At 39.8% G+C, this 115343-nt stretch carries 110 protein-coding genes and 2 pseudogenes (1 of these 112 running past the window's edge); 61 read left to right on the top strand and 51 right to left on the bottom strand.

Annotated features, from left to right (window positions below; all coding sequences use genetic code 11):
- Positions 1-275: the final stretch of a type 1 glutamine amidotransferase domain-containing protein gene (locus tag ACJJVZ_RS12450; protein ID WP_405600864.1), read on the top strand. The gene continues 304 nt to the left of window position 1, outside the view; only the last 275 of its 579 coding nucleotides appear in the window; the start codon falls outside the window, past its left edge; it ends in the stop codon at positions 273-275.
- 64 nt (positions 276-339) lie between these two features.
- On the opposite strand, the gene trpA is transcribed toward ACJJVZ_RS12450, so the two are convergent.
- Genes trpA through ACJJVZ_RS12420 form a run of 6 tightly spaced genes read right to left on the bottom strand, consistent with a single transcriptional unit; the run spans position 340 to position 6928 of the window.
- A complete protein-coding gene (gene trpA / locus ACJJVZ_RS12445) occupies positions 340-1161 on the bottom strand; it encodes a tryptophan synthase subunit alpha (protein WP_405600861.1) in 822 nt (273 codons plus the stop codon).
- A complete protein-coding gene (gene trpB, locus ACJJVZ_RS12440; RefSeq protein WP_170071055.1) occupies positions 1158-2342 on the bottom strand; it encodes a tryptophan synthase subunit beta in 1185 nt (394 codons plus the stop codon). The genes trpA and trpB overlap by 4 nt, the downstream gene beginning before the upstream one ends.
- Positions 2343-2349: 7 nt before the next feature.
- Positions 2350-3714, bottom strand: a complete 1365-nt coding sequence (gene trpCF / locus ACJJVZ_RS12435) for a bifunctional indole-3-glycerol-phosphate synthase TrpC/phosphoribosylanthranilate isomerase TrpF (protein ID WP_405600857.1) — start codon at positions 3712-3714, stop codon at positions 2350-2352.
- The gene (trpD, locus tag ACJJVZ_RS12430; RefSeq protein WP_405600855.1) at positions 3707-4744 is read right to left on the bottom strand and encodes an anthranilate phosphoribosyltransferase; all 1038 of its coding nucleotides are present in this window, start codon (positions 4742-4744) and stop codon (positions 3707-3709) included. Before trpD ends, trpCF begins: the two co-directional genes overlap by 8 nt.
- An 11-nt stretch (positions 4745-4755) precedes the next feature.
- Positions 4756-5358, bottom strand: a complete 603-nt coding sequence (locus ACJJVZ_RS12425; protein WP_405600853.1) for an aminodeoxychorismate/anthranilate synthase component II — start codon at positions 5356-5358, stop codon at positions 4756-4758.
- A 1-nt stretch (position 5359) separates the two neighbouring features.
- Complete coding sequence (locus tag ACJJVZ_RS12420; protein WP_405600850.1) at positions 5360-6928, bottom strand: anthranilate synthase component 1; 1569 nt, start codon at positions 6926-6928, stop codon at positions 5360-5362.
- A 464-nt stretch (positions 6929-7392) separates the two neighbouring features.
- On the opposite strand from ACJJVZ_RS12420, the gene ACJJVZ_RS12415 reads away from it, so the two are divergent.
- From ACJJVZ_RS12415 to ACJJVZ_RS12395, 5 genes are all read left to right on the top strand, one after another.
- On the top strand, positions 7393-8247 hold the full coding sequence (locus ACJJVZ_RS12415; RefSeq protein ID WP_405600847.1) for a PHP domain-containing protein: 855 nt from the start codon (positions 7393-7395) through the stop codon (positions 8245-8247).
- Positions 8244-8867, top strand: a complete 624-nt coding sequence (locus ACJJVZ_RS12410) for an L-threonylcarbamoyladenylate synthase (protein WP_077538098.1) — start codon at positions 8244-8246, stop codon at positions 8865-8867. The genes ACJJVZ_RS12415 and ACJJVZ_RS12410 overlap by 4 nt, the downstream gene beginning before the upstream one ends.
- A gap of 3 nt (positions 8868-8870) precedes the next feature.
- Positions 8871-9707 carry a segregation and condensation protein A gene (locus tag ACJJVZ_RS12405; RefSeq protein WP_405600845.1) on the top strand — a complete coding sequence of 279 codons (837 nt, stop codon included), beginning with the start codon at positions 8871-8873 and terminating at the stop codon, positions 9705-9707.
- A gap of 307 nt (positions 9708-10014) precedes the next feature.
- Positions 10015-10554: a cytochrome b gene (locus tag ACJJVZ_RS12400; protein ID WP_405600843.1), complete on the top strand. Its 540-nt coding sequence runs from the start codon at positions 10015-10017 to the stop codon at positions 10552-10554.
- Positions 10555-10566: 12 nt separating this feature from the next.
- Positions 10567-11142 carry a YceI family protein gene (locus ACJJVZ_RS12395; protein WP_282131702.1) on the top strand — a complete coding sequence of 192 codons (576 nt, stop codon included), beginning with the start codon at positions 10567-10569 and terminating at the stop codon, positions 11140-11142.
- A gap of 80 nt (positions 11143-11222) precedes the next feature.
- Here ACJJVZ_RS12395 and ACJJVZ_RS12390 read toward each other — a convergent pair whose 3' ends face one another.
- Complete coding sequence (locus ACJJVZ_RS12390) at positions 11223-12065, bottom strand: transporter substrate-binding domain-containing protein (protein ID WP_193155514.1); 843 nt, start codon at positions 12063-12065, stop codon at positions 11223-11225.
- A gap of 130 nt (positions 12066-12195) precedes the next feature.
- A complete protein-coding gene (locus ACJJVZ_RS12385) occupies positions 12196-12363 on the bottom strand; it encodes a hypothetical protein (RefSeq protein ID WP_007375427.1) in 168 nt (55 codons plus the stop codon).
- Positions 12364-12732: 369 nt separating this feature from the next.
- On the opposite strand from ACJJVZ_RS12385, the gene ACJJVZ_RS12380 reads away from it, so the two are divergent.
- Positions 12733-13290: a hypothetical protein gene (locus tag ACJJVZ_RS12380; protein ID WP_405600840.1), complete on the top strand. Its 558-nt coding sequence runs from the start codon at positions 12733-12735 to the stop codon at positions 13288-13290.
- Here the strand turns inward: ACJJVZ_RS12380 and ACJJVZ_RS12375 are convergent.
- Positions 13277-14080 (bottom strand): hypothetical protein, encoded by an 804-nt coding sequence (locus ACJJVZ_RS12375; protein ID WP_405600838.1) that lies wholly within the window; start codon positions 14078-14080, stop codon positions 13277-13279. The two genes, ACJJVZ_RS12380 and ACJJVZ_RS12375, sit on opposite strands and share 14 nt — an antisense overlap.
- Before the next feature lie 186 nt (positions 14081-14266).
- On the opposite strand from ACJJVZ_RS12375, the gene icd reads away from it, so the two are divergent.
- The gene (gene icd, locus ACJJVZ_RS12370) at positions 14267-15535 is read left to right on the top strand and encodes an NADP-dependent isocitrate dehydrogenase (RefSeq protein WP_405600836.1); all 1269 of its coding nucleotides are present in this window, start codon (positions 14267-14269) and stop codon (positions 15533-15535) included.
- Between the two features lie 12 nt (positions 15536-15547).
- Here the strand turns inward: icd and ACJJVZ_RS12365 are convergent, their stop codons facing one another.
- From ACJJVZ_RS12365 to ACJJVZ_RS12345, 5 genes are all read right to left on the bottom strand, one after another.
- Positions 15548-15994 carry a hypothetical protein gene (locus ACJJVZ_RS12365; protein WP_273048994.1) on the bottom strand — a complete coding sequence of 149 codons (447 nt, stop codon included), beginning with the start codon at positions 15992-15994 and terminating at the stop codon, positions 15548-15550.
- Positions 15995-16133: 139 nt separating this feature from the next.
- Positions 16134-16514: a GNAT family N-acetyltransferase gene (locus tag ACJJVZ_RS12360; RefSeq protein ID WP_405600833.1), complete on the bottom strand. Its 381-nt coding sequence runs from the start codon at positions 16512-16514 to the stop codon at positions 16134-16136.
- 59 nt (positions 16515-16573) lie between these two features.
- On the bottom strand, positions 16574-16978 hold the full coding sequence (locus ACJJVZ_RS12355) for a DUF1801 domain-containing protein (protein ID WP_405600830.1): 405 nt from the start codon (positions 16976-16978) through the stop codon (positions 16574-16576).
- A 224-nt stretch (positions 16979-17202) separates the two neighbouring features.
- Positions 17203-17577 (bottom strand): hypothetical protein, encoded by a 375-nt coding sequence (locus ACJJVZ_RS12350; protein WP_405600828.1) that lies wholly within the window; start codon positions 17575-17577, stop codon positions 17203-17205.
- A 425-nt stretch (positions 17578-18002) separates the two neighbouring features.
- Positions 18003-18950, bottom strand: a complete 948-nt coding sequence (locus tag ACJJVZ_RS12345) for a LysR family transcriptional regulator (RefSeq protein ID WP_405600825.1) — start codon at positions 18948-18950, stop codon at positions 18003-18005.
- A 117-nt stretch (positions 18951-19067) separates the two neighbouring features.
- Here ACJJVZ_RS12345 and aceK point away from each other — a divergent pair, with 117 nt between their 5' ends.
- The 5 genes from aceK to ACJJVZ_RS12320 all read left to right on the top strand — a co-directional run bounded on the left by aceK (position 19068) and on the right by ACJJVZ_RS12320 (position 23867).
- Positions 19068-20840, top strand: a complete 1773-nt coding sequence (gene aceK / locus ACJJVZ_RS12340) for a bifunctional isocitrate dehydrogenase kinase/phosphatase (RefSeq protein WP_405600822.1) — start codon at positions 19068-19070, stop codon at positions 20838-20840.
- A 64-nt stretch (positions 20841-20904) separates the two neighbouring features.
- Positions 20905-21759: a zinc-binding dehydrogenase gene (locus ACJJVZ_RS12335; protein WP_405600819.1), complete on the top strand. Its 855-nt coding sequence runs from the start codon at positions 20905-20907 to the stop codon at positions 21757-21759.
- Positions 21760-21821: 62 nt separating this feature from the next.
- Positions 21822-22073, top strand: a complete 252-nt coding sequence (locus tag ACJJVZ_RS12330) for a DUF2999 family protein (protein ID WP_007582532.1) — start codon at positions 21822-21824, stop codon at positions 22071-22073.
- A 159-nt stretch (positions 22074-22232) separates the two neighbouring features.
- The gene (gene lepB, locus ACJJVZ_RS12325) at positions 22233-22883 is read left to right on the top strand and encodes a signal peptidase I (protein WP_138585079.1); all 651 of its coding nucleotides are present in this window, start codon (positions 22233-22235) and stop codon (positions 22881-22883) included.
- Positions 22884-23078: 195 nt separating this feature from the next.
- Positions 23079-23867, top strand: coding sequence for a hypothetical protein (locus ACJJVZ_RS12320; RefSeq protein WP_405600815.1), 789 nt, complete (start codon positions 23079-23081; stop codon positions 23865-23867).
- 151 nt (positions 23868-24018) lie between these two features.
- On the opposite strand, the gene ACJJVZ_RS12315 is transcribed toward ACJJVZ_RS12320, so the two are convergent.
- Complete coding sequence (locus ACJJVZ_RS12315; RefSeq protein WP_405600813.1) at positions 24019-24729, bottom strand: flagellar brake domain-containing protein; 711 nt, start codon at positions 24727-24729, stop codon at positions 24019-24021.
- 252 nt (positions 24730-24981) lie between these two features.
- A complete protein-coding gene (gene metG / locus ACJJVZ_RS12310) occupies positions 24982-27003 on the bottom strand; it encodes a methionine--tRNA ligase (protein ID WP_405600811.1) in 2022 nt (673 codons plus the stop codon).
- 187 nt (positions 27004-27190) lie between these two features.
- On the opposite strand from metG, the gene apbC reads away from it, so the two are divergent.
- Complete coding sequence (gene apbC, locus ACJJVZ_RS12305) at positions 27191-28267, top strand: iron-sulfur cluster carrier protein ApbC (protein ID WP_273049023.1); 1077 nt, start codon at positions 27191-27193, stop codon at positions 28265-28267.
- A gap of 6 nt (positions 28268-28273) precedes the next feature.
- Positions 28274-28858 carry a dCTP deaminase gene (gene dcd, locus ACJJVZ_RS12300; protein ID WP_193155500.1) on the top strand — a complete coding sequence of 195 codons (585 nt, stop codon included), beginning with the start codon at positions 28274-28276 and terminating at the stop codon, positions 28856-28858.
- Positions 28859-28875: 17 nt separating this feature from the next.
- Here the strand turns inward: dcd and ACJJVZ_RS12295 are convergent, their stop codons facing one another.
- Together ACJJVZ_RS12295 and ACJJVZ_RS12290 are read right to left on the bottom strand one after the other, a co-directional pair.
- On the bottom strand, positions 28876-29661 hold the full coding sequence (locus tag ACJJVZ_RS12295; RefSeq protein ID WP_405600807.1) for a CLCA_X family protein: 786 nt from the start codon (positions 29659-29661) through the stop codon (positions 28876-28878).
- Between the two features lie 20 nt (positions 29662-29681).
- On the bottom strand, positions 29682-30278 hold the full coding sequence (locus ACJJVZ_RS12290) for a tRNA-uridine aminocarboxypropyltransferase (protein ID WP_405600805.1): 597 nt from the start codon (positions 30276-30278) through the stop codon (positions 29682-29684).
- Between the two features lie 138 nt (positions 30279-30416).
- On the opposite strand from ACJJVZ_RS12290, the gene ACJJVZ_RS12285 reads away from it, so the two are divergent.
- The 3 genes from ACJJVZ_RS12285 (at position 30417) to hflX (ending at position 33930) form a co-directional block, all read left to right on the top strand.
- Positions 30417-30761 (top strand): Hpt domain-containing protein, encoded by a 345-nt coding sequence (locus tag ACJJVZ_RS12285; protein WP_405600803.1) that lies wholly within the window; start codon positions 30417-30419, stop codon positions 30759-30761.
- Positions 30762-31126: 365 nt separating this feature from the next.
- Entirely contained in the window at positions 31127-32344 is a 1218-nt protein-coding gene (locus tag ACJJVZ_RS12280) for a pyridoxal phosphate-dependent aminotransferase (RefSeq protein ID WP_405600801.1), read from the top strand.
- Between the two features lie 233 nt (positions 32345-32577).
- Positions 32578-33930: a GTPase HflX gene (hflX, locus tag ACJJVZ_RS12275; RefSeq protein WP_405600799.1), complete on the top strand. Its 1353-nt coding sequence runs from the start codon at positions 32578-32580 to the stop codon at positions 33928-33930.
- Positions 33931-34032: 102 nt separating this feature from the next.
- Here the strand turns inward: hflX and ACJJVZ_RS12270 are convergent, their stop codons facing one another.
- Positions 34033-35763: an AMP-binding protein gene (locus ACJJVZ_RS12270; protein WP_405600797.1), complete on the bottom strand. Its 1731-nt coding sequence runs from the start codon at positions 35761-35763 to the stop codon at positions 34033-34035.
- Between the two features lie 184 nt (positions 35764-35947).
- Positions 35948-36394: a DUF3010 family protein gene (locus ACJJVZ_RS12265; protein ID WP_007582681.1), complete on the bottom strand. Its 447-nt coding sequence runs from the start codon at positions 36392-36394 to the stop codon at positions 35948-35950.
- A gap of 361 nt (positions 36395-36755) precedes the next feature.
- Between ACJJVZ_RS12265 and thrS the strand changes: the two genes are divergently transcribed.
- The 8 genes and pseudogenes from thrS to ACJJVZ_RS12225 all read left to right on the top strand — a co-directional run bounded on the left by thrS (position 36756) and on the right by ACJJVZ_RS12225 (position 42977).
- A complete protein-coding gene (gene thrS / locus ACJJVZ_RS12260; protein ID WP_182701963.1) occupies positions 36756-38666 on the top strand; it encodes a threonine--tRNA ligase in 1911 nt (636 codons plus the stop codon).
- Positions 38667-38724: 58 nt separating this feature from the next.
- Positions 38725-39285: a translation initiation factor IF-3 gene (gene infC, locus ACJJVZ_RS12255; protein WP_077538071.1), complete on the top strand. Its 561-nt coding sequence runs from the start codon at positions 38725-38727 to the stop codon at positions 39283-39285.
- A gap of 212 nt (positions 39286-39497) precedes the next feature.
- The gene (gene rpmI / locus ACJJVZ_RS12250; RefSeq protein ID WP_002960713.1) at positions 39498-39698 is read left to right on the top strand and encodes a 50S ribosomal protein L35; all 201 of its coding nucleotides are present in this window, start codon (positions 39498-39500) and stop codon (positions 39696-39698) included.
- Positions 39699-39713: 15 nt separating this feature from the next.
- Positions 39714-40073, top strand: coding sequence for a 50S ribosomal protein L20 (gene rplT / locus ACJJVZ_RS12245; protein ID WP_002960711.1), 360 nt, complete (start codon positions 39714-39716; stop codon positions 40071-40073).
- A gap of 378 nt (positions 40074-40451) precedes the next feature.
- Positions 40452-40604, top strand: coding sequence for a hypothetical protein (locus ACJJVZ_RS12240; RefSeq protein ID WP_405621651.1), 153 nt, complete (start codon positions 40452-40454; stop codon positions 40602-40604).
- A gap of 44 nt (positions 40605-40648) precedes the next feature.
- Positions 40649-41559: pseudogene (locus ACJJVZ_RS12235) on the top strand (IS3 family transposase); the annotation flags it as partial.
- Positions 41507-42097 (top strand): hypothetical protein, encoded by a 591-nt coding sequence (locus ACJJVZ_RS12230; RefSeq protein ID WP_405600791.1) that lies wholly within the window; start codon positions 41507-41509, stop codon positions 42095-42097. The pseudogene ACJJVZ_RS12235 and the gene ACJJVZ_RS12230, both read left to right, overlap by 53 nt.
- 124 nt (positions 42098-42221) lie before the next feature.
- Entirely contained in the window at positions 42222-42977 is a 756-nt protein-coding gene (locus ACJJVZ_RS12225; protein WP_273049979.1) for a trans-aconitate 2-methyltransferase, read from the top strand.
- 334 nt (positions 42978-43311) lie between these two features.
- On the opposite strand, the gene ACJJVZ_RS12220 is transcribed toward ACJJVZ_RS12225, so the two are convergent.
- Positions 43312-43428, bottom strand: a complete 117-nt coding sequence (locus tag ACJJVZ_RS12220; protein WP_237070437.1) for a hypothetical protein — start codon at positions 43426-43428, stop codon at positions 43312-43314.
- Positions 43429-43578: 150 nt separating this feature from the next.
- Here ACJJVZ_RS12220 and ACJJVZ_RS12215 point away from each other — a divergent pair.
- Positions 43579-43815, top strand: a pseudogene (locus ACJJVZ_RS12215) (hypothetical protein); the annotation flags it as partial.
- Between the two features lie 166 nt (positions 43816-43981).
- Here ACJJVZ_RS12215 and ACJJVZ_RS12210 read toward each other — a convergent pair.
- Entirely contained in the window at positions 43982-44125 is a 144-nt protein-coding gene (locus ACJJVZ_RS12210) for a hypothetical protein (protein WP_405621648.1), read from the bottom strand.
- Between the two features lie 168 nt (positions 44126-44293).
- Positions 44294-44437 (bottom strand): hypothetical protein, encoded by a 144-nt coding sequence (locus ACJJVZ_RS12205; RefSeq protein WP_405621648.1) that lies wholly within the window; start codon positions 44435-44437, stop codon positions 44294-44296.
- A gap of 323 nt (positions 44438-44760) precedes the next feature.
- Here ACJJVZ_RS12205 and ACJJVZ_RS12200 point away from each other — a divergent pair, with 323 nt between their 5' ends.
- The 4 genes from ACJJVZ_RS12200 (at position 44761) to ACJJVZ_RS12185 (ending at position 49671) form a co-directional block, all read left to right on the top strand.
- Positions 44761-46206, top strand: a complete 1446-nt coding sequence (locus ACJJVZ_RS12200; RefSeq protein WP_405600788.1) for a tyrosinase family protein — start codon at positions 44761-44763, stop codon at positions 46204-46206.
- 9 nt (positions 46207-46215) lie between these two features.
- On the top strand, positions 46216-46962 hold the full coding sequence (locus ACJJVZ_RS12195; RefSeq protein WP_273049487.1) for a DUF2182 domain-containing protein: 747 nt from the start codon (positions 46216-46218) through the stop codon (positions 46960-46962).
- 663 nt (positions 46963-47625) lie between these two features.
- On the top strand, positions 47626-48516 hold the full coding sequence (locus ACJJVZ_RS12190) for an AraC family transcriptional regulator (protein ID WP_405600785.1): 891 nt from the start codon (positions 47626-47628) through the stop codon (positions 48514-48516).
- Positions 48517-48672: 156 nt separating this feature from the next.
- Entirely contained in the window at positions 48673-49671 is a 999-nt protein-coding gene (locus ACJJVZ_RS12185; protein ID WP_405600783.1) for an alpha/beta hydrolase family protein, read from the top strand.
- Between the two features lie 142 nt (positions 49672-49813).
- Here the strand turns inward: ACJJVZ_RS12185 and ACJJVZ_RS12180 are convergent, their stop codons facing one another.
- A complete protein-coding gene (locus ACJJVZ_RS12180) occupies positions 49814-50152 on the bottom strand; it encodes a zinc ribbon domain-containing protein YjdM (protein ID WP_077537975.1) in 339 nt (112 codons plus the stop codon).
- Between the two features lie 303 nt (positions 50153-50455).
- Between ACJJVZ_RS12180 and ACJJVZ_RS12175 the strand changes: the two genes are divergently transcribed.
- The 3 genes from ACJJVZ_RS12175 to ACJJVZ_RS12165 are packed head-to-tail and all read left to right on the top strand — an operon-like array spanning position 50456 to position 53488.
- Positions 50456-51850: a RimK family protein gene (locus tag ACJJVZ_RS12175; RefSeq protein WP_405600780.1), complete on the top strand. Its 1395-nt coding sequence runs from the start codon at positions 50456-50458 to the stop codon at positions 51848-51850.
- Positions 51851-51854: 4 nt separating this feature from the next.
- Positions 51855-52967, top strand: coding sequence for a peptidase C39 family protein (locus ACJJVZ_RS12170; RefSeq protein WP_405600777.1), 1113 nt, complete (start codon positions 51855-51857; stop codon positions 52965-52967).
- A gap of 8 nt (positions 52968-52975) precedes the next feature.
- Positions 52976-53488 carry an MgtC/SapB family protein gene (locus ACJJVZ_RS12165; RefSeq protein ID WP_182702456.1) on the top strand — a complete coding sequence of 171 codons (513 nt, stop codon included), beginning with the start codon at positions 52976-52978 and terminating at the stop codon, positions 53486-53488.
- A 142-nt stretch (positions 53489-53630) separates the two neighbouring features.
- Here ACJJVZ_RS12165 and ACJJVZ_RS12160 read toward each other — a convergent pair whose 3' ends face one another.
- Together ACJJVZ_RS12160 and ACJJVZ_RS12155 are read right to left on the bottom strand one after the other, a co-directional pair.
- Positions 53631-54161 (bottom strand): hypothetical protein, encoded by a 531-nt coding sequence (locus ACJJVZ_RS12160; RefSeq protein ID WP_405600774.1) that lies wholly within the window; start codon positions 54159-54161, stop codon positions 53631-53633.
- A 140-nt stretch (positions 54162-54301) separates the two neighbouring features.
- On the bottom strand, positions 54302-55312 hold the full coding sequence (locus ACJJVZ_RS12155; RefSeq protein ID WP_405600771.1) for a GlxA family transcriptional regulator: 1011 nt from the start codon (positions 55310-55312) through the stop codon (positions 54302-54304).
- A gap of 126 nt (positions 55313-55438) precedes the next feature.
- Between ACJJVZ_RS12155 and ACJJVZ_RS12150 the strand changes: the two genes are divergently transcribed.
- A complete protein-coding gene (locus ACJJVZ_RS12150) occupies positions 55439-57346 on the top strand; it encodes a beta-ketoacyl synthase (RefSeq protein WP_405600767.1) in 1908 nt (635 codons plus the stop codon).
- Between the two features lie 635 nt (positions 57347-57981).
- Here the strand turns inward: ACJJVZ_RS12150 and yfaE are convergent.
- The 5 genes from yfaE to ubiG all read right to left on the bottom strand — a co-directional run bounded on the left by yfaE (position 57982) and on the right by ubiG (position 63528).
- The gene (gene yfaE / locus ACJJVZ_RS12145) at positions 57982-58254 is read right to left on the bottom strand and encodes a class I ribonucleotide reductase maintenance protein YfaE (RefSeq protein WP_077537971.1); all 273 of its coding nucleotides are present in this window, start codon (positions 58252-58254) and stop codon (positions 57982-57984) included.
- Positions 58254-59384 carry a class Ia ribonucleoside-diphosphate reductase subunit beta gene (gene nrdB, locus ACJJVZ_RS12140; protein WP_405600763.1) on the bottom strand — a complete coding sequence of 377 codons (1131 nt, stop codon included), beginning with the start codon at positions 59382-59384 and terminating at the stop codon, positions 58254-58256. The genes yfaE and nrdB overlap by 1 nt, the downstream gene beginning before the upstream one ends.
- A gap of 65 nt (positions 59385-59449) precedes the next feature.
- A complete protein-coding gene (gene nrdA, locus ACJJVZ_RS12135; protein WP_193155420.1) occupies positions 59450-61732 on the bottom strand; it encodes a class 1a ribonucleoside-diphosphate reductase subunit alpha in 2283 nt (760 codons plus the stop codon).
- 411 nt (positions 61733-62143) lie between these two features.
- Positions 62144-62818 (bottom strand): HAD-IA family hydrolase, encoded by a 675-nt coding sequence (locus tag ACJJVZ_RS12130; RefSeq protein WP_405600760.1) that lies wholly within the window; start codon positions 62816-62818, stop codon positions 62144-62146.
- Positions 62818-63528, bottom strand: coding sequence for a bifunctional 2-polyprenyl-6-hydroxyphenol methylase/3-demethylubiquinol 3-O-methyltransferase UbiG (ubiG, locus tag ACJJVZ_RS12125; protein WP_182702452.1), 711 nt, complete (start codon positions 63526-63528; stop codon positions 62818-62820). Before ubiG ends, ACJJVZ_RS12130 begins: the two co-directional genes overlap by 1 nt.
- 176 nt (positions 63529-63704) lie before the next feature.
- On the opposite strand from ubiG, the gene gyrA reads away from it, so the two are divergent.
- The 10 genes from gyrA to ACJJVZ_RS12075 all read left to right on the top strand — a co-directional run bounded on the left by gyrA (position 63705) and on the right by ACJJVZ_RS12075 (position 74660).
- Positions 63705-66404: a DNA gyrase subunit A gene (gene gyrA, locus ACJJVZ_RS12120; protein ID WP_405600757.1), complete on the top strand. Its 2700-nt coding sequence runs from the start codon at positions 63705-63707 to the stop codon at positions 66402-66404.
- A gap of 158 nt (positions 66405-66562) precedes the next feature.
- A complete protein-coding gene (serC, locus tag ACJJVZ_RS12115) occupies positions 66563-67645 on the top strand; it encodes a 3-phosphoserine/phosphohydroxythreonine transaminase (RefSeq protein WP_405600755.1) in 1083 nt (360 codons plus the stop codon).
- A complete protein-coding gene (gene aroA, locus ACJJVZ_RS12110) occupies positions 67645-68922 on the top strand; it encodes a 3-phosphoshikimate 1-carboxyvinyltransferase (protein WP_405600752.1) in 1278 nt (425 codons plus the stop codon). Before serC ends, aroA begins: the two co-directional genes overlap by 1 nt.
- Positions 68923-69028: 106 nt before the next feature.
- Positions 69029-69739, top strand: a complete 711-nt coding sequence (gene cmk, locus ACJJVZ_RS12105) for a (d)CMP kinase (RefSeq protein ID WP_138584908.1) — start codon at positions 69029-69031, stop codon at positions 69737-69739.
- 96 nt (positions 69740-69835) lie between these two features.
- Positions 69836-71503, top strand: a complete 1668-nt coding sequence (gene rpsA, locus ACJJVZ_RS12100; RefSeq protein ID WP_077539018.1) for a 30S ribosomal protein S1 — start codon at positions 69836-69838, stop codon at positions 71501-71503.
- A 67-nt stretch (positions 71504-71570) separates the two neighbouring features.
- Positions 71571-71858, top strand: a complete 288-nt coding sequence (ihfB, locus tag ACJJVZ_RS12095; RefSeq protein ID WP_007376597.1) for an integration host factor subunit beta — start codon at positions 71571-71573, stop codon at positions 71856-71858.
- Positions 71859-71883: 25 nt separating this feature from the next.
- Positions 71884-72165: a lipopolysaccharide assembly protein LapA domain-containing protein gene (locus tag ACJJVZ_RS12090; protein WP_024612800.1), complete on the top strand. Its 282-nt coding sequence runs from the start codon at positions 71884-71886 to the stop codon at positions 72163-72165.
- A 2-nt stretch (positions 72166-72167) separates the two neighbouring features.
- On the top strand, positions 72168-73304 hold the full coding sequence (lapB, locus tag ACJJVZ_RS12085) for a lipopolysaccharide assembly protein LapB (protein WP_405600747.1): 1137 nt from the start codon (positions 72168-72170) through the stop codon (positions 73302-73304).
- 186 nt (positions 73305-73490) lie between these two features.
- The gene (gene pyrF, locus ACJJVZ_RS12080) at positions 73491-74195 is read left to right on the top strand and encodes an orotidine-5'-phosphate decarboxylase (RefSeq protein WP_077537961.1); all 705 of its coding nucleotides are present in this window, start codon (positions 73491-73493) and stop codon (positions 74193-74195) included.
- 90 nt (positions 74196-74285) lie between these two features.
- Positions 74286-74660, top strand: a complete 375-nt coding sequence (locus ACJJVZ_RS12075; RefSeq protein WP_405600743.1) for a hypothetical protein — start codon at positions 74286-74288, stop codon at positions 74658-74660.
- Between the two features lie 88 nt (positions 74661-74748).
- Here ACJJVZ_RS12075 and ACJJVZ_RS12070 read toward each other — a convergent pair whose 3' ends face one another.
- Together ACJJVZ_RS12070 and ACJJVZ_RS12065 are read right to left on the bottom strand one after the other, a co-directional pair.
- Positions 74749-75579: a S1 RNA-binding domain-containing protein gene (locus tag ACJJVZ_RS12070; RefSeq protein WP_077537959.1), complete on the bottom strand. Its 831-nt coding sequence runs from the start codon at positions 75577-75579 to the stop codon at positions 74749-74751.
- Between the two features lie 2 nt (positions 75580-75581).
- The gene (locus ACJJVZ_RS12065; RefSeq protein WP_077537958.1) at positions 75582-76904 is read right to left on the bottom strand and encodes a DEAD/DEAH box helicase; all 1323 of its coding nucleotides are present in this window, start codon (positions 76902-76904) and stop codon (positions 75582-75584) included.
- A 207-nt stretch (positions 76905-77111) separates the two neighbouring features.
- Here ACJJVZ_RS12065 and ACJJVZ_RS12060 point away from each other — a divergent pair, with 207 nt between their 5' ends.
- The 3 genes from ACJJVZ_RS12060 (at position 77112) to ACJJVZ_RS12050 (ending at position 80877) form a co-directional block, all read left to right on the top strand.
- On the top strand, positions 77112-78119 hold the full coding sequence (locus ACJJVZ_RS12060; protein ID WP_273047504.1) for a rhodanese-related sulfurtransferase: 1008 nt from the start codon (positions 77112-77114) through the stop codon (positions 78117-78119).
- Between the two features lie 148 nt (positions 78120-78267).
- A complete protein-coding gene (locus ACJJVZ_RS12055; RefSeq protein ID WP_273047502.1) occupies positions 78268-80163 on the top strand; it encodes a DUF294 nucleotidyltransferase-like domain-containing protein in 1896 nt (631 codons plus the stop codon).
- A gap of 3 nt (positions 80164-80166) precedes the next feature.
- Entirely contained in the window at positions 80167-80877 is a 711-nt protein-coding gene (locus ACJJVZ_RS12050; protein ID WP_405600739.1) for a 3'-5' exonuclease, read from the top strand.
- A gap of 241 nt (positions 80878-81118) precedes the next feature.
- Here the strand turns inward: ACJJVZ_RS12050 and ACJJVZ_RS12045 are convergent, their stop codons facing one another.
- Complete coding sequence (locus ACJJVZ_RS12045; RefSeq protein ID WP_405600736.1) at positions 81119-82699, bottom strand: BCCT family transporter; 1581 nt, start codon at positions 82697-82699, stop codon at positions 81119-81121.
- Between the two features lie 415 nt (positions 82700-83114).
- On the opposite strand from ACJJVZ_RS12045, the gene egtB reads away from it, so the two are divergent.
- Positions 83115-84386, top strand: coding sequence for an ergothioneine biosynthesis protein EgtB (gene egtB / locus ACJJVZ_RS12040; protein WP_405600734.1), 1272 nt, complete (start codon positions 83115-83117; stop codon positions 84384-84386).
- Entirely contained in the window at positions 84383-85357 is a 975-nt protein-coding gene (gene egtD / locus ACJJVZ_RS12035) for an L-histidine N(alpha)-methyltransferase (RefSeq protein ID WP_405600731.1), read from the top strand. Before egtB ends, egtD begins: the two co-directional genes overlap by 4 nt.
- Before the next feature lie 279 nt (positions 85358-85636).
- Here the strand turns inward: egtD and ACJJVZ_RS12030 are convergent, their stop codons facing one another.
- From ACJJVZ_RS12030 to pxpB, 7 genes are all read right to left on the bottom strand, one after another.
- Positions 85637-86512, bottom strand: coding sequence for a PhzF family phenazine biosynthesis protein (locus tag ACJJVZ_RS12030; RefSeq protein WP_405600729.1), 876 nt, complete (start codon positions 86510-86512; stop codon positions 85637-85639).
- Entirely contained in the window at positions 86496-88169 is a 1674-nt protein-coding gene (asnB, locus tag ACJJVZ_RS12025; RefSeq protein ID WP_405600726.1) for an asparagine synthase B, read from the bottom strand. The genes ACJJVZ_RS12030 and asnB overlap by 17 nt, the downstream gene beginning before the upstream one ends.
- Before the next feature lie 153 nt (positions 88170-88322).
- Positions 88323-88991: a pyroglutamyl-peptidase I gene (pcp, locus tag ACJJVZ_RS12020; protein ID WP_405600724.1), complete on the bottom strand. Its 669-nt coding sequence runs from the start codon at positions 88989-88991 to the stop codon at positions 88323-88325.
- A complete protein-coding gene (locus ACJJVZ_RS12015) occupies positions 88984-90009 on the bottom strand; it encodes a DUF979 domain-containing protein (protein WP_405600722.1) in 1026 nt (341 codons plus the stop codon). Before ACJJVZ_RS12015 ends, pcp begins: the two co-directional genes overlap by 8 nt.
- The gene (locus ACJJVZ_RS12010) at positions 90006-90716 is read right to left on the bottom strand and encodes a DUF969 domain-containing protein (RefSeq protein WP_138584182.1); all 711 of its coding nucleotides are present in this window, start codon (positions 90714-90716) and stop codon (positions 90006-90008) included. The genes ACJJVZ_RS12015 and ACJJVZ_RS12010 overlap by 4 nt, the downstream gene beginning before the upstream one ends.
- Before the next feature lie 28 nt (positions 90717-90744).
- Complete coding sequence (locus tag ACJJVZ_RS12005) at positions 90745-91671, bottom strand: biotin-dependent carboxyltransferase family protein (protein WP_405600719.1); 927 nt, start codon at positions 91669-91671, stop codon at positions 90745-90747.
- Complete coding sequence (pxpB, locus tag ACJJVZ_RS12000) at positions 91664-92329, bottom strand: 5-oxoprolinase subunit PxpB (protein ID WP_405600717.1); 666 nt, start codon at positions 92327-92329, stop codon at positions 91664-91666. The genes ACJJVZ_RS12005 and pxpB overlap by 8 nt, the downstream gene beginning before the upstream one ends.
- Positions 92330-92576: 247 nt before the next feature.
- On the opposite strand from pxpB, the gene msrA reads away from it, so the two are divergent.
- A complete protein-coding gene (gene msrA / locus ACJJVZ_RS11995; protein ID WP_405600713.1) occupies positions 92577-93866 on the top strand; it encodes a peptide-methionine (S)-S-oxide reductase MsrA in 1290 nt (429 codons plus the stop codon).
- A 178-nt stretch (positions 93867-94044) separates the two neighbouring features.
- Here msrA and ACJJVZ_RS11990 read toward each other — a convergent pair whose 3' ends face one another.
- The 9 genes from ACJJVZ_RS11990 to ACJJVZ_RS11950 form a co-directional block, all read right to left on the bottom strand.
- Complete coding sequence (locus ACJJVZ_RS11990; protein ID WP_138584178.1) at positions 94045-94926, bottom strand: LysR family transcriptional regulator; 882 nt, start codon at positions 94924-94926, stop codon at positions 94045-94047.
- A 540-nt stretch (positions 94927-95466) separates the two neighbouring features.
- On the bottom strand, positions 95467-96123 hold the full coding sequence (locus ACJJVZ_RS11985; RefSeq protein ID WP_007376577.1) for a CoA transferase subunit B: 657 nt from the start codon (positions 96121-96123) through the stop codon (positions 95467-95469).
- 14 nt (positions 96124-96137) lie between these two features.
- Positions 96138-96836, bottom strand: coding sequence for a CoA transferase subunit A (locus tag ACJJVZ_RS11980; protein ID WP_138585137.1), 699 nt, complete (start codon positions 96834-96836; stop codon positions 96138-96140).
- Between the two features lie 261 nt (positions 96837-97097).
- Positions 97098-97994, bottom strand: coding sequence for a hydroxymethylglutaryl-CoA lyase (locus ACJJVZ_RS11975; RefSeq protein ID WP_405600710.1), 897 nt, complete (start codon positions 97992-97994; stop codon positions 97098-97100).
- Entirely contained in the window at positions 97994-99997 is a 2004-nt protein-coding gene (locus ACJJVZ_RS11970; protein WP_405600708.1) for an acetyl/propionyl/methylcrotonyl-CoA carboxylase subunit alpha, read from the bottom strand. Before ACJJVZ_RS11970 ends, ACJJVZ_RS11975 begins: the two co-directional genes overlap by 1 nt.
- Before the next feature lie 8 nt (positions 99998-100005).
- Positions 100006-100776 (bottom strand): enoyl-CoA hydratase/isomerase family protein, encoded by a 771-nt coding sequence (locus ACJJVZ_RS11965; RefSeq protein WP_193155399.1) that lies wholly within the window; start codon positions 100774-100776, stop codon positions 100006-100008.
- 12 nt (positions 100777-100788) lie between these two features.
- Entirely contained in the window at positions 100789-102408 is a 1620-nt protein-coding gene (locus tag ACJJVZ_RS11960) for a carboxyl transferase domain-containing protein (RefSeq protein WP_405600706.1), read from the bottom strand.
- A gap of 10 nt (positions 102409-102418) precedes the next feature.
- A complete protein-coding gene (locus tag ACJJVZ_RS11955) occupies positions 102419-103594 on the bottom strand; it encodes an isovaleryl-CoA dehydrogenase (protein ID WP_077537936.1) in 1176 nt (391 codons plus the stop codon).
- A gap of 46 nt (positions 103595-103640) precedes the next feature.
- Positions 103641-104075 (bottom strand): MerR family DNA-binding transcriptional regulator, encoded by a 435-nt coding sequence (locus tag ACJJVZ_RS11950; protein WP_077537935.1) that lies wholly within the window; start codon positions 104073-104075, stop codon positions 103641-103643.
- Between the two features lie 319 nt (positions 104076-104394).
- On the opposite strand from ACJJVZ_RS11950, the gene ACJJVZ_RS11945 reads away from it, so the two are divergent.
- From ACJJVZ_RS11945 to ACJJVZ_RS11915, 7 genes are all read left to right on the top strand, one after another.
- The gene (locus tag ACJJVZ_RS11945) at positions 104395-105576 is read left to right on the top strand and encodes a thiolase family protein (RefSeq protein WP_405600703.1); all 1182 of its coding nucleotides are present in this window, start codon (positions 104395-104397) and stop codon (positions 105574-105576) included.
- A 97-nt stretch (positions 105577-105673) separates the two neighbouring features.
- Entirely contained in the window at positions 105674-107164 is a 1491-nt protein-coding gene (locus ACJJVZ_RS11940) for a CoA-acylating methylmalonate-semialdehyde dehydrogenase (RefSeq protein WP_193155396.1), read from the top strand.
- Positions 107165-107324: 160 nt separating this feature from the next.
- Entirely contained in the window at positions 107325-108482 is a 1158-nt protein-coding gene (locus ACJJVZ_RS11935; protein WP_405600700.1) for an acyl-CoA dehydrogenase family protein, read from the top strand.
- Positions 108483-108492: 10 nt separating this feature from the next.
- Positions 108493-109284 carry an enoyl-CoA hydratase gene (locus ACJJVZ_RS11930; protein WP_405600698.1) on the top strand — a complete coding sequence of 264 codons (792 nt, stop codon included), beginning with the start codon at positions 108493-108495 and terminating at the stop codon, positions 109282-109284.
- Entirely contained in the window at positions 109284-110435 is a 1152-nt protein-coding gene (locus ACJJVZ_RS11925) for an enoyl-CoA hydratase/isomerase family protein (protein WP_405600696.1), read from the top strand. Before ACJJVZ_RS11930 ends, ACJJVZ_RS11925 begins: the two co-directional genes overlap by 1 nt.
- Positions 110436-110445: 10 nt before the next feature.
- The gene (mmsB, locus tag ACJJVZ_RS11920; RefSeq protein ID WP_405600694.1) at positions 110446-111345 is read left to right on the top strand and encodes a 3-hydroxyisobutyrate dehydrogenase; all 900 of its coding nucleotides are present in this window, start codon (positions 110446-110448) and stop codon (positions 111343-111345) included.
- A 9-nt stretch (positions 111346-111354) separates the two neighbouring features.
- Positions 111355-112125 (top strand): SDR family oxidoreductase, encoded by a 771-nt coding sequence (locus ACJJVZ_RS11915; protein WP_405600691.1) that lies wholly within the window; start codon positions 111355-111357, stop codon positions 112123-112125.
- A gap of 244 nt (positions 112126-112369) precedes the next feature.
- On the opposite strand, the gene ACJJVZ_RS11910 is transcribed toward ACJJVZ_RS11915, so the two are convergent.
- Positions 112370-113338 carry an integron integrase gene (locus ACJJVZ_RS11910; RefSeq protein WP_405621645.1) on the bottom strand — a complete coding sequence of 323 codons (969 nt, stop codon included), beginning with the start codon at positions 113336-113338 and terminating at the stop codon, positions 112370-112372.
- Positions 113339-113528: 190 nt separating this feature from the next.
- Here ACJJVZ_RS11910 and ACJJVZ_RS11905 point away from each other — a divergent pair, with 190 nt between their 5' ends.
- The 3 genes from ACJJVZ_RS11905 to ACJJVZ_RS11895 all read left to right on the top strand — a co-directional run bounded on the left by ACJJVZ_RS11905 (position 113529) and on the right by ACJJVZ_RS11895 (position 115136).
- Positions 113529-114017 (top strand): RidA family protein, encoded by a 489-nt coding sequence (locus ACJJVZ_RS11905; protein ID WP_405596933.1) that lies wholly within the window; start codon positions 113529-113531, stop codon positions 114015-114017.
- A 111-nt stretch (positions 114018-114128) separates the two neighbouring features.
- Complete coding sequence (locus tag ACJJVZ_RS11900; protein ID WP_405596936.1) at positions 114129-114416, top strand: hypothetical protein; 288 nt, start codon at positions 114129-114131, stop codon at positions 114414-114416.
- Between the two features lie 84 nt (positions 114417-114500).
- Positions 114501-115136, top strand: a complete 636-nt coding sequence (locus ACJJVZ_RS11895) for an ion channel (RefSeq protein WP_405596939.1) — start codon at positions 114501-114503, stop codon at positions 115134-115136.
- Positions 115137-115343 lie beyond the last annotated feature (207 nt).

Below are 115343 nucleotides of genomic sequence, written 5' to 3'. Positions count from 1 at the left end.
TTATTGATGGCTTTTTTGGCGCAGAAAAAAACAAACCCGTTGCTGCTATTTGCCATGCGCCGTGGTTGTTAGCTGAAATTAATAAATTGCGCGACCGCACCATTACCTCTTTTCCAAGTATTAAAAGCGATTTAATTAATGCAGGCGCTAATTGGGTTGACCAAGAAGTATGTGTAGATAAAGGTTTAGTAACAAGCCGTAGCCCAGCCGATTTAGTAGCATTTAATGCTAAATTTATTGAAGAGATTTTAGAGGGTAAACACCAAGCTCACTAATTTGCTTTTAAAAAACAAAAAAGGGCATTTAATTGCCCTTTTTTAATGCGTAAATTTACACTTTTTATAATGCGGTTGCGGCTTTCATTTCACTAACAAATGCTTTTAGCTGCGTTGTCATTGCGTCTAAATCGTTAAGGTTAGCTTCAATAATTTTAACTACAGCAGAGCCTGAAATAGCACCGGCTGCGCCTGCATTAAGAGCCGCTTTTACATCATCTGGCGTTGAAATACCAAACCCTAAAAGAGCAGGGGCGGCGTGGTATTCTTTTAGTTGAGTCACAATATTGCCCGCTGGCATTTGTGCTTTAGCGTCGGTACCGGTAACACCTGCGCGCGATAGTAAATACGTGTAACCACGACCGTAAGAGGCGCATTGGCGAAGTGTGTCGTCATCGGCATTTGGTGTTGCAATAAAAATTGGGTCTACACCGTTATCCATTGCTGACTTTCTGAACACTTTAGATTCATGTAGCGGTACATCAGCCACTAAAATTGAGTCTACGCCTACCGCTTTTGCATCTTTGTAAAATGCTTCTATACCGCGCTTAAACACAAGGTTTGAATACAGTAATAAACCAATTGGGATATCGGCATTATACTCTCGTATTTCTTTAATAATATCAAAGCAATCTTGTGTATTAATGTGCACATCGAGGGCCCGAATATTTGCTTTTTGTATTACTGGTCCATCTGCAATTGGGTCAGAAAAGGGAATACCAAGCTCAAGCGCATCAGCGCCGCCGTCAATTAGGCTTTTAATAATCGCAATACTTTGCGCTTTGCCTGGATCGCCAATTGTTACAAATGGTACAAATGCACCTTGTTTTTGCTCGTTAAGCGCTGCAAACATTTTGCCGTAACGATCCGTTTTTACTTGGCTCATAGCTGACCTCTTTCAGATAGTACATTGTGAACGTGTGCTAAATCTTTATCGCCACGACCACTTAAATTAATCACGATAACACTCTCCTCGGTTTGCTCTTCTGCATACTTAAGGGCATAAGCTAGCGCATGGCTTGATTCAAGTGCCGGAATAATCCCTTCGTTTTTAGCAAGCGATTGGAACGCATCTAGCGCTTCTGTATCTGTAATGCCAACGTATTGCGCACGACCAGTTTCGTGTAAAAATGCGTGCTGAGGACCAACCGCAGGGTAATCAAGACCTGCTGATACCGAGTAAGACTCTTCAATTTGACCGTCATCATTTTGCATAATGTACGTGTAAGTACCGTGTAATATGCCTTTAGTACCTTTACAAATTGTTGCACCGTGCTCATTTGTATCAAGACCTTTACCAGCAGGCTCAACACCAATTAATTTAACGCCTGGCTCGTCAATAAAGTCGGTAAACATACCAATTGCGTTTGAACCACCACCCACACAGGCAATAACAGCATCAGGTAAACGACCTTCGGCTTTAAGGACTTGTTGCTTGGCCTCTTCACCAATAATTTTTTGATACTCACGTACAATTGTTGGGAATGGGTGAGGACCCGCAGCAGTACCTAGTAGGTAATGCGCGTCTTGATAGTTTGCTGACCAGTCACGCAGCGCTTCATTTACGGCATCTTTTAATGTGCCAGAACCCGCTGTTACCGGAATAACCTCTGCGCCCATCAACTTCATTCTAAATACGTTAGGTTGCTGACGTTCAACGTCTTTTGCGCCCATATAAATACGACATTTTAAACCCAGTAGTGCACATGCAAGCGCGGTTGCAACGCCGTGTTGACCGGCACCGGTTTCAGCAATGACTTGTTTTTTACCCATACGCTTAGTAAGTAACGCTTGGCCAAGTACTTGATTCGTTTTATGTGCGCCGCCGTGTAGTAAGTCTTCACGCTTTAGATACAGTTTTACTTTTGGGTTTTTAACTAAATTGCGCGTTAAAGTAAGTGGCGTAGGACGACCCGCATACTCATTTAATAGTTTACTTAGCTCTGCCTGAAACTCAGGATCTTTTTGTGCTTTGTTAAATTCGTTTTCTAACTGCTTAAGTGCAGGGACAAGTAACTCGGGTACAAACATACCGCCAAACTCGCCAAAATAAGCTGGATTTTGCATTTTAACCTCAATAATTTCTGATGCTTGTAAAAGCATTATGTAATTTGTTAGGGCACTTTTTACCCGCAGATTCTTCAACGCCTGAGTTTAAATCAAGGCCTAAGGCACCTTTTAAAAGCGCATCTTTAATATTGTCTGGATTTAGGCCTCCAGCGAGCATAAATGGTGTGGTTGCATCGCTTAGCACTGACCAATCGAATGCTTTACCTGTACCGCCGGCTTGAGTATCGCTGTGCGTATCGTAAAGATGTCGCTCAACCCCATTTACAGGCGTTGGCAATACATCTTTTATTGCTTGGGCTTTCCAAATCTCGCAGCCGTTTGGTAACTGTGTACGCAACGTCGCAATGTAATCGTCACTTTCTTGTCCATGTAATTGAACTGCCGCTAATTTTAACACACTTGCGTATTGAGCAACTTGCTCAATGGGGGCATCTACAAATACACCCACAAAATTAAGTGGGGCACTTTGGCTTAGCTCTCTTGCGCAATCTAAATCGACATAGCGCGGCGATTTAGGGTGAAAAATTAAACCACCATAAACAGCACCATTTTGATATGCCGTGAGTACATCTTGGCTACGTGTTAAACCACATACTTTATTGTCACCTAAAATAACACGGCGACATGCTTGCTCTAAATTGCGCTCACTCATAAGCGAGCTGCCAATTAAAAAGCCATCACATAATGGAGCTAAACGTTTTACGTCTTGATGGGTGTAAATACCCGATTCCGAAATAACCACTTTATCTGCTGGAATAAGTTTGCGTAGCTTTTCGGTTGTGGCTAAATCGGTGCTTAAATCGCGTAAATCACGGTTATTAATACCAATAATTTGTGCATCAAGCGCAAGTGCACGGTGTACTTCTTCTTCATTACTTACTTCGGTTAATACCGACATATTAAGGATATCGGCAACAGCATGCAGTGCCTTATAGCTCTCGTCATCGAGTACCGAAAGCATCAGTAATATAGCGTCACCGCCATAAATACGCGCCATATATACTTGGTACTCATCTATAAAAAAGTCTTTACAGATAAGCGGTTGTTCTACTTGGCTGCGCACAAATTCAAGATAGTCAAAGCTGCCTTGAAAATATTTAGTATCAGTTAACACACTCATGCAGGTTGCATATTTTTTATAAACCGAGGTGATTTCGGTTAAATCAAATGGCTCTCTGATTAACCCTTTTGAAGGTGATGCCTTTTTACATTCTAAAATAAACTGCGTGCCTGGCGCTGCAAGTGCTTTATAAAAGCTTCGGCTTGTGGGCACCGCAAGGTGCTTGAAGCTTTCAAGCGGGCGAGCAGCTTTTCTCTCAATCAGCTCTAGTTTTTTATCAGCAACAATTTTGTCTAATACATTAGCCATTACTTACCTCAACAATTGCATTTAGTGTGTTCATGGCTTGCCCTGAACTTAATAATGTTTGTACTTGCTTTGCCCCTTCTTTTAACGTTTCTGCTTTACCTGTTAGGTATAAAAGGGCAGCTACGTTAACCACAATAGCCGCATTATGTGCATCTGTGCCTGAGCCTTGTAAAATAGCGAGGCTAGCATTTGCGTTGTATTGTGGGCCCTCACCAGCGAGTTGTTCAAGTGAATAGTTTGCAAGGTCAAAGTCGCCTGGGTTTAGTGTGTACTGCGTAATCTCGCCATTATTTAGCTCAACTACGGTTGTTGAGCCGTGTAGGGCAATTTCGTCAGTGCCCGAGCCGTGAACAATCATAGCGCGCTTTGTGCCCAATGTTTTAAGTGTTTGTGCCATTGGCATACATAACGCTTCGTTATACACACCTAACAATTGCACATCAGGTGCAGCTGGGTTAGCAAGGGGGCCTAAAATATTAAAAATGGTACGTGTTTTAAGCGCAGTACGTACGCCCATCGCATGGCGTACGCCACTGTGGTAGTGCGGTGCAAACAAAAAGGTAAAATAGGTCTGCTCAAGACATTTTGCTGCTTGCTCTGGGCTCATATCTATATTAATGCCCAGCGCTTTTAGTAAGTCGGCAGAGCCTGAATTACTCGATACACTGCGGTTACCATGTTTTACCATGTTAATACCGGCAGCAGCGGCAACTATGGCTGCAGTTGTGCTTATATTAATGGTGTTTGAACCATCGCCGCCAGTGCCGCAACTATCGGCAAGTTGCGTATTGCTGGTAGTAAAAGCAACGGCGTTTTGGCGCATTGAAGCCGCAGCGCCTGCAATTTCGTCGCTTACTTCGCCTTTAATTTTAAGGCTTATAAGTAGGGCGGTTAGCTCAATTTCACTCATATTACCTTGCATTATTTCATCAAACAGTGCTTTGGCGTCTGCGTAGCTTAATGATTGCCCTGTAATTAGTTGTTCAATAGCGTGTTGAACATTTATGGGTTGTTCTGGTTGTGTACTCATAATGTCCTCTTTTATTTAGCGCGTGTTAAGTAAGCGACACTTTGCTGAAGTAGCATTGCGCCGTTTGGCGTCAGTATTGATTCTGGATGAAACTGATAACCCAATGCGTTGTCATCATGATGATAAATAGCCATAGGGATATCTTCATACTGGGCAATAACCTTTATATTATCAGGCACTTTTGTTGCCATTAATGAATGGTAACGTGCTACAGGCATTGTATTGCCCATACCATCAAATACAGGATGTTCGCCTAATTTAATAATTGAAGACTTACCATGTACGGTTTCACCCGCGTGACCGATTACTCCACCGTAACTTTGTGTTAATGCTTGTTGGCCTAAACAAATGCCTAGCATTGGGAAGTGGCCTTTAGAGAGCTCGATAAGCTCCATTAAACAGCCTGCATCGCTTGGTGTGCCAGGACCTGGTGAAAGTACTAATAGCACTTGTTCTTGCTCTTGGCGCATTTTATTAAAAATAACCTCAGCGCTAATGTTGTTTCTGTAAACAACGAGTTCGCAGCCAAGCATCGTTAGCTCATCAACTAAGTTATATGTGAATGAGTCAAAGTTATCTAAAAAATAGATTTTAATAGGATTCGCTTTACTCATTTTATACCGCCTTATACGTAGATTTTATGGCGGTGATAACCGCTTGTGCTTTAGCGCGAGTTTCGCTTGCTTCTGAAATAGGATCTGAGTCAAACACCACACCTGCACCTGCTTGCACGTAGGCTATGTTATTTTTAACAAAAGCTGAGCGAATAACAATACAGCTATCCATTGCGCCATCACCGGTTAAGTAACCAACAGCGCCGCCATAACTGCCACGGCGTTTCCCTTCTGTTTGACGTACAAGCTCAGCAGCACGTACTTTTGGTGCACCAACAAGGGTGCCCATGTTCATACACGCTTGGTAAGCATGCAGTGCATCAAGCTCGGGTTTTAATGTGCCAACAACGCGTGATACTAAATGCATTACCTGTGAATAGCGGTCTACTTTTAATAACTCTTTGGCAAAACGCGTACCTGCAACACTGATGCGGGCTACGTCGTTACGTGCTAAATCAACGAGCATTAAATGCTCGGCGCGCTCTTTTTGATCGTTTCTTAGTTCCAACTCAATGCGGCTGTCTAGGTCTGGGTTTATTTGCCCGTTAGTAAATTTGCCGCGCGCTCGAGTGCCAGCAATTGGGTATACTTCTACTTGCTGATTACTTACGTCGTACTTAAGTGCTGACTCTGGGGATGCACCAAATAATGCAAAGTCCTCATCGCGCATATAAAACATATACGGGCTTGGGTTTTGCTTTTTAAGCTGGCTGTAAGCATGCAAAGCGTCAGGACAAGGTAGTGAAAATGTACGCGACGGCACTACCTGAAAAATATCACCATCTACAATATTCTTTTTAAGCTTTACTACTTGCTCGCAATAAGTGTCATCGTCTATATCAACACTAACCTCACATTGGCCGCTTTGTATTGGTGCGCTAAACTCTGCTGCGTTATCGCAAAGTGTATTTAATCGCTCAAGCTCTTTACCTACTTCAAAGCAGTTAGCGTGTACGTCTGGGCCATTAAATACATTACCAATGAGCTCAGTTGTTTGCTTTTGATGATCAATAACAACTAACGTTTCGGCTAAATAAAACACGTAATCTGGGCAGGTGTTTTCACCATCAGGTACATCACTTAATTGCTCAAAGTTTGCTACCATATCGTAGGCAAATACACCGCCTAAAAATAACGAAAATGGATTGTTAGTTGTGCTTTTAATACTGTTAATACAAGTACGAAGGGCGCTAAATGCATTATCTGCAATTAGTTTACTTGCTTCGTCAGTATCGCCGCTAGTGTCTAAATAACAAAGGGTAAGTGTTGCGCCGTCTAAAGTGGCGTCACAGCTTTTAACATTTGCTTGCAAGTAGCTCAGCAGCTGTTGCCCATTATTAGATTGAGCAGTAATAGTGACTGTTTTACCTTGGCATACGATGCGCAGTGCACAGTCGACTAAAATTAAACTTTTTACACTGTCTTTAGAATCAATCTCAGCCGATTCAAGCAGTAGTGAGTTAGGCTTATCAAGTGCCGCGTATACTGCAAGAGGACTACTAATATAGTCGCGTACTTGCGTTATGCTTGTTACTTCGCCTGGTGTGGTAGTTATATGACTAAAAATCAAACCTCATTCCCTCAAAAAATTAAACCCCGCAATGCTTTAGCAATGCGGGGTTTGAATAACGATATCTAAATTACAAACAGATCATTACCGTCCCGCTATATCAGGCGCCACCACCAACGATGTGTATGAGTAAGACCGTTATTCATGTTTTTCTGCCTCAAAATTTATTAAATATTTTTAACGTAAACATTTCGTAAAATTTAGTTATAAAAAAACCCGCATAGTTGCGGGTTTTGAATTTTTGCTAGACACGACAATTCATCACCCGAAAATTACGAGTGCCACCACCAAATAGTGTTTAAGTTTGAATTGATCATTATTGTTAATTCTTAATGTGTCTTAAAGTGGCTACAGTAAAACGTATCTTATGCTTTTGTGTCAAGTGTTTATTTAAAACAATTTAGTCAAAAAAGTTGTTATACTTGCATAAACACCAGTAACCCTTAATTTTAAGCAGTTTTCTTTTGATAAAATACGATTTACATAGTCATACCACACATTCAGACGGGCGTTTAACGGTTGAAGAATTATTGCATCGCGCTGTTGATAAAAATATTGATGTGTTTGCTATTACCGATCACGACACTGTGGCGGCTATTAAGCCTGCGCAGCAATTTATTGAAGCAGAAAACTTACCGCTTTCATTAATAACGGGTACCGAAGTGTCTACCAAATGGGAAAGCTTCGAAATTCATATTGTAGGTTTAAATATTGATATTAATAATATTGACCTTACCTCTTTATTATCAGCTCAGCAGCAAAAGCGAGAAGATAGAGCACTAGAGATTGGTGTTCGCCTTGCAAAAAATGGCTTTGATGGCATATACGAGCAAGCTAAAGAGCTGGCAAAAGACGCGCAAATTACACGAGCACATTTTGCACGCGCCCTTATTGAGCGCGGTGTAGCTAAAAATTTTCCAGGTGTTTTTAAAAAGTACTTAGGGCGTGGAAAAACAGGCTACGTGCCAAGTTGCTGGTGCACTATGCAAACCGCTATAGAGGCAATACATGCCGCTGGTGGTGTTGCGGTACTTGCGCACCCAAGTAGCTATCAAATGTCAAACAAGTGGCTACGCAAATTATTAGTAGAATTTAAAAGTGCAGGGGGGGACGCAATGGAAGTTGCGCAACCTCAACAAGCGCCAAGCGAGCGTCAATTTTTAGGTGAACTTAGCCGAGAGTACGGATTGCTTTGCTCACAAGGATCTGATTTTCATTTTCCGACAAGCTATCTAGAGCTTGGTAAAAATTTATACCTACCAAAAGATTGCCAAGGTGTTTGGCAAGTTTGGGAAGGACAAGAAGGGGCATTAACATGAGTCAATTATTTCATATTCATCCTGATAACCCGCAACCAAGACTGATTAGTCAAGCTGTTGATATTATTAAACAAGGCGGCGTTGTTGTTTACCCAACAGATTCGGGCTACGCCATCGGTTGTAACATTGGTAATAAGCAAGCCAAAGAGCGCATAGAGCGCATTCGTGATATAGATAAAAACGATAACTTTACGCTTGTTTGTCGAGATTTATCGGAGCTATCTACTTACGCACGTGTAGATAATCAGTTATTCAGACTTATTAAAAATAATACGCCAGGGCCTTATACCTTTATTTTTAAAGGCACAAAAGAAGTCCCTAAACGTTTATTAAACGACAAGAAAAAAACCATTGGCATGCGTGTCATTGAACACCCAATTGCGTGTGCGTTGCTTGCCGAGCTTGGCGAGCCGCTAATGTCGTGTTCACTAATTTTACCAGGGCAGCAGTTTACTGAATCCGATCCTGATGAAATTCTAGAGCGATTAGATAAACACGTTGATTTAATTATTCACGGTGGTTACTTAGCAGAGCAAGCGACTACAGTAATAGATTTATCAGAAGATGAAGTTAAAATATTACGTGTTGGTTGTGGTGATACAAGCCCATTTGAGTTGTAAGTAGTGAGCGAAAGTACTGCCGATACAAAAAATAGTGAAAAGCCAGTACAGCAAAAGCTGCCACTGGCTTTTTTGCATGGTAAAGCAGTTGTAGATAAACCTGAAGATTTATACATTCCACCCGATGCGCTCGAAATTATATTAGAAACCTTTGAAGGCCCACTCGATTTACTGCTTTATTTAATTAAAAAGCATAAGCTTGATGTGCTCGAACTTTCTATATTTAGTATTACAGAGCAGTATGTAAGTTACGTTGAAATGATGACCGAGTTTCAACTCGAACTTGCCGGTGAATATTTAGTTATGGCTGCGTTACTTGCACAAATTAAATCACGCTTATTACTCCCTGTACACGAAGAGCTTGAAGAAGAGGAAGATCCTCGCGCTGAGCTTATTAAACGCCTGCAAGAATATGAGCTGTTTAAAAAAGCTGCCGAAAATATCGATGATATTCCTCGTGTTGGGCGTGACATTTTTATAGCACATGCCGCGATGCCAACCAGTGAAGACACAAGCCAAAATCTCCCCGATATTGAACTTAAAGACTTAATGCTGGCGCTGAGTGATGTAATGGCGCGTGCAAAAACCTTTGAACATCATCAAATTACTGCCGAAGTACTTTCAACCCGAGAGCGGATGAGTCAAATACTACAGCAACTATCGCAAGCAAACTCAGCGGTGGTATTTAATGCGCTTTTTACGCCAAATGAAGGGCGAAGTGGTGTGGTGGTTAGTTTTATAGCCATGCTTGAGCTCATTAAAGAAGGGCTTGTTACCTGTTTGCAAGTAAGCCCTGAGAGCTTGATTTATGTCAGCTTAAGCGAGCAATCCACCCTATAAACTTATCAGTTTAATCCTCTCATACCAACCGGCATGAATATTTGAGCAATTTAACGAATTAAATTGCACTATTACGTCGTTAAAAATTTTTATTTAGAACAATTAGATACAAAAATTTCTGCCTCGTCCTAGCGTAATTTTCTTAACTTTGAATAGACCCCATATACAAGCAGATTGGTATTATTTGCAAAACTGACTTTAAATAATAAAGTTCTGTGCGTATACGCACGTAAAGTGTTTGTAAATGTTATTTTCATTTATGGCTATGCACTATATTGTATCGCCATAGCATTATAGGAAGTTACACATGTTTAAAAATACACCTTCATCTTACGGACTTGTCGCCATTATTTTACATTGGCTCATGGCGCTGACTATGTTTGGCCTGTTTGGCTTAGGTTTATATATGGTCGAACTTACTTATTACGACAGTTGGTATAAAGGTTCGCTCGACCTACATAAAAGTATTGGTATTACACTTGTGGCCGTATTTTTATTTAGAATTGTATGGCGTGCTTTATCTACACAGCCTAAACCATTAGGTGAAAGTAAAGGCATCAACCAATTAGCGCATACGGCGCATATTGCCATGTATATTATAGTGGCTGTTATTGTTACTGCTGGGTACTTAATATCGACCGCAGACGGGCGACCAATTGAAGTTTTTACCTTGTTTAATATTCCGGCGTTTGATTTTGCTTTTGACAGCCAAGCCGATATTGCAGGAAAAGTACATTATTACAGTGCATGTGTTTTAATCGGTTTTGTAGTATTGCATGCACTTGGGGCGTTAAAACATCACTTTATCGACAAAGATAAAACCTTACTAAGAATGATCAAACCATAAAGGATGATTAAAATGAAAAAATTACTATTAAGCACGGCAGTCTCTGCGGCAATGATACTTTCGGCAACAGCCGCCAATGCAGCTGATTATGTTGTTGATACAAAGGGTGCTCACGCGTTTGTAAACTTTAAAATTAAACATTTAGGCTACAGCTGGTTGCATGGTCGCTTTAATACATTTGATGGTAAATTTAATTACGATGCTAAAAATCCTAATGCGTCGCAAATTATGGTTAACATTGATACTACAAGCCTAGATTCGAATCATGCTGAGCGTGATAAGCATTTACGCGGTAAAGACTTTTTAAATGTTGATAAGTACCCAACAGCAACCTTTAAAAGCACAAGTATTAAATTTGAAAGTGATTCTGGCGAAGTGACGGGTGACTTTACGTTACATGGGATCACTAAAACGATTACTTTCGAAATCGAAAAAATTGGTGAAGGTAACGATCCATGGGGTGGTTATCGTGTAGGTTTTGAAGGTGAAACGAGTTTAAAGCTTGCCGATTACGGTATTGATTACAACTTAGGGCCAGCATCTACGCATGTAGATATAGGTTTATTTATAGAAGGGATTCGTCAGTAATATCGTTATTAAATAAAAAACGCCACTTGTGTGGCGTTTTTTGCTTAGCAGAAACTCAAATTAAGCGGCTTTAACTCCGCTTATTTTGTGCCATTTATACGTGATTGCAATAGCGGCCTTAAATGCTCAGGTAACCAACGCATAAGCACGTCATTATAAGCTTGCGTTTTTTTAATTACTTTAAGTCGCTCATTAAGGATCGTTATATCCTTCGCACCTTGTTCATTCTTAGTGCAGCCAATAAAACCATAACTTAAAGCTGGTGATTCTATGAGTGCACGCTGCGTTAAATTTTTATCAAAATGCATCGACTTAGCTAGATAGTAATGCTCACTTGGGTAACCCAATAAAATATCGATTCGTTTTAAATTCAGCATGTAAGTGAGGCTTGCTAGGCTGTCGCGAGTAGGTCTTATTACTAAATCTATATCAGGGGTTGTATTTATAATGGTATCAATTTCTTTACCGTATGAGCGACTCATTGAAACACCCAGCGTCAGCTTTTTATCACGTATTAAGTTTAACAACGACACCTCAGTGGCATTAGGCAGTTCAAGTGCATCAGCCAGTTTATTATGCATGGCAATTGAAGGTGATAAGCCTGTTGTTGAGCTTTCATCAGTGAAGTAAATATGCTCTTTTCTGTAATCATTTTTATAAAGCGATAATGCACAGACGTTTTGGGAGATATTTGATAGCTCTTGAATTACTTTACCTGAAGGTATGATGACCCGGTTAAAAGTAATAGTGGGTAATTGCTTTTCAAGAAGGGAGATTATGCTTTCGTCACGGCCTTGGTGTTGGTACTGGCCGTTTAAAATATAATAAGGTGCAAAGTCGTGCGTTAACCAATTAATGGTTTTAGCATTAGCTACGGGGCTTAAATAACTAAATAATATAAAGGTTAAAAATATACGAGGCATTAACGCGGCAACCAATAGTTATTATCCTAAGACCATTGTAACCACTAAAGTGTTAAAAAGTAAAATGCCAGCAACGAGGCTGGCAAAATATTTTTAGTAATTGCGGATAAAAGACAATTAATGTTTTTGTTTAACTGGCTTTTAGCCACTTAACAAATTGGCGCGCATCACTCGCTTTTTGAAATAATGCATTTTTTAAACCTTGTGTATCACTGAAGATCACACGATGTTTGTTTACTGAAATTGATTGCACTGGATGTGCAATTTGGATCATAGACCCATTATATTTATAAGACATAATAAAACTCACTTTATTCTTGTTATTTATTCTGCGCTATATTTTTATAGCAAAATGCAGTGAATAAATAAACGATGTTGTGTTTAGCTTCATTACAGTGTTGACGATCTTTATGACACTTTTGCGATGATAGTAAAATTCATCTCGGTATTATTTAAGGGGTTCTCGCCGTACAATAACTTAGCTTTCAAATATACGTTTTGCGGGGCTTACTGGATCAGGGTAAATGGTTAACCGCGGTGGTTTATTTAAACCAGAGAGGGAAGGTAACTTAAATATATGTTTAGCACAAGTAATTTATGCGGTATTATTTATAATAAATCTTATCAACTGCTTACAAAGCCAATTTTTAGTTAATAAAGGATAAGTATGAATTACCTGATTGTGAGTGATATTTTTGGTTTAAGCACTGCTTTAGTGCAGTTATCAAACGAAGTTAGTGCGAATGTATCGATTGTGGACCCTTACAACAGTAAATTTCAAGCCATTGAAAGTGAACAAGATAATTACAATAACTTTATTGAACAATGTGGGCATGATAAATATACAGCCAAACTTCATAAATGCTTTAATGAGCTCAAAGTTCCTACAACCTGTATTGCATTTAGCGCTGGAGCAAGTGCTGCATGGCGGGCGCAGTTATTAACAGGCAATACACACCTTAAAAAGCTAATTGGATTTTATCCATCGCAAATCCGTAATTATTTAGCGTTAGGTGCAAACGTGCCGTGTGAGTTTATTTTCCCTAAACGCGAAGTACATTTTAATGTTGATGAAATCATTTCAAGATTAAGTGATAAAGCTAGCGTAGAGTGTAACAAAGTAGACTATTTACATGGTTTTATGAATCGGCACTCGCCCAATTTTGATGAACAAGGATACCGCGATTTTTGTAGTTACTTAAAAAGTAGTGCTACAACTGATTAAGCTGTGATTTTGTAATTGTGGGAAAGTCAGTACGGCTATTGTACTTTACGTATAGGTTTGAAAATACACTACTTTTAGATAGTTTATCGAGATTTTTTATAAACGTTTTAGCATCAGAACGTGAGGCCTTACAACATACTTGATACGCTTTGATTACATGTGCAACTGTTTTTCCTTGCTTTTGCAGTGCTAAATCAGCTTCTACAAAAAAAGCAGCGCCTGTCCAGTAAACACGTTGCTGGGCACGCTGCCTCCACATATCGGCAGAAAGCTTATCAAGCGGTTGATTTTTAGTCCTAGTTTGCAAGCGTGCGCGGTCAAATCCTGCATTTAATCGCTGTACAAACTGTGGCTGGGTAATTATACCGCTATCACGCATTATCACGTTTTGCATATAACTGGCAAAACCTTCACTTAGCCAAAACCCTGAATAAGGCAATAGTGGTAAATATAAGTGTGCAAGCTCATGATACAGCGTCCAATCTTTAGTAAATGCTTTTAAACTGGCGTAGCGATCTATATGTAGCTCAAGCCCATCAGGATTATTACGTTTAACAGTGGCCCAAGGCACTGGCTCAAAAGCAAAGTATTGCGGTTTTAAATAAATAGGCAAGATACTTTGTTGTAAAGGGCCCAAGGTGTTTTTTGTTTTTTCAACACTTTGATTAACCCAAGTCGATACCGTTTTTTGGCCGTTATTTGAGAGCGAGCTGAGGTTATGTATTACTACTTCAATGGCCAGCGAGTTAAAAGCGATTATTGATAACAGTAATACTAAAAAGAGTTTCATTAACGTGCTCCGCTTTAATTTAATAGCTAATACGATAAGGCTAACTAAACAAGACCAACCCATGACGTAAATAGTCACAGTTAATTTATTATTTTTTAAAGTGATAGTAACTATAAAAGTACATATACAGACACACCTTAGTTAACATGCTTTAATCGTGTTTATAAAAATTTGTAGGTGTTAGCAATGCAGTACCAACATATAAATGTGCCAGAGCAAGGTCAAAATATAATAATAGACGGCCATGGGCAATGGCATATCCCGCCTGAACCTATTATTGCTTATATAGATGGTGATGGGGTGGGCTTAGATGTTATGCCTGTAATGCGCCATGTTGTGGATAGCGCCATTACTCACTGCTATAAAAAGGATAGGAAAATTCATTGGATGCAGGTTTACAATGGTGAACAAGCAGCTAAATTATATGATGGTGATTGGTTCCCACAAGAAACAATTAATGCAGTACGTGCTTGTAAAATCGCTATAAAAGGACCATTAACAACCCCGCTGGGTGGTGGCTTTCGTTCACTCAATGTAGCGCTCCGGCAAGAAATGGATTTGTTTGTAAATATGCGGGCAATTAAAGGCTTTAGTGCGCTCCCATCCCCTCTAAAAAATCCTTTTTTAACTAATATAACTGTACTGCGAGATAGCAGCGAAGATGTGTATTCAGGCATTGAATGGCAAGCCGGCAGTGTTGAAAGTGAAAAGATGCTCGATTTTTTATGTGAAGAAATGGGGGTAACGCGCTTACGATTTACACAAGAATGCGGCATTGGTATTAAAAACATATCAAAAGAAGGCTCTGAACGTTTAATTCGTTATGCTATAAACTATGCTCTTAACAATAACAGCGACTCATTGACCATTGTGCACAAGGGGAATGTACTTAAATTTACTGATGGTGCATTTAAACGTTGGGGGTTTGCGCTGGCTAAAAAAGAGTTTAATGCGACAAATCATCAAAATGGTCGTTGGTTACAAATAGAGCGAGCAGGGTACGCGCCTCTAGTTATTAAAGAAGTAATAGCAGATAACATGCTGCAGCAATGTTTAATGCACCCAGAGCAGTTTGATGTAATAGCAACGACCAATCAAAACGGCGACTTTTTAGCAGATATGCTAAGCGCCCAAGTTGGCGGTGTTGGCATAATGCCGGCAGCTAATTTAAATAATGAAGTGGCTTTTTTTGAACCCACTCATGGTACGTTCGAGCGAATTGCTGGGCAAAATAAAGCGAACCCGAGCAGTAGTATTTTAAGTGCAGTATTAATGCTTAAGTTTATGGGCTGGAAAGAGGCCGCATTACTAATAGAAAATGCGTTAGAGCAAACATTTAAAAGCGGTGAAGTAACCTTTGATTTAATAAAAGAGCACACCGATAACTCAAGTCTTCATAACTCGACAACCTTAACGTGTACAGAGTTTGCGCAAAAGGTTATCGAGCATTTTTAAACACAACCATTATTAAGCTGCTGATGCATTAGCAAGTTGTAAACTGTGCATGCAAGGGCGGTTAGTTAATTGTGCAGCGCGGTGGTATAAGGCATGTGCGCTTGGCTCATCACAATGTGTACCGCTAAGTGTATCCATTAATGCAACAACAATAATGGCAGGTACTTGGCAGCAGTATTCATCAAGAACGGCTTCTGTTGTTTGTGCATCTACATGACAGTGCGGATGATTTTGTTGCTGATATGCATTTAACAGTGTACTGACTTCAAGTGTGTCATTTGCTTGATGCTTATTTTTACGGCACGTACACCCAAACTCATCTACAAGTGTTGCTAATGCTTGATAAACCTCAGTAGTTTTTAAAGTTGCTGTTGTGCACAGCTGCTCTTCAATGAACTGATGTAAGTTAGCATCAATGAATAATCCATCTTGTCGTGTGAAAGTTGCTGTCGTTGGCATAATAATTACTCTTAGTTTGTTGGCTTAACTTCACTCTAGCGCTAAGTGTATTATTAATGAAATTGTTGTTTTCAATAACTGATATTGATTTGATCAATATTAAGCTAAAGTGGTCTTAACTTTCCGTAATTGCTGCTCATCAACACGCCCTAATAGACATCGCAATTTTTTCAATACCATGTGAAGGAGTCCATCTTTTATATTCCATGAAACCATGTTTTTTATATAAATTGATTGCTGGTGTATTAGCAACTGCCGTCTCGACTATTGCCCGTGAAACCGGTGTTATTGCTAACACACTTTCTAATAATTTATGTGCGATGCCTTTTCTAAAATAATCAGGATCAACAGTTAGGCTACATATATCTAAACAGTCATTTTTTATATCGTTAACGGTACGTGATAATGGAGGGAAGTCAAGCACATCAATAAGTTGAGCTTCAATAGTATAAGCGCGTTGAAATGTTGTAAAAATCGCTTTTGCAATACGGTCATTGGTATTATCGAGTTTATTTATCATTAACGGAGACCTTTTAAGTGCTGTAGAACTATGGAGATTGAATGTGCAGCATTGAGTGATTATGCACCAAGTAATCTTAAGTGCTTGATTTTTTTATAGCGTAATGACATAGAGATACAATGCGCTAGTTCTTTATAAGGTACAGCTTGGTTAATTTTAAATACAATGGCACGATTACCCTCGTATATAAAAGTATCGCCGTAGAGCTCTTTAAACGTATCTACGAGTGATGTTTTACAGTTGAAATAAATAAAATACTGCTCAGGGTATTTATTTTTCCAATCAATCCTAATGGTACTGCCAATTTTAGAAATGTAACTAGGCTCCCCCCATTTTAATGTTTCTGTTATATCAGAAATTTCGTCATGCTTGGCAACTTCAAAAATAAGATCACGTAGCGCATTAAGTAAAATGCTCACGTCAATGGGGTAAGTACTAAATTTGTTCTGTACGATTATGTCCATTTAATCATCCAATTTAAATACAATGAGGTTTATAAATTACCCATTGTTTATTTTATTAAAACAACAAGTATAGAGAAGTACCTATTTTGATTCAATTTTAACGTGTATACCACTGTTTCGCTTATTTAAGATAATAATTTTGTAGCTAAGAACTTCACTCCAAGCCTTCAAACTAATGACATAACAAAGATTAACGAGCGCTTATACGGTCGGTCATTTTTACTTTAGTCAGCTGATACATAGATTGTCACCGTTATGGCTCCACCAATTTCAGCTAACTTTGAGATCGAGCTTTGACTCAACGATGATTGAAATGCTCTTGGCAAAGAGCCTGCTTCAAACCCAAAGTCGAATATCCGTTTTATACACCCATCCCAAATAGCTCTCAGGTTAGGTGGTAGAGACATAATCAATTGGTGATATTTATCAACGATATCGTTTTCTGTATCTTCAGACGTTTCGAAAGAACCACGCCAAGTGCCTTCAATCTCTTCGAGTCGAAATATCATAACTTCTTCGCCCCAAAAATGGACAATTGGACGAATATCCTCCTTTGATTCAATATCTAGATCTATATTTAAGAAATGAATTTCGCTCATTACTAGTGCCTGTTTATCTTTCGAGGTTAAATTTGCAGCAGACTGTTTGGTATTTAGGTAAGGCAGAGCCTATGTAGTTTGGTTATTCCCCATAAATAGGCGATAACGCAGCATAAATGCCAAACATGCGCTGCCCATAGGGTTCTTTCTAGGGACGATTAACTCTTTGTTGCCTACATGAATGTAGATAAGGGGCGTGAGCAGGACGCGGAAGCTTTGCTCTATTTTTACTTAGCCCACTAGGTTACAAACCTCGCGCCGCGATTCAATCGTCCCTCGATTGAACAAATTTCAATCCTGAAAGGTCAACAGGCCCTAGGCTTTATGTTGGGTAATACTGTTACTATTTTATAATTTTTACGGAATAACGCAAAGGATTTATTATTCTAAATATTGCTTATAACATGCGAATTAGTTTATTTTTATCATCTATCTGCAATTGTTTTAGCAAACGCTAATAACTCACGTCTTAGCCATTGATGTGCTGGTGCGTGGTGAAGCAGTGGGCTCCATATCATTTTCACCTCAATAGGCACTATTTGAAAAGGAACTTGGCTTATTACTAGGTTTGTATGTGTAGTGAGTAATTTAGCTTGGCGGCGTGGAAGGGTAGCAATAAGCTGCTCTGATTGGCAAAGGAGGCCTGCAATCATGTAGTGGCGTGTAAAAACGCGTATTTTACGGGTTTGCTCGAGTTGCCAAAGAGCTTCGTCTACCCAACCGAGTTTTTGTTTTCCCGATTTATTAGTAACAGCGGCTTCAGGCCCCCAACCTGCACGGTTTACCCAAATATGTTCTTTCTCTAAGTAATCGTCTAAACCTGACTGTTGTAAAAAGGTATTTTTAGGGTGGGATAAGCAACAGTAATTATCGCGCCATACGCTGGCTTGATGAAACGAGCGAGGCAGCCCATTAAAGCGATTTATGGCTAAATCGATAGTGCCTTTTTCCATATCTTGCAGATTTACGTCACTTGGGCTTAATACATCAAAATTGATACCTAGGTTTTTACTAAGTTGCGCGGTTATAAAAGGGGCTATTAAGGTCGACTCTATATAGTCGTTTGCCATTATTCTAAACGTAATGTTAGCGGTTGCAGGGTTAAATTGCTCGCTAGGTTGAGTAATAGCCTCAGCCATTTTTAATAGGGCCTCTACTTCAGGTTTTAACGCAATTGCTTTTGTCGTTGGTGTCATTGAACCTGCAGCACGCACCAGTAGTGGATCGTCAAATAAATCGCGTAAACGCTTTAATGCGTTACTCATAGCAGGTTGCGTAAGCGCGAGCTTGTTAGCCGCTTTCGAAACACTTTTTTCATCAATGAGTACATTTAAGTATACTAACAAGTTGAGGTCGACGTTTCTTATATTCATATGATCAATTTAAGTTATATGCTTTATTAATTATCTAAATTAAAGCCTGCTTGCTAAGGTGTAAACAATTAATAAAAAATAACCGCCATAACTGGCATCAATATAAGTACTGTATTTATGCAAAACATGTTAATAGAACAACCTAATAATGCGCTGCAACATGTTATAGCTACAAAACTTGCGCGGTCAGTTTTTGCTGGGTTTGAAGCCATGTTTTCGCAATTTTTAAATATTACACTGGGTGCACAAAGCCGTTTTGAACAACAAAAATATCACGATGCACAAAGCGCTATGCGTGAGCGTTTACAAGTGTATGAGCGCGAAGTGAAAAACGTAAGTGAAGCGGTGCGGGTTATTGCTTACGCTGAACTTACTTGTTCGCAAACGTGGCAGTTAGCTAAAAATATTTACGGTGATATGGTGCAAAATCATGAAAACAAACCCATTGCACATACCTTTTTTAATTCTACTTTTGGTGCAATTTGGGACGATAAAAAAATTCGCACCGTACATTTATTTGTATTGAAAGCAAAGTATCGCAGCGAGCCACGTTCCTTTGAGAGCTTAGTGAGTAGAGTATCACTACAAAAAGGGTTCAATAGCGCCGTTAAAACGCTTATTACTAATCAAGTATTTAGAGTGCCGTTTAATCATTTAGAGCGTGATGTAGCCACATTACACAGTACGTTAATGCAAGGCGCGCAGCAGCAATGCAAACAGGTGTACGAACTTATAAATTTAAATGATGGCTATATTGAATACGCTAATTCATTATTTTTCAGAAATAAAGCCTGTTATTTAATTGGGCGTTGCATAGCTAAAAATGGCGATAATATGCCTTTTGCCATCGCTATTTTGAATACCGATAACGGATTAAAAATAGATGCTGTAATGATGGGCGCCGATCAATTAAGTCTATTATTTGGCTTTGCACGCGCCTATTTTATGGTTGATACCGACCAGCCCGCCCGCTACGTAGATTACTTAAGTGTATTAATGCCGCACAAACAACGCTTTGAGTTATTTAACGCTATCGGTTTTATTAAACACGCTAAAACGGAATTTTATCGTTATAAAGTTGATACGACTAAAAACAGCCCAGTAAACCTTAAATACACAACAGCACCTGGTACGCCAGGTATGGTGATGCTGGTTTTTACAATTGCAGGCTCAGACTATGTTTACAAAGTCATTAAAGATAAATTTAGCGCACCAAAAACAGCTACCAAGGCGCAAGTAAAAGAAAAATATAACTTTGTAAAGCAAGCTGACCGCGTTGGGCGCTTGGTAGACACGCACGAATTTAGGTATTTAGCGTTTGATTTAAGCCGTTTTAGCGATGAACTGCTTGAGCAGATGAGAAGCCAAATTGGTACCAGCATGATTATATCGGGCAAGGCACTTATTTTAAAACACGTGTATGTTGAACGTAAAATGACCCCGCTTAATTTATACATTAATCACTGTGATAACAAAGCTCTAGAGCAGGTAATGATTGATTACGGTAAAGCAATTAAAGAGTTAGCCGGCGCTAATATATTCCCAGGCGATATGTTAATGAAAAATTTTGGTGTAACACGTTGGGGCCGGATTGTATTTTATGATTTTGACGAGATTTGCCCACTGACTGAGTGTAACTTTAGAGAAGTACCGCAAACACAAAATAGCCTTGAAGAGCTAAGCACTAGTTCGTATTTTGATATAGACGAAAACGATATTTTCCCGAGTCAGTTCAAGGTGTTTTTTAGTGCAAACGACAGCGCATTTAAGTACTTTAATAGCCATCATAATAATCTGTTTTCAGCTGGGTTTTGGCAAAGCTGTCAGCAACAAATACACCAAGGCTATTTACCTGATGTTTATCCTTATAAACAAAGCTGGCGCTTTTGAGGTTGTTTGGATCTGTGTTCATCCCCATCTATAAGCTATTACAGTTTTTACATGTGGAGCAACAATGAAATATATTTCTCATGAAGATAGCAATCTTGCATTTGCACAAACCAACAAGCCGGTTTTAAAAAGCCACGAAGTGCTAGTTAAAGTGGCAGCGATTGGTGTTAACCGTGCAGACTGTATGCAGCGACAAGGTAAATACCCAGCACCAGCAGGAGACAGTCTAATTTTAGGACTTGAGTGTGCCGGTACAATTATCGAGCTTGGCAAAGAGGTAGAAAAAACTTGGCTAAATAAGCGTATATTTACGTTATGTGCTGGTGGTGCTTACAGTGAATATGTAGCCGTTGATGCAAAGCAGCTGATGGAATTGCCAGATGATGTAACAATGGCTGAGGGCGCTGCAGCAATTCAAATGGCTAAAAGCGCTGGAGCTACCGTGGTCATTACCGCTGGTACGGATGATAAATGCCAACACGCAAAAGAGCTCGGTGTCGATCATGCAATTAACTACAAAACCACTGACTTTGTAGAATATATGCAAGCAAATAATCTCACAGCAAATGCAATTGTAGATCCTGTTTCGGGGAGTTACTTAAATAAAAACGCCACTATTGCAGCGATGGATTGTCAAATTGTAATGTTGGCATTTTTAGATGGACGCTTTGTAGAAGTCGATTTTGCAACGCTTTTACAAAAGCGTATTTCGTTCCATGCCTCAACACTTCGTAATCGTAGCATTGAGTTTAAACGTAATTTACGTGATGATTTTGTAGCGCGTTTTTACAGCGAGCTAGCCGATAAAAAATATGACTTTAACGTATATAAAACTCTACCTTGGGGCGATGCAAACGAAGCTCATGCTATTTTAGAGCGTAACGAAAATGCGGGTAAAGTGGTTTTACTTGTAGAGTAACTCTTTAATTTTAGGGTTTAGCCCATATACTAAGTCCTATAAAAAACACTTAAGGTTTAATAATGAATCCAATACTAGCAATACTTAAAGAGCACAATGTAAGCGACGAAAAAGTAAAAGCATTGTTTGAAGCGTTTACTCAAAACCCAATGATGGCAATGGCACTTGTTCAAGAGCTTGGTATTCCACCAGAAAAACTACAGCAACTAATGGCAGTCGTAATGACACAGCCACACTTAATTAAAGAAGCAACCGACGAACTAGGTTTAGATTTTGAAAAGGTAAAAGAAGCAAAAGAAAAACTAAATCAGTAACGAGTAAACGTTTAGCCAAGGTCGATAGTAAGTAAATTCGCCTTGGTTTTTTCCTATCTATTTGCTTTTCTCTAAATTAAACATATTTTGTTACACTCCTCATTGAACGACTGCTACTTAACAAAGTCATATAATATCAACCAACAGCAAGGACAAAGCATGAAGTCACTTTTTAAGTTTTGGAAAAATAACCGTTCTCTCATCATATTCATTGCATTAATGAGTGTTTTTAGAAGTGCGGTTGCAGATTGGTACGAAGTACCTACAGGATCGATGCAACCAACGATTCAAGAAGGTGATCGGATCCTTACCGACAAAATGGCCTACGATTTACGTATTCCGTTTACGCACATATCATTATTAAAATTAAACGATCCGAAAACAGGTGATATTATTGTATTTGATTCACAAGCTGCAGATAACCGCTTAATTAAGCGTGTTATTGGCGTTCCAGGAGACAGCGTAGCACTTGAAAATAATGAACTTATTATTAATGGCAAAAAGCTTACTTATGCATATCAGCAAAGTAATACAGACTCGTTTGATAAAATTGAAGATTTAAATGGTCATAAACATTCTATACGTGTTGCTCATAGTCCTTCGCGTTTATCGGGCTTTGCAGAAGTAATTATCCCTGACGGTTACTACCTTGCAATGGGTGATAATCGAGATAATAGTGCAGACTCACGCGTAATTGGTCTAATACCTCGCCAAGAGCTCCTAGGTAAAGCTAATCGAGTGATTGTATCGCTTGATTATGATGACTACTATTTACCAAGAAAAGATCGTATTTTAAAAGTATTAAATTAACGCCTAATTTTTGAGTTAACTAAAAACTATTTAACGTGAACTCTGGTTAAGAGGTTTACTCGGGCTAAGAATTGTCAGTGAGAACAAGGCAATTTCATGTGTCAATAGCGCGCTACATGTAAGTAAATTCAACACAGTTAGTATTGAAAATAGCTGCTGAGATAGATTTATTATCCAGAGTTCAGGTCATATATTATGAATAAACATATTAAGTTATCAGCTTTAGCGTCAGTTATTGCATTAATTGTAGCGAGTGCCGGTTTATTATGGGCACCTGAGCAACATACACTATTAACTTTTGAGGTTACTTCACTCGCTCTTTTGCTATTTAACAGTATCAGTATCACTCGTTGTGTGTATAAAAATAATGAGAGTAAGCGTGTGAAAAGGGTTGCGTTGCTTTGTACGGGATCATTATTGTTATGTATATGCGGTGACGTCGTTAATTTTAATTTACTAGAGCAATATTATATTCATGGCAATGTGATTAAACATGATTATTTAGTTGACTCGATTTTATTTTTTGCACCTGGTTATACACTATTGCTACTAGCTTACTTTTTTGTGATTAAGTCAAAAGCGTGCAATAACACTCGTATTTTAGGTCTTTATTTTTTAACAGCCTTATGTGTATCTCTGACCTCTTTTTACTCGATGTATATCCCAGAAGCTGCGAGCTACACATTAGTATTAACGTGGGCTTATAGCTTTCTAATAACGGCTGTGGGTCTAGCTAGTGTTTTGTTAGTTAAGTCATATGGGGCTTTAAAAGCGCCGCTGAGTGTGTGGATATTGAGTTTAGGTTTAATTTTTGCCGCATTAGCAGATGCCCTAATAGGTCTTTTTTGGATTTATGGTAATGGCGGAGAAGGATTTTATCCGCAGATAAGATATATTAATTGGGTGTTTTATATAATCTCTCAATCAATTGTTATTCACCTTCCTAAAGTCATGGTAATGAATACACAAAATAAGCGCAGTTAAGTACGTTAACTGCTCTAGTAATTCCTTTAAATTCGAATAAAGAAGGGCTAGAAAGGGTGTTTATCTGAACAGTTAATTTAAGCTAATCACTTTATTGCTATGTTTAATATAAAGTTCAATTGGTCCGGTAATGAGGATGATTGAAGTGTATTCAATCACCACTAATAGAAAAAGCTTCAAGTAATTCTTGTAGTTTTGCGTGTTCTTGGGCGTCAAATTCTATACCTACGTGTAAATTACTGTCTTTCATTTGGTTATTTCTAATGTAGGAGCTAATAACAACAGGTTTACTATCTATTGGCGAAATGATGTGCATAAAAACCTGTCGCCTTTTTAGTGCTAAAAAGCCAGAACTAACGTGAATCGTAAATCGACACCCAGTCGGCGAAATATCAATAATTAAGCCATTTAATAACCCTTTGCTGTCAGGCTCATATTCTTCATGTAGGCTTATTTTTGCCGGAATGTGTGTTTTTAATCGACTAGTTTCTCTTAATTGTCTACTTTCTATCTTTTTTGGATAGTCGAGAAAAATCAACCTTTCTGGGCGAAAGGAAATTGCAAGAATCGTAGTAGAAAATGCAATGCATTCTCCTCGTTCATCTTCAACAACATACCTAACAATGGCGCCGTTGCCTTCTTTTAAAACATCAGTGTAGCTATGTTTTCCAGCTTGCGATGGGTATTTTAATACTAAATATTTTCCAATATCATAGCCTATAAGCGGGAGTTTAAAGCGCATTTGGATAGGATTATTTAACTGAATATCAATTAACTTACCTGGTAAAAGATCTAGAAAAAATTTATTATTTTTATCGGGTAAATTTTCTTTTTCTTCCACGTTGTTTTTTTCTTCTGCCATAGAGAATACCTATACATAACTAGCAAACAAGTATGTTTTAATAGCAATAATAAAACACTAGCCTGAAAGGATGGTATTTTTATTGTGATTTAAACTTTAGGATTAATTATAGTTGTCGGATTTAGGTAACTGATTTAGATCGGATGGTTTTATAGATTGAGGATTATCAAACTCATGATTATGCGGACTTTGATATGTGCGGTGTTGAAACTTAATAAGCCGCTGAAGTTACAACGGCTTATTAAACTATAATTACATTACGCGCATACCAGGCTCTGAGCCGTCATCTGGGTTAAGAATATAAATTTCTTTTCCGCCAGGGCCTGCTGCTAATACCATGCCTTCAGACATACCAAAGCGCATTTTACGAGGCTTAAGATTAGCAACCATAACGGTTAGCTTACCTTCGACATCCTCAGGTGCATAAGCCGATTTAATACCCGCAAACACTTGACGAGTTTCGCCGCCTAAATCAAGTGTTAGCTTAAGTAGTTTATCTGCGCCTTCTACGTGCTCTGCTTTAGCAATCTTAGCTACGCGTAGGTCTACTTTTGCAAAATCATCGAACTCAATCTCGTCGCTAATTGGCTCTTTCGCAAGTGGGCTGTTAGGGTCAATTGTTACTTTTGGTGCTAAGCTTTCTTTAGATTCTTCAACCATTTTGTTCACTTTATCCATTTCAACACGTTGCATCAACGGTTTAAATTTATTGATAGGGTGGCTTACTAGTGCATTTTGAACGCCGTCCCATGCAAGGTCGTCATTTAAAAACGCTTGTACGTTATCAGCCATTCCTGGTAACACGGGTTTCAAGTAAGTAATTAAAACGCGGAACAAGTTAAGACCAAGAGAACACACTTCGTGTGCTTCTTGTTGCTTAGTGTCGTCTTTAATTAATACCCAAGGTGCTGCGCCATCAATAAATTGGTTTGCTTTGTCGGCAAGCGCCATTATTTCGCGAATTGCACGGCTGTAATCGCGGTTTTCGTAGTGTGTTGTAATGCTAGGTGCAGCCGCTTGAAACTCTGCTAACAGCGCTGGCAGCATAATAGTACTGCTTAATTTGCCATCAAACTTTTTCGTAATAAAGCCAGCACAACGGCTCGCTATGTTGACTACTTTACCTACTAGGTCTGAATTTACACGTTGTGCAAAGTCTTCTAGATTTAAATCAAGATCAACAATACCGCTGCTTAATTTTGCGGCGTAGTAGTAACGTAAGTACTCTGGGTTTAAGTTATCTAAATAAGTACGCGCTTTAATAAACGTACCCTTCGATTTAGACATTTTTTCGCCATTTACAGTGACAAAACCATGAGCGAATACGTTAGTTGGCTTTCTAAAATTAGCGCCTTCTAGCATTGCTGGCCAAAATAAGCTGTGGAAGTAAATAATGTCTTTACCAATAAAGTGATAAAGCTCAGCGTCTGAACCTTCAGCCCAAAACTCATCAAAGTTGATGCCTTTTTTGTCACATAGGTTTTTAAAGCTTGCCATGTAACCAATAGGGGCATCTAACCAAACGTAGAAGTATTTGCCTGGTGCATTTGGAATTTCAAAACCAAAGTAAGGTGCATCGCGGCTAATATCCCACTGTTGTAGGCCATCGGTAAACCATTCGTCTAGCTTGTTAGCCATTTCTTGTTGAATAGTGCCCGAGTGTAACCACTCCTTTAGCATGCCTTCAAACGCTGGCAGGTCAAAAAAGTAATGCTCAGAATCTTTAAGTACAGGCTCAGCACCCGACATAACAGAGCGTGGATTGATGAGTTCTGTTGGGCTGTATGTGGCACCACATGAATCACAGCTGTCGCCGTTTTGGTTTTCAGACTTACACGTTGGGCAAGTACCTGTTACAAAGCGGTCTGGTAAGAAAATACCTTTTTCAGGATCGAATAATTGCGAAATAGTGTGCTTTTTAATATGACCAGCATCGTTTAGGCGGTTATAAATAAGTTCGCTTAATTCTTTGTTTTCTTGGCTGTGTGTGCTGTGGTAGTTATCAAATTTGATATTAAAATCAGCAAAGTCGCGTTGGCGTTCTATGCTTACTTGTTTTACCATTTCTTCAGGCGTGATCCCTTGCTTTTGGGCATTAAGCATAATTGGCGTGCCGTGGGCATCGTCTGCGCAAACATAATAAGCTTCGTGGCCCTGTAGTTTTTGAAAACGTGACCAAATATCAGTTTGAATATATTCCAATAAATGACCTAAGTGAGTAGGGCCATTTGCATAAGGTAATGCGCTGGTAATCAGGATCTTTCGCTGCGTCATAATCATTCCGAATTGAGGATAAAACGCCGTTTTTATTATACAAACGGCAATTATCATTAATTTATCCACAAGCTATCTGCTTAGAGTGTGCACAGCTTATGGATTTTTATTAATTGACTGGTGTTAATGCCCTGAATGTTACATAATTCCGAGGCACTTTTCATCAAAGAAACGCTATTTAATTGCTATGTTTGGACTGTCGAAACTATTCTCTTCTAAATCGGTGCAAAAACAACCGATTATTACTGCCTTAGCGGCATACCGTAGTGCGGCTTTTGCCGTGGGTATTGATGAAAGCTTCATTAATACTATCACTCAAAATGACGATAAATCACTACACATTAAATTAATCCTGCCATTTGCTGGGCAATCAGAAATGCCTTTAGTTGAGCAACACATAAGTGAAAGCTTAAATGTGCCTGTAACAATTAGCGCCAAGGTTATCATTAAAGAGGCGGCTAAGTTTAAAGCGATTAAGCATATTGTGCTTATTGCCTCAGGAAAAGGCGGAGTAGGTAAGTCGACTACTGCTGTGAATTTGGCGGGCGCATTAAAAAATGAAGGCGCAAAGGTCGGTATTTTAGATGCTGATATTTATGGCCCATCTATTCCCATGCTTTTAGGGTTAGTGGGCGCAGAGCCGGTCACGAAAGATAACAAACAATTACAGCCTTTTGATGCAAACGGTATTAAAGCGCAATCAATCGGTTTTTTAGTGCCAAGCGATGACGCCACCGTATGGCGAGGACCAATGGCGTCAGGCGCACTTAGCCAATTGCTTAACGAGACTGATTGGGGCGAGCTTGATTACTTAATTGTGGATATGCCACCAGGTACCGGTGATATTCAACTTACTATGAGCCAAAAAGTTCCCGCGAGCGGCACTGTTATTGTCACTACGCCGCAAGATTTAGCGCTTGCTGATGCGCAAAAAGGCATTGCTATGTTTAATAAAGTAAACGTGCCAGTGCTGGGGTTAATAGAAAACATGAGTCATTACATTTGCAGCCACTGCGGTGAGGCAAATCACGTATTTGGTAAAGACGGCGCGCAAAAACTGGCGCATAAGCATGGCGTACCGGTGCTTAGTCATATTCCTCTTGCCATAGATATACGCGAGTATTCTGAGCAAGGAAAACTTATTGCCAATGATAATGACGCCGCAATAAGCAAAACATACAGCGCAGCAGCGAGGCTAATAGCTAGCACGCTTTATTATCAACAGCATCACAATTCGATTGAAATTGTAATTACAGAAGATTAATAAATAATGAGACTTTCAGACACCCATATTAATGAATACTTAAGCGATGGCCGCATAGCTATTGAGCCTGCACCAACGAGCGAGATGATTTCCGGTGTAACGGCCGATTTACGCTTGGGTAATAAATTTAGAACTTTTAATGCGCATAATGCAGCATACGTCGATTTAAGTGGTCCAAAAGATCAGTTAAATAAAGCCATGGAATCAATCATGAGTGAAGAAATAGTGCTTGATGAAGGTGAAGCATTCTTTTTACACCCAGGTGAACTTGCACTAGCTATTACCCATGAAAAAGTAACGTTGCCAGCAGATATAGTAGGTTGGTTAGATGGACGTTCATCACTTGCACGTTTAGGTTTAATGGTGCACGTAACCGCGCACCGAATAGATCCAGGCTGGAGCGGTAATATTGTTTTAGAGTTTTACAACTCAGGTAAATTACCACTGGCGCTTCGCCCACTGATGAAAATTGGTGCTATGAGCTTTGAAATGCTCTCAGGCCCTTGTGAAAACCCATACAACATTCGTAAAGATGCAAAATATAAAGACCAAAACAGTGCAGTAGCGAGTCGCATTAGTGACGATAAGTAACCTCTAAATAAAGCTCCTTATTCGTCTACTTTATGAAGCGCATAACCCAGTAATTCAAAATACTGGTTAAGCGCTTCATTTGCTTTGTTAATATGCTCAGCGTTTGGGTATATTAAATTACTACTTTGTAAGCCGCCCACCAAAAAGCTATTTTTTATATATGTGTGGCCTTCAATACAGGCTTCAAAGCAGCGTGCTGCAAGTTCCTCAGGCATGCTCATATAGTTCATGTTATGCGCTTGGTCGTGTTTTATGCACGTTTGTACAAATTCATTCGCATCCACACCATCCTCATCTAAAAACACGTTTTTGTAAAAATCGTTAAGCGCATTATTAAGTGGGTGCGATAAATTTGGTGTATTTGAAAGCCATAGTTTTGAGGCAAAACCAAATCGTGGTTTTGCTGCAAATAAATGCTCGCTTATATGATGGTCAAACGCGTGAAACCATTCGTGAGCGAGTGCGCCACCGCCTGCATTTTTTGCAAGAGCAAGTGTTTGAGTGGCCGCATTATAATGTGCCTGTACACCTTTTTGACCACCATGACCAAATGCAAAGTTAAGCTTGCCTCGCAGGCCGATAGCTTCAGGAGGTAAGTGTAGTATTTGTGCAAGATCCGCCAGTGCATCGTAAATTAAATTGGCGCTAATATAGCGCTCTTCTTTGGTTACCCATTTTCCAACGACCATAGATCTAAAGCCAAAGGTGTCTCTTATATCGCTAAAGTCGACTTGGTCGTCAAAGCGATAGTCGGGGCCTTGGCGAGTAAAGCCTCGTTTTAATCTGTTGGGATAATTACGCATTAAAGTTTATGGCGCCAAATTTAATCTAAGTAACGTGCTTTTACGTGCTCGGGCATGTGTTGGGTTTGTTTTTGTATTAATTCATCAAGCACATTATAAAGTGGTGCAGGATTTAGCTGCTCTATTAAAAACAAACTATGCGCTACGGCTTCAAGTGTGGATAGGCTGTCGGCCCTAGGGGCTTTACGGATAGCATAACGATTTTTAGGTAGTTGTTTAAAGCTGACCGTTTTGAACTGATTGAGTAAGGGAGTGAGTTGTAAAATTTTATAGGCTTTTTTCCATGTGCCATCAACCACGATTAAATGGGTGATGTTTGTTGCACTGGGTTGCTCAGCGCTCTCGTCTAAATTTATAGCGTTTTCGTTAGGGTAGAGTAAAACAGTTGAGCTTATTGGCAGCGTTTTTAGTATGGCAAAGTCATCATTATTTTCGCCTTTGATTATTTGGCAATCAGTTAGGCATAAATTGAGTAGCTTAGCGGTATTTTTTGCTGTTTTTTCTTCGCTAGGATGCTGTAGAATAATAACCCTGACTTTGTTGTTTATATTTGTAATTGCGTTGCAAATGCAGGTGTTTAGTGCAAAGTTACACTGAGTGCAAAGTGTGCGTGCCATTTAATAAACTTTTTAGTTGCCAGTATGAACTTCATAATTATACATTTATAAGGTAATTAAGTTGGTTTTTTTTACGCATCAATATAAAGTAGTGATATTAAACGGTAATGTACATGGATTGTTTTAAGGGCTTAAAATATGACAGAAATAAATATTGATACATCGGCATTAGAGAGTATGGAATCGTTATTGGGTGAACAATTTGCTGACACGCTTGATTTTTGTTGTACAGAGTTCGAGCGTTTAGGATCTGAAGTGTTAGCAACGATAGGTAGGGACAGAGAAGCGGCTATTCGTCACTCTCACAGCTTAAAGTCTAATGCGGCGCAGTTTGGTGCTTCAAGCCTCGCAGAAGTATCTCGTGTTATTGAACAAAATTTAAACCTAGATAACTTAGCTGAAGCCATCGACGCATCTAATAGTTTAATGGCTCAAGTAACTGGCTCTCAGGCTAAGCTAAATGAATGGTTAGCATCTCGTTAAATATTAAGTGTTGCTTGAATTTATTTCAGTATTAAGCGCTTAAATAGGCTAGTATTTTACGTCTTTACTAGGTTAGTCTAAAGACTCACTAGGGCGTGTTGAACTTTCGGGATTGAATTTGTAACGAGTGTCTGGTTTTTAGGTTAGACAGAGCCTATGCAGTGTGGTTTTTCCACATAAATAGGCGATAACAACATATAAAATCCAAACACGCATTGCCCAGAGGGTTCTTCCTAGGGGCTATTTTCTCTTTGTTACTCAATTTTTACTTAGCCCACTAGGTTACAAATCTCGCGCCGCGATTAAATCGCCCCTAGGTTGAACAAATTTAATCCATAAAGTCAATACGCCCTAAAGAGGTAAAAATGTCTGATATTAAAAAGAGTCATAAGTTAGAAGGTGTATGCTATGACATCCGTGGACCGGTTTTAGCGCAAGCTAAAAAAATGGAAGACGAAGGTCAAAAAGTATTGAAATTGAATATAGGCAACCCAGCCGCTTTTGGCTTTGATATGCCTGAAGATATGCATCGCGATATTATCCGCAATTTATATTCAGCTCAAGGTTACTGTGACTCCAAAGGCCTCTATTCAGCTCGCGTGGCTATTTATCAGCATTATCAGCAACGTAAGTTACATAATTTAGACGTTGATAACATTTATATTGGTAACGGTGTAAGTGAACTGATCCAAATGGTCACCCAAGCGCTACTCAATAATGGTGATGAAGTACTTATTCCTGCACCCGATTATCCGCTTTGGACTGCATCGGTTAAGCTGTCAGGGGGCAACCCCGTTCATTATTTATGCGACGAAGAGCAAGATTGGTTTCCAGATATCGCTGACATAAAAAGTAAAATCACTTCAAAAACAAAAGCATTGGTATTAATTAACCCTAATAATCCAACCGGCGCAGTTTATAGCGACGACTTGTTAATGCAATTAATCGATATAGCACGAGAACACAAATTACTGTTATTGAGCGATGAAATTTACGAGAAGATTTTATACGACGGTGTAACGCACACGTCTATAGGTTCGCTTTGCGATGATGTGCCAATTATTACTTTTAACGGTTTGGCAAAAACATATCGTGCTGCAGGGCTTAGAATGGGATGGATGGTGTTGAGTGGCCGTACTTCGGTAATGGATGACTTACGCAAAGGCCTAGATATACTTGCCTCTATGCGTTTATGTGCAAACGTACCAGCTCAATATGCTATTCAACAAGCGTTAGGTGGCGTGCAATCAATTGATAATTTAATTAATCCCGGTGGTCGTTTATACGAGCAGCGTGATATAGCTTGGCGTGGTTTAAATGCAATTGAAGGTATTAGCTGTAAAAAACCAAAAGGTGCTCTATATGCGTTTGCTAAGGTAGATACAACGTATTTTAATGTTAAAGACGATGAGCAAATGATGTTTGACTTGCTCAAAGCTGAAAAAATATTATTAGTACATGGTAGGGCGTTTAATTGGCCTGAGCCAGATCACTTTAGATTAGTATTTTTGCCAAACAAAGATGATTTGTCGGATGCGATGCTAAAAATGAAACGCTTTTTTAAAGACTATCGTCAAGTTTAGTGAGCGGTATTAAGTTAAGTGCTCAGGGTATGTTGAATTTTCAACGTACCCTTAATATCTCCTTTACTGATACCTAAATAACGTCATTTATAATGCCAGTAAAGATGTGTTTTGATAATAATGACTGATAGTCAGTTATAAAGGCTGTAAAGCTTTGCTATAACAGCGTAGGATCAAGTTACTTTCGAATGAAAAATAGGTTTGCACTTCAGGTGCATTAACACACAAAAATTATGCAATTAACTGCAAAACCATCACTTCCTAATGCGTTACTTATTTCTATTAGTACACCACAGTTGAAAGGTGACGAAGCAACAGAGTCGCTTGCAGAGCTTGCGCGCTTGGTTACTACGTTAGGGTTTAAAGTAGTAGGTACGCAATCGCAAAAACAAAGCTCTACTCAAAAAGTTAATGTGCTTGGCTCAGGTAAACTAGCAGAAATAGCCCATCTTACTGGTAATAAAGGCTCCGCTGCAGATGAGCAAGAGGATGAAAATGTTCTTGATGACGATCCATTATCTGACATGCCGTCAGAAATCCCATCAGACGAACTTGATTTTGCCTGTGCAGATGTAGTGGTATTTGACTGCGATTTAACGCCTTCTCAACTACGTAATGTTGAGAACCAGTTAGGCGTAGAAGTATTTGACCGTACTGGGATTATCATAGAGATATTCAGCCGTCATGCGCGTACTAAAACTGCAAAATTACAAGTTGAGATTGCGCGCCTTAATTATGTAGCGCCACGGCTTCGTGAAACATCCACAGGTGATAAAGAACGCCAAATGGGTAAAGGTGCGGGTGAAACCACACTTGAACTAAACCGTCGTAAAGTACGCGATCAATTAGCAGAACTAAAGCGCGAACTTGTTAGTGTTCAAGATGTAATGATGGACAGGCGTACGCAGCGCTCAGAGCTATTCTCAGTGGCTTTAATTGGTTATACCAATGCGGGCAAGTCATCAATGATGCGTGCAATTACCGGCAGTGATGTAGAGGGAGAAAACAAGCTCTTTGCAACGCTAGACACCACTGTTCGGGCGCTGTACCCGATCACACAGCCTCGTATATTGGTGTCAGATACTGTTGGTTTTATTAAAAAATTACCTCATGATTTGGTTGCTTCATTTCATTCAACATTAGCAGAAGCGCATGATGCATCACTATTGTTATATGTAGTTGATGCATCTGACCCTTCATTTCGCTCACAGCTTGAAGTAGTACATAACGTTTTGGCTGAAGTTGGAGTGGAAGGCAGTAAAAAGTTACTGGTACTGAATAAATCAGACCAATTAAGTTTTGACCAACAGCAATCGCTAATGGATGAATTTCCTGATGCGATGATGACCTCCACGCGTAACCCGGATGATATTAGCAAACTGCATAAATACATTATTGATATTGCTCAAGAGGACATGATTGAAGAAGAGATTGTTATACCGTACACCGCCAAAGGTATCGTGGGCGAAATTCGGTCAAGCATGAGTGTTGTTAAAGAAGAATATGAATACAGTCATATTAAATTAACAGTACGCTCAAGTGCGATTGATTTAGAGCGTTTAAAAAAGAGAATGTTGGATTTATAATAAATTCAAAACACAAAAAGCACAGCCAATTGGCTGTGCTTTTTTAATAGTTGCTTGTGGTGTATTTATTATTCGCAATACAGGTTTTCCATAGAGGAGAAATTAAGAGAAAGCCTTATCGCTTAGCTCTTCTTGCATTTGCTCTCGCATTTTAAATTTTTGCAGTTTACCTGTTACTGTCATTGGGTAGTTTTCTACAAAGCGGATATATCGTGGCATTTTAAAGTAGGCTAGTTTGTCTTTCAAAAACTCACGTATTGATTGCTCATCAAGTACTGCATCTTCTTTTGGCTGGATCCACGCACAGACCTCTTCGCCATATTTTTCATCTGTTATGCCAAATATGGCAGCATCTTGAATACCAGGGTAGGTATAGAGTACTTCTTCTATTTCTCGAGGGTAAATGTTTTCGCCGCCACGAATAATCATATCTTTGATCCTGCCAACGATACTTACAAATCCTTCAGTATCCATAACACCTAAATCACCAGAGTGCAGCCAACCGCCTTCATCTATAGTGGCTTGTGTTTTAGCTTCGTCATTCCAATAGCAGCGCATTATGCCTGCCCCTTTACTACATACTTCGCCTGGTAGGCCAATTTTTTGAATATTACCCAGCTCGTCAATAATTTTAACCTCAGTATGTGCAAGAGCGCGGCCAACTGTCGTTACTTGCCGTTCTATTGAGGAGTCTGTTTCGGTAATGTTGTTTATGGGGCTGCACTCTGTTTGCCCGTAAGCAATAAGTACTTGATGCATGTTCATTTGTGTTTGTACTTTTCGCATTACTTGCTCTGGGCATGTAGAGCCTGCCATAACACCCGTGCGTAAAGTACTTAGGTCATAATCGTTAAAATTACTCAGCTCAAGCTCACTAATAAACATAGTAGGTACACCGTGCAGCGCTGTACAACCTTCTTGCTGAACTACATCAAGGGTAGTTTTTGCATCAAATGAATCACTAGGATAAATAGCCGCAGCGCCTTTAGTTACGCACAATAAGCTGCCTAATACCATCGCAAAACAATGATATAAAGGGACTGGGATACATAATTTGTCGTCGCTTGTAAAATGCATAGATTCGGCAACAAATAGCGCGTTATTTAAAATGTTTTTATGGGTAAGCGTTGCGCCTTTTGGACTGCCTGTTGTACCTGATGTAAATTGAATATTGATGTCTTGCTCTGCATTTAAGTGTGTACCTATTGCTTTTAATTCGAGCGCATGTGCTGCTGTTGGCAAGTTAATAACGTCATTAAAACAATACATACCTGAAGATGCTTCATCGCCAATGCGAATTATATTTTTAAGAGTGGGCAGTGCTTTTAAATTTAGTTCGTTTTTATCGCAAGTTGCAAGTTCTGGCGCTAAACCATTAAGCATCTCTAAATAGTCACTGCCTTTGAAGTTTGATGCCGTAATGAGGGTTGAACACTCAACACTATTTAACGCATATTGTAATTCATTAGGGCGGTATGCTGGATTAATACACACCATTATTGCGCCAATTTTAGCCGTTGCAAATTGGGTTAAGCACCACTCAATATTATTAGGAGACCAAATACCCACTCGCTCACCAGGTTTTATGCCAAGGGCAAGCAACCCCATAGCAAGTTGATTAACTTCTTGTTGAAATTCTTTATACGTTAAGCGAATACCCTGATGAACTACTACAGCTAATGCTTCTGGGTTTTTGTCGACAATAAAATCAAAGTACTCGCCGATAGTTGAATTTGTTAAAGGTGTGCTTTTTATACCTTTAAAATAGCTTTGTGATAACGGTAAGTGATTTATTTGTTCTATTTCTTTTACTGCAATAGTGTGTGTGTGCATTGCTCTCTCCATGAAAATGTGCGTGAGTTATTAAACTACAAAGTTAAAATAAACACATATTGTCGACAAAGAGAAGTGCGGTTAGACTAATGTATTAGTGGTTTTATAAAAACCGAACCTGTTTTTTAGGCACAAAAAAACGCGTCTTACAAAGTAAGTACGCGTTTTTAAACGAGCAATGAGTTTACATTTCGTCGCTGCGGTATGTTTTTTTCATTATATAAACGTAGGCATTTACAAATGCATTTTCTTGGTACTTTTTAAGACCCGTTTCTTCAAAATCAATAGGAATAGGATTACGCTTAACCTGTTCTTTAATTTCGGTTGTGGTAAATAAACGTACATCTAAATTGTCAATTAATTGAATCGCAGTTTCCATTTTGAATCCCTTTGCGCTGCCAGCAAATTTACCTTTAGGCTGGCGCTCACGGATTGCAACAGAATCAATTTGGTAATCTTGCATTAGTTTTGCAAAATCGAATTGAAATTTACGCATTACTTCAGTGTCGTTACCGTTACCTAATGTAAAGCGTGTTTGGCGCACATCGCGAATATCAAATACGTCATTATCTTTACTTAAAATACAAAGTAGTACATCACTACCGGTAATTTCTACACCACATGTTCTCATGTCTATTCTCTAAAATAACTTAATTACCCAGTATTATACGCAACACACATTAAAATGCGAGTGTAGGTATAGGTGTAGGTGTAGGTGTGTAATTAGCGCGTTGATGCTTTTATATTTTAACTAAATGATTTTTTTTGTACTAAAAGCTGCATTTAGTGCTCAAAACTGGAGGATTTCACCCCTTTAAACTTGTAATTAAATGCACAGCACGCGACAATATATCCTTGTAGTTGAACAGACTCGTCATCTACATTAATTAGTCAATGCTTATTCGTAAAAGCGTTGTCGAGCCATTCTCATTTAATTTAATAAAAATACACGTGATACATTGTAGGTGTCACCACTGTAGTAAGGATTTATAATGCCAGTTATTACTCTTCCAGACGGAAGCCAACGTAGTTTTGAAAACCCTGTAAGTACGCTTGATGTTGCAAACGATATTGGTCCTGGTTTAGCTAAAGCGACCATTGCAGGTCGTGTTAATGGCGACCGTGTTGATGCATGTGACTTAATAAGTGAAGATTCTCGCCTTGAGATCATCACCGCAAAAGACGATGACGGTCTTGAAATTATTCGTCACTCGTGTGCTCACTTAATTGGTCATGCAGTTAAGCAACTTTTCCCAGACGCAAAAATGGCAATTGGTCCTACTATTGATAATGGTTTTTACTACGATATCGATATGGAACATTCATTATCACAAGATGATCTTGAAGCAATTGAAAAGCGTATGTTGCAACTTGCAAAAACAAACTACGACGTAGTGAAAAAAACAGTAAGCTGGCAAGAAGCACGCGATACTTTTGAAGCGCGTGGCGAAACATACAAAATAGAAATTTTGGACGAGAACATTGCTAAAGATGATCGTCCAGGTTTATATCATCACGAAGAATATGTAGACATGTGTCGTGGACCTCACGTTCCTAACATGAAATTTTGCCAAAACTTCAAAATAATGAAAGTGGCAGGTGCATATTGGCGTGGTGATTCAGAAAACAAAATGCTACAACGTATTTACGGCACAGCGTGGGGCGATAAAAAGCAACTTAAAGCGTATTTAAAACGTCTTGAAGAAGCTGAAAAACGCGACCACCGCCGCATTGGTAAAGCGCTTGATTTATGGCATTGGCAAGAAGAAGCGCCAGGCATGGTATTTTGGCACAACGATGGTTGGAGCATTTACCGTGAACTTGAAGAATTTGTACGTGAAAAATTACGCGAATATGAGTACGAAGAAGTAAAAGGTCCAATGATGATGGACCGTTCATTGTGGGAAAAATCAGGTCACTGGGAAAAGTATTCAGACGCAATGTTTACCACTGAGTCTGAAAAGCGTGAATACGCAATTAAACCAATGAACTGCCCAGGTCACGTGCAAATATTTAACCAAGGTTTAAAGTCGTACCGTGATTTACCACTTCGTATGGCTGAGTTTGGTTGTTGTCATCGTAACGAGCCATCAGGCGCACTACATGGCTTAATGCGTGTTCGTGGCTTTACACAAGATGATGCTCACATTTTCTGTACAGAAGAACAGATAATGGACGAAGTGTCAGCGTGTATTAAGATGGTTTATGATACCTATGAAACATTCGGTTTTGAGAAGATTGTCGTTAAGCTTTCAACTCGCCCAGAACAACGCATTGGTGAAGATCATATGTGGGATAAAGCTGAGCTTGCATTAGCTGATGCACTTAAGCTAAATGATATTGAATTTGATTACCTACCGGGTGAAGGCGCGTTTTACGGTCCTAAAATTGAATTTACTTTGTACGATTGTTTAGACAGAGCGTGGCAGTGTGGTACAGTGCAACTAGATTTTGCATTACCGGGTCGTTTAGGCGCTACTTATGTAGCAGAAAATAATGAACGTCGTACACCTGTAATGATACATCGTGCCATTTTAGGTTCTATAGAACGCTTTATTGGTATTTTAACAGAAGAGTATGCCGGTTTATTCCCAACGTGGCTTGCACCAAAGCAAGTGGTAATTATGAATATTACCGATAAACAAGCGCCTTATGTTAAAGAAGTTGTGCAAAAATTAAATAAATTAGGTATTAGAGCCGCTGCTGACTTGAGAAATGAGAAGATTGGCTTTAAAATCCGTGAACATACACTTAAGCGTATCCCATACTTACTTGTTGTTGGCGATAAAGAAGTTGAGCAGCAAGAAGTAGCAGTGCGTACGCGCACAGGTGAAGACCTTGGCAAATTTAATGTTGACGATTTTGTAGCTAAAATTAGCGAAGAAATTAAAAGTCGACAGTAAAAACAGAGCGTGTAAGGCATAACAAACAGCCAATTACACGCTTATATTATTAATATTCTTGGAGGAACGTACTATTAGAGGCGGCAAGAAAGGGCAACAAACAGCCCAAAAAAATCGTATTAACGAAGAAATTACAGCTCAAGAAGTTCGTTTAATTGACCTTGAAGGCGAACAAGCTGGAATTCAGTCATTAAAAGACGCACAAACTATGGCTGACGCAGCGGGTGTTGATCTTGTTGAGATTAGCCCAAATGCTGAGCCGCCTGTTTGTAGAATCATGGACTACGGTAAGTTCATCTTTGAAAAAAGTAAAGAACTGAAAGAGCAGAAGAAGAAGCAAAAGCAGATCCAGATAAAAGAAATCAAATTCCGTCCTGGTACGGATGAAGGTGATTATCAGGTTAAGCTTCGCAACTTACGTAAGTTCTTAGAAGGTGGCGATAAAGCTAAAATAACCATCCGCTTCCGTGGTCGTGAAATGGCTCACCAAGAAATTGGTATAGAATTATTAAACCGTATCAAAACCGATTTAGAAGAGCTTGCAGTTGTAGAGTCTTTCCCAAATCGTGTTGAAGGCCGCCAAATGGTTATGATGATGGCGCCTGTTGCTAAAAAATAATTTTTAAGCGATAATACGCACCGAAATTAGCCTAGGTCTGCAAGTTAATATGCAAATATTCACCTAGGTTAACCGGTCTTAAAGTAAGATTGCAGCATTTATGTTGGGTCTTCACCGGAACATGGCAGTAAGTTAGGCCTAAAAGTGGAGCTATAGAAATATATCTCACGCCTACTTACTAATTTAAAAGCAATACAATTGGAGTTATTGCAATGGCTTATAAGCTAAAAAGTCACAGTGGCGCTGCTAAGCGTTTCAAAAAGACTGCTTCTGGCGGTTTCAAGCGTAAACAAGCGCATCTTCGTCATATTCTGACTAAGAAAACGTCTAAGCGTAAGTTACACCTACGTCCTAAGATGATGGTTCATAAAAATGACCATGGTCTAGTTTCACGTATGTTACCGTTCGCTTAATAGGGGTTTTTAGAAATGGCAAGAGTTAAACGCGGCGTTGTCGCACGTGCACGTCACAAAAAAGTTTTAAAACAAGCAAAAGGTTACTACGGAGCACGTTCACGTGTTTACCGCGTAGCTTTCCAGGCTGTTACTAAAGCGGGTCAATACGCTTACCGTGACCGTCGTGCGAAGAAACGTACATTCCGTCAATTATGGATTGCACGTATCAATGCTGCTTCACGTCAAAATGGTCTGTCTTACAGCCGTTTTATCAACGGTCTTAAAAAGACTTCTGTAGAAATCGATCGTAAGATCCTTGCAGATATCGCTGTTTATGACCAAGTTGCATTCGCAGCGCTTGTAGAAAAAGCAAAAGAAGGCCTAGCGGCTTAAGCTTTTTCATATAAGTATCAAAAAGGAGCCTATGGCTCCTTTTTTTGTGCTTAAAACTTGAGTGACCTTACTTAACCTGTACTCTGATTAAGAGATTTATTAACGTATTGAATAATAGTGATATTTAAATTTATTTTCTTTAGCCAGAGATTTGCAGTGAAAACAAGGCGAATTTGCGCGTCAATAGCTAGCCTATTGCAAGTAAATTCAACGTAGTTAGCGCTGAAAATAGCTGCTTGAGATAGATTTATTATTCAGAGTTCAGGTTACTTACACCAACTTGCATCAATCTTTAAGCAATTTAACGAATTAAATTTCATTATGGTGTATTCAATCGGTCAATGCAACACCTTATAATTGATTATTAATTAGGTAGTTATGACTGACTTATCAAAACGTGGTTTAAGTGATATTGAAAAGCTGAAAGCATGGTTCTTATGGCGTGAAGGTCCTTCACGCCATAAGAACCATGCTTTCAGCTTTTCAATATCACTTAAACCACGTTTTGATAAGTCAGTCATAACTACCTAATTAATAATCAATTATAAGGTGTTGCATTGACCGATTGAATACACCACCGCTCTCTTGATGTCCGACTCCCTGAACAATTCTCATTAATTGAGAAATTGAATCAACGAGAGCGTTATCCAATTAGTGTGCTATGCAGCGTATTCAATGTGCATCGCAGCAGCTATAAATACTGGGCCATACGCGATACAACGCCGACACCTGAGCAAGTAAGGTTAGAGGCTGAAGTAAAAGCAATACATGCGATGAGTGGTGGTTCAGCAGGTGCACGGACAATAGCAGCGATAGCAACGAACAATGATTTTGAATTGAGCCGTTATCGTGCAGCTAAGCTAATGGTTAAATTAAAGCTTGAAAGCTGCCAAGTACCTCAACATTCATATAAACGCGGTGGTAATGAACACCTTGAAATTCCAAACCTGCTTGATAGACAATTTGATGTTGTTGAGCCAGATACCGTGTGGTGCGGTGATGTGACGTATATTTGGACAGGCAATCGCTGGGCTTATTTAGCCGTCGTTATTGATTTATTTGCACGTAGAGTGGTTGGCTGGGCAATGTCGTTGTCGCCAGATACTAATTTAACGCTAAAAGCGCTTGAACTCGCGTATGAAAGCAGAGGTAAGCCAAGTGGATTGATGTTTCACTCAGACCAAGGAAGCCACTATACAAGCTTGAAGTACCGCCAACGTTTATGGCGCTATAAAATCACACAAAGTATGAGTAGACGTGGAAATTGTTGGGATAATGCGCCAATGGAGCGATTTTTTAGAAGTTTTAAGACAGAATGGATGCCAAAGGTTGGATATGGAAACTTTATAGACGCTAAATATAGCGTGAGCGATTACATAAATGGATTTACAATAATGTTAGGCCACATCATTATAATGCTGGTTTAGCGCCAAATGAATCTGAGGTTAGATACAAAGATTCCAAAACTGTGGCCAAAATTAGTTGACCACTACAATGTTACTGATCACACAGATGAGTTGGAAAAATATTGGCTCATCAATGATGTTATAACTAAACATACAGATAGCTTTTATATAGTTATTTCAAGAGAATGGGTTGAATCAGGTGATATATCAGAAGTCGCAAGTCAATTTGATAGATTTCAAGTCTCTCGGGAATTAGCCTTTAAAAAGAAAAGTAACGTTGAAGTTTCATTTTACGGGTATGAATCAGACCCTCGTGAATTATTTGAAATTCCAGAAGTAGTACACTTTTCAAAAATATTAGCTGAGAAGTTACCTTTATTTTTTTATTGTGACCCTTCGAGCAATTTATGTGGTTTAAAGTCAATAGCGCTGTGTTGTGCCAAAGCACAGCTTATTAATAGCATTACCCCCCAAGTAAAAATCGACAAGCATGCACTTATACAATTTGTTCATAAACAGCATGAACTGCTTAACAAAGTAACGGATTGGTTAGAAATGACAGAAGATGAAAATGAGGAAATTTGTATTCCTATATATGAGCTTCTTGGGATGGCGTAAAGTTACATAACAAGCAAATTAATCAGGACAAATAACAGTTGGTTTTTGCTCCTGCGTCGCTTATTTTAACCAACTGATATTTGTCCATTATTTGGGCGTTGGTTTAAACGGGTATCTAGAAACAATGAAATTTAACATTAATAAAATAGAGCAGAACCGATTATATGGTGAATTAAGCCACTTTTATCCCTATGTGATAGTGAGAGAAGATTACGAACCAGAAGTAAGCTATTGGCATTCAATATTAAAATATTATTTCCCAGCTCGAAAAGTGAAATTATTAGAGATGGCTTCAGGACCTGGTTATTTGATTTCTTACTTATCAGAGTGCGTTGATGCTGAAGTGGTTGATTTATCTGAAGAAATGCTGTGTCAGTGTGGTTCTTTGAATCCTAGAGTGAAATGCCATAAAGGCGACATGAGAAACATTCGCTTGGAAAATAAATATGATGCTGTATTAGTGCATGATGGAATCGGACATATCGACACTGTCGATGGAATTAATGATGTCTGTGTTACAGCATCCGCTCATTTAGTTCAAGGTGGATTATTTATGTTATCGCCAGAATTTGATGCAGATGAATTTACTAAACCGATGATATATCATGTCACTCGGAAAACACCGTTTGGTTTACTCACCATAATTGACTATATTAATAAATCATCATCAAACACCAATATATTACAAACAACCACATCGTATATATTAGATAATGAGGAAGGGACAAATTTTGATTTTGATAGTATGACTTTAGGCTTATTTGGTGCAAATGTTTATAAAACATCGATGGAAAAAGCAGGGTTTGATGTAACTATTGATAGGAAGCCAAAGGACTCATCAGGAGAAACAAGAACAGTTTTAATCGGAGTCAAAAAATAAACTAACAAAACGCCCTGAGGAGTACAGTAAGCGCTAAAGCTCACTTTCCACCGCAAATTTTAACAGCGGTGAACCCTTACTTTTCAATGCAGTTAAGTAAGTTGATTCATCGTAGGGCGTATGTGTTTTCCAGCACCTAAATAGGATTCGTATCCACTTAAATACCAATGATCTAATGGTGGTAGTTCTTAATTTATAAGCGTGGGTTTTCCTTTGGCTTCTTGCTGCCAACTATCGTGGCCAACTATCGTGGTCAAGTAACGATGCTTTTTCCAAAATGAATAGCGCATAGATAATCCTGCCCATCCCACAAATGTTTGCCTTAAAAATTTAGTCAAGAGTATCGCCAGTATATCCATTCCTTCTTGTCACTGCGCTCGGTTACTGGAGCAATGTCTGCGTATTTGTGTATGTCATCGGCGCACTTATAACGGTCACGATTTGACCTCATTGCAGCTAATAATCGAGGCGCTAATTGTGGCACCGCACCAGGTAAGCTATCAAAAATAGCGCGATCTTTATGTTACTTATAAAGCGTTTTAATTTCGTCATCAAATCGTGTTATTGCCATACCAGCGCTCAACTACGCTTGACATATGCAAAAGAAGGCAAGCGAGGGCATATTGAAAGTACACACTTACACTTACACTTACCCTTACTCGAAAGAGTCAATATTTCCCCTGAAAACTGGTTAAAACTCACCACACAATTTACACGCGTATTTCACGGTGCAGTAGGCAGACCGTCATTACAAGTAAGTTATTGTGAAAATCTAAATCTAAATCTAAATCGAGAACGGCGGGTGAATAGCAGTAACTGCGAAAAGCTACTCGCATAAAACCTTAACTACTCAGTAAAAATTAAAACTGCAAAGGTGCAGTTATTTTCATGCTCATAATTCAGGTCTAATGGAGTTAATGACTTATTTTGTGGATGAAAATAACCTAGCAATAAAAGATAAATTATTAACCTAAAAAGTAGATTGAATGGAACAGTTTTGTTTTTCAATTAGATTGGCTGTCTAGTTTAGTCGGTAGGCAGACCGTCATTACAAGCAAGTTATTGTGAAAATCTAAATCTAAATCTAAATCTAAATCTAAATCGAGAGCGGCGGGTGAATAGCAGTAACTGCGAAAAGCTACTCGCATAAAACCTTAACTACTCAGTAAAAATTAAAACTGCAAAGGTGCAGTTATTTTCATGCTCATAATTCAGGTCTAATGGAGTTAATGACTTATTTTGTGGATGAAAATAACCTAGCAATAAAAGATAAATTATTAACCTAAAAAGTAGATTGAATGGAACAGTTTTGTTTTTCAATTAGATTGGCTGTCTAGTTTAGTCGGTAGGCAGACCGTCATTACAAGCAAGTTATTGTGAAAATCTAAATCTAAATCTAAATCTAAATCTAAATCGAGAGCGGCGGGTGAATAGCAGTAACTGCGAAAAGCTACTCGCATAAAACCTTAACTACTCAGTAAAAATTAAAACTGCAAAGGTGCAGTTATTTTCATGCTCATAATTCAGGTCTAATGGAGTTAATGACTTATTTTGTGGATGAAAATAACCTAGCGATAAAAGATAAATTATTAACCTAAAAAGTAGATTGAATGGAACAGTTTTGTTTTTCAATTAGATTGGCTGTCTAGTTTAGTCGTGTTAACCAAAGTACGTGTAATGCATTGTAATATCAATTGCGAATAAGCTGCTATATTTTAAGCTGGCTAGAAATAATTTAGCTTACATTTAATATATTTTTAATTTACTAGACGGAGTGACTTCGATGCGTGTAAGGAAAAATGTCAGTGAAATAACTGACGATACACTACTTTGGTATTCAAGAGCAGTAGAAGCAATGAAGAAAAAAGATATTACTGACCCAACAAGTTGGTGGTATCAAGGTGCTATTCATGGTTATGGATTAGATAAAAGTGCTAACTTAGCTCTAGGCGAAAGTTGGAGCGAGTTTAGTATTTGGCAGCAAGCCCAAGGCTTCCCACCACCTAATTCGCTTGTTCACAGCCAATTTTGGCAACAATGTCAGCATGGTACATGGTATTTTTTACCTTGGCATAGAATGTATCTGCAATTTTTTGAAGCGATTGTGGCAAAAACGGTTATAGAGTTAGGTGGACCTGAAAATTGGACTTTACCTTATTGGAACTACTGTGATGCAAATAACCCTGCGCTCAATGATGATCAGCAACTGCAAGCGTTAAATTTACCTACAGAATTTGGCACAAAGCAGCCAACCCCTGACTTTACAGGATTATGGATGGAAGAAAGAGCGCAATATACGCTCAGCTCTAAACAGGATGCGAGTTGTGAAGCGGCTCTTGCACTAGAGCACTTCACAACTGTGCAACCTTCACAAAGTTTTGGAGGTGTTAAAACTGGGTTTAGTCACGATTCAGGCACTTTTGGTAAATTAGAAAATAACCCGCACAACTTAATCCATGTTGATATTGGCGGAGCGATGGGTGATCCAAATACAGCTGCTTTAGATCCTATTTTTTGGTTACATCACGCAAACATTGACCGCTTATGGCAGAGCTGGATTGACCAAGGTCGAGAGAACACTAGCGACTCTAGTTGGCTTGATCAAGCATTTGATTTTCATGATGCTAAAGCTAACCCTGTAAGTGTTAAAGTTAAGGATGTATTGTCTACAGAGGCGCTTGGGTACACCTATAGTGAGAATTATCCTGATGTGAAGTCGCATGATGGTAATAAGGTATCTGCATTGATTTCATTGGAAGGAAATGAAATGTTTGACACTATTGCTGCAACAACAAAGTCTTTCTCGTTGAGTTCGAAATCGACGTCTGCAAAACTTGAGTTCCTACCAGAAAAGCAACAGGTTGCTAAAGTATCTGCATTGGCCACTTTAACTACTCAAAGGTCGAGTCAAGTTATTATCGCTCTAGATAACATTACAGGTTCGGGTGTAGTTGGGCCTGTTAACGTGTTTGTGAAAACGTTTGCAAGTTCCGAGCGTGTTTTCGTAGGTAAAATAGGGTTGTTTGGTTTAACACAGGCTTCTACAGCAAGTGTACGTCATGCGGGAACTGGTCTTAATGTCGAGCTTGATGCTACCGAAGCGCTTGAACAACTTCGTAAGAAATCGGGTTGGAAAATTGAAGACTTACGAATTGAAATTGAGCCGAATAGGGAGCTTGGTGAGGCCAATGTAATAGTAGGTCGAGTAAGTATTAAAGCTGAGGTTTGATAATACGCTATGCTTACCTCGTCTAGAAGAAGGGTTAGCTACTTAAAAGTAGCTAACCCACATTGGTTTGTACTTGTATTTGCTGCTTTGCTTTGGGTTTATTATGTATGGCAGCAATTGAGTATAGGGAATGCACCTCATCATCAACATATGCACCATGGTATGCATGCAAATACAGAGTCTTCTTTGTTGAAACTGGCATTCGATTGGATGGTTATGGTTTATGCAATGATGCTTCCAATGACTAGCGGTACAATCCGCTCGATAGTAAATCGAATACCATTGACAAGACAATCAAGAAGTTTAGTTGTGTTCATTTTTGGCTACTCTCTTATTTGGTTTATATTTGGTTTAGTGCTGCTGTATTTAACAGCGTTGTTGGCTGATTCATCTTTGACAATGATGTTTGAAGGCTTTCCTGTTGCTGCGATTGCATACGCACTGGCTGGTTTTTTGTGCAATGCAAAGTTTAGGATTCGATTGCTCACAGCTTGCGGTAGTATTTGGGCTCCTAGGATAACTGGTCTAAAAGCCGATATAGATATTCTGAGAATAGGTTTTGATGAGGGTGTAAAATGTGTTCAAACCTGTGCGCATATTATGATTGCAATGCATATTGCGGGGCACAGCCTGTTGCAAATGGCAATTTTAACTATAGCGCTATTTTACGAAAAGCATCTTTATAGAAATAAAAAGAACTTGTTGAGAAATACCTGTATGTTACTTTCCGTTTGGGAGCTGATCATGTTTTATTAGCAGCAAAATTGACTTTTGACAGGAGGATTATCAAAAAGTAATTTTTATGCTTTAAATACGGTATGAAAGCCACAAAAAAACCATCAAAGCTTGATGGTTTTTTATTTCGCTAATAACTAATCTGAATCTCATTTAAGAAATTGAATTAAATGTTTGTTCCGAGATCCGAACTTTCGACCAAGAAAGTATAAGAAGTTAGTATAAGAAGTTAGGATGACACTCATTATAATTATTACAGAAATCGCCAATTAGAACAGGGTGTTTAGTCTGTTTTATAAACAAGGATCACATGAAAATGAGGGTTTACAGATAAAATCAAATTTGAATAGATAGTCCGTAACAACTTTTTATAATAAAGATAAAGTCTGGGGTAGTGAGCCTGCTTTCCTTTAGATAAAGTACGAAACTAATTAGGATAACACCTATAAATATCACTTCAAATAAGTACTTTAATACTTGTAACACCACCTAAACCCCATATTAAAACAACACCCAATCCTCTTTTAATATTTCACGTCGTATCCGATTGAATCAAAAGAGGAACTCGTCTATGGTTGAGACATTAATAAAAATAAATTTAAGCGAGTTAATCAACTGGCTCGTTTGCATACAGTTAAGTGATATGACTGTTAGATTTTACACTGTGGAAGTTGGGTCAATACCGTGGTAGATACTTCAAACAACAAAAACGCAAAAATCATTAGCCAAGTCGGACAGTATATTTATGATCATAGCGATCAGGCTATTAGCTTGGATAGTTTGGCAAATTATACAGGCTTCTCTAAGTATCACTTTAATCGCATATTTTTTGCGGCGACGGGTTACCCGTTGGGTGAGTTTATTCAGCGGCATAAACTCGAAAAAGCCTTACATTTAATTAAACAAGGAAACCACAATATTATCGATGTTGCTCTTAGCGCCGGCTATGATTCTCCTTCATCCTTTTCAAGGGTGTTTAAAAAGAACTTCTCTGTTACGCCAAGCGATATAATTCAAGGGAATTTACCGAACAATGACCGTGCTGGTAGCCTAAAGCCTAGGAAACTAAAAACTGATCAAAAATTGTTACCCGTCTGGAAAACATTACCTGAGCGAAAAGTATTCGGTTTTTATGGTAAAGGTTTTAATGAGCAATCTTTCTCAACAGTGGCTGGAGAACTATTTGGGCGTCTAGGTACTATGGCTGAGCTTTTAAGTTATACAGAGTTACAGCCTATAGGTGTTTCTGTTGATAATCCGTGGGCAGGCGAGCAGACACAAAGCCGTTTTTTTGCTGGCTTTGTTGAGGGACTCTCTACTCACCATGCGAAATTAGAAACTTTTAAGTGGCAGGCAGGCCGATGGGCCTGTTTTACACATACAGGGCCACACGATTGCATGTGGCAAACTATTTCGCAGATTTATGCCCAATGGGTACTACCTAATAGCATCAAGCTTAAAGATCAACAAATTGTGCAGTTATATCTGAATAACCCAATGGAAACTAAGCCTGAAGCACTTAAAACGGAGCTGTATTTTGCAGTAGAAAACTCTGCTGAAAAAAAGAAAAGTTAACATTAGGCTAAAAGTGACTTTTCTTAAAAAAAACCGCACTTTCTGCACAGCTCAGTCTTAATAATGCACGTATATTTTAGGTATAGAATGTACAATTAAAAATAAATAGAGAGAACTATGAACCTAAATATAACTAGACTTTGTTGTGCCTGCATTATGTTATTTATTCTTTTTTTCAGTGCTAAAGCCCTCTCTGGCAGTGCTACGGAGCTTAAGACAACAGAAGTGGATTTTTTTAACCACAAAGTTAATCGACCCGTTAAAATCAAGTTTTGGTATCAAGGTGGTGTAGAGCTTTGCGAAGCAAAGGTTTGCTTATCACCCAAGCAAAAAAATCAGCGGGTTGCGATTATTTCTCACGGAGCATTTGGCTCTCCCCGTGAAATGAACTGGCTGGGCTATGCATTGGCATCACAAGGTTGGGTTGTTGCTGGAGTTGCACATTTTGGTGAGTCATGGGTTTATGGAGCTCAAAACATTGATCCGAGTTCGGCTATGCGCTTCTGGCAGCGATCTGAAGATGTAAGTTTTGCAATTGATAGTTTATCTGAAGGCGGGCTATTTAATACCTCGCTTAAAACGGACAATGTAATAATGTTTGGTCATTCTTCGGGCGGTTTTACCTCTTTAGCAATGGCGGGAGCTATTTTAGAGGAAGGTAAGTCGCAAGCTTATTGTTCGTTAGAGAAGGCAAAAGATGATAGAGGCTGTGACTATGGACAGCAAAATAAGCGTAAGCCAATGAATAAAGATATGTTAAAAAAGATTGGTTTGCTACAAGAAAAAATGCAAGACGAGCGAGTTGCAGCTGTTATTGCCTTAGATCCGGCCTTGGGACATGCCGTTAGCGAACAGAGCCTAGCTAACATAAATGTTCCTACCCTAATTTTAGGCTCCATAGAGAATGACTTTCTACCGTACAGCACACATTCCAAATATTATGCGGAGCATATTCAAGGTGCGAATTTAGTCGGTATTGAACAAAACGCAGGTCATTTTGTATACATTGATAAATGTGACTCAGAACGTAAAGTAAAAGGCGTATATTTGTGCAAGGATCGAGACGGTGTTGATCGCAAAAAAATACACAAAGAAATACTCGGGCATGTATTTAGCTTTATTTATAGAAATGGTTTAGATAAAACAGATACCTAGTATACAAGTTGTGTGAAGGTGATACGAAAAAATTCACCTTCTTGTTTTCTCTAGCCAGAGATTTTCAGTAAATTCAACGTAGTTAGCGCTTAAAATAGCTGCTTGAGATAGATTTATTATTCAGAGTTCAGGTTATCCTATTTTAGTTCGCCTTTTTCACAAACTTTGCAGTTACCATCATTTCGCCAATGCCTTCTACTTTACAATCAAGTTCGTGATCTTTTTTATCAAGCACTCTTCTAACGACCGCTTTGGTGCCAATTTTAATTACTTGCGAGCTGCCTTTAATTTTTAAATCTTTGGCTACTGTCACTTTGTCGCCATCACTTAGCACAGTGCCATTGGCATCTTTAACTAAAATAACGGCTTCATCGTGTGTGTTATCTGGGTTCCACTCATGAGCGCATTCGGGGCAAACAAGCAGTTGTTGGTCTTCGTAAACATATTCACAGTGGCATTTTGGGCAAGCAGGCAGCGACATTTTTAACTTTCTTAAGGTATTGTTTTGCGTATTTTAATCTGCATTAGTTAGAAAATATAGTTAATCAATATTTTTCATCTTCACGCTAAAAATATCTCGTTTGTGCGTTTTAAAAAAAGGGCATATAAAGCACATGTCGCTTAAGCAATTTAAGCGCTAACTCGTACAGTAGGTACCTGTTAAAGCACCCATCATATTAAGTGATACGCGCAATGCCCACTTAGTACGATGGGTGTTTCTATTTATAATGCTGAGTATTTTACTAAGCATGCTTTTTATATTTTGACTTAACTAGGAAAAGTCGTGTTTAAAACCTTAATTGTGGTTGATAACAACGAGCAAACGCTTGCTCAATCGTTCGAAAATGTAATTACGTTTAATACTTATTTACGTGATTACCCAAAACAAAATGAGCCAAAAACACGCATTATTAATCTGTGCGACTCGAGCCAATACTTGAGCAAAGGTTACTATTGCTCGTTACTTGCAGAGGCGCGCAAGCACCAAGTTTTGCCAAGTGTAAAAACAATAAACGCATTGCGTAGTGGTCAAGCCCCTATGTTAAATGTGGGCCAAATAGATGGCAAACTTTACTTTGGTAATACACAAAACGATTTACAATCAAAAGCGGCTAAGTCGGTATTTAAACAATACCCAACGCCTATTTTATTTGTTGATGAAAAGGGATTATTGCAACAAGGGTCTTTATCGTCTTTAAGCGAGCAGCAGTACAGCGAATTTGTAGCTAAACTAGATAACTTTACTAAAACGCAGTGGCGTATTGGCTCAGTGCAACGTCGTTTTAGATGGGACATGGCAATACTTGTTGATCATAACGAAAAAGTACCGCCGAGCGATAAAGACGCCATTGCACGCTTTATTAAAGCCGCCGCTAAACACGGCATTAATGCACAAGCATTAAGCTTTGACGAAATTGATAACATAGCCCAGTTTGATGCGTTATTTATTCGCCAAACTACAGCGATTGACCATCCAACGTATCGCCTTGCAAGCAAAGCGCAAAGCATTGATTTAGTGGTTATTGACGATGCTGAGTCTATTTTACGTTGTTGTAATAAAGTGTATTTACACGATGCGTTTAATTATCAAAAAGTGCCAAGTTTAAAAACGGTTGTAGTGGCTGATCAATCAAGTGAAACGCTTGAGCAGCTAGAAGAAGCGTTTACGTATCCGCTTGTTTTAAAAATGCCTGAAGGGTCTTTCTCAAAAGGTGTTTATAAAGTATCAAACCGTGATGAGCTTGAAGCTAAGCTTACAGAGCTGTTTGAATTTAGCGCATTAGTGCTTGCACAAGAATACATGTATACCGAATACGATTGGCGAGTGGGTGTGTTAAATGGTCGTGCAATTTATGCATGCCGCTATTTAATGGCGCGTAACCATTGGCAAATTTATAACCACGACGCTAAACGGTTTTTCTCTGGTGGCTTTGAAACATTGCCAACCTTTGAGTTACCAAAAGCGGTGTTAGATGCAGCATTAAAAGCATGTAAAACAGTGGGTAGAGGTCTATATGGCGTAGATGTTAAAGAGCATCAAGGCAAAGCATACGTGCTTGAAGTAAACGACAACCCAAGTATTGATCACAAAGTAGAAGACGGCTATTTAGGCGACGAGCTATACATGATCATTATGGATGAGTTTAAACAACGCTTAGAAGCACGAGGTCGTGGGTAATAACATGAGCAACCTTGTTATTCGAAAGGCGCTTAGCAGTGATTTGAATGCACTGATTGACGTTGAAAACGCTTGCTTTAATAACGATAAATTAAGTCCGCGTAGTTTAAAACGCTGGCTTAGTGCAAAACACGGTATTTTACTCGTTGCAGAAAATGGCGAGCAAGTATGTGGATATGGGCTAGTATGGTGCCATAAAGGGACTCGCTTAGCGCGTTTATATTCGCTTGCTGTAAAACCCACAATGCAAGGTAAAGGCATTGCAAAAGCACTGCTTACTAGCCTTGAAAAAGAAACGTGTGAGCGAGGGCGTATTTACCTTCGTTTAGAAGTGGCTGTAAATAACGAAGGTGCGATAGGGCTTTATAAAAGCTCAGGTTACAGGGTGTTTGGTCAATATAGCGATTATTACGATGACCACAGTGACGCACTACGAATGCAAAAAAACATTCGACAAACAAGTGAGTTAAAAGTGGCGCGTTTAACGCCGTGGTATCAGCAAACTACCGAGTTTACGTGCGGACCTGCTGCCCTATTAATGGCAATGGGCGCACTTGAGCCAACAACTGAGCTTACCCAATCGCATGAGCTGGCACTTTGGCGTGAAGGTACCACCATTTTTATGACATCGGGTCATGGTGGTTGCCATCCGTTTGGTTTGGCACTTGCCGCTAATAAGCGGGGCTTCAAAAGCGAGGTAATGGTTAATACCACAGAGCCTTTGTTTTTAGATGGCGTACGCAACGAGAACAAAAAAGTGGTACTTGCCACCGTGCATCAACAATTTGTAGATAGTATTGCACAGGCAAATATACCGCTTACAAATAAAGATGTAGAGCTTGAACATATTGAGCAGTGGTTAAGTAAAGGCTTTAGTGTGCTGTTATTAATTAGTACATACAGTTTTGATGGTAAAAAATCGCCACATTGGGTGTGTGTTACGCACCTTGATGAGCATTGCGTGTATGTTCACGACCCATTTTGTGAGCCCGGTAACGATAAACAGCTCGCAATAGATTGCCAATATGTACCTATTGCACGAAGTGATTTTAGTAAAATGTCAGCGTTTGGTAGCCAACGTTTAAGAACGGCGGTGGCTATAGCTAATAAAATATAAGGTTAACAGTGACTTTTTTAGATTTAATTGATGTAGCCCCGTATTCGTGGGCAGCTATTGGTACTGCGGCTTTTTGCGGTGCTATTATTGGCATAGAGCGCCAATTGCGCGGCAAACCTGTAGGTATTCGTACTTCAGCGTTAATAACCTTGGGTACGTATTTGTTTTTATCCACTGCGTTTAATTTACAAGGGGATGTAATAGATCATTCTCGTGTAGTGGGGCAAATAATTACAGGTATTGGTTTTTTAGGGGCAGGTGTAATGCTCGCAAAAGATGGTGCGGTAGTTGGTGTTACATCCGCTGCAACCATCTGGGTGCTTGCATCAATAGGCGTTATGATAGCCACTGAAAACTTAGGCCCTGCAATAAAGCTTTCAGTGCTAGTGGTTGGTATTTTATACGGTGTAGACGTACTTGAGGCTAAATTTAAAAGCTTAAGCAAAGGCGTGCACACTAAAGTAAAAAACTATCAAAAACGTTACTATCGAAAAGAGTTTGATGACACGGAGCGCCATTAAAAGTGGCGTTTTTTTCAGTGCTATTGAAAATAGTTACAATTGGAATAAACACATATTTAAGCTTATTTAAAAGCTCAAATATCAACCCTGTTAGTGTAGTGACACACTGTTATTTCTCTACATCTTGTGCGTATATACTCTATTACTTATCAAAAATATTAAGATTTAAATTTTGTAAAATAGTCGTATAAATAAAAGGTTGTGTCCCTACTTGCCTTTCAAACTCGAAACGTACATCTTCAGTGAGATTCATATAGTCAATTTTGTATTGTAAGAATTTTTTTGGTTCGTATAAAAGTTCTCCGCTACTATTTCCGTATTTAGAGGCCTTTAAACCGAACTCAGCACGGGTGAAGTCAAGTTGACCAATCGCAAAAATGAGGGTGCCGCGTTCCTGACTGTCACACAGATCTCGATTACGCATCCTTAAATAAAACAAAGATTTTAGGAATGTTTCTTTTGATACATTAAGTGTTCTGAATTTATTCAAATCTAGCTCTATTTCAGAAGATTTTGCAATATCGTTACATTTAGATACAGAATCAGCTAAAAGAGTTATTTTGTTTAATACATCTTTGTCTAGCATCTCCAAAACCGGATTATCTGCTCCTAAACACTGATTAGAATATACAGACATTAAAATTGGTAAAAAAAATACTGATTTATTTTTCATGATCTTTTACTTGCTCTGATAGCTTTATAAGAAATATAGGCAGAAGTGGCTGCTGTGCATGTAGAAAAAATGTGAGTAAGTTAGTTATATTCATGTTTGTACCTGTTTTGATTGTTATATTAATTTTACATTTTTAAATATTAGCCAAAGAGCTTTCGCCTGACTACTTTTCTATAACCACTGGGCGTTTGGCTTAATACTTTTTTAAACACGCGGGTTAAATGCCCTTGGTCGTTATATCCCACTTCTAAAGCCACTTCTTGAATTGATAAATTTGATGATGCTAATAACTCCTTCGCACCTTCTACGCGTAATTGCTGCCAATACTCAATAGGGCTTTGATTCGTTGCTGCTCTAAAACGGCGGGTAAAAGTACGATAGCTTAAGCTAAATTGGGCAGCGACTTCTTGCAAGTTTAGCTCGGTGGCTAAATTGGTTTTTAGCCAAAACTGAATTTGCGCAATTAGCTCATCGGGGTGGCGATCTACAGCACCTTCTAAGTAGCGTTGATCTTCGTAAGGTTTGCGTATTTCGTGTGAAAAATTACGCTCTACATGTTGAGCGGCGGCTTTTGTATAGTACTGGCTAATAATATGCACGATCACATCTGCAAGCGCATTAAGACTCGCTACCGTATACATTCGCTCTGACTGGGTTATAAAAAAGTCAGGCTTTAAGCGCACCTGCGGGTAGTCATGGCTAAATTGCTTGGCGTAATGCCAATGGGTGGTAGCAGGGTGACCGTCAAGTAACCCCGCCTCAGCTAATAAGCAGTTGCCAGTGCCTACACCAATTATATGACTGCCTGCGCTAAAGCTTTGGCTTAGCCAATCAACTACGTGTTGATTTGTACGTACAACAGGGCGTGGGTTTCGCCAAATACCCGGCACTATAATTAAATCACTGTAGGGCGCGTTAGTTGTTATGCAATCAGGATTTATAGCAAGGCCTGCGCGGGTGGGTATAGATCCTGCACTTTTAGCCACTAAATTTATAGCAAGTGGTCTAAAGCTTTGCTTATCAAGGTGCCCTTTAGCAAAGGCCTCGCCGGCTCTTAGCATTTCAATTGGTAGGGTTAAACTAGTCACTAATAAATGCGGATATACCGCTATAGCAATATTTATAGGTGGATTCGTGTGTTTATCAGTCATATAGATGCTCCGACCAGTGCTCTTTGGCCTTTTGTGCTGAATATTTGGCTATTAAAGCACAATGCGCGGTGCATAATCCATTTAAACTGCCTGTTCTCCTTATAACACGTTTTTTAAAGGTAAATTATGACAGCATTACCCGTTATAGTAGGCATGGGTGGCATTAACGCTGCTGGCCGTACTTCTTTTCATCAAGGTTATCGCCGTATCGTGTTAGATAGTTTAAACGCTCAAGTCCGCAGTGAAACATTTTTAGGCCTCGCCACACTGATGAATCTAGTCAGCGTTGTAAACGGCCAATTACAAGATACACAAGGTAATAATGTTGAGCAAAGCGACATAGAAGCACGCTTTGGTGAGCAAATTATTGCTGGTACACTTATTCGTAAAATTGAAAAAGAACATTTTGATGCCGATGCCACGCCGTGGCAGCAAAAAATGACACTGACCGCATCAACTGAAAACGCAATTGTGTTTGAAACGCGTGCTCGCGACTTACCGGTACCTGTTCCAGCTAGTTGGCAAGTTGAAGAACTTGAAGGAAAAAAGGTTAAAGTAACTATTGCAGCCGATTTTGATGTTAAGCATAACTCAACGCGTGATAACCCAATTAAATCTGCTGGGCAATTTCCGACTGGGTTTGATCCGTCTGTTATGTATAACAGCCGCTACCAGCCTCGTGGTTTGCAGGCGACTATTTTTGCAGCCACCGATGCGATTAAATCAACAGGGCTTGATTGGCAGCATATTATGAATAGCGTCGAGCCAGATAAAATTGGTACTTATTCAGCATCGGTAATTGGTCAAATGGACGATAAAGGCCTAGGCGGTTTAGTAAAAGCGCGCCAACAAGGCGACCGTGTTAGCACTAAACAGCTGGCACTGGGTTTAAATACAATGTCGACTGATTTTATTAACGCCTATGTCACCGGTAATGTAGGTACTACGTTTTCGACCTCGGGTGCATGTGCAACGTTTTTATATAACTTACGTGCGGCGGTTAACGACATACAAGCAGGGCGTACACGGGTTGCAGTTGTTGCAAGCGTTGAGTGTGCTATTACACCCGAAGTGGTTGAAGGCTTTGGTAATATGAGTGCACTTGCAAATGTTGAAGGGCTACGTCGTTTAGATAACTTATCAAATGATGAAGAACCAGATTACCGTAATAGTAGCCGACCATTTGGTGATAACTGCGGCTTTACATTAGGTGAAGGCGCGCAAGTTGCAATTTTAATGGATGATGCGTTAGCCCTTGAGTTGGGCGCTGATATTATGGGCTGTGTACCGGATGTGTTTGTAAATGCAGATGGCGTTAAGAAGTCGATTACATCACCTGGACCTGGTAACTATATTACAATGGCAAAATCAGCCGCACTTGCTAGCAGCTTATTAGGTAAAGAAGCACTGCAAGAACGTAGCTTTATTTTAGCGCATGGTTCGAGTACTCCGCAAAATCGTGTAACAGAGTCACTTATATATCATAAAGTGGCACAAACGTTCGCTATTGATAATTGGAAAGTGACAGCACCAAAAGCATACGTTGGCCATACTATTGCTCCTGCAAGTGGCGATCAGTTAGCGATTGCTTTGGGTGTATTTAGCCACAATATTATGCCAGGTATTACCACAATAGATAAAGTAGCAGACGACGTTTATAGCGATCATCTTGATATTCGTAATAGCCATTACGAATGCGCTGATATGGATATTGCTTTTATAAATTCAAAAGGCTTTGGCGGTAACAATGCAACAGCGACCGTACTTTCTCCAAAAGTAACAATGAAAATGCTCGCTAAGCGCCATGGTGATGACGTTATGACTAGCTACACTCAGAAAAATAGTGTGGTTAGAGCTTCGCAGAAAACGTATCAAACACAAGCAGATTTAGGCCAGTACGAACTTATTTATCGTTTTGGCGATGGACTTATTGACGACAACGATATTGTAATAGACGAGCAAAGTATTCAGTTACCAGGTTTTGAAAAAGCAATTACGTTTAGTACAACAAACTCCTATCAAGATATGTTTTAAGCACACATACTTGTTAGCAAGGCGCTTTTTAAGCGCCTTTTTTAATGCTTTAAATATACGTAACCTGAACTCTGGATAATAAATCTATCTCGAGCAGCTATTTTTAGCGCTAACTGCGTTGAATTTACTTGCAATAGGTCCGCTATTGACGCATAAATTCGCCATGTTTTCACTGAGAATCTCTGGCTAGGGCCTGTTTATCTTTCGAGGTTAAATTTGCAGCAGACTGTTTGGTATTTAAGCAAGGCAGAGCCTATGGTGTGTGGTTATTCCCCATAAATAGGCGATAACGCAGCATAAATGCCAAACATGCGCTGCCCGAAGGGTTCTGCCCAGGGACTATTTACTCTTTGTTGCTCGGTTTTTACTTAGCCCACTAGGTTACAAACTTCGCTCCGCGATTAAATAGCCCCTAGATTGAACAAATTTTAATCCTGAAAGGTCAACAGGCCCTAGAGAAAAATAAATTTAAATATCATTATGGTTCAATATGTTAGTAAATTTCTTAACCAGAGCTCAGGTTACGTAATCAATTAGAGAAATAAAGCCTGACGCTAACGGCGTTAAAATTTCAGCCTTGTTGTTGACATGACTTTCTTACCTCAAAGTAGACCACTGAATCAAGCGAATTGGTATTACTTTAAGTTAATGCTTATATTACCGTTGGGTTTACAGCAGCATAGGAGGATCTCGCCTTCGCGGACAAACGCTAGTGGCTCTTCATTATATTCAACGTTACCGGATACCAAAATAGCCCTGCACGCACCGCAATAGCCTTCACGGCATTGAAATGCAACGTCTATTTTTTTAGATTCTAAGCAGTGTAAAAGAGAAGGGCAGCCAGTATTAAATTCTATACGCTGGCTGCTTTGTGCAAGAGTTATACTTGCAGTTGTACTGTCACTCATTATAAATCAAAGTCACCAAATTCTGAGGCATCAACTTGAGAGTCTATTTGACCAACAAGGTATGAGCTTATTTCGGCTTCTTGCGGTGCAACCTGAACGTTATCAGAAACAAGCCATGAGTTTATCCATGGAATAGGGTTACTGTTGTTTTCAAATTGTGCTGGTAAACCAATCGCAGTCATACGCGCATTGGTGATGTATTCAACGTACTGACATAGAATATGTTTATTTAAACCAATCATTGAGCCGTCTTTGAATAGGTATTCTGCCCATTCTTTCTCTTGCTCTGCGGCTTCTACAAACATTTTGATTGCTTCGTCGCGGCATTGGGCAGCAACAATCGCCATTTCTGGGTCGTCTTTACCGTCTTGCATAATGTTTAGAATATGCTGAGTGCCCGAAAGGTGTAGTGCTTCATCGCGCGCAATAAGCTTGATGATTTTAGCGTTACCTTCCATCAGCTCACGCTCAGCAAACGCAAACGAACATGCAAAGCTGACGTAAAAGCGAATCGCTTCAAGAATATTTACCGACATCATTGCCAGATAAAGTTTCTTTTTAAGCTCAAACAAATTCACGAGAACAGTTTTACCATTAATCTCGTGTTTGCCTTGACCGTATAAATTATAAAGCGATACAGAGTTGATTAAGTCGTCGTAGTATTTTGTTACCGCATCAGCACGTTCGCTAATTTTATCGTTGCTAACAATGTCATCAAAAATAAGTTCAGGCGCTTGCGTTACGTTACGAATAATATGTGTGTACGAGCGGCTATGAATTGTTTCACTAAACGCCCATGTTTCTATCCACGTTTCAAGTTCTGGTAGCGATACGATAGGTAGTAGGGCTACGTTTGGCGAACGCCCTTGCACGCTATCAAGTAACGTCTGATATTTTAAGTTACTTAAAAATATGTGCTTTTCGTGATCAGGTAATGCTTGAAAGTCTAAACGGTCTTTACTTACATCTACTTCCTCAGGACGCCAAAAGAAAGATAGTTGCTTCTCGATTAATTTTTCAAAAATAGGGTATTTTTGTTGATCATAACGAGATACGTTTACAGTTTGGCCAAAAAACATTGGCTCTTGCATTTGATTATTGTGGTTTCGGCTAAAAGTAGTATAAGACATGTTTATCACTCAAAAAACTATCAGAAAAAGCGGGCTAAATGCCCGCTTAAAATTAAAATCAGCAGTTATATTTTACACGCGCCGCCTTCACAATCGTCATCTTCCACGTCAGGAGTATCTTCTTGTGAATCTGAGGCACCATCGCGTGTATTGTGGTAATACAAGGTTTTAACACCTAGTTTGTACGCGCTCAGTAAGTCTTTTAACAAGACTTGCATAGGTACTTTACCGCCTTCGAATTTATTTGGATCATAATTTGTGTTTGCTGATATTGTTTGGTCAACAAATTTTTGCATTATGCCCACAAGTTGTAGGTAACCATCGTTTGATGGGATATCCCACAGTAATTCGTAGTTATCTTTTAAACGCTCGTACTCAGGTACCACTTGTTTTAAAATACCGTCTTTACTTGCTTTAACGCTAATATGGCCACGTGGTGGCTCAATACCATTTGTTGCATTAGAGATTTGCGACGATGTTTCTGATGGCATTAACGCACTTAGTGTTGAGTTACGCATGCCGTGCTCTTTAATACTTGCACGGAGTGTATCCCAATCAAGATGAAGTGGCTCATCACAAATTTTATCTAAATCACGTTTATACGTATCGGTTGGCATTATACCTTGTGAATACGTTGTCTCGTTAAATTTAGGGCATGCGCCACGCTCTTTAGCAAGCTCGTTAGATGCCTTCATTAAGTAATATTGAATCGCTTCAAAGGTTTTATGTGTTAATGCATTAGCACTGCCATCAGAATAACGTTTACCGTTTTTAGCTAGGTAGTATGCGTAGTTAATGACGCCTATTCCTAGTGTACGACGACCCATAGTTGCATTTTTAGCAGCCGGTACTGGGTAGTCTTGGAAATCAAGTAAGTTATCAAGGGCACGCACCGCAAGTTCAGCTAGCTCTTCAAGCTCATCAAGTGATTCTATTGCACCTAAGTTAAACGCAGACAGTGTACAAAGGGCAATTTCGCCTTCTTCGTCATTTACGTTATTAAGTGGCTTGGTTGGCAATGCAATTTCTAAACATAAGTTAGATTGGCGAATAGGCGCAACTTTAGCAATGAACGGGCTGTGTGTATTACAGTGGTCCACATTTTGTAAATAAATACGGCCTGTACTTGCACGCTCTTGGGCAAACATAGAGAAAAGCTCAATGGCTTTAATGCGTTTTTTACGAATAGACTCGTCTTGTTCGTATTTTACGTAAAGCGCGTCAAACTCAGCTTGGTCTTCAAAAAATGCATCATAAAGGCCTGGCACATCTGATGGGCTAAATAACGTAATATAATCGTCTTTAATTAAACGAGAATACATTAATTTATTAAATTGTACGCCGTAATCTAGGTGACGAACACGATTGTCATCTACGCCACGGTTATTTTTAAGTACAAGTAGGTTTTCTACTTCTAAGTGCCAAAGCGGGTAGAATAATGTTGCAGCACCGCCACGTACGCCACCTTGCGAACAACTTTTAACAGCTGTTTGAAAGTGCTTATAAAAAGGAATACAACCTGTGTGGTACGCTTCACCGTTACGGATGTGACTACCTAGCGCACGAATTCGACCTGCATTTATACCAATGCCCGCACGCTGTGATACGTATTTAACGATTGCAGACGATGTAGCGTTAATTGAATCAAGGCTATCACCACACTCTATTAATACACATGAGCTAAACTGACGAGTAGGCGTACGTACACCTGCCATAATAGGCGTGGGTAATGAAATTTTGAACAACGATACGGCATCGTAAAAACGCTTAATGTACGAAACGCGTGTTTCACGTGGGTAGTCTGCAAATAGACTTGCGGCGACTAAAATATATAAAAACTGCGCGCTTTCGTATATCTCGCCCGTTACACGGTTTTGAACGAGGTATTTACCTTCAAGTTGCTTAACAGCCGCGTAACTAAAGTTTAGATCGCGTGAGTGATCAAGGTATTCATCTAGTTCATCAAATTCTTGCTCTGTGTAATCAGCAAGTAAATGTGCATCGTAGCGCTTATCGCCAACCATTTTAGTGACGTGATCAAATAAACGCGGTGGCTCAAATTGGCCATACGCTTTTTTACGTAAATGAAATACAGCTAAACGCGCTGATAGGTACTGATAATCTGGCGATTCTTTTGAAATCTGATCTGCGGCAGCTTTAATAATGGTTTCGTGGATGTCTTTAGTGCGGATACCATCGTAAAATTGAATATGAGATTTTAATTCAACTTGTGAAACCGAGACGTTATTTAAACCTTCGGCGGCCCATTCAATAACGCGATGGATCTTATCAAGATCAAGTGGCTCTTTACGCCCGTCACGTTTGCTTACAGATAACAGTTGGTTCATAGCTTTGCCTGTATTCCTTGGGGATTTAGTATTTTGACCAATGTTGTACTCCTTAAATTACAGCAGGAGCACTCATTTATTATAAGTTTCACCAAATTGATGAATTTAATTGAATAACATTTGGCCACAATATCTGGTGTTGTTCAATTTAGAGATCACAAGATAGTGTGGTCTGAGCCGTTTTGCAAGGGACATAATAGCCCCTATTTGTGGATAACTTTGGGATAACACACTTGTGTTAGTAAGCATTAACCTTTGATCATTAGGTGAAGTTGAAATTTCTAAAAATCAACTAATGATCTACTAAATTTGCGCTTTTAAAAAATAAATTGTAACTGAGTTTTTTATCAGCAGACTTTGACTAAAAACTGGCTAAATCACAATATATAGTGTTTATAAATTAACATGGCACTATATATGGTTAAAACCATCAATTGGACTTTGCCAGTTAAAATCAGCTTTCCAGCTTAATGCTTCTTCATTGTTGGATATGTAACCCCAAAGTGCCGTGGCGGTGTGCATACCTGCAGCTTTACCTGCTTGTATATCACGCTGTGCATCTCCAATGTACAAACAACGGTTTGGTTTTACTGCGATAAGCTTTGCACAATGTAGTAGTGGTAGCGGTGATGGTTTGGCCTCAGCCAAGGTATCGCCACTTATGACTACGCTGGCGTTTTTTAAAGCGGGGATTGCTGCCACCAAAGGATCGGTTAAAAATCCTGGTTTGTTGGTCATGATCCCCCACTTGATCTTTTTTTGATCAAGCGCGATAAGTAAAGATTCTACGCCTTTAAAACACGTGGTGTGTTTTGCTATGCTGGCCGCGTATTCATCAAGCAGTTGTTTTATAAGTTCTGCCTGTGGCTGCTCAGGCCATTTATCTTTAAAACCTGCAGCTAACAGTGCACCCGCTCCATTAGAGGCTGCGAGACGGTATACATCGCTTGTTACTTCATCCATTTGTTGTGCGCGAAGTACCGCATTTAGCGCAGCACCTAAGTCGTCGGCGGTATCGAGTAGGGTGCCATCTAAATCAAACAAAAATGCGTCGTACTCTATATGAGGTAAATGAGAGTTCGCCATTAGGCTAACTTCTCAAAGTGTAGAATGTAATTTACGCTTACATCTGTGTTAAGCGTATATTGTTTTGATAATGGATTATATGATAACCCCGCACTTGCACGTACCTTTAAACCGGCTTGCTCAGCCCATGCAATCAGTTGCGCAGGTTTTATAAACTTTTTATGGTCATGTGTACCCTCAGGCACCATTTTCAACAGCTTTTCGGCGCCAACAATCGCATATAAGTAGGCCTTAGGTGTTTTGTTCAAAGTTGAAAAAAACACATCTGCGCCTGGTTTTGCAAGTGCGGCTACGGCATGAATAATAGAAGCAGGGTCTGGAACGTGCTCTAGCATTTCCATGCAGGTGATCACATCAAAGCGAGCAGGGCGCTGTGTTGCAAACTCTTCTGCAGGCACTTTAATGTATTCTACATTTACACCGGTTTCTAGACTATGCAATTTAGCAACAGTTAAGGGCTCCTGACCCATATCGATACCCGTCACTTTTGCACCCATACGCGCCATACTTTGGCTTAAAATACCGCCGCCACAGCCAACATCGAGTGTGTCTTTATCAAACAGACCTTGGGTTTTATGCGCTATAAAGTCTAAACGTAACGGGTTAATTTCGTGAAGAGGTTTAAACTCTCCCTCTAAATCCCACCAACGCTCTGCGATGGCTTCAAATTTTGCTATTTCTGCGTGATCTACATTTTGATGTTCGGTCATAAAATACTTCCTCGTCAATCTGAGGCCATTATATAGGGCAAAATTGATAAATCGCAAAGTTTTGCGCCTGTAAATTAAAATTAATTGTGATAGCATAGCTGTTAGTAATAATAACAAATACTCTTGATGCCTAATACTGGGTTGTTGAGAGCAAATACTGAAGGAATGTGATATCAATGACTGATTTCGCCCATGGCATTCAGCCGGTCAATATTGAAGACGAGTTAAAAAACTCCTATTTAGATTACGCGATGAGCGTAATTGTAGGACGTGCATTACCAGACGTACGTGATGGTTTAAAACCTGTTCACCGCCGCGTTTTGTTTGCAATGAACGAGCTTAGTAATGATTGGAACAAGCCTTACAAAAAATCGGCACGTGTCGTCGGTGACGTAATCGGTAAGTACCATCCACACGGCGATAGTGCAGTTTACGACACGATAGTTCGTATGGCACAGCCATTTTCGCTTCGTTACATGTTAGTCGATGGTCAAGGTAACTTCGGTTCGGTTGATGGTGATTCAGCAGCAGCAATGCGTTATACAGAAGTACGTATGGCAAAAATGTCGCATGAATTATTAGCCGATCTTGACAAAGAAACGGTTGATTTCGTTCCTAACTACGATGGCACAGAGCAAATCCCAGACGTTTTACCGACAAAAGTTCCTAACTTATTAGTAAACGGTTCATCGGGTATAGCGGTAGGTATGGCAACAAACATACCACCTCACAATCTAACTGAAGTTGTGAATGGGTGTTTAGCACTTATTTTGAATCCTGATTTAACGATTACTGAGTTAATGGATTACATTCCGGGTCCTGATTTCCCTACAGCTGCGATTATCAACGGTAAAAAAGGCATAGAGCAAGCCTACCAAACTGGCCGTGGTAAAGTGTACATGCGTGCACGTGCAGAGATTGAAACAGACGAAAAAACCGGTCGTGAAACAATTATAGTGCACGAAATTCCGTATCAAGTTAATAAAGCACGTCTAATTGAAAAAATTGCCGAGCTTGTTAAAGATAAAAAAATTGAGGGCATTAGTGCACTTCGTGATGAATCCGATAAAGACGGTATGCGTATCGTTATTGAGATCAAACGTGGTGATGTAGGCGAAGTTATTTTAAATAACTTATATGCACAAACTCAGTTACAAACTGTATTTGGTATGAACATGGTTGCTTTAATTAATAACCAACCTAAGTGTTTTAATCTAAAAGAAATGCTTGAAGAGTTTATTATTCACCGTCGTGAAGTAGTAACTCGCCGTACTGTTTTTGATTTACGCAAAGCGCGCGACCGTGCACACATGCTAGAAGGCTTAGCTATTGCACTTGCAAACATTGACCCTATTATCGAACTTATTCGTAACTCACCTACACCTGCAGAAGCTAAAATTGCTCTAACAGAACGTTCGTGGGAATTAGGTAATGTTAAATCTATGCTTGAAAAAACAGGCGAAGATAATGTTGCACGCCCAGATTGGCTTGCTGCCGATTTAGGTATTCGTGATGGTCAGTACTTTATTTCTGAGCAACAAGCCCAAGCTATCTTAGACTTACGTTTACATAAGCTAACAGGTCTTGAGCATGAAAAAATCCTTAGTGAATACCAAACATTATTAGATTTAATTGCTGAGCTTTTATATATTTTGGCAACACCAGAGCGTTTAATGGAAGTTATTCGTGATGAGTTAGTTGAAATTAAAGCACAATACGGCGATGAACGTCGTACAGAAATTAATGCCGCAGCTCACGATATCAGCCTTGAAGACTTAATTACGGAAGAAGACGTTGTCGTCACACTTTCTCACGAAGGTTATGTGAAATATCAGGCATTGTCTGATTACGAAGCACAACGCCGTGGTGGTAAAGGTAAATCAGCAACGAAGATGAAAGATGAAGATTTCATTGAACGTCTACTCGTTGCAAATACACACGATACTATTTTATGTTTCTCTACGGCCGGTCGTTTATATTGGCTTAAAGTATATCAGTTACCACTGGCAAGTCGTGCAGCGCGCGGTAAGCCAATTGTTAACTTGTTACCACTTGAAGCTGATGAACGTATTACTGCTATATTGCCAGTACGCGAGTACGCAGAAGATAAATACATCTTTATGGCAACAGCATTTGGTACAGTTAAGAAAACACCATTAACGGCTTACAGTCGTCAACGTGCAAGCGGTATTATTGCTGTTAACTTAAATGATGGCGATAGCTTGATTGGGGTTGATATTACCGATGGTAGCAACGAAATTATGTTGTTCACTGATGCAGGTAAAGTTGTGCGCTTTAAAGAAGCTGAAGAAACAACAGTTGTTGATGAAAACGGTAACCCAGTATTAGACGAAGAAGGTAACCCTGAGATTCGCTTCAAAGGTGTTCGCCCAATGGGTCGTACTGCTACGGGTGTTCGTGGTATTAAAATGCCAGACGAGCAACGCGTAGTATCGTTAATTGTACCAAAAACTGACGGTGCTATTTTAACGGTAACTGAAAATGGTTACGGTAAGCGTACACAACTTGAAGATTACCCATCGAAGAGTCGTGCAACACAGGGTGTTGTATCAATTAAGGTGAGTGAACGTAACGGTGCTGTTGTTGGTGCTGTGCAAGTTGACGACAACGATGAAATAATGATTATTTCGAATCGTGGTACCTTAGTACGTACTCGTGTTAATGAAGTTTCTACGGTTGGACGTAACACCCAAGGTGTTATTTTGATCAGAACTATTGACGAAGAGCAAGTAGTTGGTTTACAACGTATAGAAGAGATTGAAGTTACTCAAAGTGACTTGGTTGATATTGAAGACGTTGAAACAGTAGATACAGTTGTTGATGAAGTAGCGGATGATAATCCTCCTTCAGAATAATTGAGATTGAAAAAGCGGCCTTGGCCGCTTTTTTTAATGTTGTTGAAAAAAATTAACAGTGTATGAGATTATATTTATTCATTAAAATCGTGAGATTGAGTGGATGGATATTATAGGTTCATGCATAGTCGTTAAATTACTGGAATGAGGCAAAGGTAATGAGTAAATATAATTTTTGTGCGGGACCGGCTATGCTACCGCAAGCGGTTATGAAAAAAGCGCAAAAAGAGTTTCTAGATTGGCAAGACCTAGGTGTTTCTGTAATGGAAATGAGTCATCGCAGCAAAGAGTTTTTAGCATTAACTGCAAAATGTGAGGCAAGCCTTAGACGCTTGATGAACATTAGTGACGAATACGAAGTGCTATTTATGCATGGTGGTGGTCGTGGCCAGTTTAGCGCCGTGCCATTAAATTTACACCAAGATGGTAAAACTGCTGTTTATTGTGAAAATGGCGTGTGGTCAAAAAGTGCAACGGATGAAGCTAACAAATTTACCAAAACGCTTTCAATTGATGTTCGTAACGATGTAAATGGTGATTTTTCGATTAAACAGGTTACTAATTGGGTGTTACCTGAAGATGCATCTTACATTCACTATTGCCCTAACGAAACGGTAGATGGCCTAGAGATTTTTGATGTGCCGAGTCATCCAACTGCGCCAATTGTTGCTGATATGTCATCGACTATTTTATCGCGCGAAATAGACGTAAATAAATTTGACTTAATTTATGCCGGCGCGCAAAAAAACATAGGCCCATCGGGCATTTCGATTGTTATTGTTCGTAAAACATTACTTGAGCGTGAAGGTCTTCCTAAACCCGGTATTTTAGATTACGCCTTAGAAGCAAAACAAGGCAGCATGTTTAATACACCTCCCACCTTTGCTTGGTACTTAGCGGCTGAAGTATTTGAATGGTTAGAGCTAAATGGTGGCGTAAAAGCCATGGAAGTTCAGAACATAGCTAAAGCGCAGCTACTTTATGATTTTATTGATGGATCGAGCTTTTATACAAATAAAGTAGCTAAGCATTGTCGTTCACGTATGAACGTTCCATTTTGGCTTGTTGATGAAAGCTTAAATGATAAGTTTGTAGCTCAATCTAATGATGCGGGTTTGCTTGCACTTGAAGGGCATCGAATTGTAGGCGGTATGCGCGCGAGTATTTATAATGCGATGCCACTAGAGGGTGTTCAAGCACTTGTTAGTTTTATGGACGCATTTGCAAAGGAGCACAGTTAATGGAGCAACTTCGTTTAGACCCTATTTCTCGTGTAAACGGCAACGTGACATTACCAGGCTCAAAAAGTTTATCTAACCGTATTTTGTTACTTGCAGCACTTGCAAATGGTACAACCGTAGTTGAAAATTTGCTCGATAGTGATGATATTCGTCATATGTTGGGCGCTTTAAAGTTATTAGGTGTAAATGTTACTTTAAACAATGAGCGAACAGTTGCAACGGTTGAAGGCGTTGGTGGTGTACTTAAAACGCCTAGTGAGCCGTTGTTTTTGGGTAATGCAGGTACTGCTTATCGACCATTAACCGCTGTGCTTGCTGCCGTTGCTGGTGAGTATGAGCTAATTGGTGAGCCACGTATGGAAGAGCGTCCGATAGGGCACTTGGTTGATGCTCTACAAGCGCTTGGTGGTGATGTTACCTATACAAAACACAAAGACTACCCACCACTTAAAATTGTAGGTGGTCAAATAAAAGGTGGTGATGTTGAAATTGATGGCAGTATTTCAAGTCAGTTTTTGACCGCTTTGTTAATGGCTGCACCGTTATTTAATGGTTATACACAAATTACAATTAAAGGGACGTTAGTCTCTAAGCCTTATATTGATATTACCCTTGATGTAATGGCACGTTTTGGTGTGAATGTTGAACACAGTGATTATGCAACGTTTAAAGTTAAAGGTGGTCAACAGTATCAATCGCTTGAACGTATTATGGTTGAAGGCGATGCATCTTCTGCTTCTTATTTCGTGGCAGCAGCAGCGATTGCTGGTGGCGAAATTGAAATTAAAGGAGTAGGTGCTAAATCGGTCCAAGGGGATATTGGTTTTGCTAAAGTCATGGAGCAAGTCGGTGCCAAAATCGATTGGTATGATGAGCGACTTGTTGTACGTAAAGGCGAGCTAAAAGGCGTAGATATTGACGCCAATGCAATTCCTGATGCTGCTATGACTCTTGCAACAGTGGCGCTTTTTGCAAAAGGTCCAACTGCTATCCGTAATATTTATAACTGGCGTGTAAAAGAAACAGACAGGCTACACGCAATGGCAACTGAGCTTAGAAAGGTTGGTGCTGAGGTAGTAGAGGGACACGACTTTATAGAAATTACACCGCCTAAACACTTCAACGATGTAGCAATAGACACTTACGATGATCACCGCATTGCAATGTGTTTTGCTATGGTAGCCGTTGGTGGAAAGCCTATAACGATTAATGATCCGAAGTGTACCTATAAAACATTTCCTACATTTTTCAATGTATTAGCATCAGTGAGTGAATAGGACTGTTATAACTATTTATAAAAAGTTACACACTAATAGCAGATATATTTTAATAACTGACGTATAATATCGCGGTTTATTTAGGTGTGCATTGCAGGAGGTTTAAATGCAGGCGTTATTAATGCCCGTGATCACCGTTGATGGCCCAAGTGGTTCAGGTAAAGGAACTGTTTGTCGCTTGTTAGCCGAAAAGTTGGGATGGGATGTATTGGATAGCGGTGCAATTTATCGCGTATTATCCCTTGCAGCACTTCATCATCAAATAGCATTAGACAATGAAGAGGCACTTGTGCCGCTCGCTGCAAACTTAGATGTACAGTTTTTGGTGGATAGCCAAACTAACGCTGGAAAAGTTATTTTAGAAGGCGAAGATGTAACAACCACTATTCGTAATGAAGAAGTCGGGTCAGCTGCGTCAAAAGTAGCTGCGTTACCTCGTGTTCGTGAAGCATTATTGCGCCGCCAGCGTGCATTTCGCAGTGAAAATGGCTTAATTGCCGATGGTCGTGATATGGGCACTGTGGTTTTTCAAGATGCACCGTTAAAAATTTATTTAACAGCAAGTGCACAAGAGCGTGCGCGCAGACGTTTTGTTGAGTTGAATACGCGCGGTCTTGATGTTACACTGAGTGGTCTATTACAAGACATTCAAGATCGTGATGAGCGCGATATGAATCGTGCGGTTGCGCCGCTTGTACCTGCGGAGGATGCCATAGAGCTCGATACTAGCGAACTCAATGCTCAGCAAGTGTTTGATAAAGTTATAACTTTATTAGACATCGCCATCTCTGAAGGTAAGCTTCCTAAACGAAGCTAAAACACATTTTATGCACCAGCAGGATGCCAGTGCTATTTTAACAACCCCATGCAGCATGGTTGCTTATTGGTATTAATATATGAGACGTATATTCGTATGTCAGAAAATTTTGCGCAGTTATTTGAAGAAAGCTTAAAGGGTTTTGAAGCAGAGCAAGGCTCTATCGTTAAAGGTACAGTAATCTCTATCGAGAATAACATTGTACTTGTAGATGCTGGTCTTAAATCAGAAAGTGCTATCCCTGCAGAGCAGTTCAAAAATGCTGCTGGTGAACTTGAAGTTGCTGTAGGCGACGAAGTAGATGTTGCACTAGATGCAATTGAAGACGGTTTCGGTGAAACTATCCTTTCTCGTGAGAAAGCGAAGCGTCACGAAGCGTGGATCCGTCTTGAGAAAGCATGTGAAGAGCAAGAGACTGTTACTGGTGTTATCAACGGTAAAGTTAAAGGCGGTTTCACTGTTGAAGTTGATTCAATCCGTGCTTTCCTACCTGGTTCACTTGTTGATGTTCGTCCAGTACGTGACACAACTCACCTTGAAGGCAAAGAGCTTGAATTTAAAGTAATCAAGCTTGATCAAAAACGTAACAATGTTGTTGTTTCACGTCGTGCAGTTATCGAATCAGAAAACTCACAAGAACGTGAAGAGCTTCTTGCTAACCTTGTTGAAGGCCAAGAAGTTAAAGGTATCGTTAAGAACCTTACTGACTACGGTGCATTCGTTGATCTTGGTGGTGTTGATGGTCTACTACACATTACTGATATGGCGTGGAAGCGTGTTAAGCATCCTTCAGAAATCGTTAATGTTGGCGACGAAATCGCAGTTAAAGTTCTTAAATTCGACAAAGATAAAACTCGTGTATCTCTAGGCCTTAAACAGCTTGGTGAAGATCCATGGGCAGCTATCGCTGGTCGTTACCCAGAAGGTTCTAAACTTTCTGGTCGTGTTACTAACCTTACTGATTACGGCTGTTTCGTGGAAATCGAAGAAGGCGTTGAAGGTCTAGTACACGTTTCTGAAATGGATTGGACTAACAAGAACATCCATCCTTCAAAAGTTGTATCATTAGGTGATACTGTTGAAGTTATGGTTCTAGAAATTGACGAAGAACGTCGTCGTATTTCTCTTGGTCTTAAGCAATGTATTGCTAATCCTTGGCAGGAATTTGCTCGTCTACAAAACAAAGGCGATCAAGTTACTGGTAAGATCAAATCAATCACTGACTTCGGTATCTTTATCGGTCTTGACGGTGGTATTGACGGTCTTGTACACCTTTCAGACATTTCTTGGAATACACCTGGCGAAGACGCTGTACGTGAATTCAAGAAAGGCGACGAAATCACTGCTATCGTATTACAAGTTGACCCAGAGCGTGAACGTATCTCTCTAGGTGTTAAACAAATCGAAGCTGACCCATTCAATAACTACCTTGATGCAAACAAAAAAGGTGCTATTGTTAAGGGTAAAGTGACTGAAGTTGATGCTAAAGGCGCAACTGTTGAACTTATCGAAGGCGTTGAAGGTTACATTCGTGTAGCTGATATCGCTCAAGAGCGCGTTGAAGATGCAACTACAGTTGTTTCTGTTGGCGACGAAATTGAAGTGAAATATGTTGGTGTTGATCGCAAGAACCGCACTTTAAGTTTATCTGTTAAAGCTCTTTTCGAAGCAGAAGAGAAAGAAGTAATAGAGAAGCTTAAGAAAGAAGAGCCAGTGTTTGAAAACGCAATGGCAGCTGCTTTCGCAAATGCACAAAAAGACTAATATATAATTAGTTTTTAGTTGGAAGGGCATTTTTTGCCCTTCCTATATCTCTTTTTAAGGAAACGCTATGACTAAGTCAGAATTGATAGAAACACTTGCGGAACAACACGCGCACGTTCCAGTGAAAGATGTTGAGAATGCTGTAAAAGAAATTCTTGAACAAATGGCCGGCTCATTATCTACTTCAGATCGTATAGAGATCAGAGGTTTTGGTAGTTTCTCTTTGCATTTCCGCGCTCCTCGCACAGGTCGTAATCCTAAGACTGGCGATACAGTTGAGTTAGACGGTAAGCATGTTCCTCATTTTAAACCAGGTAAAGAATTACGCGACCGCGTAAATGAAAGTATTGCCTAGTTAACTAATTTATTGGAGTAGTTACTTGTTTAAGGTATTAAAAATTATTCTGGTTGCACTATGCCTTATTAGTGCTTTTGTATTGGGTTCTCAAAATCCACAGTTAGTACAAATTAATTATATAATTGCCAGTAATACATTACCTTTAGCTGTAATCATAAGTATCTGCTTTTTGTTAGGTGTTGTAATCGGTTGTTTTATTAGTTTTAAATTGTTCTCACAATTAAAATGGCAAAATTATCGGTTAAAAAAACAATTAGCGCCTGAAAAAGATAAAAAAAAGCTTGCTGCTAATAAAGACACCTAATCATGATTGAGCTTTTGTTTTTATTATTACCTGTAGCAGCCGGTTACGGCTGGGTGATGGGTAAAAATAGCGCTAAAAACCAAGCTCATCAACTTAACCGTCAGATCACTTCTGAGTATAGTAAAGGTTTAAAATTTTTACTTGATAGAGAAGAAGATCAAGGGTTAGAGCACCTAATTAATCTACTCGAAGTTTCTGCTGATTCAGTTGAACATTATTCTACGCTTGCCACCATGTTTCGTCGTCGAGGTGAGTTAGACCGAGCGATAAAAATTCATGAACTTCTTCTAAAACATCCAAGCTTAAATGAACAACAAGCAGCTACAAGCAGATTAGAGCTCGCCGAAGATTATATTATGGCAGGCTTGCTTGACAGTGCAGAGGAGCATCTAGTTTGGTTAGTAAAAGCAGGGCATGTTGAAGCTCTCGAACCTATTATTACTTTATATTCACAAACCCGTGAATGGGAAAAAGGCATCAACATGTTTGAGGCCCACAGCGAATTATTTTCAAAAGAACAACAATTTAAAGCGATCGCAAATTTTTATTGTGAATCAGCCTTAGCTGATAACACCCCACAATTAATGAGAAAAGCGATTAGTTTAAATTATAAAGCTGTTCGTCCTCTTTACGAATTAGGTTTATCTGCTTATACAAATGAGGATTACGTTAAAGCCATTTATTATTGGCGAGAACTCGTTACTCAATTTACGTTATTTGCCCCGCTATTTATTGATAGACTCGCACACAGTTACAAACAACTAAACCTAACGCACCAATTTCATGAGCTAGTAAATGACTTATTAGAAAAAGGCGGCGTATTAATAAAAATAAAACATTGTCAGGCTTTATTAGAACAAGGTTTCACAGAGCAAGCATTTGAGTTTTTAACTGATAGTTTAAAACGACAACCAACAATTCGCGGTTTTAGTTTTTTGCTGCAATTGATGGCTGATCAAAATAAAAACACGAAAGAAGTTTTAGAGCAGATTGATAAACTTGTTACCTCATATATTGCGACTAAACCTGATTTTCAATGTCAGCATTGCGGCTTTACTAGCTATACAATTTATTGGAATTGCCCTTCTTGTAAACATTGGGAAACCATTGTTCCAAGCAGAGGGTTAGATGGATTTTAATAACCCCCCTTAATAACGGATTTAAAAGATGAGTATTTTAGCAAATTAAGCCATGTGTTTACTGATTTTAATTTTTATAAAGTAAGCTTGTATAAATTTACTTTATCGACACCCAAAATTACCCGCTAAAACTATTTTATTAGATCTATTTATATAATTACTTTATTGCCATACATTAGGATAGTTATGTCTTTCGAACATTCAAAAAAAATTCTCATTGCATTAGATTACGATGATCAGCAAATTGCCCTAAATTTTGTTAAACAACTTTCTCCTGATACTTGCCGTCTTAAAGTCGGTAAAGAGATGTTTACCTATTTCGGTCCTGCTTTTGTTAAAGAATTAATTGATTTAGGTTTTGATGTGTTTCTAGATCTAAAATTTCATGACATTCCTAATACTGTAGCTAAAGCTGTCACTGCAGCCGCAAAAATGGGTGTATGGATGGTTAATGTACATGCATCAGGTGGTTTTGAAATGATGCATAAAGCTAAACTTGCTTTAGAGCAGTTTGGCGATAAAGCGCCTTTGCTTATTGCTGTGACTGTTTTAACAAGCATGGATGAAAAAGAACTCAAACGTTTAGGTATTGAAAAATCCCCGCAGGAACAAGTCATTTACTTAGCTCGGCTTGCAAAAGAAGCAGGGCTTGATGGCATAGTTTGTTCAGCACAAGAGGCAAAAGTGCTTAAAGTTGAACTTGGTGATAAATTTAAATTGGTTACGCCAGGTATTCGTCCGGAAGGTAGTGATGCAGGAGATCAAAAGCGTATCATGACACCAAAACAAGCGATTGATGCTGGAAGTGATTACCTTGTTATTGGACGACCTATAACAAAATCGAATGATCCTGTAAAAGTGCTTAATGATGTTAATCGCTCGATTAATTAAATTAACAAAAATAGTTAATTGATGCTAAAATTCTTACTATATGTGGTTCTAATATTACAAAATATTGTTTATATGTAGTGAGGGTTTGTCTTGAAATTGTTATTCTATGTGGTTATTTTTGCTGTTGCGGCTTTCTCAGTAAACAAATATTATTTATCAGGGAAGATAGATTCTGAGGCTTTAACAGTTGCTGATGTTATCGCGAGCTACCCCGTTAATATTTTTGATTTCAAACAGACTATGGCAGATTATGCACATCACTTGTGCTATAAAAACGAAGATGTCCTTAGTTCTCAAGATATTAGTGCTCGTGAATGTGTTAATAATCATGATGATAGGAAGCCTGATTGTGAAAGTAGGATTTTTCGTCTAGCACCTTTGAACTTAAAAACTAAAGAAGAGGTTATTGATTATTCAAAGCAATATACGCAATGCACCTTACCGTATAAATATATTATGGGCTAAGTAAAAGAATAATTTAATAATAGGCAGTTTATTATTGAGTGAAGATAGAAGTTGAGTGGTTGGCCACTCAACTTCTATCAGTAAAAAATTACTTCAAACGAATTGACTTTGCTTCAATATCTATTAATTCTTGCTTGAATAGTCCACCAATTGCTTTTTTGTAGTTAGCCTTACTGGTAGAAAACATCTTTTTTATTGCTTCAGGATCAGACTTATCGCCTAGTGGGATCACACCCCCTTCATTCTTAAGCTTTTGCATAATAGTTTCACCAAGATCGCTTACTTTTCCCATACCAGGCTTTTCTAGTACGACATCAATTTTTCCGTCGTCACGTACTTTTTGAATGAAACCTTTAAGCTTTTGGCCCACAAATAAGCTTTTAAATACCATATTGTAAAATACAACACCGAAGTGCGATTCTTCAATTAATACCTTATAGCCAATATCTGTTTTGCCAGCAACAATTAAATCCACTTCTTGTAAGTGAGTATATTGCGGCTCATCTTTAGATAGGAAACGATTAAAATTGTTTGATGCACAAATACGTTGGCTTGCATTATCAAGGTACAAACGAACTAAATATGAATGACCTTCTTGCATGCGTGGCTTTTGTTCGTTAAACGGGGTTAGTACATCTTTTTCAAGCCCCCAATCTAAAAATGCCCCAATACTGTTTATTTCTTTAACGCGTAGTAGGGCGTATTCACCTACTTGTGCATGAGGCTTTTTAATTGTCGCTGTGGCTAAGTTAGCATTGTCTAAAAAGATAAATACACTAATACTATCGCCAGCTTCAAGCTCATGTTTTATTTCTTGTTTTGGTAAAAATACTTCACCTAAATCATGGCCATCAAGGTAAGCACCTTCATTGCTTACTTCTTTTACAAATAAGGTTTGTGTTGTTCCTAGGTAACTCATAATTATTCCTGCTCAGGCTTTTTTTTACGGCGCATCGGTGTATCGCCATCAATATTCATGGGTGCTTTAATTGGGGCTGATGGTTTTTTAGGTTTTGCTTTTCGTTTAAATAGTGGCTTTTTTGCAACAACTGTTTTTTCTTTTTTCAATACAGATTCAGGTTTTTTCTCTTTTATCCCTTTAAATTTTGCCTTTAAACCATCAATGCTGGCAAAATTTAACTCATCATTTAAAAATGCTTTTATGGCTAAATAGCTAGCCCAATCTTTAGGGCCTACCAGCGAAAGCGCACTTCCTTTAAAACCTGCGCGCCCAGTACGTCCAATGCGATGCACATATTCTTCAGCATGTTTTGGTAAATCAAAGTTAATTACATGCGTTACGCTGAGCAAATCTAAACCACGTGAGGCAACATCCGTTGTGATCAATATTTTAAAATTCTCACGACTAAACGAGTCCATAATATCTAGGCGTTTATTTTGTGTTAAATCACCAGCAAGTGCTACCGACTTAAATCCTTTAGCATTAAGTGCTTCACTTAAACGGCTTGTATCAGCGCGCGTTGCTGTAAAGATAATACATTGACCAACATCATCTTGATTTAAAAAATGTTCTAATAATGCCTCTTTGTGATCTAGATGATCCGCTAAATAGAGTGTTTGTGTGATATCACTGTGCTGCTCATTCGCTGCACTTAGCGTAATTTGCTTTGGTTTTTTTAATAAATTACGAGATAGAGCATCTACTTGCGCGTGATCCAGCGTTGCAGAAAACAGTAATGTTTGACGTAAACGGTGATTCGCTTGCTCGTTAATCATTTTTAACTGTTCGGTAAAGCCTAAATCTAAAATACGATCGGCTTCATCGAAAATAAGTAATTCAAGTCCGCTTAATTGTAATGAGCGTTGTGTAATGTGATCCGCTAAACGACCTGGAGTTGCGACTACAAATTGTGGATCGTTTCGCAGTGCTTTAACTTGATCATTAAAGTTTTCTCCGCCAAGGATTTTCACCGCTTTAATTGCTGTGCCTGCAATTAATAAGCGAAGTTGTGTGAACACTTGTGTTGCAAGCTCTCGTGTAGGCGCAACAATAAGTACACGAGGATCGCGTTTACTGAGTGCCTTTTGTTTCATCACCCGTTGTACTGCAGGTAGTAAAAACGCTAAGGTTTTGCCCGACCCAGTTTTAGACTGAGCGAAAATGTCATGCCCTGCAAGTGCGGTAGGCACTGCATGCGCTTGAATATCGGTGGGCTGGGTGATCCCTTGATGTGCTAATTGTGTTTCAAGGCGTGTATCAATCCCAAGATCAGTAAACTGCAATGTGTGTTTCTCCAAAATGAGCAATTAAGTCTTTAAATTTATTGGCGTATTATAGCTTACTGAGGTGCCGTGCTAACAGTAAAAACCATTCTATAGCAGCATTTTTTGCAATTAATCCAAAAAAGCGTAAAATACGCGCCCCATATGCGCCGGATTTACGATTCGGTAAACGCCAATACTGGCTAACAAGGCAAAATAGGAAATATAATGACTGTTGTTCATAAAGATAATGTAACGGGCGATCACTTTGTTGTGTGCGCGCTGTATAAATTCGTTGGGTTACCTGAATTTGAAGCTATCCGTAAGCCATTGCTTGAAGTGATGGAAGCAAATGAAGTACGCGGTACTTTATTACTCGCTGCCGAAGGTATAAACGGCACTGTTTCTGCAAAACGTGAAGGGATAGACAATTTATTAATATGGCTGGATAAACAACCAAATTTAAAAAACATCGTGACAAAAGAATCTTACGATGATGAATGCCCGTTTTATCGCACTAAAGTTAAGCTAAAAAAAGAAATTGTTACGATGGGCGTTGAAGGCGTAGACCCGCTTAAAGTTGTGGGTAGCTATGTAAAGCCAAATGAGTGGAACGCACTTATATCTGATCCTGAAGTTATTTTGATTGATACCCGCAATGATTACGAAATTGAAATTGGTACATTTCAAAATGCAGTCGATCCAAATACTAAAACTTTTCGCGAATTTCCACAGTGGGCTAAAGAAAACTTAGATCCACAAAAACATAAAAAAGTAGCGATGTTTTGTACGGGTGGTATCCGCTGCGAAAAATCGACGGCTTACATGAAAGAGCAAGGCTTTGACGAAGTTTATCACCTTGAAGGCGGTATTTTAAAATACCTAGAAGAAGTGCCAAAAGATGAAACCATGTGGGAAGGCGAATGTTTTGTATTTGATAATCGCGTGGCGGTTGATCACGACTTACAAAAAGGCTCTTATGATCAATGCCACGCCTGTCGTATGCCAATTACAGAAGAAGAAAAGTTAAAGCCTGAATACATGGAAGGTGTCTCTTGTCATCATTGTATTGAAGAAGTAACTGATGAGCAACGTGCACGTTTTGCTGAACGCCAAAAGCAAATAGAATTAGCGCAAGCGCGTGGTGAAGGCCATATTGGTAATGAGGCACAAGCTGTTTTACAGCAACGTAAAGAAGCTAAAAAAGCCCAAAAAGACGCTCAGCGCGGTAAATAATTTTTTACAATAAACATTACATTTAAAGAGTCTATTTAGGCTCTTTTTTTGTGCCTAAAATTGTGCAGTAATTGTTTTAACATCTTAATGATAATGTTAATCTGCAAGACGGATTTAGTCATTTTAATGCGCGTACAGGAAGGGATTTATGCAAGCCGAACAAGTTGAAATCGCACAATTTTTAGCACAACATCCTCCTTTTGATGACTTACCTCAAAAAGCGCTTAATGAGTTAGCTCAACAAGTAGAAGTTGCTTATTTTAGAGCAAAAACAGATATATTGAGTTTTGGCCAAGACATAGCTGATTTGTACGTAATTAGAAGTGGCTCTGTAGAAATGTATCGTCGAAATGGCGAGCTTTACAATCGTTTGGCTACAGCGGGTATATTTGGGCAAATGGGTTTGTTGATGAACCGTAAGGTGCGTTTCCCTGCAACTGCTCTTGAAGATACGTTAGTTTACTGCATAAATGTTGAGCTGTTTAATCGCTACTGTGATGAGTTTGATGCGTTTGCTGATTACTTTGAAACTGACGGTAACGTGCGTTTACATCAAGCTATTGTCGAGCAAGCCGATGGCAATGACCTGACAACCGCGAAGGTGAAATCATTAATTCACAGAGATGTAGTCACCGTAGATGCAACTTCAACAGTACAAGACATCGCTAAATTAATGACCGAAGAGGCGGTATCGTCAGTGTTGGTAACCGATGTAAATAAACCAATAAATGATGACCCAGAAGAAGACGATGGACAAGTCGTTGGTATAATTACCGATAGGGATTTACGCTCCAAAGTAGTGGCTAAAGGACTTGCTTTTAACACACAAGCAAAAGAGATTATGTCAACTAACTTAGTGCTTTTAGATGCTAATGACTATATTTTCGAAGCCGTACTGGCCATGTTAAGAGACAACTTACACCATTTACCAGTAGTACAAAAAAGACGCCCAATAGGGGTTATCTCCCTCTCTGATATTTTACGTTACGAATCGCAAAGCAGCTTATTACTTGTACGTGGCATACTTGCTCAACAAACAATCGAAGATTTGGCGCATTATGCACGTCAATTGCCCAATGTATTTGTACGTATGGTTAATGAAGATGCAAATTCACACATGATTGGTACAGCCATGGCTGTAATAGGACGTACATTTAAACAAAGATTACTTGTATTAGCTGAAGAAAAGTTTGGCCCGCCTCCTGTGCCTTATTGTTTTATTGCTCTAGGCTCAATGGCTCGCGACGAGCAACTTATTGTAACTGATCAAGATAACGCGCTTATTTTAGATGACAGTTACGACGATGAAAAACATGACGCGTATTTTCAAAATATTGCCGATTTTGTGTGTGATGGCTTAGCGCAGTGTGGTTACACCTACTGTGATGGAGAAATTATGGCGTCGTTTAAAAAGTGGCGTAAAACTCGCTCACAGTGGTTTGATCAATTTGCAGATTGGATAGCGCAGCCAAAACCACAAGCACTACTAAATAGCTCAATATTTTTTGATTTAGACGGTGTATGGGGCAAAACTAAATGGGCCGACGAGCTTAAAATATTTATAGCAAAACAAAGTAAAGTAAATCGTGTGTTTTTAGCAAATATGGCAGCAAATGCGCGCAACAGAACACCTCCACTTGGCTTTTTTAAAGGCTTTGTTATGGAGCATAATGGCCAACATAAGCGTTCAATGAACTTAAAGCGAAGGGGGACTGCACCACTTTCTGATGTTATACGCGTTCACGCATTAGCTGTTGGATCGCGAAAACAAAACTCGTTTGAGCGATTAGAAGATATTATTGAAGCGAAACTTTTACCGCAAGGTAAAGCGCAAGATTTACGTGATGCACTTGAATATATTGCGATGATGCGAATACGCCATCAAGCATGGCAAATAGAGAAGGATGAAGAGCCAGACAATGACTTAGATCCACATTTACTTTCTCCATTTGAACAGCGAAACCTAAAAGAGGCATTTGCAATTTTAGAAAAAGCACAAAGTTATTTAAAATTTAGCTACACAGCAAACTCTGGTGTGAAGTAGCCTATGAATCCGCGTAATTATAAAGCATTTGATTGGCAAGCTAGATATAACGATCTTGCCAATAGTACCGAAAATAAACTTTTAAAACACTTTTATGCTGGTGCTTATAATCAAGATAAAGCTGCTGTAAAAGATGTACCTTTTGTAGCAATGGACTTTGAAACCACAGGTTTAAATAGCCAAAACGACGATATAGTAAGTGTTGGGCTCGTGCCGTTTAATTTAAAGCGTATCTATTGTAAACATAGCCGGCACTGGGTTGTTCAACCTAGGCGTAACCTGCATGAAGAGTCGATCTTAATCCATGGAATAACGCACTCTGAGGTCGACGACGCCCCTGACTTTAATCGAATTATTGAGCCTTTACTTGAAGCGCTGAGTGGGAAAGTTGTCGTGGTGCATTACGCTGCAATAGAGCGCCACTTTTTAAATAATGCGTTATTGCTCAGACTTAAAGAAGGGATTGAATTTGCACTGGTAGATACAATGGAAATAGAAAAAAGAGCACTAAAAGCAAGGCAAGGGTTATTAGGTCGCTTGTTTAATACCAAGCTAGGCTCGCTCAGATTAACAGATTGTCGTGAGCGTTATTCTCTACCGGCTTATCACAATCATAATGCGCTAACGGATGCACTTGCTACAGCTGAGCTTTTACAAGCGCAACTGAGTCACCATTATCGTGTAGACACGCCCATTTCAGAGTTATGGCTATAATACCAATTTTATTAAAAACATGATCATTCTAGCGTATTAAATAACTCACTAACGACGTTAAAAATTATTTATATAGAACAACTATGTATCATAATTTTAGCCTTGTTATTGATCTATTTTCTTATCGCTATAATAGATCACTAATTTAATGCAATTGGTATAGCCTTAAATAGGTAAACATAAAAACGCCGCAAATTTGCGGCGTTTTCTTATTAATTCAAAGTATTATTTACTAGAAGTATTATTTAATTGGGCGTGGCTCAGTTCGTAAACCTAAAATTAAGCTTACACACATAAACAACAACACAATAGTAAATGGCAAGCCAGTAGAAACAGCACCTGCTTGGAGTGCTTCAATTGCTTGTGTACCACCAATCCACAGTAGTGCAGCTGCAATGGCGCCCTCTACCGTTGCCCAAAATATACGTTGTGGCACCGGTGCATCAATTTTACCGCCAGCTGTAATTGAATCAATGACTAATGAGCCTGAGTCAGATGAGGTAATAAAAAATACTAACACTAATACAATCGCAATAAACGATAAGATATTAGATAGAGGTAATTCATCAAGCATTTGGAACATAGCTAAAGGTACTTCAGTTAAACCATTAGTGCCTAGCGCACCAATACCGTTAACTACTTGGTCAATAGCAATACCACCATAAATAGACATCCATAAAACAGTAACTAGCGTAGGGATAAGTAATACCGCAATTAAGAATTCACGAATTGTTCGACCGCGAGATACACGCGCGATAAACATACCTACAAACGGAGACCAGGAAATCCACCAAGCCCAATAAAACACAGTCCAACCATGCATCCATGTTTCGTCTTCACGGCCATGTGGGTTACTCAATGGAATAATGTTTTCTACATAGCCCATCACGGTAGTCGGTACGTTGCCCATTGCTACAGCAAAGCCAACTAAACAAACAAACAATAATAATGAAAACGCGATGAGCATATTTACATTACTCAGTAGTTTCACACCACCATCAATACCACGCACTACAGAAACGATTGCTAGGAGTGTAACACCGGCAATAACCAAAATTTGAGACCCTACACCACCTTCTGTACCAAATACATGATTAATACCAGCAGAGGCTTGTTGAGCACCTAAACCTAAAGATGTTGCAAGACCAAATAACGTAGCAAGTACAGCTAGGATATCAATGATATGACCAGGCCAACCCCAAGCTCTGTCGCCTAGTATAGGATAAAAAATAGAACGAATAGAAAGCGGTAACCCTTTGTTATAGGTAAAAAAGGCAAGAGATAAACCAACAACAGCGTAAATAGCCCAAGGGTGAAGTCCCCAATGGAACATAGTTGCGCCCATTGCTAATTTTGCAGCCTCAGGTGTATTTGCGGCCACATTAAGTGGTGTTTCGTACCAACCAGTAAAGTAAGCAACGGGTTCAGCAACGCCCCAAAACATAAGGCCAATACCCATACCTGCAGCAAATAACATAGCAAGCCATGAAATTCGAGAGTGAGAAGGTTTAGCATCATCACCACCAAGGCGAATATTTCCGTAAGGAGAAACAATAAGTGCTAAACAAAAGAGCACAAAGAAGTTGGCAGCCCACATAAAAAGGGCATCAAAATTATTAATAATATCGGTCTTGATACTATCAAGCGCTGTTTTTGCAGTTAGTGGGTCGGTAACAAGTATGGCGATTAAAAAGATGACAATCAGGCCCGCACTAGTTCCAAAAACAGGGTTGTGTATATCAAACCCCCACTTTTGTACGTTGTCCTGACCTACGGTGTAGTCCGTATTGTCAATACTATATTTGTCATGATTTTCCTTCATGCAATACCTCTGTAGTTGTCCTAATATACTGGCGTTACCAGCGTCATATCTAATTACATTAGCCTTTAAATACAAAGTAAAACAAATACTGTAATTTATTTGAAGACTAACTAATTTGAAGAGTGATTTTACAATCACTAGTGTATGAGTTAAATATTAAATGTAAATGATTTTGTAGTTAAAACGCTGATATTATGGCTATACGAGCAATTTATTTTAACTTTTGTATTAAAAACCAACATTCAGGTAGCGTTAAAAATTAGTTTGCTATTAAAGTAAAAATTTATACTTAAGGCGTATAAATAATGTCGATCACGTAATGAAAACTGATGTTTATTAAGTTGTAACATAAATATGATTTAACACTACAGTAAGCTATATTTTATAACGAGCATGGGTAAAGGACTAAGTTATTATGAACAAGCCTGAAACAAATCATAAAGGCGGCGATGCACTCGCTGAATGTTATCAATCTGTTCGACGCTACAGCTTAGCTATTACTGCACAATTAAGCGTCGAAGATTGCCAATTACAAGCCATGCCTGATGTAAGTCCATGTAAATGGCATTTAGCGCACACCACTTGGTTTTTTGAAACATTCTTATTAAGCATTCATTGTAAAAATTATCAGGTGTTTGATCCGCAATTTAAAGTGCTATTTAATTCTTATTACAATGGCATCGGTGCGCAATTTAAGCGAAGCAACAGAGGGAGTTTGTCACGACCAAGCCTAAAAGATGTACTTACATACAGAGCGTATGTTGATAAAGCAGTACTGCAATTATTAAGTACTCATAACGACGATGTTATTGAGCAAATAATCACACTAGGACTCAACCATGAGCAACAGCATCAAGAGCTTATGCTTATGGATATTAAATACAACTTTTCGGTTAACCCGATGTTTCCTAAATATAAAGCCATTGATATCCCTATTTCTAACAATAACAATCTGATAAAGCCTGCTAACTTTATTGATTTTGACCAAGCTATAGTCAATATAGGCACTAGCGATCAAACACAGTTTGCTTATGATAACGAACAACCGAAACATCAGGTACTAATACATTCATTTCGTTTTGCTAATCGATTGGTTACTAATGGTGAGTATTTAGCATTTATCAATGCGGGCGGTTATAACAATCCACAATATTGGCTAAGTGATGGTTGGGCGCATAGTAAAAATCAAGGTTTAAGCAAGCCTCTTTATTGGCATTATATTGATGGCAAGTGGTTTGAGTTTACCCATTACGGCTTACAACCACTCAATTTTAATGCCCCCGTTTGTCATGTCAGCTATTTTGAAGCCAGTGCCTATGCTAATTTTGTCGATGCGCGATTACCCACAGAATTTGAGTGGGAATACGTTGCCAAAGCACATAACGTTATTAAGCCCTCCCAAAACCAGCTAATGCCCGGACAGTGCGAAGGCGATGAAAAAATAACTCAGTTAACAGATGCATGCTGGCAATGGACGAACAGCGCATATTTACCGTACCCAGGTTTTAAGCCTATAGAAGGCGTTGCAGGGGAATATAATGGCAAATTTATGAGCAATCAAATGATATTACGTGGCGGGTGTGTGTTTACCCCTAAAAACCATTTGCGCACAACATACCGTAATTTTTATTACCCGCATCAAGCGTGGATGTGCAGCGGGATAAGACTGGCGAGGGATAAAGTATGAATCAAATAACAGCAATAAAGCAAAGTAACATCACCGACACTGAGTTTTTAAACGACGTGATAAACGGGTTAACTCAACAGCAAAAAACGCTTCCGTGTAAATATTTTTACGATGATAAAGGCGCTGCATTATTCGAGCAAATAACAACCTTGCAAGAGTATTACGTAACACGTACCGAGCTGTCTATTTTAGAGCAACACTCGCAAGCAATTGCTGATCTGTTACCTGAAAACCTTTCTATTATCGAGCCAGGCTGCGGCTCGGGTAAAAAGGTTGCCTATTTATTAGCGCATATGGCAAACGTAAAAACCTTTGTACCGTTTGAAATTTCTGAAGAGATGCTCAGTTATTCACTTGCGCATTTATCACCGTTATTTCCAGAGCTAATAATTTCACCTTTGCTAGGAGACTTTACACATAGCCAAATGGTTAAGCAGCTAACCAAAGACACCGCTTTAGATAGTCAAACTAATTTGGTTTATTTTCCGGGCTCTACTCTTGGTAACTTTGCGCCAGTTAAAGCGATAGAAATTATGAATAATTTCCATCGCTTATGCGGTGTAAACGGTTATGTACTAATTGGGGTTGATTTAGTAAAAGAGCGCCAAGTGTTACTGGATGCATATAACGATAAAGTGGGAGTCACCGCCGCATTTAATAAAAATTTACTACAACGTATTAATAACGAGCTAAATGGCACATTTAATTTAGATAACTTTAGCCACGAGTCGCGCTTTAACGAGCAAGATAGCCGTATTGAAATGCACTTAGTAAGTAACTGTAATCAAAGCGTGATTATAAATGATCAGCAAATAGACTTTATAGAAGATGAAAGTATTCATACAGAAAACTCTCACAAGTACACGCTTGAATCGTTTAAGCAGCTTGCAGCGCAAGCTAATTTAACGTTAGAGCAAACATGGCAAGACGATAGTAACTATTTTGCCTTGTGCTTATTAAGACCGCTTTAAAGGTTACTTAAGTTTAGGGCGTGTTGATCTTTGATAGTTGAATTTGCAGCAATATGTTTGGTTTTTAGGCAAGGCAGAGCCTATGAAGTGTGGTTATTCCACATAAATAGGCGATAACGCAGCATAAATGCCAAACATGTGCTGCCCTTTGGGTTCTGCCTAGGGGCGATAAACTCTTTGTTGCTCGATTTTTACTTAGCCCACTAGGTTACAAACCTCGCGCCGCGATTTAATCGCCCCTAGATTGAACAAATTTCAATTCGCAAAGATCAACACGCCCTAGTAAATGACAACTTGGGCATTGTTAAACTCATAGTTTAGCAATGCGCCATTATTTGATTGCTGTATAAGCTTAGCTTTATTTAAACCATGTAGTCTAAATAGCAGGGGGGCAATAACAGATACCGCAGAGCCTGTAGCACAGTCTTCATTTACACCAAACTGAGGTGCAAAGTATCTAAAATGTGCTATGGCATTTTTCTTGTCTTTATTTTTTATACTAAGGGCAATTACTGCATTTTTGTGGAGTTTACTCAAAGCTTTAAAATCAACGTGTAAGCTTTTTAAATCGTCTTTTTCAAATTCTTTATTAAATTCTTCATTAAATTCTTCATTAAATAGCACGACGGTATAACCGTTTTTATCATCGGTACTGTAGGCTACTTTTATTGCTGATGAAAACACACTTTTTAACTCACTTTCAGCAAATTCGCTTTTTTTAGGCTCTATGCTTTTTAGTAACAGCTGAGCGCGTTGTTTTTTTACTCTTATAGTAAAACGCTCATGACTCATTGAAGTAAATACGTCAGGGCAATAACCAAAATGATCTATCAAAAAATTAGCGGCTGCTAAAGTACCATGTCCGCAGCGTTTAATTTCATTTGTTTGGTTAAACCAGCGAATTTTACAATGCAGTTTAGTTATCTCATTGTGATTTAAAAATACGGTAGCAGGGTGAATTGATTGTGATGCAATATATTGCATTGTTTTTGACGTTAACCCGTTTTTATAAATAACAATTAAAGCGCTTGAGCCTTTTAAGTTATTTGCAGAGCTATAAAAAATAGATTCGGTGGAAGTGAACTCTATAAAGCGAAGCGTAAGCCATTTAGGCTTTCGCTTCGCTAAGCAAAGAGTATTAACCTTTGCTTGCATATGCGTCGTTATGAACACCCGCAGCACGACCTGATGGATCGGCATTGTTTTGAAACGATGCGTCCCATGCCAGTGCTTCAGGAGTCGAACACGCTACCGACTTACCATGCGGTACACATTTAGCGGATGCATCACCTGGGAAATGCGATTCAAAAATAGTACGGTAATAGTACGCTTCTTTTGAATCTGGCGTATTAATAGGGTATTTAAATTTTGCATTTGCAAGCTCTTGATCGCTCACTTGCTCATTTACAAACTCTTTTAACGTATCAATCCAGCTGTAGCCAACACCGTCTGAAAACTGCTCTTTTTGACGCCATAGCACTTCATCGGGTAAGTAGCCTTCAAAGCCTTCACGTAAAATGTGTTTTTCAATTTTGCCATCTTTACACATTTTAGCTTCAGGGTTGATACGCATAGCAACATCAACAAATTCTTTATCAAGAAACGGTACACGTGCTTCTACGCCCCATGCCGCCATTGATTTATTAGCACGTAAGCAGTCAAACATATGCAGTTTTGATACTTTACGGTTTAGCTCTTCATGAAACTCTTGTGCGTTAGGGGCTTTATGGAAGTATAAGTAGCCACCAAATAGCTCATCAGCACCTTCGCCCGACAACACCATTTTAATGCCCATCGCTTTAATTTGGCGAGCCATTAAATACATAGGTGTAGAGGCACGAATCGTTGTTACATCGTACGTTTCAATGTGGTAAATCACTTCACGCAGTGCATCAATACCTTCTTGAATAGTAAAAATGATAGGGTGGTGAATAGTCCCAATCATGTCAGCTACTTTTTGTGCAGCGGCTAAATCAGGTGAGCCTTTAAGGCCCACTGAAAAAGAATGAAGTTTAGGCCACCATGCATCGCTTTCATCATTATCTTCAATACGTTTGGCAGCAAAGCGCTGAGTAATAGCAGAGATAACTGATGAGTCTAAACCACCAGAAAGTAATACACCGTAAGGCACGTCACACATTAGCTGGCGTTTAACGGCCGCTTCTAATGCATCTTTAACGTCTTGGGCTTGTGCGCTGTTATCTTTAACTGCATCAAACGTTTCCCAATCACGCTTGTAATAAGGCGTCACTTTACCATCTTTGCTGTACAGGTAATGCCCTGGTGGAAATTCTTCAATATGCTTACAAATTGGAGAAAGTGCTTTTAGCTCAGAAGCAACGTAAAAGTTACCGTGCTCGTCGTGACCGGTGTAAAGCGGGATAATACCAATATGATCACGGCCAATTAAGTAAGCGTCATTTTCTTCGTCGTATAAACAAAATGCAAAAATGCCATTTAGGTCATCTAAAAAGTCAGGCCCTTTTTGTTTGTACAGCGCTAAAATAACTTCACAGTCTGATTGAGTTTGAAAAGTAAAATCAACATCTAGCTCTGCTGCAAGTTCTTTATGATTATAAATCTCGCCATTAACGGCTAAAATATGTGTTTTTTCTGGATTGTATAAAGGCTGTGCACCGCTTGATACTCCAACAATAGCTAAACGCTCATGCACTAAAATAGCTTTTTCAGATGCATATACACCAGACCAATCTGGGCCTCGGTGTCTAAGCAGTTTTGACATTTCAATTGCTTGAGTACGCAACTGAGTGGGATCAGATTTAATATCTAATACCCCAAAAATTGAACACATAGTAACTCCTCATTCCTATTATGTGTGTAGTACAGCCAATTTGCTGCACTGCGAACCTTTGTTTTATCAGAAATATTTACTCAAGTCACATAGCTTTTACAATTAATTAAGAATAATTTATGCACCAAGTTAGAATTAGCTGCACCATAATGACTAGTGGGTGGTGCCAGCGGCTACTTTAATATCACTTTCATTGTTCAAAGCTTGAGCTACTATGACTTTCAGCGCATCTATAACGGTTTCTTCATTCATACTGGGCGCACCACTGTGGTGCACTGCTTGGCTGGGTAAATAAGGAATATGCACAAAGCCGCCTTTCATTACAGCGCAGTGATCATTTATGTAATGCATAAGACCATACATAACGTGATTACACACATACGTGCCTGCCGTATTCGAAATGGCAGCTGGTATATTGCTGTTGTGCAATGCGTGTAACATGCGCTTTATTGGTAGGTTTGTAAAATAGGCATCAGGGCCATTTTTTTCTATTGGTGTATCGACAGGTTGATTACCTGCATTGTCTTTAATGCGTGCATCGTCAACGTTTATTGCTATTCGCTCAAGAGATATTTCGCTGCGCCCACCAGCTTGACCTATGCACAAAACAATCGCCGGATTGTGCGATTCAATGGCGTTTATAAGCTGGCTGATAGATGTATTAAATTCACAGGCAAGTTCTAGCGTGCATATTTTGTGTTTCATGATGATAGTTTCATCAAGTTTTTGTACTGCTTGCCAAGAAGGGTTTATAGCTTCACCACCAAAAGGGGCAAAGCCGGTTATTAATACACACGCCATTGAAGAAGTTGATTTAGTCATTAAACACCAAGCTATACATTAAAATAATATTAACGGCGAGTAAGGTAACTGCCGTCGGAATTTGCACCTTTATTACATGGTACTTATCTTTTAAATCTAAAAGAGCGGCAGGAATAATATTAAAATTGGCTGCCATAGGCGTCATTAACGTACCGCAATAGCCGCTATACATACCTAACGCAACTAAAGGTGCAGGGTTTGCGCCATGACCTTCAATTAAAAATGGCATCGCAATACCTGCAGTCATCACCGGAAATGCAGCAAACGCGTTACCCATAATCATGGTAAAAAATGCCATACCGACACAATACAAAACAACCAGCATAAAACGGTTGTCAGGAGCTATAAATAAAGTAACTAGTTCTTTAATAGAGTCGCCTGTTTGCGCCACAATGAATACCCCACCAAGCATGGCTAGCATTTGCGGTAAAATGGCTGCCCACCCAATAGAATCAACCAAACGACGTGATTCGCTTACGGCTTGAACAGGACTACCACCGGTTATTTTCCAGCCAACAAGCAATGCAAAAAGACAAGCAATGGTTAAAGATGCAAGTGTTAAGTGGCGTTGATCAAGTAAGTAAACATTATTTATAGCCACATTATCAAATAGTACAGTAAAGACTACGGTAACAATTGGGATCATTAAAGCGGGAATAAATAACTTATTGCCTAGATTTTTAGCGCTTTGGTTTTGTTCCTGCTCACTGGGAATAGAGTAGTTCCCCATGGAAACTAAATTTAAACCGGCTAATAAAGCGATGAGTAATACGCTAATACCTACCATTAGGTACGTTGTTTGTGCACCAAGAGTGGCAATAGCAAAATCACCAAATAAAAAACTACTGCCAAACAAAAACCAAAATAGGGCAGTTGTCAGTCTTTTTGGGTGGTTTTTGTCTTGCAGGGTACGTACTACTAAAAACATCACCATGATGCCAATAAGCAGGTATATGTTTTCAATGGTCACAAGTGCTGTGCTTGAGTGCGATACATCGGCATCAATTACTTTACTCATAGTATGGGCTCCGGTGCATTGTACTTTTGAACCGCTTTTGCAATTTTACTTTCGAGTCGAGCTAGTCTAAATAAGTGAATAACTAAGGCGCACAGCGCAGTAGGGATTGCCCACAAACCAATATGTAGCGGCTCAATACCCGTTATGCCGTTTTCTTTTAAAAATGCATCCATAAGTAAAACAGCACCAAAGGCTATAAATATGTCTTCACCAAAAAATACCGCAATGTTATCAACCGCCGCCGCATGGGCGCTGATCATATCTTTTACGGGTTTAGGCAATTCGCCATATTTATTTGTAGCCGCCCCTAATGCCATAGGTGCAAGTAAAGGGCGAACTGTTTGTGCTTGCCCGCCGAGTGAGAGCAAACCAAGTGCAGCCGAGCATTCTCTAACAATAAAATAAAGAGCAAGTATACGTGCGCTGGTGGCTGTTTTAATTTGTGAAATCCAGTCGCGCGCACGTTGTTGTAATCCATAACGTTCAAGTAGTGCAATAATAGGTAAAATTAAAATGAAGCTCGCTAATTGGCGCGAGTTCATAAATTTTTCGCCAAAGGTTTGCAGCAAACTTATAAAATCAAGATTGACTGCCCAGCCGGTCGCAAGTCCTGCAAAGGTAACCACTAGTAACGGATTAAAGCGCAGTGCAAAACCGATTACTACAACAGGAATACCAATAAGCGGCCAATAATTTAAATCGAACATAGTTTTCCTATTTATTTTTAGAATATTTTTATAGGTTACTTTTAAGTGCAAGGCTCAATTGATGTAGATGCCCGTCAAGTTTCTGTTTTGCCTTTGCAGCTTCTTCAAACGTTACATATTTAAACTCAACCGTGTCTAAAGGTCTAAATTGTGCAAATTGATGTAAGTCGGCTTCAATAACAGTCCCTAAAAGAGGATAGCCCCCAGTGGTTTGGCCATCGTTAAGTAGCACAATAGGCTCACCATTTGGTGGTAGTTGAATGCTCCCAGGGCTTACCCCGAGTGATGGCAAAGAGTGCGAATGCCCCAAACTACTTTTATGCTCAAGCCTTACGCCCATTCGGTTACTGTTACTACTGACTTTAAATGCGATAGATACAAAGTTGCTAAGTAAAGGCTCACCTAATAAATTAGCATGAGGACTTGGGTGCAGTCGTATAAGCTTGCGCTGGGCGGGAGCCATTGCGCCTACCTTTATAAACTCTCCATAATAAGGAGTAATAGGTATTTCATCACCAGTGGTGAGAGCTCTACCTTCAATACCACCAAAACACGCGTTTAAATCTGTGGATTTAGAGCCCATAACCTCAGTATTTTGTATACCGCCTTTCACTGCTAAATAAGCTCTTAAGCCGGCTCTACCAGTAGCAAAGCTCAGTACTTGTTTGTTTTTTACTGCGAATGTCCAACCAGGGTAAATTGCTTGTCCGTCAAGGGTTGCTTGCAAATCGGAACCATGAAGCGCAATTACTGTGTCGCAGCTAAATTCAAGCTCGCACAAACCAACGGTTATTTCTAAAACGGCATCATTGTCGTTATTGTTAAGTAACCTATTAGCAATGATTTGTGCAAAGGGGTCTAAGCTGCCCGCTTTACTTACCCCTAAATGGCGGTAGCCTTCACGGCCAAAATCTTGAATTGTAAGTAATACACCACTTTTGAGTACTTTAATCATGAGTTGCTCCTTTATTAACGAGCGGAACAAATTCAAGCGTATCGCCTGGTTGAATTAAACAAGGTTGCTCAGAGGTCGAATCAAACAAGGCTGTATCTGTATGGCCTATTATGTGCCAACCACCTGGGGTATCTGCGGGGTAAATTCCGGTTTGTGCAGCCCCTATTGCAACAGCTCCTTTAGGAACCCTAGTACGTGGCTCATCACGCCTTGGTGTATGTAATTGCTCTTCTAAACCATGTAGGTAAGCAAAACCGGGCTGAAAGCCTAAAAATAAAACGTAGTACTTGGTGTTACTATGAATATTAATAACCTCATCAGCGCTTAAATTATGGTAACGAGCCATGTAATCAATATCCTCACCCTTGTAGGTCGTTTCGATTAAGTGATGCTGCCCCTTAAAAGTACTCGTTTTAATATCATTCCACAGCGAAGGTAGCACTTGTAACCACTTGTTTACGTGTTTATCTGATTTTAAATAGAGAGTAAGCGAGTTCATGGCTGGCACCAAATCGCTAAATTCATCAGTGCTTTTACAGTGGCTGGCTAAAGCCCAAATTTTCCTTTGAATAGAGAGTCTATCTGTAGCGTCTAAATGCGATGCATCAAACAGTAAACTACTGTTTGTTAATGCATAAATATGAGGAGTTGGCTTCATTAAATAAACCTATTTGTACAACATAATTTAAACGTAACACAGTTTTATTAATTTATTTGCACCATTGCGACTAAGTGGTTATGTTTATTACCCAACTTACTTTAAGAGTCGTTTTATATTCAATTAATCGAATTTAACTTATTGAGGACCAAAATTTAATACGCTTCGTACTAAATAAGTAATCAGGATGAAATGAAAATTAAGATAAGGAGGTCTTAATGAGTACGCACATGTACAGAGGTAACTTATGAAACACCAGCATTTATTATATTTATCAGGCGCAGCTATTATATTTAGCGCAGGCAGCTTTGCTTTATCAATGGAAAAAGTAAAACACAGCGATGTAGAAGCCACTATGCATGTAGAAACCATTGTGCTTGGAGCGGGTTGCTTTTGGGGGGCAGAAAAACGCTACGAAGCGCTAAATGGTGTTATTGATGCTGAATCGGGTTATGCAGACGGTAATGGTTTTAAAGCAACATACAGAAATATTACTGATCAGTCTCGTCGCTTTGACGAAAATAATTACGCTGAAGTTGTGCAAGTTATGTATAACAGCAATATAATTTCGGCAGAAGATTTATTAAAAAACTATTTTGAAAGCCACGATCCAACACAAAAGAATCGTCAAGGTAACGACATTGGTACGCAATATCGTTCAATCGTATTAACGACTACCGATGCGCAAGCTAAAGTGGCGGAGCAAGTTAAATCGCAATATCAGCAGCTTTTAACTGATGCGAGCTACGGCAACGTTGAAACGGTTATTAAGCCGCTCCAAAGTTTTGAATCGGCAGAAGAATACCATCAAAATTATTTAGAAAAAAATCCAAACGGCTATTGCCCGGATCATTCTACGGGTGTTGTTTTTAATAAAACACCCGTAGAAAAAGTAGATAACACTGCTTTATTAGCAGGAAAGCAAATCGTAGTCTTAGATTCACGTGAATACTGCCCATACTGTGAAAAATTCAAAAAAGCAGTCGCAAATGATTATAAAGGGTCTATCCCAATGACATTCCGCCATGCTGATCAACTTGACAATTTAACTATTAAGTCAGCCACGTGGGCAACACCGACTATTTTGTTTTTAGAAAATGGCGTTGAAGTATATGGTCGTCAAGGTTATGCAACACCTGAAGAGTTTTATAAAGCACTGGGGGCGTTCAAATTAGGTAACAGTGATGCTTACAAGGTCGCGTTTGATGCGCGAACAGACAGAGCATATTGTAAAGAGTACAAAGAGTTTAAAAATACACCTGATGGTATTTTTGTAGACAAATTAAGTGGTGAGCCACTTTTTGATACGAGAGATAGGTTTAATTCAGGCACTGGTTGGTTGTCGTTTACTCACCCTGTAAAAAGCAATGTTACCCAACATGACGACAGCAGTTGGGGGATGACACGGATTGAGCTTCGTTCAAAAAGCACTGGTATACACTTAGGCCACTTATTCCCAGGTGAAGGACCAAGAGGACGCGATCGCTATTGTATTAATGCAACGGTGCTTGACTTTGTACCGCGAGATAAAGACTAAGCAGTTAATTAAGCCTGATTTTAAATCAGGCTTTTTATATAATTTATTTTTTAAGGTGTTTATAGCAATAATACTTAATGAGTTGAGGGATTAAACCTGACGCTCACGGCATTAAAAATTCTGATATAAAAGAACTCAATTTCTGTCTTGTTATCAGCAAGATTTTACTCTCTCAAAATCATTCTTGTACTTTTCTAAAGGTATTCACAACCCACTTTGCAAATAAATCGAGAGGGTGGTTTGGCATATTCGATTCATGCTGTACTAAATAATACTTATCTTTTGTTGTTAATGGCTGTTCAAATAATTTATACAGCCATTGCTCATCTAACCAGCTTTGACTAATTGGCAGTGGAATAAGCGCAATCCCCATACCTTGTTGCGCCGCACGCGCTACACCAAACATACTGTCTATTTGAATAATTTGCGTAGGTGAAAAGTCATCAATCCCCGCTTTTTCAGCCCATTGATGCCATGCCCAAGGACGCGCTTTGTGTAAAATTAACGGTACTTGGTTAAGCGCTTGACGATGATCATTTTTCCATTGATCGAGCAGTTTCTTATTGCATGCAGGAATGTATTCTAGATTAAACAGCTCAGTTGCTAACCCTTCGGTGGGTTTACTAGAGGACAAAACAATGGATAAATCACTATGGCGTGTTAGCTCTTTGCGTGTTTTAAGCGTATCCATTTGTAAATTAATATTAGGATGCTCTGATGTCCACTCACTTAATTTAGGCATGAGTAGCTCGCTTGCAAAAAATTCTGGCAGAGTAATTGTTAAATTTGTATTTTGTTGCATCTGGCTAAATTCATTAATGGTGCTCTCTAACATAGTAATAATAGGAGACACTGCATCAAAAAAGTTTTTACCAGCCGTGGTTAAGCTAATTGAACGCGTTTTACGCACAAAAAGCTCAATACCAAGCTGCTCTTCAAGCTGTTTGATTTGATGGCTTACCGCAGACGGCGTTAAATACAGCTCATTGGCTGCGTGCTTGAAGCTTAAACTTTTTGCCGCAAAGCAAAAAGAGCGAAGGCCTCGAATAGGAGTTTGCATGTTTTCCAGTATTTAATTATTGGTGTAGCCTAATGCAGGCAAAAATCGAACCAGTTAGTAATTGCAATAATATCAATGAATTATGATTTTAAATTAAGGTTCCTCACAATTTTGGTGCATCATAGCAATAAATTAGTGCAAATGCTCTAACTAGTTGATTACCTATTTATGCAACTATTATAGATAAAAATTTACTACAGTAGGATGAATTAGCCTAAATAACCTGAACTCTGGATAATAAACCTATCTCGAGCGGCTATTTTCAGCGCTAACTGCGTTGAATTTACTTGCAATAGGCCCGCTATTGACGCGTAAATTCGCCTTGTTTTCACTGAAAATCTCTGGCTAGAGAAAATAAATTTAAATATCACCATGATTCAATACGTTAGTAATCTCTTAACCAGAGTTCAGGTTAAATATACTAGGAAAGGGTAAAAAAAATCCCTCTTGCGAGGGATTTTGGGTAACTCAGCGCCATTGGCACTGGGAATGAGGTCGGTACAGGGTAAAGCGTTATTTAAGTTAACTTATTAAAAGTTACTAAAAAACCATTTCTGGTACTTCACCATCAACAAGTAATTTACCTGCTGTTTTACTAATGATTTCATCAACCGATACGCCCGGAGCACGTTCGAGTAAATGAAATGCGCCGTCTTTAACTTCAAGTACGGCTAAATCTGTTACTATTTTTTTAACGCAATTTACGCCAGTCAGCGGTAAAGAGCAGGCCTCTAATAGTTTCGAGTCACCATGCTTACTTGCATGGGTCATAGTAACAATAATGTTTTTCGCGCCAGCGACTAAATCCATCGCGCCACCCATGCCTTTAATCAGCTTTTTAGGGATCATCCACGATGCGATGTTGCCGTTCTGGTCAACTTCAAATGCACCCAGAACCGTTAAGTCTACATGACCACCCCGTATCATGGCAAAACTATCTGCACTATTAAATATGGCTGCACCTTTGGCTGCTGTCACGGTTTCTTTACCCGCGTTTATCATATCGGCGTCTAGCTCTGCTTTAGTCGGGTACGGACCCATGCCTAAAAGGCCATTTTCGGACTGTAACATAACTTCAATATCATCTGGTACATAGTTTGCGACGAGTGTCGGAATTCCTATGCCCAAATTTACGTAGTAACCATCTTGTAGTTCTTGTGCAACGCGCATTGCAACTTGTTCACGTGATAATGCCATAATTATGCTCCCGCTTAATCTCGTGTAGTTACACGTTCAATGCGTTTTTCAAAGTTGCCTTTAATAACGCGATTTACAAAAATACCAGGGGTATGAATTTGGCTTGGCTCAAGCTCACCCGGCTCTACTATTTCTTCTACTTCGGCAACAGTAATTTTACCCGCCGTTGCAGCCATTGGGTTAAAGTTCATGGCGGTGTGTCTAAACACTAAATTGCCATAACGATCGGCTTTCCACGCTTTAACAATGGCAAATTCACCCGTTATCGATTCTTCTAAAATATACGGGCGACCATTAAACTCTTTTACATCTTTACCCTCAGCTACTGGAGTGCCGTAACCGGTTGCAGTGTAAAACGCGGGTATACCCGCGCCACCAGCGCGCATTTTTTCAGCAAGTGTGCCTTGAGGCGTAAGCTCAACGTCAATTTCGCCACTTAATAACTGCTGCTCGAATAGGGCGTTTTCGCCAACGTATGAGGCAACTACTTTTTTAATTTGCTTGTCCTGTAATAAAATACCTAAACCAAAGTCATCAACACCACAGTTATTAGATACTACGGTTAAGTCTTTTGTTTGCATCTGCTTAATTTGTTTAATTAAGCCCTCAGGAATACCACATAAACCAAAACCACCGGCAATAATGGTATCGCCGTCTTTTAATCCTTCCATTGCAGCTTCGTAACTAGAAACTACCTTATCAAAACCGGCCATGAGTCTCTCCTCATTGTGTGCTATTTGTTGTTAACTATCTTGAATCATCATTTTATGAGATAGCTATTTAACCTGAACTCTGGTTAATAGATTTACTAACATATGAATCAGGGTGATATTTAAATTTATTTTCTCTAGCCAGAGATTTTCAGTGAAAACAAGGCGAATTTACGCGTCAATAGCTGGCCTATTGCAAGTAAATTCAACGCAGTTAGTGCTGAAAATAGCTGCTCGAGATAGATTTATTATCCAGAGCTTAGGTTATTTAGTGTGTAGTGCCACAGATACTTTGCTCACAGGTTGCTTACCAAGTACTTTGGTTATTTCCCAGCCAGCGTCACTTAACCTTTGTAAATCAATTCCATGCTCAATGCCAAGCCCTTGCAGTAAGTAAACCACATCTTCGGTGGCAACATTTCCTGACGCCCCCTTAGCATAAGGACAGCCACCAAGGCCTGCAACTGCCGCGTCAACCGTTGCTATACCTAGACTTAAAGCTGCGTAAATATTTGTGAGCGCTTGGCCGTATGTATCATGAAAATGCACAGCCAACTTAGTTTTATCAATGTGCGTTAAAAGTAACTCGATTAATTGCGTTACTTTTTTAGCTGTGCCAACACCTATGGTATCGCCAAGGCTTACTTCGTAACAGCCTAAATCTAATAGCTTTTGCGATACACTTAATACTGCTTGCGGGTCGTTCTCACCCTCATAGGGGCAACCTAGCACACAGCTTACATAACCACGTACACGAATATTATTAGCTTTAGCAAACGCCATTACTTCACTAAAGCGTTCAATACTTTCATCAATTGAGCAGTTTATATTTTTTTGACAAAACGACTCACTCGCAGCGGTAAATATAGCAAACTCTTTAATGCCGACAGCATGCGCTGCATGTGCGCCTTTTAAGTTAGGGGTAAGGGCGCTTAAATTTACATCGGGTAAATCTAGCGCTGATATTACATCCGCTGAGTCTGCCATTTGTGGCACCCACTTAGGGGAGACAAACGCGCCAGCTTCAATATCTTTCAAACCTGCAGCACTTAGGGCGTTAATAAGCGCTACTTTATCGGCTGTGCTTACTGTTTTTTCGTTTTGTAGACCGTCTCGCGCACCAACTTCAACAATACGAACTTTATTTGCAAAGGCACTCATTATGCACCTTCCTCAGTCGTATCTTCTACGATAGCAAGTAAGGCTCCATGCGTTACCAGTTCGCCTTCACCAAAACAGTAGCTTTTTAAAATGCCGTCATGTGGTGCGTTAAGCGTGTATTCCATTTTCATGGCTTCAATAATAACAACCGCATCACCTTTGGTAATTGTGCTACCAATGTCGATTAAGTGCTTAACTACCGTGCCATTGAGTGGGGCGGCAAGCGGTAGAGCTTCACTTTCGTGCGAACTAATACAATGTTTATCAACTAGTTCAAGCTTAGTTTGCAGTGCTTTATTCATCACCGTTACACTATTACCTACCGTATTATTACCTACCGTAGTTACGTGTGCGCTGTGTTTTTCGCCATTAATAAATACACTACACAGACCATTATTTAATGTGCCTTGTAGGTTAAATACGTGCTCGTTATGCGTAATACTATAGCCCGCTGCCGTTTTTATAGCACTTAGCTGTAAATCGGCAAAAGGGACTTTAATTGCTTGCGGTGCATTGAGTGTAAAACCGCTTAGTTGTTGCCACGGGCTTGCACTGTTTTGCGCATTTTTGGTGTTAGATAATGATTCTAAATACGCAAAAGCACCAATAAGCTGACTTGCTTGTAATAACGATTTATCAACCGCAATTAACGAGTCGCCTTGCTCTGCAATAAAGTGTGTACTTGGCGCACCTTGTTTAAACGTAGGGTGGCTTGCTAAATTATGTAAAAAGCCAATGTTAGTGCTAAAACCCGCTAAATGAAATTGCTCAAGGGCGTGTTGTAAGCGCCTCAAAGCTTGTTCGCGATTGTCGTCGTGCACAATAAGCTTTGCAATCATTGGATCGTAAAACGGGCTGATTTCGTCGCCTTGTGCAATGCCTGTATCAATACGTACAAATTCACTGTTAAGTGGTGTATGTAGCGCTTTTATAGTGCCCGAGCAAGGGATAAAGTCGTTGGCTGGATCTTCTGCGTATATACGCGCTTCAAAGCTATGACCTTGCAATTGAATATCACTTTGAGTCAGTGGCAGTGTTTGCCCACCCGCAATATTAATTTGCCAATTGACTAAATCTACACCGGTTACCATTTCGGTTACAGGGTGTTCTACTTGAAGGCGTGTATTCATTTCCATAAAGAAAAATTCATCGCCACACAGTAAAAACTCAACCGTACCTGCGCCTCTATAATTTATAGCCAGCGCACAACGTACAGCCGCTTCGCCCATTTCTTTGCGTAGCTCGTCAGATAAACCCGGAGCAGGGGCTTCTTCAATTACTTTTTGATGACGACGTTGCAGGGAGCAATCACGGTCGCCTAAATAAACACAGTTACCGTGGTTATCTGCAAATACTTGTACTTCAACATGGCGAGGTTGGTTTACGTAGCGCTCTAATAACACTAAGTCGTTACCAAAACCGGCAATCGCTTCTCGTTGTGCGCCCTCAAGTGCGCTCATAAATTGCTTGGCGCTTTGTACTACGCGCATGCCTTTACCACCGCCACCAAAGGCCGCTTTAATTAGTACAGGGTAGCCAATTTTTTCAGCTTCACTTTGTAAAAAAGCGGGCTCTTGTTTATCGCCATAATAACCAGGTACTAACGGCACGTTAGCAGCAGCCATTATTTCTTTAGCGCGGGTTTTAGACCCCATTGCTTCAATGCTGCTTGCTGGTGGTCCTACAAAAGCAATATTGTTCGCTTCGCAGGCTTTAGCAAATTCGCTGTTCTCAGATAAAAAACCATATCCTGGGTGAATGCAATCAGCGCCGCAATCTTTGGCAACGTGTAAAATTTTGTCTGCCACTAAATACGAATCTTTACTTGGTGCAGCACCAATATGGTAAGCCTCGTCAGCCATTTTTACGTGCTGGGCATGTTTGTCTGCATCAGAATAAACGGCGACCGTAATTAAGCCCATTTGTTTTGCACTGCGCATTACTCGGCACGCAATTTCTCCACGATTGGCAATCAGTATTTTTTGTAATCGTTGTGTGTTCATAATTAATCCTACAGTTGCCAAGCGGGTGGGCGTTTATCAAAAAAAGCAGTTAGCCCTTCTTGACCTTCTTCAGATACGCGAATTTTTGCAATACGCTCTGCGGTAAGCTCAATGAGTTCATCGGTAATTGGCTTATTTGCTACATCGTTAATTAATGCTTTTGCCGCCTTTACTGCAATAGGTCCGTTATCAATCAGTGTTTGCAGCATGTTATCGAGCGCGCACTCTAAATTACCGGTTACTTGATGAATTAAACCCAATTGTTTAGCAGTATGGGCATCAAACACCTCAGCCGTTAAAAAGTATCTGCGAGCAGCGCGCTCACCAATGGCTTTAATTACGTATGGACTAATAACAGCCGGAATAAGACCCAACTTTACTTCGCTTAAGCAAAATTGTGCATCGTCTTTACTAAGGGCTATGTCGCAACAAGCAATTAAGCCCAGAGCACCACCAAAAGCAGCGCCTTGTACAGCGCAAATTGTAGGGTGTGGCGAGCTTGCCAATACCTGCATTAATTTAGCTAATTGCATTGAATCAGCTAGGTTATCGGCGTAGTTGTTATCTGCCATTGATTTCATCCAAGCTAAATCGGCACCGGCTGAAAAATGCTTACCTTCGGTTTTTAAAACCAAAGCACGAATATCAAGCGTATTTGCATGTTCAATGCATTGAATAAGCTCGTGTATTACTTCGCTATTAAATGCGTTTCTTTTTTCTGGGCGGCTTAACACAAGTACAGCCACATTAGATTTTGTTATTTGTAGTGTTACTGACATTTTGCGCTCCGATTACATTCTAAATACGCCAAATTTTGAATCACGTTGTGGTGCGTTATTCGCAGCCGTCAACGCAAGCCCTAATACATTACGCGTGTCGGCAGGGTCTATAATGCCGTCATCCCACAAGCGTGCACTTGCGTAATACGGATGACCTTGCTCTTCGTACTGATCAATTATTGGCTTTTTAAAGTCAGTGATTTCTTGCTCGCTCATGCTTTGACCTTTGCGTGCTAAACCATCTTGTTTGACTTGTGCCATTACACCCGCAGCTTGTTCGCCGCCCATTACCGAAATACGGGCATTTGGCCACATCCACATCATGGTTGGTTCAAATGCACGACCACACATACCGTAATTACCTGCGCCGTAAGAGCCGCCAATAAGTACTGTAAATTTAGGCACATCAGCACACGAAACCGCCATCACCATTTTAGCGCCGTGCTTAGCAATACCTTCGGCTTCGTATTTTTTACCTACCATAAAGCCGGTAATATTTTGTAAAAACACTAAAGGAATATTGCGCTGAGCACACAGCTGAATAAAGTGCGCCCCTTTTTGCGCCGACTCACTAAATAAAATACCGTTATTAGCCACTATGCCAACCGGGTTGCCATAAATACTGGCAAAACCGGTGACGAGCGTTTCACCAAAGTAGCGTTTAAATTCATCAAATGATGAGTCGTCTACTGTGCGCGCTATGACTTCGCGTACATCAAACGGCTTTTTAAGGTCGGTGCCCACAATGCCGTAAAGCTCGTTAATATCGTAACGTGGTGGTTTTACATCATCTAACTCTTGTTTAAGTAACGGCGCGGTCGGACGTGTGTAATTAATACGCTCAATACATTGGCGCGCAATAGAAAGCGCATGGGTGTCATTTTCAGCGTAGTGATCGGCAACACCCGACACTTTACAGTGCACATCGGCGCCGCCAAGTTCTTCGGCAGTTACTTCTTCGCCAGTTGCTGCTTTTACAAGCGGCGGGCCTGCTAAAAATATAGTGCCTTGATCTTTTACAATAATGCTTTCATCGGCCATTGCAGGTACGTACGCACCACCTGCGGTACATAATCCCATTACCACGGCAATTTGTGGGATACTTTTACCTGACATGCGGGCTTGATTGTAAAAAATACGACCAAAATGCAGCTTATCTGGAAATACATCGTCTTGCTCTGGCAGATTTGCACCGCCCGAATCTACAAGATAAATACACGGTAAGTGGCAGCGCTCTGCGATGTCTTGTGCACGTAAATGCTTTTTAACGGTCAGCGGAAAGTACGTACCGCCTTTAACCGTGGCATCGTTTGCAATAATCATGCATTCAATGCCTTTAACACGGCCAATACCAGCTACAACACCGGCGCACGGTATTGCTTGCTCGTATACACCAAAGGCAGCAAATTGTGAAATTTCTAAAAATGGTGAGCCTTCGTCAATTAACGTACTTATACGATCGCGTACAAATAATTTACCACGGCCTTCGTGGCGCTCCTTTAATGCAGCGCCTCCGCCTTGGCTAATTGTGGCTACTTTATCGCATAAATCATCCACCAGCGCTGACATGTTTTTATGGTTTTGTACAAACGTTGGATCGTGAGGATTAACGCTCGATTTTAAAATCGTCATGGCTTAATCCTTAACGGCTTTCAGTGAAAAGTTCGCGGCCAATAAGCATGCGGCGTATTTCTGATGTACCTGCACCTATTTCGTATAGTTTTGCATCACGCAGTAGGCGGCCTGTGGCGTATTCGTTGATGTAGCCATTGCCACCTAAAATTTGAATTGCATCTAGCGCCATTTTAGTTGCAAGCTCTGCGGCGTATAAAATGGCACCAGCGGCATCTTTACGGGTGGTTTCACCACGGTCACACGCTTTAGCTACCGTGTATACATATGAGCGCGCAGCATTCATTTGTGTATACATGTCGGCTACTTTACCCTGAATTAACTGAAATTGACCAATAGGGGTATCAAACTGTTTACGCTCATGAATATACGGCACAACTATATCCATACACGCTTGCATTATGCCAAGTGGGCCTGCTGCAAGTACTACGCGCTCGTAATCAAGGCCACTCATAAGTACCTTAACGCCTTCGTTTAAGTTACCTAAAATATTCTCCTGGGGCACTTCGCAGTTTTCAAATACCAGCTCACAGGTGTTTGAACCGCGCATGCCCAGTTTATCGAGCTTTTGCGCCGTTGAAAAACCGGGGAAGTCACTCTCAACAATAAACGCGGTAATGCCTTTAGCGCCGGCGTTTAAATCTGTTTTAGCGTAAATTACTAACGTGTGTGCGTCAGGACCATTGGTGATCCACATTTTATTACCGTTTAAAATGTACTTATCGCCTTTTTTCTCGGCTTTGAGTTTCATCGATACCACGTCAGAGCCCGCATTAGGTTCGCTCATTGCAAGAGCACCAATGTGCTCACCACTAATAAGCTTAGGTAAGTATTTTTCTTTTTGAGCTTGTGTGCCGTTACGGTTAATTTGATTAACACACAGGTTTGAATGCGCGCCATAGCTTAAACCTATAGAGGCACTGGCACGGCTAATTTCTTCCATAGCAATAACATGTTCTAAGTAACCTAACCCTGCGCCGCCAAGTTCTTCAGATACGGTCATACCCAGTACGCCCATTTCGCCCATTTGTGTCCAAAGTTGATTTGGAAAAGCGTTATCTAAATCCGTTTTTTCAGCAAGCGGGGCAATCTCCTGACTTGCAAAACTATTTACGTGGTCGCGGATCATATCGGCAGTTTCGCCAAGGCCAAAGTTCATTTCTTTATATAGTGAAATAGTGCTCATGATTCATTCCTGTGTGTCGTCAGTGTGTTGTTATTCTTAAAATAGGCTACTCGTCTATTTTGTTAAGTGTGTCTCTGCAGCGGCGCTCCGCTGTTACTAATTCCATCAGAACAACTTTAATGTCGTCCATTTGTTGTGATAGATCTGATTTTTTCTCTGCAATTAAGTCGAGCATAGTAACTAACTGTTTTGCGCTTGATTTATCTGCGTCGTACAGTTCAAACAAACGGCCCGTTTCGGCCAATGTAAAGCCAAGACGTTTACCGCGTAATATTAGTTTTAAACGCACTTTATCGCGCTTTGAATAAATACGGGTTTGTCCGTTTCGCTCAGGTGTAACGAGCCCTTGATCTTCGTAAAAACGAATAGAACGGGTGGTAATGTCAAATTCTTTAGCAAGTTCGCTAATGCTGAATGTTTGTTCATTACTGGCCGGCAGGTTGGCTGAGCTTGCAAAGTTTGTTTGATTATCTGATTTCATAGCTGTATTTACCTCATTCGAATAACTCCAATATAAGTGAAGTTTACGTAAAGGTAAAGCTTGGCGTGGTTCGAAACTATTTATTAAGGAATGTAAGTGTGAAATACCAAGTCATATTGTTAATATTCAATGGCTTGTTTTTATTTTCTTGGTGCAGCTTTACAGCTGAAGAGTAATGCTTACACTTTTAAAACTAAAAATTAAACTGTTTTTAGTTGACGTTGGCGTAAACGTTAGTATTGTGTAGGGTAATCGAATACTAAATTAATAGAGCAAATATACTAACAACTATTTGCATATAAATACAACGGAGTTAGTTATGACTTTAGAATCAGTGGTAATTGTAGCAGCAAAACGCACCCCAATGGGTGGATTTATGGGAGCGTTAAGTGATGCGCAGTCTACCGAGCTTGGCGCTACCGCCATTGCAAGTGTACTTGCACAAACTGGTTTAGCTAATGATGCAATAGACGAAGTAATTATGGGTTGTGTATTACCCGCAGGCCTTGGGCAAGCGCCCGCACGACAAGCCATGTTAAAAGCAGGGCTTGCACTTAGCACAGGTGCTACAACAATTAACAAGGTATGTGGCTCTGGTTTAAAAGCCGCTATGCTTGCAAATGACTTAATTAAAGCGGGCTCTATACACTCAGCTATTGCCGGTGGTATGGAAAGCATGACTAACGCACCGTACTTTATTCCAAAAGCGCGTGGCGGAATGCGCATGGGTCACGGTGAAATAAAAGATCACATGATGAGCGATGGCCTTGAAGATGCTTACGATAACAAAGCAATGGGCTGTTTTGCACAAGACACCGCCGACGAATACGGCATTGGCCGCGAGCAAATGGATGCGTTTGCACTGGGCTCATTAAGTAAAGCAAAAGCGGCAATACAAAACGGCAGTTTTGATAACGAAGTTGCCCCACACACGATGCAAACACGCAAAGGTGATGTAACAGTATCGATTGATGAGCAACCTGGTAATGCCCGCCCTGAAAAAATACCAAGCTTACGTGCAGCGTTTAAAATAGACGGCACCATTACAGCGGCTAATTCATCGTCAATTTCAGACGGTGGCGCAGCACTTATATTAATGAGCGAATCAAAAGCAAAAGAGCAGGGCTTAACACCGCTTTGTAAAATTGTGGCGCACAGTACGCATTCTCAAAAACCAAGCGAGTTTACCGTAGCGCCAGTAGGGGCGATGAATAGCGTGCTTGAAAAAGCAGGTTGGGCTGTAAACGATGTTGACCTTTGGGAAATTAACGAAGCATTTGCCATGGTAACTATGCTGGCTATTAACGAGTTAAAACTTGATGCAAGCAAAGTAAACGTCAATGGCGGCGCGTGTGCATTGGGTCACCCAATTGGTGCAAGCGGCGCGCGCATTTTAGTCACACTTATTCATGCCCTTAAAAACCGTGGCCTTAAAAAAGGCATTGCCTCTTTATGTATTGGTGGCGGTGAAGCAGTTGCAATGGCTGTTGAGGCATACTAAGTAATATTTAAACACTAAAATACGCAGCACCAAAATCAATAATAAAGCTGCGTTTTTTAAAATAAAAACAAACACACTGACACAATAGGATTTAACCATGCACCAAGTTCCACTACTTATAGACGGCGAATTTATTCAATCAGTATCAAAAGAGCTTATCGATGTGATAAACCCTGCAACTCAAGAAGTACTTGCACAAGTGCCATGTACCACAGAGTCAGAAATGGACGCGGCAATTGCCTCAGCCTCTGAGACGTTTAAAGCATGGAAAGACGTACCCATTACTGAACGTGCTCGCATTATGATGAAGTACGCGGCGCTATTAAAAGAACACCACGATGAGCTTGCTACCATTATTTGCCACGAATTGGGTAAAACATTTGAAGATGCAAAAGGCGATGTGTGGCGCGGTATTGAAGTAGTAGAACAAGCAGCGAATGCTCCATCATTAATGATGGGTGAAACAATGGAAAACGTAGCGCGTAAAATCGATACGTATTCTTACATGCAGCCACTTGGTGTATGTGCGGGTGTAACACCATTTAACTTCCCTGCAATGATCCCCCTTTGGATGTTCCCGCTGGCTATTGTGTGTGGTAACACCTTTATTTTAAAACCGTCTGAGCAAGATCCACTTACACCGATGCGCTTAGCAGAGCTATTTATTGAAGCAGGCGCACCAAAAGGCGTATTACAAGTTGTTCACGGTACAAAACCACAAGTAGACCGTTTACTAGAAGATAAAGCCGTACGTGCTATTTCGTTTGTTGGCTCGTGTGGTGTAGGTGCTTATATTTATTCTAAAGGCACACAAAACCTAAAACGCGTGCAAGCGTGTGTTGGCGCTAAAAACCACATGGTTATTATGCCTGATGCAAGTAAATCGCACGTTGTAAATAACCTAGTAGGCGCATCAGTAGGTGCTGCTGGTCAGCGTTGTATGGGTATTTCTGTTGCTGTATTTGTAGGCCAAGCAAGTCAGTGGGTAGATGAAATTAAAGCCGGCTTTGAAAATGTACGCCCAGGCGTGTGGGATGATGCTAATGCGGCATACGGTCCACAAACATCAAAAGCAGCAAAGGCACGTATTTTATCACTCATTGCTGGTGGTAAAGAGCAAGGCGCTACCTGTTTAATTGATGGCTCTGACTTTACAGTTGAAGGGTATGAACAAGGTAACTGGGTTGGCCCAACGTTATTTACCGATGTAACCAAAGAGATGGATTTATACAAAGAAGAAATATTTGGCCCCGTACTGGCGTGTATGTTTGTAGACACGCTTGATGAAGCAATCGCCCTTATTAACGACAGCCCTTACGGTAACGGCACCTCGTTATTTACCTCAAGCGGCGCAGTGGCTCGTAAATTCCAACACGAAATTGAAGTAGGCCAAGTCGGTATTAATGTGCCAATTCCGGTGCCTCTGCCGTTCTTTTCGTTCACTGGTTGGAAAGGCTCGTTTTACGGCGATACTCACACGTACGGTAAACAAGGTATTCGTTTTTACACAGAAACTAAAACGATTACCTCACGTTGGTTTGAAGATGATATTGCGTCGGGTCCAAACATGAGCATTAACTTAAAATAATCGTAATTAAAAAATGAGTAAATAAAAGAATAATTAATTATAAAGATGGGCGCGAAGGCTACTTCACACACAACACACATAAGCCTTCGCCGCTCGTCACGAACGACTCCCGTAACGGGAAACGCTAACAACACAACTTACACAATTAAAGAGGTCTAACATGGACTTTAACTTATCTGAAGATCAACAAGCCTTTGCGCAAACAGCACGCCAATTTGCCGAGTCGGAACTCGCACCCTATGCAGCAAAATGGGATCGCGAGCATATTTTTCCTAAAGACACGATTAAAGCAGCGGGCGAGCTTGGTTTTTGTGGTTTATACACGCCAGAGGAAGCAGGCGGCCTTGGTTTATCACGTTTAGATTCGAGCATTATTTTTGAACAGCTTGCTATGGGCTGTACAGCAACTACGGCCATGTTAACCATTCATAATATGGCCACGTGGATGGTAGCAAGTTTTGGTACCGATGCAGTTAAAGACAAATACGTAGAGCAATTAGTCATGGGCGAGCTACTTGCCTCTTACTGTTTAACAGAGCCTGGCTCTGGCTCAGACGCCGCGTCACTTAAAACAAAAGCCGTGCTTGAGGGCGATGAGTACGTTATTAACGGCTCAAAAATGTTTATATCGGGCGCTGGCGAAACCGAAGTATTAGTGGTAATGGCACGTACAGGCGGCGAAGGCGCAGCGGGTATTTCGGCATTTGTAGTGCCTGCCGATGCAAAAGGTGTTGAATACGGCAAAGCTGAGGAAAAAATGGGTTGGAACGCACAACCTACACGTCTAATTAGCTTTGAAGATGTCCGCATTCCTGCGCACAACTTATTAGGTGCTGAGGGCGAAGGCTTTAAATTTGCGATGCAAGGCCTTGATGGTGGTCGAATTAACATTGCCACATGTTCAATTGGTACAGCCCAAGCAGCACTTAATACCGCCCGCGAATATTTAAAAGAACGCACCCAATTTGGTAAGCCACTCGCTGCGTTTCAAGCGTTGCAATTTAAAATTGCCGATATGAACACCGAGCTTGTAGCCGCGCGCCAAATGGTCAGGCTTGCTGCATTTAAACTTGATAATAACGACGTTGAAAAAACCACTTACTGCGCCATGGCTAAACGCTTTGCTACCGATGTTGGTTTTAGCGTGTGTAACGACGCACTGCAAATTCATGGTGGTTACGGTTACATAAAAGAATACCCGCTTGAGCGCCATGTACGTGATGTACGCGTTCATCAAATTTTAGAAGGCACTAACGAAATTATGCGTGTAATTATTGCGCGCCGTATTTTGGCTGAGTCTGCAAGCGACGTTTTATAAGGAGCAATGTATGTCAGAATTTAAATCTAATCCGAGTATTGAACTTACAACGCAAGGTCATGTTGCTATTTTAACGATGTCTAATCCGCCAGCAAACACCTGGACAAAAGACACCTTAATTGATTTAAAAAACAAAGTTAACGCGCTTAATAACGATAAAAATATTTATGCCTTAGTACTGACTGGTGAAGGCGAGAAGTTTTTTAGCGCCGGTGCCGACCTAAATGTATTTGCCAGTGGTGATAAAGGCGTAGCCGCTGATATGTCACGTGTATTTGGTGAAGCATTTGAAGCACTTACTAATTTTAGAGGTGTGTCGGTTGCAGCCATAAACGGTTATGCAATGGGCGGTGGCTTAGAGGTTGCCCTTGCGTGCGACGTACGTATAGCAGAAGAGCAAGCACAAATGGCGCTTCCTGAAGCTAAAGTAGGGTTATTACCCTGTGCGGGTGGTACACAAAATTTAGCATGGCTTGTAGGCGAAGGCTGGGCAAAACGCATGATTTTATGCGGCGAGCGCTTAAATGCCGATAAAGCCCTGCAAATTGGCTTAGTAGAAGAAGTAGTACCACACGGTGAAAGCTTTGTAGCGGCATTAAAACTTGCAAACCAAGTAAGCGAGCAAAGCCCTAGTTCAGTCGCTGCGTGTAAAACATTGATTCAAAAAGGGCGCCATCAACCCATGGCAAGTGTATTGCCTCTTGAGCGTGAGTTATTTGTGGGTTTATTTGATACACAAGATCAACAAGAAGGCGTAAATGCCTTTTTAGAAAAACGCCGTGCTAACTGGGTAAACGGCTAATGAGTGCTTTAACATTATTAAATAGCGCCGATGAGCCCGTGTTATTTGAAACCGCAGCCGCAGAAAATGGCAGTTTAATAGGGCTAATTACACTCAATGTACCCAAAGCGTTAAATGCACTTAATTTTGAGATGATCAAATTACTTGAGCCACAATTGCGTACTTGGGCAACCGATACCCGCATTGCAATGATCATCCTCAAAGGCGCTGGCGATAAAGCATTTTGTGCTGGTGGCGATGTTGTCAGCCTTCATCATGCAATGGCGCAAGGTAAACCAACAAGCTTAGTGGAAGAGTTTTTTACACAAGAGTACAAGCTTGATTACCTTATTCATACCTTTGATAAACCAATCCTTGTTTGGGGTAACGGCATAGTGATGGGCGGCGGTTTAGGGCTAATGGCCGGTGCTAGCCACCGCGTTGTAACTGAAACATCTCGCATTGCCATGCCAGAGCAAACCATAGGTTTATACCCGGATGTAGGCGGCAGTTACTTTTTACATAAAATGCCACAAAGTGTGGGGCTATTTTTAGGGCTAACGTCGGCATCAATTAACTGCGACGACGCGCGTTTTGTATCGCTTGCCGATCACTTTATCGACAGCAACAAATATGAAGCCATGCTTGCGCAAATTTTAACTGCCAAGTGGGGCAAAACTGCAAGTTTAAATCATGAGCGATTAACCGATTTACTCACCGATTTAGATAACCAGTCGGCGCGTATGCCTAAAGGCAATATAAAGGCTAACCTAAAAACGATTCAAAAGCTGGGTGAGTTTACAACCTTGCAAGAACAGGTTGATTATATTTTAGGGCTAGTTACTGACGATAAATGGCTACAACGGGCTCAAAAATCACTTAAACACGGATGCCCACTAAGCTGCGCACTCGTTAGTGAGCAATTAAAAACAAGCCAAGGCAAAAGCTTATTAGCGTGTTTTAAAATGGAGCTAGGTATGTCGGTACGCGCTGGTGAAGTTGGCGAGTTTCAAGAAGGTGTAAGGGCGCTATTAATAGATAAAGACGGCGCACCTAATTGGCAATACAAAACACCAAGTGATGTACCACAAACAATAATAGACAGCTTTTTTGCTAATCGCTTTGGCGAAAATCACCCACTCAATGGCTTAGACACGCCATCACACACATAAAGGAAAGACGATGGCTAAACTCAATATTGGTTTTATCGGCTTAGGTAATATGGGCGGCCCAATGGCGGCTAATTTAATTAAAGCAGGGCATACTGTGAGTGTGTTCGATTTAAACCAGTCGGTCGTAAATGAACTAGCAAGCAAAGGCGCAAAAGCAGCGATTGATGCAAAGCAGTGTGCAAACAATGCTGACGTACTTATTAGTATGTTGCCTGCGGGCAAACATGTTAAATCGCTTTATTTGGGTAATAACGACGACAGCGGTTTAATTAACGTGCTGAGCAACAATACATTAGTAATTGATTGCTCAACAATAGATGCAGAATCAGCCCGTGTTGTAGGCAGTGCACTTAGTAAACAAGGCATAAGCTTTGTAGATGCACCGGTATCGGGCGGCGTTGCAGGCGCAACTGCTGGCACTCTTACCTTTATTGTTGGCGGCGAAAAAGCTGCATTCGATAAAGCAAATACATTGCTTAGTGATATGGGTAAAAACATATTTCATGCAGGCGATATTGGCGCAGGGCAAGTAGCAAAAATATGTAATAACATGCTACTTAGTATTTTAATGGCAGGTACCAGCGAAGCACTGCAAATGGGTATAAATAACGGCCTCGATCCTAAAGTACTTAGCGACATTATGACTGCAAGCTCTGGCCGTAACTGGACGCTTGAGCTTTACAATCCTTGCCCAGGTGTAATGGATACAGCCCCTGCAAGTAACGATTACAAACCAGGCTTTATGGTTGATTTAATGGCTAAAGATTTAGGCCTTGCCATGGAAGCCGCGCAGCAAAGTAATTCATCAACCCCAATGGCTTCAATGGCTAAAAATTTATACACTATGCTACAGCACCAAGGTGCGGGTAGTGATGACTTTAGTGCCATTTTTAAACTGTTTTCAAAGTAGGAGCAACGCGTGGAAATTAAAAATAACACGGTAGTAATAACCGGCGGCGCACAAGGTTTAGGCTTTGCAATGGCGCAAAAGTTTGCACTTATGGGCGCAAACATTGCTTTAATAGATATGGCACAAGACTTATTAAACACCGCATGCGAGCAGTTAACGCAACTTGAGGGTGTCACTGGCAGCATTAAAGGGTATGCCGCAAACGTAACCAATGAGAGCGAAGTAGAAAACGTATTTAATACTATTAACAGCGATTTTGGCCACGTTGGTGTGCTTATAAACAACGCCGGTATTTTACGCGACGGCATGTTTATAAAGGCAAAAGACGGTAAAGTCGTTAAAAAAATGTCTCTTGAGCAATTTCAATCAGTGATTGATGTAAACCTGACCGGTGTGTTTTTAGCAGGGCGGGAAGCGGCAAGCCACATGATTGAATCAGGCAAAGGCGGCGTTATAGTTAATATGTCGAGCGTAGCGCGAGCAGGTAACATAGGCCAAACAAACTACGCAGCATCAAAAGCAGGCGTGGTGGCACTTACCACCACATGGGCTAAAGAACTTGGTCGATTTGGTATACGTGTAGGCGCTATTGCACCAGGTGTTATAAGCACCGCCATGACCGACGCCATGAAGCCAGAAGCTAAACAGCGTATGCTGGCAGTAACACCCGTAGGGCGCTTAGGCGAAAGCGACGAAATTGCCCATACTGCACAATACATAATCGAAAACGATTTTTTTACCGGTCGCGTGGTTGAAATAGACGGCGGTATTCGTTTGTAAAACAGGCGGGATTAAGGTTGATTTAAAAAGCATGGCTGTTGTGGGCTGTGCTTTTTTGTTTAAATAAGGAGATTTATAATCTTGAAAAAGGACTAATAACGGCGTTGGCATTTTTGTTGTAAAACATGAGTAGGATACCCGTTGAATTAAAGCGTAGAACATTTTAGCGTTCTAATTAACTGCGTTAAAAACTTCTCATATAGACAAACAATATAACTAAATTTTTGCCTTGTTACTGAGCTATTTATAATCTTGAAAAAGGGCTAACAACCCCGTTAGCACCTTGTTGTAGTACATGGGTATATATTTGTGTGGTACGCACGTCGCTGTGACCTAGTTGTGTTTGTACTGTGCGTATATCAGCGCCATTTTGCAGTAGATGAGTAGCAAAACAGTGCCTTAATGTATGAGGTGTTATTATTTTTGTTAACCCTGATTTTTGGACGGCTTTTTTAACCTCTTTTCTAATACAAGAGTGATGAAAATGATGTCGCCTTATTTCACCACTTTGAGGATCTGAACTTAACATATGAGAAGGAAATAAATACTGCCATGCTAGTGTTTTTGCGGCTGAAGGATATTTTTTTGTTAAGGCATATGGCATCCACGCGCCGGCATATTTAGTGTTATTTAAATCAAGCTTTAGGTAGTCATCAACGTTTAAAATTTGAGTTCTCTGCATAGAGATCAGCTCTGTAGCGAGCGTTACAATACGATGTTTATTTCCTTTGCCATTCCATACTTGAATACATTTATAATCAAAATCAATATCTTTCACCCTTAATTGCACCGCTTCCATTACTCTTAAACCACTTCCATACATAAGGGCTGCAATTAAATAATAGCGCTTATTTAAATGAGCCATCAACATTTTAACTTCCTCTGGGGTCATCACGACAGGGAGCTTTGCTTGTTTTTTACTACGGGCAAAATTTAAATTTAATGAAAGTTCGTTTTTTATTATGTGCTTGTATAAAAATGACAATGAATTGAGTGCAGTCGCTTGCGTACGTGGTGCAACGTTTTGCTTTAACACTAAATGTTCTAAGTAGCGCTCGACTTCATTGTCTCCCATTGAGGCGGGATGGCGTTTATTATGAAAATGGATATAAGATGCAATCCATCTTAGGTAAGTATCTACGGTGCGTAATGAATACTGACGTACCAACATATAATCGGCTATATAATTTAAAAATGGAGAACGTGTTTTCATATTATCATTAATAATACTGTATTTATATACAGTGCTGTTGTGCTGCACCCATATTCAAGAAAATGAGCGACGAGCGCATTTTGCCTTTTATTGAGAGTTTGAGTGCTAATAAAAAATTATATATAGCAATGTGTTAAGTTATTTGTTAAAAAAGAATTATTGAATACATGAGCGTGACATTGGCAGATATATGCGCGATGAGCGCACTATAAAATTGTTATGTTTACTTTTCATCATTGGAGTTCAATTGATAAATATCGTTAAAAAATTATTACTAATATTTTGTAGTATCTTGCTTTGTGGGTGTGTCACAACGAACCAATCGATTGAAAGAAAAAATTATTTTCCTTGGGAGAATGATACTGGTTATGCGCAAGTAGTAAAAAATAATAACACTTTATATATCTCTGGTATTACGAGTGAAAAAGTTAGCTTTGAAAATCAAGTAGATGATATATACACTAACATCAAGAAGATACTGGCTGATTATAATGTTGGAACAGATGCTATCGTAAAAGAGGTTATCTTCACTACTGACATTGAAAAGTTAAAGTCGGCTATCCCAACACGTAAGGCTCACTTTGACGGTAAATATCCGTCTGCCAGCTGGGTTGAGGTAAAAAGACTATGGAGTGAATCACACTTTTTAGAAGTTGAAGTTGTTGTTGTGTTACCGTAAACATAACAAGCTAATAAATAAGGACAAAAAACAGTTGGCTGTTTTCGTTCCTCAACATTTTAGCCAACAATTTTTTGCCCATTATTAGGGCGTTAAGTTTCTAGAGGGTACATGGAGTATTTCGTACACAATGGGTATTGCGGTTGGGCTTACGGCACACCAAGTAATCCGCAAATTATACTAGAGAGCGATGCTATTAAACTTATGCAAGTTGCTGAATTGAATATTGAGCAAATTTCAACTCAAATACCACCTGCGCAGTTTGCGGAAGAAAATACAGAGTTATATAAACTATTTGGTAAAAATAGATTTTTGCAATACGGAAAAATCTTAGATTGCACCGATATTAATCAAGCCAGAATAAGTGAACCCTTAGATGTCGTCTGGAATGAAACTTAACAAGCCAAGTCAGCGGGAATTTTACTCGCTGTACAACGCTCATAAAATCCCCTGCTTGGGGCGTTAGTTTGATAGGTAAGTTCCGTGGATAATGAAATATTGATACTTTGTTTGGGAGTTGTATCCCCTACATTCTGGTTAGCTAAGTTGCTCAAGGCAAAGTTTGACAAGAATAAGGTCATACGGAAATTGAATTGGCTTTATTTTCTATCGTCAATAGTGTGCGCTATTTGGATGTATTTTGTTGTCGAACCATCGAACTCGATAATGTATATTGTCTTACCTGTGATTTTGCTTTCGCGTTGTTCGGAAATATTATATGCATTTCTCATTGATGCTTATGACAAGATCTCAGCCCAAGATCAGTCTAGTAATTCGACTCCGCTACCAGCTAAAGAATGGTGGCACTTTGAAATTGGTAGTGAACCGATTGAAATGCATCATCGAATGGTCTTTGCGCTGAGGAGTTATATTGAACTGATCATTAACTTTTCTGTGTTATATTTTCTGCTACCCTGCGAACAATGGAAAGAGCTAAAAGAACCATTGACTGTTGTTGATACTCTATATTTTAGCGGAGTGACTATTACTACTCTTGGATATGGCGACATAACTCCCACAGGGTGGTTTCCTAAGTTTTTGAGTGTGTACGAGGTTTTTTGTGGTTTCACATTATTAGTTGTTTGCTTTGCTGTATATTTGAGCAAAAAATCAAACTAACAAAGCATTTAAGAATGATTCGCAACGCTTGGCATTTCGCTTCGCTCAAGTATAGCCAAGCGCTGCTCACACCTTAATGCGGCGTTGAGGCTGTAGAATTACTCTTTTTAGGAACGTATTCTACTATTTTAAATTGATTGTTTTTTAACCTTGAATCCATCCGTTCGCTGTGATCTAATAGATATTATTCACCCACGGTAAACTGTT

Origin of the sequence: Pseudoalteromonas sp. Ld19 (genome assembly GCF_045064135.1) — a bacterium.
Classification (GTDB): domain Bacteria; phylum Pseudomonadota; class Gammaproteobacteria; order Enterobacterales; family Alteromonadaceae; genus Pseudoalteromonas; species Pseudoalteromonas aliena.
The sequence above is the reverse complement of the archived record's forward strand: the minus strand, read 5'-3'. Positions and strand labels throughout refer to the sequence as shown.

What these genes read in the sequence shown, in the direction of transcription:
- yfaE (WP_077537971.1), bottom strand. Translation starts at nt 58,254, where the DNA reads ATGAGTGACAGTACAACTGCAAGTATAACTCTTGCACAAAGCAGCCAG.
- ACJJVZ_RS11900 (WP_405596936.1), top strand. Translation starts at nt 114,129, where the DNA reads ATGGAGTATTTCGTACACAATGGGTATTGCGGTTGGGCTTACGGCACA.
- ACJJVZ_RS12180 (WP_077537975.1), bottom strand. Translation starts at nt 50,152, where the DNA reads ATGTCGCTGCCTGCTTGCCCAAAATGCCACTGTGAATATGTTTACGAA.
- ACJJVZ_RS12015 (WP_405600722.1), bottom strand. Translation starts at nt 90,009, where the DNA reads ATGAGTAAAGTAATTGATGCCGATGTATCGCACTCAAGCACAGCACTT.
- ACJJVZ_RS12070 (WP_077537959.1), bottom strand. Translation starts at nt 75,579, where the DNA reads ATGAGTTACCTAGGAACAACACAAACCTTATTTGTAAAAGAAGTAAGC.
- ACJJVZ_RS11905 (WP_405596933.1), top strand. Translation starts at nt 113,529, where the DNA reads ATGCGCGATGAGCGCACTATAAAATTGTTATGTTTACTTTTCATCATT.
- ACJJVZ_RS11990 (WP_138584178.1), bottom strand. Translation starts at nt 94,926, where the DNA reads ATGCAAACTCCTATTCGAGGCCTTCGCTCTTTTTGCTTTGCGGCAAAA.
- trpCF (WP_405600857.1), bottom strand. Translation starts at nt 3,714, where the DNA reads ATGGCTAATGTATTAGACAAAATTGTTGCTGATAAAAAACTAGAGCTG.
- ACJJVZ_RS12170 (WP_405600777.1), top strand. Translation starts at nt 51,855, where the DNA reads ATGAGCAACCTTGTTATTCGAAAGGCGCTTAGCAGTGATTTGAATGCA.
- ACJJVZ_RS11950 (WP_077537935.1), bottom strand. Translation starts at nt 104,075, where the DNA reads ATGAAATCAGATAATCAAACAAACTTTGCAAGCTCAGCCAACCTGCCG.
- ubiG (WP_182702452.1), bottom strand. Translation starts at nt 63,528, where the DNA reads ATGACCGAACATCAAAATGTAGATCACGCAGAAATAGCAAAATTTGAA.
- ACJJVZ_RS12210 (WP_405621648.1), bottom strand. Translation starts at nt 44,125, where the DNA reads ATGCGAGTAGCTTTTCGCAGTTACTGCTATTCACCCGCCGCTCTCGAT.
- ACJJVZ_RS12150 (WP_405600767.1), top strand. Translation starts at nt 55,439, where the DNA reads ATGACAGCATTACCCGTTATAGTAGGCATGGGTGGCATTAACGCTGCT.
- ACJJVZ_RS12285 (WP_405600803.1), top strand. Translation starts at nt 30,417, where the DNA reads ATGACAGAAATAAATATTGATACATCGGCATTAGAGAGTATGGAATCG.
- ACJJVZ_RS12315 (WP_405600813.1), bottom strand. Translation starts at nt 24,729, where the DNA reads ATGGCAGAAGAAAAAAACAACGTGGAAGAAAAAGAAAATTTACCCGAT.
- ACJJVZ_RS12350 (WP_405600828.1), bottom strand. Translation starts at nt 17,577, where the DNA reads ATGAGCGAAATTCATTTCTTAAATATAGATCTAGATATTGAATCAAAG.
- mmsB (WP_405600694.1), top strand. Translation starts at nt 110,446, where the DNA reads ATGGCTAAACTCAATATTGGTTTTATCGGCTTAGGTAATATGGGCGGC.
- ACJJVZ_RS12265 (WP_007582681.1), bottom strand. Translation starts at nt 36,394, where the DNA reads ATGAGAACATGTGGTGTAGAAATTACCGGTAGTGATGTACTACTTTGT.
- pyrF (WP_077537961.1), top strand. Translation starts at nt 73,491, where the DNA reads ATGTCTTTCGAACATTCAAAAAAAATTCTCATTGCATTAGATTACGAT.
- ACJJVZ_RS11910 (WP_405621645.1), bottom strand. Translation starts at nt 113,338, where the DNA reads ATGAAAACACGTTCTCCATTTTTAAATTATATAGCCGATTATATGTTG.
- gyrA (WP_405600757.1), top strand. Translation starts at nt 63,705, where the DNA reads ATGACTGATTTCGCCCATGGCATTCAGCCGGTCAATATTGAAGACGAG.
- ACJJVZ_RS12290 (WP_405600805.1), bottom strand. Translation starts at nt 30,278, where the DNA reads ATGGCACGCACACTTTGCACTCAGTGTAACTTTGCACTAAACACCTGC.
- ACJJVZ_RS12380 (WP_405600840.1), top strand. Translation starts at nt 12,733, where the DNA reads ATGAATTACCTGATTGTGAGTGATATTTTTGGTTTAAGCACTGCTTTA.
- ACJJVZ_RS12375 (WP_405600838.1), bottom strand. Translation starts at nt 14,080, where the DNA reads ATGAAACTCTTTTTAGTATTACTGTTATCAATAATCGCTTTTAACTCG.
- ACJJVZ_RS12055 (WP_273047502.1), top strand. Translation starts at nt 78,268, where the DNA reads ATGCAAGCCGAACAAGTTGAAATCGCACAATTTTTAGCACAACATCCT.
- lapB (WP_405600747.1), top strand. Translation starts at nt 72,168, where the DNA reads ATGATTGAGCTTTTGTTTTTATTATTACCTGTAGCAGCCGGTTACGGC.
- ACJJVZ_RS11945 (WP_405600703.1), top strand. Translation starts at nt 104,395, where the DNA reads ATGACTTTAGAATCAGTGGTAATTGTAGCAGCAAAACGCACCCCAATG.
- pxpB (WP_405600717.1), bottom strand. Translation starts at nt 92,329, where the DNA reads ATGAAGCCAACTCCTCATATTTATGCATTAACAAACAGTAGTTTACTG.
- metG (WP_405600811.1), bottom strand. Translation starts at nt 27,003, where the DNA reads ATGACGCAGCGAAAGATCCTGATTACCAGCGCATTACCTTATGCAAAT.
- ACJJVZ_RS12240 (WP_405621651.1), top strand. Translation starts at nt 40,452, where the DNA reads ATGACTGACTTATCAAAACGTGGTTTAAGTGATATTGAAAAGCTGAAA.
- icd (WP_405600836.1), top strand. Translation starts at nt 14,267, where the DNA reads ATGCAGTACCAACATATAAATGTGCCAGAGCAAGGTCAAAATATAATA.
- aroA (WP_405600752.1), top strand. Translation starts at nt 67,645, where the DNA reads ATGGAGCAACTTCGTTTAGACCCTATTTCTCGTGTAAACGGCAACGTG.
- ACJJVZ_RS12220 (WP_237070437.1), bottom strand. Translation starts at nt 43,428, where the DNA reads ATGAGGTCAAATCGTGACCGTTATAAGTGCGCCGATGACATACACAAA.
- ACJJVZ_RS12155 (WP_405600771.1), bottom strand. Translation starts at nt 55,312, where the DNA reads ATGACTGATAAACACACGAATCCACCTATAAATATTGCTATAGCGGTA.
- ACJJVZ_RS12030 (WP_405600729.1), bottom strand. Translation starts at nt 86,512, where the DNA reads ATGCAAGCAAAGGTTAATACTCTTTGCTTAGCGAAGCGAAAGCCTAAA.
- trpA (WP_405600861.1), bottom strand. Translation starts at nt 1,161, where the DNA reads ATGAGCCAAGTAAAAACGGATCGTTACGGCAAAATGTTTGCAGCGCTT.
- nrdB (WP_405600763.1), bottom strand. Translation starts at nt 59,384, where the DNA reads ATGTCTTATACTACTTTTAGCCGAAACCACAATAATCAAATGCAAGAG.
- ACJJVZ_RS12280 (WP_405600801.1), top strand. Translation starts at nt 31,127, where the DNA reads ATGTCTGATATTAAAAAGAGTCATAAGTTAGAAGGTGTATGCTATGAC.
- ACJJVZ_RS11955 (WP_077537936.1), bottom strand. Translation starts at nt 103,594, where the DNA reads ATGAGCACTATTTCACTATATAAAGAAATGAACTTTGGCCTTGGCGAA.
- ACJJVZ_RS11970 (WP_405600708.1), bottom strand. Translation starts at nt 99,997, where the DNA reads ATGAACACACAACGATTACAAAAAATACTGATTGCCAATCGTGGAGAA.
- ACJJVZ_RS11985 (WP_007376577.1), bottom strand. Translation starts at nt 96,123, where the DNA reads ATGGCATTATCACGTGAACAAGTTGCAATGCGCGTTGCACAAGAACTA.
- nrdA (WP_193155420.1), bottom strand. Translation starts at nt 61,732, where the DNA reads ATGAACCAACTGTTATCTGTAAGCAAACGTGACGGGCGTAAAGAGCCA.
- dcd (WP_193155500.1), top strand. Translation starts at nt 28,274, where the DNA reads ATGAGACTTTCAGACACCCATATTAATGAATACTTAAGCGATGGCCGC.
- ACJJVZ_RS12360 (WP_405600833.1), bottom strand. Translation starts at nt 16,514, where the DNA reads ATGATAAATAAACTCGATAATACCAATGACCGTATTGCAAAAGCGATT.
- ACJJVZ_RS12130 (WP_405600760.1), bottom strand. Translation starts at nt 62,818, where the DNA reads ATGGCGAACTCTCATTTACCTCATATAGAGTACGACGCATTTTTGTTT.
- ACJJVZ_RS12230 (WP_405600791.1), top strand. Translation starts at nt 41,507, where the DNA reads ATGAATCTGAGGTTAGATACAAAGATTCCAAAACTGTGGCCAAAATTA.
- ACJJVZ_RS11935 (WP_405600700.1), top strand. Translation starts at nt 107,325, where the DNA reads ATGGACTTTAACTTATCTGAAGATCAACAAGCCTTTGCGCAAACAGCA.
- asnB (WP_405600726.1), bottom strand. Translation starts at nt 88,169, where the DNA reads ATGTGTTCAATTTTTGGGGTATTAGATATTAAATCTGATCCCACTCAG.
- rplT (WP_002960711.1), top strand. Translation starts at nt 39,714, where the DNA reads ATGGCAAGAGTTAAACGCGGCGTTGTCGCACGTGCACGTCACAAAAAA.
- ACJJVZ_RS12385 (WP_007375427.1), bottom strand. Translation starts at nt 12,363, where the DNA reads ATGTCTTATAAATATAATGGGTCTATGATCCAAATTGCACATCCAGTG.
- ACJJVZ_RS11930 (WP_405600698.1), top strand. Translation starts at nt 108,493, where the DNA reads ATGTCAGAATTTAAATCTAATCCGAGTATTGAACTTACAACGCAAGGT.
- ACJJVZ_RS12410 (WP_077538098.1), top strand. Translation starts at nt 8,244, where the DNA reads ATGAGTCAATTATTTCATATTCATCCTGATAACCCGCAACCAAGACTG.
- ACJJVZ_RS12400 (WP_405600843.1), top strand. Translation starts at nt 10,015, where the DNA reads ATGTTTAAAAATACACCTTCATCTTACGGACTTGTCGCCATTATTTTA.
- aceK (WP_405600822.1), top strand. Translation starts at nt 19,068, where the DNA reads ATGCAAAACATGTTAATAGAACAACCTAATAATGCGCTGCAACATGTT.
- ACJJVZ_RS12365 (WP_273048994.1), bottom strand. Translation starts at nt 15,994, where the DNA reads ATGCCAACGACAGCAACTTTCACACGACAAGATGGATTATTCATTGAT.
- ACJJVZ_RS12060 (WP_273047504.1), top strand. Translation starts at nt 77,112, where the DNA reads ATGACTGTTGTTCATAAAGATAATGTAACGGGCGATCACTTTGTTGTG.
- thrS (WP_182701963.1), top strand. Translation starts at nt 36,756, where the DNA reads ATGCCAGTTATTACTCTTCCAGACGGAAGCCAACGTAGTTTTGAAAAC.
- trpD (WP_405600855.1), bottom strand. Translation starts at nt 4,744, where the DNA reads ATGAGTACACAACCAGAACAACCCATAAATGTTCAACACGCTATTGAA.
- ACJJVZ_RS12005 (WP_405600719.1), bottom strand. Translation starts at nt 91,671, where the DNA reads ATGATTAAAGTACTCAAAAGTGGTGTATTACTTACAATTCAAGATTTT.
- ACJJVZ_RS12320 (WP_405600815.1), top strand. Translation starts at nt 23,079, where the DNA reads ATGAATAAACATATTAAGTTATCAGCTTTAGCGTCAGTTATTGCATTA.
- ACJJVZ_RS12335 (WP_405600819.1), top strand. Translation starts at nt 20,905, where the DNA reads ATGAAATATATTTCTCATGAAGATAGCAATCTTGCATTTGCACAAACC.
- ACJJVZ_RS12050 (WP_405600739.1), top strand. Translation starts at nt 80,167, where the DNA reads ATGAATCCGCGTAATTATAAAGCATTTGATTGGCAAGCTAGATATAAC.
- ACJJVZ_RS11975 (WP_405600710.1), bottom strand. Translation starts at nt 97,994, where the DNA reads ATGAGTGCCTTTGCAAATAAAGTTCGTATTGTTGAAGTTGGTGCGCGA.
- cmk (WP_138584908.1), top strand. Translation starts at nt 69,029, where the DNA reads ATGCAGGCGTTATTAATGCCCGTGATCACCGTTGATGGCCCAAGTGGT.
- ACJJVZ_RS12345 (WP_405600825.1), bottom strand. Translation starts at nt 18,950, where the DNA reads ATGAATATAAGAAACGTCGACCTCAACTTGTTAGTATACTTAAATGTA.
- ACJJVZ_RS12195 (WP_273049487.1), top strand. Translation starts at nt 46,216, where the DNA reads ATGCTTACCTCGTCTAGAAGAAGGGTTAGCTACTTAAAAGTAGCTAAC.
- egtB (WP_405600734.1), top strand. Translation starts at nt 83,115, where the DNA reads ATGAACAAGCCTGAAACAAATCATAAAGGCGGCGATGCACTCGCTGAA.
- ACJJVZ_RS12010 (WP_138584182.1), bottom strand. Translation starts at nt 90,716, where the DNA reads ATGTTCGATTTAAATTATTGGCCGCTTATTGGTATTCCTGTTGTAGTA.
- ACJJVZ_RS12270 (WP_405600797.1), bottom strand. Translation starts at nt 35,763, where the DNA reads ATGCACACACACACTATTGCAGTAAAAGAAATAGAACAAATAAATCAC.
- ACJJVZ_RS12185 (WP_405600783.1), top strand. Translation starts at nt 48,673, where the DNA reads ATGTTATTTATTCTTTTTTTCAGTGCTAAAGCCCTCTCTGGCAGTGCT.
- ihfB (WP_007376597.1), top strand. Translation starts at nt 71,571, where the DNA reads ATGACTAAGTCAGAATTGATAGAAACACTTGCGGAACAACACGCGCAC.
- ACJJVZ_RS12205 (WP_405621648.1), bottom strand. Translation starts at nt 44,437, where the DNA reads ATGCGAGTAGCTTTTCGCAGTTACTGCTATTCACCCGCCGCTCTCGAT.
- ACJJVZ_RS12395 (WP_282131702.1), top strand. Translation starts at nt 10,567, where the DNA reads ATGAAAAAATTACTATTAAGCACGGCAGTCTCTGCGGCAATGATACTT.
- ACJJVZ_RS11925 (WP_405600696.1), top strand. Translation starts at nt 109,284, where the DNA reads ATGAGTGCTTTAACATTATTAAATAGCGCCGATGAGCCCGTGTTATTT.
- serC (WP_405600755.1), top strand. Translation starts at nt 66,563, where the DNA reads ATGAGTAAATATAATTTTTGTGCGGGACCGGCTATGCTACCGCAAGCG.
- ACJJVZ_RS12330 (WP_007582532.1), top strand. Translation starts at nt 21,822, where the DNA reads ATGAATCCAATACTAGCAATACTTAAAGAGCACAATGTAAGCGACGAA.
- ACJJVZ_RS11965 (WP_193155399.1), bottom strand. Translation starts at nt 100,776, where the DNA reads ATGTCAGTAACACTACAAATAACAAAATCTAATGTGGCTGTACTTGTG.
- rpsA (WP_077539018.1), top strand. Translation starts at nt 69,836, where the DNA reads ATGTCAGAAAATTTTGCGCAGTTATTTGAAGAAAGCTTAAAGGGTTTT.
- pcp (WP_405600724.1), bottom strand. Translation starts at nt 88,991, where the DNA reads ATGACTAAATCAACTTCTTCAATGGCGTGTGTATTAATAACCGGCTTT.
- ACJJVZ_RS12355 (WP_405600830.1), bottom strand. Translation starts at nt 16,978, where the DNA reads ATGGACATAATCGTACAGAACAAATTTAGTACTTACCCCATTGACGTG.
- ACJJVZ_RS11980 (WP_138585137.1), bottom strand. Translation starts at nt 96,836, where the DNA reads ATGGCCGGTTTTGATAAGGTAGTTTCTAGTTACGAAGCTGCAATGGAA.
- ACJJVZ_RS12200 (WP_405600788.1), top strand. Translation starts at nt 44,761, where the DNA reads ATGCGTGTAAGGAAAAATGTCAGTGAAATAACTGACGATACACTACTT.
- apbC (WP_273049023.1), top strand. Translation starts at nt 27,191, where the DNA reads ATGTTTGGACTGTCGAAACTATTCTCTTCTAAATCGGTGCAAAAACAA.
- ACJJVZ_RS11940 (WP_193155396.1), top strand. Translation starts at nt 105,674, where the DNA reads ATGCACCAAGTTCCACTACTTATAGACGGCGAATTTATTCAATCAGTA.
- lepB (WP_138585079.1), top strand. Translation starts at nt 22,233, where the DNA reads ATGAAGTCACTTTTTAAGTTTTGGAAAAATAACCGTTCTCTCATCATA.
- ACJJVZ_RS12295 (WP_405600807.1), bottom strand. Translation starts at nt 29,661, where the DNA reads ATGCGTAATTATCCCAACAGATTAAAACGAGGCTTTACTCGCCAAGGC.
- ACJJVZ_RS11960 (WP_405600706.1), bottom strand. Translation starts at nt 102,408, where the DNA reads ATGACGATTTTAAAATCGAGCGTTAATCCTCACGATCCAACGTTTGTA.
- ACJJVZ_RS12390 (WP_193155514.1), bottom strand. Translation starts at nt 12,065, where the DNA reads ATGCCTCGTATATTTTTAACCTTTATATTATTTAGTTATTTAAGCCCC.
- trpB (WP_170071055.1), bottom strand. Translation starts at nt 2,342, where the DNA reads ATGCAAAATCCAGCTTATTTTGGCGAGTTTGGCGGTATGTTTGTACCC.
- rpmI (WP_002960713.1), top strand. Translation starts at nt 39,498, where the DNA reads ATGGCTTATAAGCTAAAAAGTCACAGTGGCGCTGCTAAGCGTTTCAAA.
- ACJJVZ_RS12045 (WP_405600736.1), bottom strand. Translation starts at nt 82,699, where the DNA reads ATGAAGGAAAATCATGACAAATATAGTATTGACAATACGGACTACACC.
- egtD (WP_405600731.1), top strand. Translation starts at nt 84,383, where the DNA reads ATGAATCAAATAACAGCAATAAAGCAAAGTAACATCACCGACACTGAG.
- msrA (WP_405600713.1), top strand. Translation starts at nt 92,577, where the DNA reads ATGAAACACCAGCATTTATTATATTTATCAGGCGCAGCTATTATATTT.
- hflX (WP_405600799.1), top strand. Translation starts at nt 32,578, where the DNA reads ATGCAATTAACTGCAAAACCATCACTTCCTAATGCGTTACTTATTTCT.
- ACJJVZ_RS12225 (WP_273049979.1), top strand. Translation starts at nt 42,222, where the DNA reads ATGAAATTTAACATTAATAAAATAGAGCAGAACCGATTATATGGTGAA.
- ACJJVZ_RS12160 (WP_405600774.1), bottom strand. Translation starts at nt 54,161, where the DNA reads ATGAAAAATAAATCAGTATTTTTTTTACCAATTTTAATGTCTGTATAT.
- ACJJVZ_RS12425 (WP_405600853.1), bottom strand. Translation starts at nt 5,358, where the DNA reads ATGAGTAAAGCGAATCCTATTAAAATCTATTTTTTAGATAACTTTGAC.